This is a genomic window from Acinetobacter sp. CY81 (assembly GCF_059515925.1).
Genome location: NZ_JCAKNC010000002.1, coordinates 230,687 through 346,029 on the forward strand (window position 1 = coordinate 230,687; position 115,343 = coordinate 346,029).

Here is a 115,343-nt window from a genome sequence, read left to right on the forward strand (position 1 = left end):
AAAACCTAATTCATGGTAACTATAAGAATGCAAAATTCATCAGAAAAAATAGATAATGATAAACGTGATTTTCTAAAAACAATGGGGAGCTTAGCTGCGGTAGGTGCTGTTTCAGCATGGATACCTACGCAGAAAGCAGAAGCTTGGTTTTTCCCAGTTAAAGAAAGACTCATCAATTTTCCTTCTGATATTTCAGTATTTAAACAGTTATATGAAAATTGGTCAGGTGAATCTCGTTATGAAAATGCATGGACTGCATCACCACGAAATCAACAACAAGTACTGAGTGCCATCAATTGGGCATATCAAAACGGATATAAAGTTCGAGCAAAGGGAATGTCGCATAACTGGTCACCTTTACTTTTAGATGATCAAGATAAAATCACTAAAGTTTTATTGATTGATATGCCAACACATATCAATAAAGTCAGTATTGATTCAAACGGTGTAGTGACGGCAGATGCTGGTATCCAAATGGAAGCGTTGCTGACTGCAATGGAATATCGAAATCGTGGATTTTTAGCGATTCCTGCACCAGGGGATTTGACACTCGGTGGTGTATTGGCCATTGATGGACATGGTACAGGTGTACCTGCAATTGGTGAGAAAAAATTAGCAGGTCAAACCTATGGTTCGATCAGTAACTTAGTGGTTTCAATCACAGCTGCTGTATTTGATGAAAGCCAAGGTAAATATATTGCCAAAACTTTCCAACGCAATGACCCAGATATTCGTGCTTTTTTAGTTCATATTGGACGTGCATTTGTTTTATCGGCACAGTTACAAACCTCAGCAAATCAGAATTTACGTTGTGAAAGTATCACCAATATTCACTATAAAGAGTTGTTTGCTCAAGACAAACTTGCAGGACGTACATTCTCCCATTTCCTAGATCAGTCTGGTCGAGTAGAAACCATTTGGTTCCCATTCAGTGATTATCCGTGGTTAAAAGTGTGGACAGTTACACCTCAACGTCCGTTAACATCACGTTTGACCTACAAGCCTTTCAACTATTGGTTCTCAGACAATTTAATCAAGCCAATTACCGATTTGATTCATAAAATTGTGGTCAAAAAAAGTGCTTATCTGACTCCAACCTTTGGTAAAACACAGTATGAAATTTCAAAGTTAGGCTTAAATGGAACACCTTTATCGGGCATTACCACGATTTTAACTGGTGGTTTGGCATCGACACAAACCTATGATTTATGGGGTGCTTCTAAGAACGTCTTGATGTATGTGAAGCCCACTACATTACGTGTGACTGCCAATGGTTATGCTGTGATTACCAGTCGTGTCAATGTTCAGAAAGTCATTGCTGATTTTTGTGATTATTACTTAGTCAAAATGAAGCAATATCAAAGTTTAGGTCGATTCCCAATGAATGGACCTGTCGAAATTCGTGTGACAGGTTTGGATCATCCAGAAGATTCGATCATTCAAGGTGCTGAAACTGCTGCTTTATCAGCAATTAAGCCATGTCCTGACCATCCAGAATGGGACTGTGCTGTATGGTTTGATATTTTGACCTTACCAGGAACACCATTTTCACCACAGTTTTATACCGAAGTTGAAGAGTGGATGTCACAGCGTTATCAAGGGGATTCTTTGATGCGCCCAGAGTGGTCGAAAGGTTGGGGCTATACCAATCAAAAGGCTTGGGATAGTAGTCACTATATCGATTATGAAATTCCACATGTCCATGCACAAGGGCAGGCTGATCGCTTAACCATCCGATCTTCTAGTCAAATTTTAAAACAATATGATCCGCATGCAGTGTTTACAGCACCGCTTTCAATGCGTGTTTTGAAATAACACCGTATTGATTTCAAGTACTTCATGATGCTAACTGTGAAGTACTTCATACATTTTTAATGAATTAATTAGACAAAATTAACAATATTGTCTTTAATAGGACGAATTTAAAGGTCTACACCAGTTGTTAAACTGAGATCTAAAGATTGATTGAATACAATTATTTTTAAAAATTACGAATAACGGCACTTAAAAATTAAATATAAATAAATACTTATGACAAAGAAACTGTTTAGAGACAAAGCCATTGATGCTCAAAAGTCGAAATGGATTGGCGAGGTTATTTTAATTCGTCCATTTTCATTTACGGTGCTGACCATCTGTGTTGTTATTTTCATCCTGATGCTGTTAAGTTTTATCTTCTTTGGTAGTTATACCAAACGTACTAGTGTGAAAGGTTTACTGATCCCCAATACAGGTTTGATTCGTGTATACAGTTCTGAGGGTGGAACGGTCAGCGAAAAATTCGTCAAAGATGGGCAGAGTGTCCAAAAAGGCGCACCTTTATTGGCTTTGAAAATGACGCGCTATAACAGTTCTGGAAATTTTAATGAATCTGTTGAGCAGCAAATCCAACTGAAAAAACAAAGTCTTGATACTGAAAAAGATAAATTGAAAGACTTGCATGTCAATAGCGCACAGCAGTTGGATGCAGAAGTGCAATCGCTTCATTTGGATTTAAATAAGTTAGATGGATTAATTGCGGAACAACGTCAGCGTTTGGCTCTCGCACAAGAAAATGTGAATCGTTATCGTGATTTAAAGGATAAAGAATATATATCTGTCGAAGAGTTTCAGTTGAAACAAGACAATTATATGAGTCAAAAAGTCACTTTACAGAGTTATGAACGAGAGAAAATCAGTAAGCAATCTGAGCTTGCGAATAAGCAACTAGTCCAGAAAAGCTTAGGTTCTAAGCTGGACAATGAGCTAAGCATGCTTGATCGTCAGATTGCAGCTAATCAACAAGAGTCTCTCGAAAATAAGGCCCGTGACAGTTTAATTCTACAAGCCAATTCGGCAGGGCATATTGCTTCAATCAATGCGGAAGTTGGGCAGTTTATTTCACCGAATATTCCTGTAATGAATATTGTCCCTTCGCCATCTCATTTAGAAGCGCATTTATTTGTACCTAGTGCTGCGATTGGTTTTATTCGGATTGGACAACCTGTGAAGCTACGTTTTCAAGCCTATCCTTATCAAAAGTTTGGACAAGGTCAGGGCAAGATTACGTCAATTTCAGCAACCACCATGAATCCACAACAATTAACGAATTTTGGTGAGGTTAGTCAAGGCATGTCCTTGAACCAAAATGAACCTGTATATTTGGTTAAAGTGACATTGAATCAACAAACAGTAAAAGCCTATGGTGAAAGTAAACCGCTTAAAGTAGGTATGGCTTTTGATGCAGATATCATGCAAGAAAAACGTAAATTGTATGAATGGGTACTTGAGCCTTTATACAGTATTACAGGGAAAATCTAAGAAGAATAACTATGCAATTATTAGACAAAATTTCCCTCGGTTTTGGTCGTAAGATCCCGACTATTCTGCAAACAGAAGCAACAGAGTGTGGTTTGGCATGTATCGCCATGATTGCACATTTCTATGGTTATGAATCTGATTTATTAACTTTAAGACGTCGTTTTCCTGTTTCGCAAAAAGGCACCAATCTCAATCAGTTAATTAAGATCAGTAATCAATTGAACATGGTCACACGACCACTCAAGCTTGATCTTGAAGATCTGAATCAACTCAAAACACCATGTATTTTGCATTGGGATTTTAACCATTTTGTGGTTTTACAAGAAGTCAGTGCTAATAAAGTGACGATTCTTGATCCTGCATTTGGTAAGCGAATACTGACATTAAATGAGGTCTCTGAGCATTTTACTGGCGTTGCATTAGAGCTTTGGCCAGACACTGAATTTGAGAAAAAAGAAGAAAAAAATCAGATTCAGCTCAAAGGTTTAATCGGGCATGTCCGTGGGTTGTGGAAATCTTTAGGTCAAATTCTGATTTTGGCATTGGCTTTGGAAGTTTTCTCTTTAATCAGTCCATTCTTTATGCAATGGGTGATTGACCATGTGATTGTTTCTGCTGATCGTGATTTATTAACGATCTTGGCAATTGGCTTCGGCATGCTGATGTTGCTCCAGCAATTTATTAGTTTGTTGCGTTCATGGATCATGATGTACATGAGCACGCATCTGAGTGTGCAGTGGCAAGCCAATGTCTTTAATCACATGATCAATGTGCCTGTTTCGTATTTTGAACGGCGTTCATTGGGCGATATCGTTTCTCGCTTTGGCTCTATTGGTAATATCCAAACCACGCTGACCAGTACATTTCTAGCCGCTATTCTTGATGGATTGATGACGGTTTTTACCCTGATTCTGATGTTTGTATACAGTCCAAAATTAGCATGGATTGCTATTTTCACGATGGCGCTGTATGCATTGATTCGATGGATTTGGTATGCGCCATTAAAACGGGCCACTGAAGCAAATATTATCCATGCAGCCAAGCAAAGTAGTCATTTCATGGAAACGGTTCGTGGTGCAAAGACCATTAAACTGTTTCAACGTCAGGATGTTCGTCGTTCAACTTGGCTTAACCTCGTGGTCAATCAAGTCAATGCAGGACTAACAACGCAAAAGCTTGGATTAGGCTTTTCATTGGCGAATGGTATTTTGTTCGGTATCCAAAATATTGTGATTATTTGGTTAGGGGCGACATTGGTACTCGAAGGTAATTTTACCGTTGGTGTATTAATGGCATTCATGGCATATAAAAGTCAATTTGATGGTCGTGTCGCGGGTCTGATTGATAAATTTATTGAAGTGAAAATGCTGCAAATTGATGTAGAACGTCTTTCTGACATCGTATTGACCGAGCAAGAAAAGCTGTATGGCGATGTTGAAATCACCAATATCGATCAAGTCGAAAATGCCATCGAAGTTGATAATCTGCATTTTAAATACTCTGAAAATGATCCTTATGTCCTCAAAGGCATTAGTTTTAAAATCCCACAAAACCAGTCTGTCGCCATCGTTGGTGCAACTGGTTGTGGTAAAACTACGCTTTTACATGTGCTGTTGGGCGTATTTAAACAAACGGAAGGTGAGATTCGCGTGATGGGACGTGATCTTGAGCAATTAGGTTTGAATGCTGTTCGGGATCATGTGGCAACCGTGCTTCAAGATGACATTTTATTTGCAGGTTCTATTGCTGAAAATATTTGTTTCTTTGACTCCAATCCAGATATGCAATGGGTTCAAGAATGTGCCGCTTATGCCGCGATTCATGATGATATAACCCGTATGCCGATGGGTTACCAAACCTTGGTGGGTGATATTGGCAATATGCTTTCAGGTGGACAAAAGCAACGTATTTTATTGGCACGTGCGATTTATAAAAAACCAAAAATCCTATTTATGGATGAGGCAACCAGTAGCCTGGATGTGTTGAAAGAACAAGAAGTGAATGCCAAATTAAAACTGTTAAAGATCACCAAAATTATTATCGCGCATCGTCCTGAAACGATTGCCTCAGCTGAGCGAATTATTGCTTTGCAAGATGGCTTGATTATTAAAGATGTATTAATGAAGGATATTCAACCGTCATGAAATACACAGGAACGCTTTTAATTGTGTCAATGCTTTGCATAGCAGGACAAACAAGTTCAGTTTATGCAGATTATTCGCTTTCAAAAATCTTTAAGAGCAAGGTAAAGAAACGTGAGCTACTTTGGTTTGATGTATTAAGCAATGAACGAAAAGAGCGTGAAAAGAAGCAAGAAATTCAGCAAATTGAAAGCACACTGAATCAAACCGTCATCCAAGATATTGCACAGCAAAGAACTCAAGTTGGGGATATTCAATGTTTGACTCAGCCTCAACTGAATCCGAATGAGCAATTATCATTGATTCATGCGGTTGAACGTGCTGTTTGCCGTTTTCCAGAGACCAAAAGTGCATGGGTGCAAACGCGTATTCAAGCAGCACAATTGAAAATTTCAAAGTCGAGTTACTATCCGCAACTAAGCACTTCTGTGAATTATGATTGGGGCCGTGATGATTATCAGGTCGATGGTCGTCCTGATATGAGTTATGACACCGATACGCGTCGTTATGGGCTAGCGGTTCAGGCAAACTGGTTGCTTTATGATTTTGGTGCAAGACATTATCAAGTTGAAGAAGCGCAAAAACTTTTGGCGATGTCTTTGGCACAGCAAGATGTCGTATTGCAAAGTGTGATTATTAAAACCATTTCAGCGTATTACCAAATTACTCAAGTTGAATTAAAACTGGATAATTTAAAGCAACTTGTGACATTGGCAGAACAGAATCATCAAATTGCCAATGCACGTTATAAAGCAGGAGCAGGGATTAAATCTGATGTTTTGCAAATGTCTGCCAACCTTGCAAAAGCCAAATCAGATCAGACCAAGCTGATGGGTGAGTTAAAAATTGCAAAAGGGCAATTGGCATCGTTAATGGGTGAGCCTGCATATCAGAATTTTCAAATCAATAACCAATTGAAGATTCCAAAAGCATTAAATTTAAAATCGATTGAAGACTTGGTGAAACAAGCAGAGAAATTGCATCCACGATTTAAAGCGGCACAATTGGGTATTGACGCTGCTCAAGATAAAGTTAAAGCAACTCAACGCGCTAAATATCCATCGCTTACATTTAATAGTAGTTATAACCAATCTAAGCAATTGGGCGAGAGTCCTTTTGGAAATGAAACTCAGCGTTTACAAGCAGGCGTCCAAGTGAATTTCCCTTTGTTTGATGGCTTTAACCGTAAGCATCAAGTTGTGGTGGCGCAAGAAAACTTAAAGTTAAAACAGCTTGAAGAAGAACAACTTAAATTAGAAATTAATGCTGAAATTTGGAAAAGCTATAATGAATTACACGCTATCCATGACAATATTCAAGCATTACAGTTGTTAAATGAGAGTGCGACCCAAGCTTATGCTGTGGCACAAGGTCGTTATCGAGCAGGTGTGGGAAACATGCTTGAAGTGGTGAATGCTCAAAACTTATTAACTGAAGCCAAGATGAATTATTCGACTGTATTGACTGAGTTTTTAGTTGTGCGATATCAACTGTTATCCAATATGGGTAATTTGAATATTTGGTCTGAAGCTCAATCCTAAGGTTCTGCACGTGTTTAGACTCTGCACATTTTGATTAAGCTTTGATTCGTTAAAGTAAAAAGCCCTTAATTGTTTTAAGGGCTTTTTTTTAACATTTGATTCATGCGTTGTGATTCAAATTGAAATTAAAACTAAAGATCAACTTGCCACAGAATAGAATGGGAACATACCAAATACTAAGGCAGCAACCAGCATTACGAGACAGGTAATAATCGCCCATTTAATGGTAAATTTCTGATGTTGACCAAATTCAATGCCAGCCAACCCACAAAGCAAATATGTAGAAGGCACTAAAGGCGAAAGTAAGTGGACAGGCTGACCGACAATTGAAGCACGTGCCATTTCAACAGGCTCAATGCCATAATGTCCTGCTGCTTCAGATAAAATTGGAAGAACACCGTAGTAGAAGGCATCATTCGACATAAAGAAGGTCAGCGGCATACTCAATACAGCTGTGATCGGTGCTAAAAATGGTCCCATACTTTCAGGAATGATCGCAACCAACTCTTTAGACATGGCATCGACCATACCTGTACCTGATAGCAAACCTGTAAAAATACCTGCTGCAAAGATAATACCCACCACATTTAACGCACTTCCTGCATGATGAGCGACTAGACTCTTTTGCATATCGATATCACGATAGTTCACCACTAAGGCAATACACAGCGCGATCATAAATAGGATTGGCATTGGTAATACACCCATCACTAAACAGATCATTAATCCAAGTGTTAATAGACCGTTAAACCATCTCAGGTGGGCACGGTTTGCTTCTGGGTTGTTTGAAATTTGAATATTGTCACCATGACTCACATCAATCTCGACAATCCCTAAGCGTTTACGTTCCATACGACCATACATCGTACCGAGGAAATATAACCAGCCAATTGAAAACAGCATTGGAAGGATCATCGGGACAAAAACATCGCTCGGATCAACTTGTAATGCGCTAGCAGCACGTGCTGTAGGACCACCCCATGGGGTTAAATTCATGATGCCACTTGCCAGCATCATTAAACACGCCATGATCAATGGGCTCATGCCTAAGCGTTTATACAGTGGGAGCATCGCTGCCACACAGATCATATAGGTAGTTGATCCATCACCATCTAGAGATACAATCAAGGTTAAGGTGATCGTTCCGAGGACGACTTTTAAAGGGTCACCTTTGACAAGGCTTAAGATAAATTTTACAGAAGGGTCAAATAAGCCTGTATCAATCATGATGGCAAAATAAAGAATAGCGAATAACAGCATGACGCCAGTCGGCGCGAGTTTTTTAACGCCATCCAACATCATTTCGCCAAGTTCATTCAGTTGAATGTGGCTTAAGCTATCAAAGAAAAATCCTAAACCATAAGCGAGTAAAGCAAAGAGAACTGGAATTAGAGTTAAGGCAACAAGAGGGCTTAGACGTCGTGACATGATTAAATACATAAAGCATAAAATCATGCCCAGACCTAAAATGGTCAGCATTTTTCAATCCTTGAGTTATTGGTTTTTTAATTGTTCTATTATCTACATAGAGTCGGAATGGTAATCCCATTTTTTAAAAAGCTGAATATCAATATCAAAATAGAAAAATGATGATTATTTTTTGAAAAAATAGAAATTAAAAATCAGTAAATTATGTGATTTTATTCATTATTTTTCTGATGAATGGTTATGTATTTATCAAATTATTGAATGATTTTAGCTGTTAATAAGGAGATTTATAAAATAAAAAATGAGGAATACATTGGAACGGTTTAAATGGTTAAATTCACCTTTAAGTAAAAAATTGACAAATAAAAGCCTCAAAAGTTTGAGGCTTTTATTGATGATGAACAGATGCTGATTAACGAACTCTGTACGTGAAGCTATTATTCTTCAATAGTGGGTTTGATGACTTCATCTTGTTCAATTAAGCGCGTGACCAACAGCTGATCAATCTTGAAGTGATCGACATCCACCACCTCAAATTTATAGCCATCAAACACCACGGCATCGGCAGGGCGTGGAATTTTACGTAGTTTGTACATCATAAACCCTGCGAGTGTTTCATAGTTTTCATCGTCAGGCATGCTGTCAATATTTAAAGCATGTTTCATATCTTCAATCGGGGTGCTTCCATCAATCAACCAAGAGTTGTTATCACGTTTAATGATTTGAAGGTCTTCATCGGTTGGGGTCACCCAATCACCCATCACGGTGATCATAATATCTGACAGTGTGATGACACCGACAACAAGCGCATATTCATTAAAAACAACAGCGAATTTCTCTTTACTTGAACGGAAACGGTCTAAAACTTCAGACAGTGTGAGCGTATCGGGAATGGTCAGTACGGTACGCAATGTTGATTCATTTAACTGGTTGAATTTTTGATTATTCAGAATACGAATCAAAATATCTTTGGCATCCACATAGCCAATCACTTGATCAATATTTTCACTACACACTAAAAACTTAGAATAAGGGTATTCAGCCAACTTTTGACGAATACTTTCTTCAGATTCATTTAAGGTGAAATAAACCACATTCTCTCGTGTGGTCATACTTGAAGGGACGTTCCGTTCTTCCAGCTCAAATACATTTTCAATAAAGTGATGTTCTTGTTTTTGCAGTACACCAGCCTGAGCACCCGCATCCATTACTGCAGAAATATCATCAAAAGTAATGTTGTCATCGCGTTTAGTATTCACTTTGAATAATCTAAACAGAAGATTGGCAATCGCATTAATAAACCAAGCCATTGGTTTACAGATAGTGATAAAGACCTGAATGGGATTAATCACTGAAATGGCAATTTTTTCAGGTGCAATCATCGCCAAGCGTTTTGGCATCAGATCGGCAAATAAAATAAATAAAGAAGTGACTAAGGTGAATGAAAGGACAAAGCTGATATTTTCTGCCCATGGACCTTGATAAAACTGATTCACAAACTCATAAATATAAGGTCTAAAAGCACCTTCACCCAAAATACCGCCTAAAATCGCAACAGCATTTAGTCCGATTTGAGATGCAGCAAAAAAGTCAGCTGAATTTTCTTGGAGATCTAAAACTTTTTGGGCACGTTCTTCGCCAGATTCAGCCAGTATTTTAAGTTTAACCTTGCGTGAACCTGCAAGTGCAATTTCACTGAGTGACAGAAAGCCGGCTCCAGCAATCAAGATAATAATGATCAAGAAATTCTGAAAGAGACTCACAAGGCACCTTTGGTTTAAAATTATTATGAAAGTTTTAACATAAAATAGAATGAGGCGGTGAAATTTTCCACCACCTCATCATTATAATACTGAAACAAAAAAATTAAAAAAATAAATTAGCTACAGCATTATAGCGCTTTAATGATTCACAAAATTCGAATTATTATTTGACATAAACTCGCGGTTTTCTTCTTCAATCATTTGACGTGCAACATATAAAATCAATTGGCGTAACCAACGATGCGCAGGATGATGATGAAGAAGAGGACACCATGCCATTTTCAATTCAAATTCTGGAATATAAAATGGAGGATCTTTCAGCATTAAGTTTTGACTTTTTGCTTGTAGACGTGCAATTCGGCTTGGCAATGTTGCAATCAAATCAACATTGGATGCCAATAACCCCGGCATTTGATAATGACGGGTAAATACAGAGATCTTACGTTTTTGACCAATACGCTCTAAAGCTTGATCAATCCAGCCCAGTCCTGCTTGTTTTTCTGGATTCACACCAAAGCCAACACCCATACCTGTTTTAGAGACCCAAATGTGTTGAGCATCTAAATAGCTTTTGAGGTTGAGGTTATTTACAGCAGGGTGTTTATGATTGAGTAAACAAGAAAAACTGTCGCGCCAAACCAAGACTTGGTGAAAGCTTTGTGGAATTTCATTGAAACGGTTAATTGCTAAATCAACTTTACCTTGTTCCATGTCACGATAAGACACATCACTTGGTGTTAAGAAATCCAAAACAACATTGGGTGCTTCAGAACGCAGTGCTTTGACTAAGCGAGGTACAAGTGTCGCTTCTGCATAATCCGAAGTCATAATTCGGAATACACGATTAGACGTATAAGGACGGAATTCTGTGCGTGGTTCCAAGATCATGGACAGATCGGAAAGCGCATCTCTAATTCTAGGTTGTAATTCTAGTGCACGTTCTGTAGGTGTCATGCCTTCAGACGAGCGAATCAGTAAGGGATCATTAAATAAGTTACGTAGACGTCTTAGAATATTACTCATTGCTGGTTGGGTAACGCCCAATTGTTCAGCAGCACGTGTTACATTTTTTTCTCGTAGTAGTACGTCGAGGTAAATTAAGAGATTGAGATCAACCCGCTCAAGATTCATAAAAAAAATACCGAAAATAAATTTTTGAAATCGTAGTTAATTATGCCATAAGCAAAAGGGCTTGTGTGAAAAGACGATAAAACTACTCGAAATATAATCAAGCATTCATTCCGGAGGCGCATATATATTTAAAAGAGGAGGGTATAGCATTTGCGAGTGCGAGAAACAGACGGATTCTAAGGTCTCTCACTATCAGTTGGAACTAAAATTATCCTTATAAATAGAACAACTCAAAATTTACTTATTAGGAAATGAGCTTTCTTAAACATTTAGCTTCAAATATTCAAACATATAAGAAAATGTAAAAATAATGATCATTTAAAAATGGTTAAATTTGTAGCAAAATGCCATTAAAATTCTTAAAAAATAGAATTTTCAAGAAATAGACAAACTGTTGAGACTTAAGTCTAATGACTTTTAAATATACAATTTGTCTATAAGTTGAGCATCTATTTTTTTGTGTTAAATGATATTTAACAATAGCTTAAGATGTATCATTTATTTTTTTATAAGACTTTGATCTACATATTTTTTAAATAAATACCGAAAATTATCTCAAAGTATTGGATTAATTTTTTCACCCCCTCTAAGCTAAGTCCATAACAACGAAGTGCTTTAAATCTGATCAATTTTATTCGAGACGTTTTAAAACATTTATTGATGAAATCCTAAAATTATATACAGGGTAGAATATCATGACTCAATACCAAACAGCGATTGATGCAATCCGCGAATTAAAAGCAAAATTCGGCAACACTTGGGCAGACATCAGTGCTGAAGATGCTGCACGTATGCAAATCCAAAACCGTTTTAAAACTGGTTTAGACATTGCAAAATACACAGCTGCAATTATGCGTCGTGATATGGCTGCTTATGATGCAGACTCTAGCCAATACACTCAGTCTTTAGGCTGCTGGCACGGTTTCATCGCACAACAAAAAATGATTGCAAACAAAAAATACTTCGGTACTACTGACCGTCGTTACATCTACCTTTCAGGTTGGATGGTTGCTGCACTTCGTTCAGAATTCGGTCCATTACCTGACCAATCTATGCACGAAAAAACTTCAGTACCTGCTTTGATCGAAGAAATCTACACGTTCTTACGTCAAGCTGATGCGAAAGAATTAAACGACTTGTTCCGTGCGCTTAAAAAAGCAAACGAAGCGGGTGATACTGCTAAAGCTGCTGAAATTACTGCTCAAATCGACGGTTTCCAAACTCACGTTGTGCCAATTATTGCGGACATCGATGCTGGTTTCGGTAACGAAGAAGCAACTTACTTACTCGCTAAGAAAATGATCGAAGCAGGTGCATGTGCACTTCAAATCGAAAACCAAGTTTCTGACGCTAAGCAATGTGGTCACCAAGCGGGTAAAGTAACTGTTCCACATGAAGATTTCATCTCTAAAATCCATGCATTACGTTATGCATTCTTAGAAATGGGTCTTGATGAGGGTATTATCGTTGCGCGTACTGACTCTGAAGGCGCTGACTTGACTCAAAAAATCCCAGTGGTTAAAGAGCCAGGTGACATCGCTTCTCAATACATCAGCTACTTAGATACAACTGAAATTGACATCGCTGATGCTCAAGAAGACGAAATCCTAATCAAGCGTGATGGTAAACTTCACCGTCCAAAACGTCTTGCTTCTGGCTTGTACCAATTCCGTCCAGACACACAAATTGACCGTGTTGTTCTTGACTGTGTATCTAGCTTACAGAACGGTGCTGACCTTCTTTGGATCGAAACTGCAACGCCAAACGTTGAAGAAATCGCTCACATGGTTAACCGTGTTAAAGAAACAGTTCCAAACGCGAAACTTGTTTACAACAACTCGCCTTCGTTCAACTGGACTTTAAACTTCCGTCAACAAGCTTACGACCGTTGGGTTGCTGAAGGTAAAGACGTTTCTGCTTACGACCGTGCTAAATTAATGAGCGCTGAGTACGATGCAACTGAATTAGCTGCTGATGCTGATGAGAAAGTACGTACATTCCAAGCAGATGCTTCTCGTGAAGCGGGTGTGTTCCATCACTTGATCACACTTCCGACTTACCACACAGCTGCTCTTTCTACTCATGAGCTTGCTCAAGGTTACTTCGGTTCTGAAGGTATGTTGGCTTATGTTGCTGGCGTACAACGTAAAGAAATCCGTGGCGGTATTGCTTGTGTTAAACACCAAGCAATGGCTGGTTCCGACATCGGTGATGATCACAAAGAAATCTTCTCTGGTGATAACGCTCTTAAAGCGCATGATGATGCTAAAAACACAATGAACCAATTCGGTGGCTAATCCCCTCGATTGATTCAAAAGAGAAACCCTGCGAAAGCAGGGTTTTTTTTATGACTGAATTTTATGAAAAAAATACCATGATGAAGAACCAAGACAAATATATTCAATCTATATATTTAAAATAGTTCAATATTGATACAATCCGCGCGATGAGTAATATGTTGAATTTATTGTGTTTGAAAAATTAGCTGAACAAAGCTTAAATATGATGGGCTGGGAAATTGACAATCATTGGCCTTTAGATTTAGATCAATGTGTGATGATTGCTGCGCCACATACTAGTAATTGGGATGCCTTATATGCACGTCTTGCACTAAAAGCATTGGGTGTGAATGTTCGTCTCACCATCAAAGACAGCTATATGAAATTTCCATTTGGACCTTTTGTCCGTGCAATGGGGGGAATTGGAATTGATCGTCGCCCTAAAGCAGCAGGGGAAGAGCGTCCAAGTATGGTCGAAGTGATGAGTGATCTTTTTAAGACACATCTAAAACTGGTGATGTTAGTCACGCCTGAAGCAACACGTGCAAAGCGCGAACAATGGAAAACTGGCTTTTATCATGTGGCAACCACTGCGGGTGTTCCAATCGCATTGGCATATATGGATTACTCCAAGAAAAAATGTGGTGTAGGTAAAATTGTTTATCCATCAGGTGATATGGAAAAGGACATGGCGGAAATCATGGAATTTTACTCAAAGATTAATGCCAAATTTCCAGAAAAATTTAGTGTAGACACACGCTTCTTTTAATATGATATTTTGATTGTGCATTGAATAATGCAATGTATAAGCAAAATATAAATGATTGATTTGAGCTGTGATACACAACAAAAAAGACAGGTGGATGCCTGTCTTTTTTTGTTGATTGATCTAAACTATGGATTCAACAAAGCTCTAAAAATTTAAATTAAATTTTTTTAAGGCGTATTCAGTTTATTGACTGGAACACTGACGCCACCTAAAAAATCACAAGCAGACTTATAACTCACATACTGCATTTGAATAATTTCATATAGAGGCATATCAAATAAAGTATCGCCTGACTTATAACGATCAATATATTCGATTGATTTATCTTTACTGACAGCCAGCGTTCGCTCATGAAAGCCTGTAATCGAGTTATGGCTTAATTGTTCAGTATCAATATTACTGCATTCAAAATGCTGAATAATTGCTTCTGCGCGTTTAATTTCACTTGATGTACCAAATGCACATCCTGTTAAGACAATAACCATGCTTAACAAAATCAGGGTTTTCATTACGATATATTATTGGAAAGATAGCGCAGGATTATAGATCGTTTTAAATGTGATGGAAGTCTCAAAACCAAATTAAAATGAATTTAAATTTAGTTGTTTAAAAATTAATCTGTTTATGGGTGGATTAATCAGATAGTTTGAGTGATTTAAATTAAAAAGATAATTTAAGCTGATGAATTGAGCTGATTAAAAGGATGCAACCGGACGTAAAGAGTAAACTTAATACGATCTGTTTAAATTGTCGTTCTGATATTTTATAAAAAAGTTGTGCACCCAGAATAGCGGGAATACTGATAATTAAAATTAAAATGCCAAAATGCTTCAGCAATTCAGTTGAAATTGTTCCTTGCCATAGATAAACAGCAATAGTGAACAATTGAATTGCGAAATTAAAATGTCTTAAGATATAGCGCTGATGTTGTTTTGGTATATTTTTTAGCATGACCCATGCCGAAGGCACTGCACCACAGAAGCCTCCTAATCCTCCAAGAACCCCGCCAGTGAATCCAATACATGCATCAGCTTTTGATCCTAATTTTTGTATAGGTTTGAATTGAGGTGCCACATACATAATGGGGCACCAAATGATCAAAAAGATGCCTAGGATAAATTTAAAGACATCTGCATTGATAATATGAAGTAATAATGTTCCTAAAGGGACACCAATTAGTCCGGCAACGATATAAACATAGACCAATGAGCGTTTTAAGATAATTGGTTGTTCTTTAGTGAGAGAAATAATATGGCACCAAAGTGAAGCAAATACGACTAGCGGTGCGGATATTTGAGGGGGAAGTACCCATACCCAAAATGACATAGCAATTAATGCAAAAGCAAAGCCTGTGAGTCCTTGGACAAAGGCAGCTAAACATGCACCAGTGATAAAAATAAAACCTATTTCCATTCACTACCAATCATTTTTATAGTTTTTAAATAATAGGTTTGAATGACTTTGCAGTGAGTAAAACTCGTTTTAGATAAGTTCACTTTACACGGCGTTATGTTTAAGCCCGTTAACCTTGTAAATATGAGTCTTATAAATATCAGTTTTAAGCGCGTAATCGTAAGCATTAACGTTTTAATTACCAAAGTTCTAATCGAGATCAGGAGAAATAAAATCCATTTTATCTTTCAATTTTAAAGCACGATCTAAGCTTATAAAAATATTAATTCATGCTTTGATTATCTCTGATATGAAAAAGCCCCAATTGAATTAGGGCATTGTCGATGTCGAATATGTATTGAATGGAATATTTTAAAGATTAATCATTTTGAGCTTTCGGTTTAAGGCTCTGCGTAAGTCCATTAATGTCACCACCTTGGATGCCTAATTCATTCATTAAGCTATCAATTAATGGAGCTTGTGAGCGATAACGCAGGGCACTATTGACGACTTGATCTGAAAGTGCAACTTGACCTTGATCAGCACCTTCAACCGATGCACTTGAACCACTCAAGCCTCCCATACCATTGACTTGTAAAATTTTAATATCGTCAATATTTTCCATTGGTTTAACACTTTCACGAATAATTTCAGGCAAGTATTTCAATAATGCTAAACGGATTTGCATTTCAACTTGTTCAGAAGACAAGATATTATTTGCTTCGTTGACTGCACGAGTACCTTCTGCATCTACTTGATATTGTTTCTCTTGTGCTTGTGCAAGTAAAATTTTTGCATCAGCTTCACCTTTCGCTTTTAAGCGGACTTTTTCAGCTTCAGCTTCAGCAGCAGTTCGAACGGCTTCAGCGTCATCTACAGCGGCTTGTTTAGATGCTTCTGCAGCAACAGTGATAGAAATTGCATCCGTTTCAGCGGCTTGTTTTGCTGCAACCAGCTCAACGGCTTTAATACGTTCTGCACGTTGAGTTTCACGGACGGTAATGACTTCTTCTTCTGCTTTAACGGCTTGTGCACGTGCTTGGTCAGCTAAGGCTTTAGCTTCGGATTCTGCACGAGATTTCTCTGCAATCGCAATCGCACGATCTTGTTCAGCCAATTCGATGGTCTTTTTCTGTTCAACCTGAGCTTGCTCAATGATTTGTGATTTTTGAATATTTTGATTTTCAACATCACGTGCTGCAGTAATACGTTTTAAATCAATTTCACGTTCAGCAGCAATTTGCGCTTCTTCAGCTTCACGCTTTTTAGCGGCTTCTTGAGTCGCGATTTCGGCAAGCTGTTCAGCGCGGCGAATGGAAATTTCTCGCTCTTGCTGCATTTTTGCATATTCTTCTTCTCGAAGGATTTGTAGGCGTGCTTGTTCTGCTTGTAAGTTTTTCGTTTTAATGGCTAAGTCAGCATCTTGTTCAATATCGTTACGTTTCTTACGGCGGTCTTCAATCGTTTCAGTCAGTTTTGTTAAACCTTCCGCATCGAAGGCATTTTGTGGGTTAAAGAATTTGAAGCTGGTTTGGTCAAGACCTGTTAATGAAACCGTTTCCAGTTCCAAGCCATTTTTTGAAAGATCTTCAGAAACCACTTGTTGTACTTTCTGTACAAAATCGACACGTTTTTCATGTAACTCTTCCATGGCCATTTCAGCTGCAACAGCGCGAAGTGAGTCCACAAATTTACCTTCAACTAAGTCTTTAAGTTCTTGAGGAGACATGGTTTTCTGACCCAGCGTTTGAGCTGCTGTCGCGATAGCTTCAGCCGTTGGTTTGACGCGAACATAGAACTCCGCCATCACGTCGACGCGCATACGATCACGTGTAATCAAAGCTTGGTCGGCTGCACGCTTAACTTCAAGACGCAGCGTGTTCATGTTTACAGGAATCACTTCATGCAATACTGGGAGTACAATCGCACCACCACCTAAAATGACTTTTTCGCCACCAAAACCTGTACGAACAAAGGACACTTCTTTACTTGAGCGTTTATATAATCGGGCTAAAATCGTACCAATAATGATGAGCGCAAGTAAAATGATCCCTGCGATGATCAATATTTGAAAGAAATTTGAGTTGAGCATTGTTATAGATCTCTATTGTTAATATGAATAATAAATTGGTTAAAATGAATAAGGCGTGGCTTGAAATCCGATTTTAGTTTTCTGAGTCAGTAAAACAGTTTGACCTTGTGTAAATACCAGATCAGTTTCAGGTTCAACCATAATGTAATGGGTCAGGCCGTGTTGATCTTTGACTTTTGCTTGTGCTGGATAATTTAATCGAGCTTCTCCCAAGATAATCTCTGCACTTAAACCAATAAGTTCTTCACTGTGAATCGCAGTAGTTTCATCTTGAGGTAGAACTTGAGCAATTATGGCAGAAACCATCCGCACGATCGGCATACATAAAATCAAGCTGGCTGGGGCAATGATCCAAAGTGGAAAATAACTTTGCGTAAAGTGAAAAAAGACACCTTGTGTAATCAGTCCAAATAAACCAAAAGTGGTAAGGAAAATGATTAACCAGACCAATACAGGAATTCGACCGATATAAAGCCAATCTAACAGCTGAATAAAAATACTTGAATTCGATTCCAAATTTAAATCAGGATGTTGTGCTTCAAATAATTGATCAGGAATAAATTGATCTAAAAAACCTTGCGTACTTGCTCCAGCAATAAGCAATAATGCTTCAGCTAAGCCCAATAGCAACATTAAACATAGACTAACGCTAAAAAGTATATTGGCAGGGTGGATAAAAATGTCCCACATTGATTTGGTCTCAGCTTTATATTTATCGTAGAAAATTAGGTGCAGAATTTATTTTATATAAATGACCTAATTCACATCTATTTTGAAATTTTAAAATGTGACCCACTATTGAGCTAAAGTGTATCGTTTAGTCATTGATTTGGCAAATGATAATTATTCTTGATTTGATGAATTGAATAGAAATTTCAGACAAAAAAATACGCAATGATTGGGGTATTCATTACGTATAACAACGAACCTGCTTTCACAGTTTCGGTTAAGGAGAAAAGTTTAGAACATTGGGGGATGTTGCAAAACTTTAATTAATATTAATCATTATGAAGCTCATCATGTTATGTATTCAGGTAAATTTCTGTTAGGGAAAGTTAATGAATTGATGACTTGAGTTAATCAGCAATCAATAAAAAACCTCTCCATAGGAGAGGTTTAATTTGAAAGAATTAAGTCTTTTTAGAAGTGGAATACACCTAAACCTGCTTTTACTTCATCTAAAGTCTGCTGAGTAATGTCTTTGCATTTATCTGTGCCAGTTTTTAAAATGTCCATGATGTAATCCGGGTCTTTAGCAAGCTCCATACGACGCTCACGAATTGGAGTAATCAATTCTTTTAAAACACCTTCAAGGCGTTTTTTCACCGTACCATCACCTAAACCACCACGTTTGTAGTGCTCTTTCAGTTCTGCAACTTCTTCCACATTTGGATCGAATGCATCTAAGTAAGTGAAAACGACATTGCCTTCAACTTGCCCTGGATCTTCTACACGTAAATGATTTGGATCGGTATACATGGCATTTACGGCTTTTTTGATGTCTTTATCAGAGGCATCTAAAACAATTGTATTACCCAATGATTTTGACATTTTAGCTTTACCATCAAAACCAGGTAAACGACCCACATTTGAAAGCAATGCTTTACATTCTGGAAGCAAGTCATGACCAATTTGACGGTTTAAACGACGAACAATTTCGTTAGTTTGTTCAATCATTGGGATTTGATCTTCACCCACAGGAACGATGGACGCTTTAAATGCGGTAATGTCAGCGGCTTGAGCAACTGGGTAGCACAAGAAACCTGCTGGAATGTCTCGCTCAAAACCACGCATTTGAATTTCAGACTTAATCGTTGGGTTACGTTCCAAACGAGATACCGTCACGAAGTTCAAGTAAAGCATAGTCAATTCATTCAGTGCAGGTAAACTCGATTGCACACAAATAGTTGTTTTGAGTGGATCAATACCTACTGCTAAATAGTCGGTGGCAACTTCGATAATATTACGACGTACTTTTTCAAAGTTATCGGCATTGTCAGTAAAGGCCTGAGCATCTGCCAATAATAAGTGTTGATGATGAGAATCTTGTAATCCTACACGTGAGCGTAAAGAACCAACGAAATGACCTAAGTGAAGTTGTCCTGTAGGACGATCGCCAGTTAAAATGACTGGGCGATGATCTTGATTACTCATTATAAATCCTGAAACAGTAGTCAACGCTACTTTGAATATGAAGAATGGTTGATATTGTACGGTAATTTTTTTTTTAATGTCAGCAAGAAATAATACCTGTAATGAAAAAAAGACTGCTATTCATTTATTAAATATATACAATTGTTTTTCAAGAACACATTAAAATAGATAAAAACTTAGGATAATAAAAATGGCCAGTAGCTTACTTTTACTATTAGACGATATTGCAACGATCCTTGATGATGTTGCTGTTATGAGCAAAATGGCTGCCAAAAAAACGGCAGGGGTGTTAGGTGATGACTTAGCCCTCAACGCACAACAGGTGAGTGGTGTAAAAGCGGATCGAGAACTACCCGTAGTTTGGGCGGTTGCCAAAGGTTCATTTGTTAATAAATTGATTCTTGTTCCACTTGCTTTGCTGATCAGTGTGGTTGCCCCTTGGTTAATCAATCCATTACTCATGATAGGTGGTTTATTTTTATGCTATGAGGGTGTAGAGAAAGTTCTTCATACTATTCAACATCGACGTGCTAAAACTGCAGAAGCTGCTCATGAGGAATTGAAAGTCATCGAGACTGACTTGGCCACTTTTGAGAAACAAAAAGTCAAGGGTGCAGTGACTACAGACTTTATTCTTTCTGCTGAGATCATTGTGATCTCACTAGGAACGGTAGCAACAGCAACATTTGGCATTAAAGTAGCTGTATTAAGTGTAATCGCAATTTTAATGACGGTTGGCGTGTATGGGCTTGTTGCAATGATTGTGAAGATTGATGACTTAGGTCTATATCTAAATCAGCAAGCTTCTTCATTTAAGCAAGCTATTGGTCGTGGTTTATTGGCATTTGCACCTAAATTGATGAAGACATTGACCATCGTTGGAACACTTGCGATGTTCTTAGTGGGTGGTGGAATCATTACCCATGCGATTCCAGTCTTTCATCATTTTACTGAAGAATCTGTTGAATATATTGATCACATTCCAACTGTAGGTCATTTTATTGGTGCGCTTACGCCAACGTTAATTAATTTTGTAATTGGATTTATTGCGGGTTTGATTGTCGTGCTTGTGGTGAGCATGATTTCTAAGTTGATCAAAAAATCAAAATCCGCTTGAAGTTAGGTAGTTAAATATTACCAATCAATAATGCTATGAATTAGCAGATGAAAATAAGGAAAAGGCCATGCGTTGGAAAGGTCGTCGAGTCAGTAGTAATTTAGAAGATCGTCGCGGTGGTGGAGCGAAAGCTGGCGGTATTAGTATTTTGGGGTTGATTGTTGCATTTGTGGCATGGAAGTTTTTTGGGGTAGATCCACAAATGGCATACCAAGCGACCAAACAAGTGACTTCTGGTCAACAGCAACAAGCTACAGGTTTAGAAAACCCAACGCCAGAACAACAAGAAACAGCTGCATTTGTCGGGACTGTTTTAGCCGATACCGAAGATACTTGGTCACAAGTGTTTAAACAACAAGGTATGCAATACACACCACCTAAACTTGTGATGTTTAGTGGCACAGTAAATTCAGGTTGTGGCGCTGCGCAAGCTGCGATGGGACCATTTTATTGTCCTGCGGATCAGAAAATTTATATTGATACTGCGTTCTTTAAAGATATGCACCAGCAAATGGGGATCTCAGGTGAGCAAAATCAATCTGAATTATCAACTAAAAATTCTGCGGGTGACTTTGCTCAAGCTTACGTGATTGCTCATGAGGTGGGTCATCATATCCAAAATTTACTGGGTATTTCTGGTCAAGTTCAACAAGCACGTCAAACTGCCAGTGAAGCACAAGGTAATCAACTTTCAGTTCGTTTGGAGCTTCAAGCAGATTGTTTAGCAGGTGTTTGGGCTAGAGATACTCATCAGCGTACACAATTCTTAGAAAATGGTGATATCGAAGAAGCGATGGATGCAGCGCATAAGATTGGTGATGATTATTTACAAAAACGTGCGCGTGGACAAGTTGTTCCAGATAGCTTTACCCATGGTACAAGTGCACAGCGTATGCAATGGTTTGATAAAGGCATGCAGTCAGGTGATATCAATCAATGCGATACATTTAAAGCATCCATTTAATCTGATTCAATCCTACCTTTGTGAATGAATTCTAGTGTTACCAAACTCGAATGATGAGAAAGGTTTCACTTTATAGACCTTATTGATAAACCTAGTCTAATGGGTAATGGTTAGACTAGGTTTTTTTGTTGTAGTTGATTATGCATGTAACATTTTTTTTTATTAAATCGGTTTAAAATACTCCGCGTTTCAAATCATAAATAAGAAGTATTAGGCACATTATGGGTAATTTTTTTATTCTCCAAGTTTTTACGGTTGTATTTGCTCTCTCAATCGCGACAACAATATTTAATAAGCGAATTCTAGGTTTTCCTCAAGCGATTGGTGTTCCAATTGTCTCCGCCATCTTTGTCTTTATATTGCAATGGGGGGCGAATCTACTTGGGAATAATCAATTTATCACCATTAATCTTCACAATATTGAAACTGCAGTAAGAAACATTGATTTTTATGATTTTTTAATCAATGGTGTGATCTGTTTCATTTTGACTTCATCAGCTTTGAAATTCAAAGTTTCAGATCTACAGTCTCATTGGAAGCCGATTAGTATTTTGGCGACTTTGGCATTGGTACTCTGCGCATTATTCTTTGGTGGCTTGCTGTTTGGTTTTCAATATTTGATGGGAAGCCCTGTTCCTATTTTGATCTTATTACTTCTAGGTTCAGCTTTAGGTGCAACCGATCCAATCGGGATTAAAGGCGTATTAAGTTCAGTGCGCGCACCGCATCATTTAATGGTCAAACTGGAAGGCGAATACACTATAATTAATAATATGGAATTTTTACTAACTCGTTCAAATTAAAGAAAATATTCTTTACCTAAAAAATTCCATGTTTTATTAATAATTTTCTAAAAAACATCATCTTTTCGATTGAAAAATTCTGTATATTTTTTATGCATAGGGTTGAGTGAACGTATTACTCTTTAAATTTCTAGGAAAACCATAATCACAAAAAGTATTTCTAATAAATTATTGGGTAATTCTGAGCTAGTTTTTCTCGATCGATGAAATTTATAATACATTTGTAATAAGATTTCTTGCCTGCCCACTGCAAAAATCCTCATAATTTTTGCTAAGAATTAAATCACAGGAGGCAGAGTTTGTTTATAAGCCTGTTATAAATCGTAAAGTGTCTTTTGCATAATATTGAACTGTATAAAAATCTAAATCTTGAATTTTCGTATCAAATGATTCTGCATGATGGTAAGTCTTTGAAAATTCATTTATTTTTTCAATGGTGCTAAATTTCCCATGTTTATCGTAAAAGATACTTGATTGATTAGTTTCTTGACGGATTTTAGAAATCATTTCACCCAGCCACATTCCGTTACTAAAATCTTTTGGATATAAAAATCTTAAATAAGCTTCTAATATAGGGCGAATAGATCTAGCAATTTCTACCTTATCTGCTTCACTACCGTTAGAAATAAAATCATAAAGCTTATTATATTCTTTATGATAAGAATGAAGAACATAAGAGTCGTAATTGTCTCTATCAATCATTTTACTGGAAATATACTTAGTACTATCAGGTTTAAGCGGGTCTAAGTCCTTATATGAAACTTCAATTTCAAAACAATTAGTTTTTTTTGAAAGAATTGAATATTTATAAATATCAGATAAGAAGAAAGGGTCGTGGCTGAAAACGAATGTTTGATAATTATTTTCAATAAGCTTTGCAATTTGAACAATTGTAGCGTCTTTTCGATATCTATCCAATGAAGACATTGGGTCATCAAGAACTATGATTGACTTATCGTTATTAAATTTCGAAAATCTGGATAAAAAGAAAGATAAAGCAAGGGCCGATCTATCGCCAAGACTTAAAATATGTTCAAAGATATGATGGTGATGTCTTTCATCCAGAGCAGAAAGTTCACTATTAATAAATGTTATAACGTATTTTAAACGTGTAGAACCACCTTTGCCTTTATTGTCTTTTGCTAGCTCTTTTATACGAATCATCGAATGAAAACTTTGTAATATTTCATTAATTGAATCTTTATGTGTTCTAATGCTTTCTTCTTGTTCTTCTGCAATTTTATCACGTAATTCTTTTATTTTTAATGTATTTTTATTTTTTGAACTATTAAGAGTTTTAATATCTGAAAGGTCTTTTATAATTTCAGGAGTAAATCTTAATTTTGCCTCATCGATTTCATTTATCTTGCATTGGATAGCTAGATTCGTATCTTTTGATAAACCGTCTAAAAAGGTTTTAATTACATTATTAAAGTTGTTAACTTTATTATTGTAATCAATAAAATCTAAATCATTAAAAATTTGATTAAAAATTTCATTAAATTTTGTTAAATCTATTATCGATAGTAAATCTCTCTTTTTATCTTTTACTAATCGATAGGCTTCTAATTCAAGATTAGTGGAGAGCCTACTAAGTTCAGTAAAATTAAAATCCAAAGAAATTTCATCTATCCTATCTGACCATTCTCGAATTATTTCTTTATTAAGCCTAATCACCTGTTCTAACTTTTCAATATTTACGCCAATTTTATTTACTTCCAGCTCAAATTTACTACTTGAAAGTTCAAAACTGCTACTTGCAGTTAGGTAAGACTCATTAATAAACTCTTGATATAAATGAAATATAGGTGAAGATGCTAATGATTGAGCGCAGAAAGGACATTGGTTTGATTCAGTTACTAAGTTTGTACCTAATTCAATCCATTGTTTATCTTGTTCCTTAAGGTTATAAGTAATATGCTGATTTACCTTTTCTTCTGCTTCTTTGGATAAAGCTTCTATACTGATGGTAAAAATGTCAGTATCTAAATTTGGTTTATCGAGTATTAACAGTGAAAGGTTATTACGTTTTTTTAAGTGCTCAATGCTCTTAATGTCTTGAAGTTGAGCTTTCAAAGTTTCAAGTTTATTATCAGTATCTGCGATTGCTTTAATATCCTGAATTTGAATAAGTGTTTTTGATGGGAATCTGGTTAATATTCGATTTGTGATAGGAGTAATTTTGGCTGTTAGGGTTTCATTTTGAGACTTTAAATAGTCAATTTCTTTCTCTTTTTCTACGGACAAATAGCCTAGAGAAAAATCATAGTAATTCGATAATTGTTTTCGATCTTTACTATTAGAGATGTAGAGATTGTTATCTATGAATGCTTGGTTAAATACTCGAAAAGGGGAAATTGACTGTAAATTATCTAAGGAGAGATTGTAAGAATTAAATTTGAGCAGCAGGTTTTGTTTACCTTGCGATTCAATTGGCTGTAATGCTTCAATACTTAATTTATCTTTAAGGTTGATACTTTCAAATAGTTTACATAACGTAGACTTGCCTGACCCATTTCTTCCATAGATTAAGTTTAGCTTATTAAAAGATTGATTTAGTCCACCTTTATGTTGCCATTGCTTAATGTTTTCAATTTTTAATATTTTTTCGAGCATATTTTCCCCCTAATAATTTTTTAGACAATCTTTTATAGTACAATAAATGCATGAATTTTGGAGATAATCCCCCCTGATAAAAAAGCCTGAAATAAAATTTCAGGCTTTTTAAATTTACTAAACTAATTTCATCAAACTACCAAAACTATCAATCACCGAATAATGAACTACATCCTCCAATGATTGATTTTCTTGATTTAAAGTAGCAAAGAACTTTTTAGCACTTTCAATTTTACGTTGCTCCTTTTCCCGTAGGTCACTGTCCAGCATTGAGCCTTTAGTTTCTGCAACGAAATATATTTGGCGCACTTTATCCTTATTGAAAGCAATTGCCCAATCAGGGTTATAGCTACCGAAAGGCGTGGGGATCTGGAAGCGATCAGGGAGTTTAGCGTAGACGACCACCTCATCTGCACCATCCAGCTCCTCAACAAATTTACGCTCATTATCAGAGTCGGTGACTACATAATCCCAAATATGACGCTCTGCCTTGTATGCCTGTAATGGAATATTCTCATTACTTACAAATATTTCATTGTCAGGATAAGTGCTATCTAAAGGATTATATTTCAATCCTTGAATCACCATTTTTGCTTGCTGTTCATTGATGATACGGCTCATTTCACGAATGAAAGCTTCTGGATTCAACTTAAACTGTGCAAATACCGCAGCGTTAATTCCCTGTAAGATTCGGGCAACCGTTTTACGAGTGAGATTGGTATCATCGGCAATATTCCCAATCAGGTCATAGGTCACTTGAGAATGAATAGAAATATTCGCAACCTCAGTTTTTGAAGTCACCTTCCCAAACATTTCTTTGGCTTTGACTTGCTCATAGGTGGATTCATCATTCTGCGTCGCTTCTGCAAGTTTATAACTCAGTGTTTCCACAAATTTGTTGTTACGCTCTTTAGCCGTACGTTCAACAGCACTAATGCTTTCCTGAATGAGTTTTTCAGAATCTAAATGAATTTGATAAACGGCTTTACGGTTAATACGAGACCATAAAGCCTGGAATTCTTTACGTTCTAAATTGGTTTGATTGATGTTATTGGTCAGCTTCTTATTGCCATCGTCTGCAATGCCTTCCAGAGCTTTAGGATCAAACAGCCCATCAATCAGCTTGTGAATTTGCTCAGTATAAGCCACTAAACTTTCAGGTAATTCTGCTAACGTGCCTTGATCTTTCGCTTCGTGATACTTTGGCGTTAACTGATCATTGTCATCAATATAATCGTGCTTAGACAAATGCTTATTAATCTGCTTTGCCATCAACTCAGTGACTTCAACACTAGACCCATCAGATAACTTAAAGATTTTCCCTTTAAAGTAATCAGGGGTAGCTTGTGTGGGGCGATTCTGAATCGTATTCAGAATTTCTGATTGTAGATTCGACACAAACTCTTTGTAACTTTCATTGGTCACAACTGTGAGATTATTCAGTTTATGAATTTCTCCTAATGCCCCTTGGAAATGGTTAGCATCCATACGTTCGCCAAATTTATTCACTGCAAGGCGCATACCACGGCCAACTTCTTGGCGACGAGAAATTACATTATCTGAATGCTTTAAAGTACAAATCACAAAGACGTTCGGGTTATCCCAACCTTCCCGTAACGCTGAGTGAGAGAAAATAAAACGAGTTGGCTCTTCAAAGGAAAGTAGGCGTTCTTTGTCTTTTAAAATCAAGTCATAAGCATCTGTATCATTGGATACCTGAGCTTCTTCAGCTTTCTTGTCAATTGCAGGATTGGCAAGACGTTTTGATTTCTTATCAATTGAGAAATAGCCATTGTGAGTACGGTCTACATCAATTGCTTTCAGATAGTCAAAATATGGGTCATTTTCTAAGTTTAGATCCAGAACTTCATTGAGTACCTGTTGATACTGTTCCTTGAAAATTTGAACGTATTCGCCATCTACAGGATTATTATCCTCATCATATTGACGATATTTAGCCACTTCATCAATGAAGAAAAGACTCAGGACTTTAATACCCTGATTGTATAACTGACGTTCTTTTTGAATATGTGCACGAATCGTTTCACGGATCTGAATGGTTCGCATGATCTTTTCATCAACATGCCCTAATGCTTCACCCACATGAATTTTTGTGCCATTTAAGAAAGTAACCGAGTTATCTCGTGCATCAATGTCTGAGACGACATAACGGTCATTGTATTGTTCGGCCTTATTGGAAATATCGTAAAGGTTATCGCCTTTACTCACCTTTCTTACCTCACGTTTAAAACCATTCTTGGTTTCAATCTCAATTTCCAAACGAGCGACAGGTGCAGACTTAGATACAATGATGTCCTGTAAGTATAAATAACCATGTGTACCCGTTAAGCCTTGTACTTCCACACCTTTTACTGTGATTTTCTTCACCAGTTTTTGGTTATAAGCATCCAAAGCATCCAAACGGTAAATAAGGTTATAGTTGCGCTTATGTGTCGCGGAATAGCGCAGAATAAACAATGGGTTGAAGTTAGATAAAGACTCTAGGGTTTTATCCGCCCCCATTTTTTGTGGTTCATCTAAAATCAAAATGGGGCGGTTACGACTAATCACATCAATTGGACGACGCGATTGGAATTCATCCAGTTCATCATAAATACGACGGTTATCTTTACCTGTCGCATTGAAGGCTTGAACGTTAATCACCATGACGTTAATGCCACCATTCGAGCTAAAGCTTTCCAAATGGTGTAATGCTTTGGAATCATAGATAAAGAAACGGGCCTTTTTGCCGTATTGCTCTTGAAAGTGATCAGCCATCATATTTAGGCTTTTGTAAACGCCCTCACGAATAGCAATGCTCGGTACGACCACAATAAATTTCGACCAGCCATACTGCTTATGCAGTTCAAACATAGTACGAATATAACAGTAGGTTTTACCTGTACCTGTTTCCATTTCAATATCAAGGTTTAATGGGCTTTTGGTCAGGTTCTTGCCTTTGCCATTATCATCCGTGATGAGTTGAGATGATCTTTGTAATCCACTTGCTGCTTGTAATTCCTGAATGTTTTTTAGTACAGCTTGCAGATCAAAAATATGGGCATTCTCAAAACCAACATCTGCAATAACTTTTTTAGCCTTGCCACCTTGTAAGTCCAAGGTTTCTTCAAGCATATCAACCTGTGCCGTTGCTTTTTTTGCTTTGGCCGCACCTTGGTCAATCATATAACGATGACCTTCAGAACGTGGTTGTCCTTTAAAGCAATCCACAATCGCTTGTACAGAGTCTTTCTGATACCCAAGGGTTTTAAAACGGATTTCCATTATCTAACCCTCTTAAAGAAATTTCACTTCAGTATCAGGAGAGAGCTGTTTAAAGCGTTCTTTGATATTGGTTTTATCATGGTCAAGATGAATGGCTTTTTCTGCTGATACAAAGCGTAAAGGATGATCTTTAGCAACTTCATCGACCACATCAAAAGTTAACTCATCAAAGCAGGCAACAAGGCTATTGCCTGCCACATAAAACACTTCTTTTCCTGCAACAGTTTTACGCTCAATCGGCAAAGAAATTTCAAGCCCCCAATCCAACATGACTTGGAATAGTAGGTCATCTGCTGTACGGTCTTCTTTAATATTTGAAGCTAAATCCAGCATATCAGCTTGTTTTAAAGCATCAGGAGTGTAATACACATCCTTCATATTGCTTGAGTCGATTTTTAAGACACGGAAACCAATATCTAAATTTTCTATGCTTTCTTTACCAGCATTATCGTCTAGGATTTTTTTACCTGCACGACGGATACGTTCTTTAGAAATTTCGGCAATGTTGGCATAGCCTGCTTTATACGCTTCGGATTTTTCATCGGTCTGTTCAGGTAGCTGAACCATAATAAATTTACGGTTGCCGCCATCTTCAGCATTCAATTGCATTACTGCATCAGCAGTAGTCGAAGAACCAGCAAAAAAATCTAAAATTATGTAATCTTTTTCATCTTTCAATAACTTCATAATTCTTTGAATTAATTTAGTTGGTTTAGGAGTGTCAAAAACAACCTCCCCACCAAATATCTCTTTTAATTCAGAGTTCGCTTGTCTTGTCGTACCGGCATCATCACCACTCCATAAGTTTTCAGGGACACGACCTTCTTGATCAATTAAATAAATCTTTCTAATAATTTTAGTTTGATCTTGAGAGAAAATAATTTCTCCACTTCTAATTTTTTGTTTAATAGACTCTTCAGACCAACGCCAACCATTCTCAGGCGGTTCAATAAATCCTCCATTTGGTGTTTGTATTTTAAATTTAAGAGTATTTCTTAAATTAGGACTTCTAAAATCACCTGCACGCCACAATCCTTTAGGATCATTATCTGGATTAGAATAATTTTTATTATCTTGTTCAGTTCTAGGTAATCTAAATATTGTGTTAGAAAAAGCCTTTCTATAAACAATCAAATGATTATAATTTCGTGAAAAAAACTTCTCATCATTTTTACTTTGCATAGAGTGTTGCCATGCAATATTAGCAATAAAATTTGCCTGTCCATATATTTCATCGCATAACTTTCTTAGATTACTCTGCTCAGTATCATCAATATTTATAAATATAAAACCATCTTCTGCTAATAAATTTCTAGCCAATTTTAAACGGCTATACATCATACTGAGCCAATCAGAATGAAAGCGCCCATTACTATCAGTATTTGCAACTAACTTGTTGCCCTCATCATCTGTTTGATTAGAACGCTCAAAAAACTCATCGGTACTTTCTGCAAAATCATCTTCATAAATAAAATCATTACCTGTGTTGTAAGGTGGGTCAATGTAAATCATTTTGACCTTGCCCAAATAGTTTTCTTGCAGTAGTTTTAAGGCTTCTAAGTTATCACCTTCAATAAACAAGTTTTCAGTAGTATCAAAATTAACGCTTTCTTCACGACATGGACGCAAGGTTTTGGCAATAGGCGCATTGGCCGTGAGGATAGATTCTTTTTTTCCCACCCAATCTAAACGATAACGTTCTTGTTCACCTTCAACTAAAACCTGTGAAAGTTCTTGTTTGAGCAAATCAAAATCAATGGCTTTTTTTAGCTCACCATTTTCATCTTTGGTTTCGGTAATACAGTTTGGGAATAGTGCCGAAATCTTTTCGATGTTGCTATCGACTAGGTTAGGGCTGTGCATTTTTAACTTGTCCATTAATATACCTTTATATTTAATTCACTAATTTGTTTAAATCAGATTCAAGTGCATGAATATGCTTATTGAGTTCAACCTTACGATTAAACTGTTTTTCAGTTCTCAACTTGGATTTCAGCTTATCAAGCTGCTTTTGCAAGCTTTCAAGCTGTTGAGATTTTTGCAATTGAAGTTCAATAGAAACGGATTCATCATTGTTTTCTTGATCTTTACTTGATGCAATCGGCAATATCTGTGCGATGAAATGTTCATATAGATCAGCCAGTTTTAAGTAAATAGGCAATTCAACACGATCATGATCTTCTAGCCACTCAGAAGCATAATATTGACCTATCACCGTTTTAGTTTTGTCTGCTTGATTCAAACGCTTATAGGTTGCAACAACTTTCACTTTATCTTGATAAACAACTTCAAAAATAATTGGAGTGAGAATGAGTTTATCAATGAAAGATAGTATTGACACATCTAAATCTTCAATCCGACTTTTTACTCGAAAGATTTGAATTTCCTTCAAATCTTCCTGATCTTGGAGGTGAATTGTAGATGAAGCCAACTTGTACGCCCACCGTATATTTTCCACTTGATTAACAAATAGCTGTTCGATCTTGCTATTGGCTTTACCTTGCTCATAAAACTTATTTTTCGGAATTAACCGATCCACTTTAGCCTGGGGTGGAAATTTATATAACTTCATGATCAAGATTCTTCAATCACAATAAAGCTAATCAGCTCAAAGTCGTTTAATCCAGAAACCACATCTACCAATGCTGATGTAGTCAAGCCTGAAAACAAGCTATCAATATCCTTCTCAGCTTTTACGTCCTGAATGGTATGAATCACAATATCCAACAATTCTGAATATTGGCTCATATCTCGTCCATCATTGGTTTTCTCATTAAACTTTTCATACGCTTCAGGAATCGGATGATCTTTTCCTCGACATGCTTTACGTGCTACATCCAATAAATATTTGGCTTGGGTGTAGTCATAAACGACTTCACCGCCTTGATTAATATAAACTAAGTAATATGGATATAAGCGGTTGGTTTGGCTGTTAGGCGACTCAGGATGACGTGCTCTTAGGGTGAAAATTACTCCTGCATTTAAACCGAGTTCTGGCTGTGCAGGGACAACAGTATGCAATCCATTCGGTAATCGCTCCAATTCAGGATGCTCTTCCATATAACCAAGCAAATCCATACGGAAGTCATTCAGCCCTAAATCAGTAATTGAAACCCCTGTGTTGGCATCTTCCAAGTCTAAAACTTCAGTTTGTAGCTTCTGTAATTGTTCACGACGATAGGCAATATCATTGGCTTGGGCACTGAGAACATTGTCATCTCCCGTACTAGTCATATCGACGATCACCATGCGATTCTCAACTCGTTCTCGCAAATTAATATATTCATCCAGACTGATATCAGGCCAGTAATTAACGAGCTGAATTACGCTATTTGATGAGCCAATACGATCCACACGCCCAAAACGTTGAATGATGCGTACAGGATTCCAGTGAATATCGAAATTAATCAAATAATCACAGTCCTGTAAGTTTTGTCCTTCAGAAATACAGTCCGTTGCAATCAGAATATCAATTTCTCTGGACTCTTCAGGAAATATGTCTGCTTTTTGCTTGGATTGTGGAGAGAATAAAGTGAGCAAGCCCTGCATATCATAACTTTGACGACTTCCCACTCTGGTCTTAATCGTTGAAGTATTATCACTGCCGATCACCTTGGCACTGTGCAGACCATAGGTTTCCAGCAAAATCGGAGCAATATGCTCATAGATATAATTCGCTGTATCCGCAAAGGCAGTAAATATGATGACTTTACGGTTATTGGCATTAATTGGGTTATGAATCTTCTCAACAACATGCGCTTTAAGATGCTGTAGTTTTGCATCCTTTTCAGCGTTAATCGGCTGAATCATTCGCAGTAAACCGAGAATAATGTGGTAATCACCGTCTAGATCCGTTTTCCAGCTCAACAGATCCATATCAGCCAAATGAATTTTTAGCTTATTGCCAATAAGGTCTTCAGTATTGAGCAATTCGCCATTTTCATCCTCATCATAGCCAAAGTCGGGTGAAATACTGACTTCATCATCCGCCTGACGAGCTTCAAAGTCCGCAATTTTAGCGAGTACATTTTCAATATTTTTCTTTAAAACGTTCAGTGTCAGCCTAAACGCATGGACAGAACTTTCCAGGCGTTTCAGCAAGTTGACCGTCATCAAAGCCTGTAAACTTTTTTCACGGTCTACCTGTCTTAATTTACCTTTGCCTTCTACACGAGTATCAAAAATTTCTTCATACTTTTTTAAAGCACTTGGAAAGATATAGCTGACTGGCGCATAGACTGACATCTTAATTAAAGACAGATCTGCATAGATTTGATTCAGAGAAACACTATTCTGATCAGTCGATAATGCACAACGGAATGAAATCGGCTTGAGTCGTTGAGGGAACTGTCCAATATCTTTGGTGTCATAGAAAGTTTGAATGTGCTTTCTTGAGCGAGCAATTGTCACGCTATCCAAAAGCTTAAAGAAATCGAAATCTAGAAGGTTAAGAATTGCTTGAGTTGTTCGTTGGGCAGGATCTAGTTTTGCCCAGGCATTAAAGCTGGCTTGTGCTCTACGGAATATGGTTTCTATATCACGTTCAGTATCGAGCTTATTCTCCAATAACGCTGCATTCCCTTCATAAGCGAGGGCGAGCTGATTCTTGAGGTCAGTAAAGTGGTTATTCACTGGTGTAGCAGACAACATCAGTACTTTGGTTTTCACGCCTTGACGAATCACTTGATTCATTAAGCGGTCATAACGTGTTTCTCGATCCTTAAACGTGCCACGGTTACGGAAGTTATGCGACTCATCAATGACAACCAAATCATAGTTACCCCAATTGATTTTCGCTAAATCTATACCTAGGGTTTCACCACCTTTGCGAGAAAGATCGGTGTGATACAGCACATCGTAGCTAAAACGGTCTTTAGCAAAGATGTTCGTGACTAGATTGGCGTTATAATTCGTCCAGTTCGCTCCCAATTTCTTAGGACATAAAACCAGAACGCTCTTGTTACGCAATTCGTAGTATTTGATCACAGCCAATGCAGTAAAGGTCTTACCTAACCCCACACTATCCGCCAAGATACAACCATTATAGGTTTCAAGTTTATTGATAATGCCTACTGCTGCATCTTTTTGGAAATTGAACAGCTTATTCCATACTAAGGTATCTTGATAACCTGTCAGGTCATTAGGCATCACATCTGCATTGATATCTTCTAAAAAATCTTTGAAGATGTTGTAAAGCATTAAGAAATAAATGCGTTCAGGGGGATTTTCCTGATAGACAGACTCAATGTGTCGAATAATTTCACTGGTGACATCTTCAACTTTTGAGGGATCATTCCAAATTTGATTGAATAGCTGAATATAGGTTTGCACCATCGACTGCTCATCAAAGCAGTTCACCATATTGGAAATCGCATTGCCTTTTTCAAAGCCTAGTCCCATCGGGGTAAACCCCTGAATTGGCATATAGGTTAAGGACTGCTCAGGTTTTTGGATGCTGATAAATTCCTGCATCGGTGCATTGCTGTTATTCGACTTAAATGTTGCTTTTCGTCGTATCCAATCTGCACATTCTTTAGCAATTGCCTTTTGTGATAATTGATTTTTTAAGTGAATTTCAAATTCTGTCCCATAAAGACTGCTTTCACGATCTTGTTTAGGAATGACAAATTCACGTTTCTCTTTTTTCAGTTTGTCCGTCACATTATCTGCAACAAAGGTTGGTGATGTAAAAACAAATTGCAGTTCTTCGATCTTTTCTAATTCTTTTTTTAAAGCAGCATATGCATAAATGGAAAAGTATGAAGCAGCGATCTTCAAACTAGACTTACTACTGAGACTTTCTACAATATCTGAGCCTAATATATTATTAATGTTATCAATGAGTTTCATAAGGGTGAAGCAGAAAATATAACAGATACTAAATTATAGCAGCCTTAAATTTTATATGTGAAACTTCATGAAGTTGTCATCACCCTGATGAATCTCAAATTTCTTAGAAAGTATATCTGGGACTTTAAGCAAGTTAACTGATCCATTCATCATCATTGGAACTAAAAATATGTGATGACAATTGAGTACACAGAAATTAAAACTTTTACTACACATCAATTTTTTGAAATACAGCCTATGAGTTTGTTTAATACAGTGATTTCTGATTGAAGACTTTTCAAATATATTTGCGCATCCAATACACAACGAGAGATCTTATCAACTATTATTGGATATAAACGCATATATTTAGCTAATATTTCTATCTCTAATTTCACTTTATCTACCTCCTCTTCAAGTCGAGTACAGTCTTGACATAACTGTTCTTGAATAGAAGATGAAGCAGTCTCTTTTGATAAATAATTAAGCAAATCACAACTTCTATACGTTGATGTATATTTATAGGTACATGTTGAATTATCAACTGATACAAAACCGCATTCTTGCAGCTCTCTAACAGTTTTATAGATTTTTTGATAAAACTTTTTTGCCTTAAATTCTGGATAAGCTTCAATAAACATCTTTCTGATATCCTTGAATTCTTTTTCCTTAAAACCTGTAGTTGCCAAGAATTTGACCAAACAATTTTTAAGAGACTGATTTACATACATACAAATCTACCGCATCACCATAAATGAGTAAAAATATCCTATTTTGGGATATTTCTACTAATAGTACAACATCTTGAGCTATGAGCTCAATACACGATCCTCGGTATAGAAAACTGATACAAGAACTTATTGCTATACGTGAGTTAAAGAAGATTACTCAAGTAGAATTAGCTACGTCCTTAAAAAAGCCTCAGTCATATGTTGCTAAAGTAGAAAATTTAGACAGAAGAATTGATGTATTGGAACTACAGGATTGGTTGAACGTATTAGATATATCGATAATTAAGTTCTTAGAGAAAAGCTTATAAGATACGATATATAAAGATGTCCTTATTAAAATAGCAATTCTTTGCCTCTTTTTTAAAGTGTATTTAGATCAATATAAAATCAATAAAAGTATGAATTTAATTGTTCTAACTGGAAATAAAAAACATCACAAATTTGTGATGTTTTTTATGATCTCAATAGGTTGAATCAAACCAAATTGATATATTTTCTTGACTGATCAAGGCTTTATTGTAGGTGAACTAATTGGTTGTACTGTAGATGTTGGGTGTAGGCTTTTTCATTAGAGAATTATATTGTTGAAGAAGCCTTCAGTAGTAGGTTTCTGTAACAAAGCCAGTCAGGACTACAATATTAATTCTGCTAAGCCAGATAATATCAATCTTTAACTATTGATAAAATAGAGTGATTACCTTTTTGATATTCGGATAACTTGTTTTTAATCTTATGGTTTTCATGGACTAGATTATTTATCTGACCTGCCATAATTGCATTTTTCTCTTTTAACTCTTTAATTTTTGCCTTAAGTTCTTTAATTTCGTTTAATAAAGCAGAATTCTTTTGAGTATCTGTTGTACCACCATTTTTTATTTTTTGAAGATTTTTTGCTGCGGTGATCTTGTTTTTCAATTCAACAATTTCAGGGTCATTTCCTTTAATTGCTCCACGTTCACGACCAGCCTCTAAAGCAACAGCATCAAATGAAATTCTTTTGTCTTGCTCAATTAGGCGTTGTAACGCTTCTTCATACAGTTTTACTCGTTTAGAACTCATGCGCTTACTTTCTCCAATAGTTTATCAATTGCTTTAATTTCAAGATCGGTTTGTTGGCGATACGGAGAGCCTTCATCAAATCGCTGAATGATTTTTGATAAAGAGGTTTTTAGTGTAGAAAGAGCTTTCACAGATCTATCATTGAAGATAGCTTTAGGGCATGTAACACAAGCACTAATATGAGCTAATGAGAGTTTGTCACAAGTGCCATTCATTGAGCATCCACCTAAAGGAGTTTGCTTATATGCAATGCGATTGTCTTTCATACTTTTCAGTGTTTTTTTACGATCCTCAAGGAAGTCAACTGTGCTTACATTCATTTTATTGACTTCAAGCCATGTTCCATGTCCACCAAACAAGGGGTTCGCTTGATTTCGTGTATCTGCTAGATACTGGTCACATTCAGCTTCGAGCAATTCATCTTGGAACTCAGTAATGAAGTCTTGTTTAGCAAGATCTTTTGCAAACATAGCCCCATCAGCGTAGTAGGCTGTCATATCAACTTCAATATGCTTCAATTGGTTTTTTAGTGTGGGAAGGCTAACAAGCCCACTTCTAGCACAATACACAGCAAGAGAACGTCTAAATTGGTGGTGAGTGAAGGACCACATCTTACCTATAGCAATATCCTTATCCTCATTGAAAGCGGCTGATGGCTGAACTCTTACAAGTTCATCGAAATCATCTTGGGTTACAACACAATTGGTTATTAATTTCTTAAAGTTATCACCGAAAACTATCTGTGTTAAACCGTAGTCAGGAAATAAATTCGATGAATTGGTATCTTTATGATAGAAAGAATAAAATAGAGGTACTTCCGATTCTATCAATGAATCTATAGAACACTGTTTCTTTAACCTTAATCCAATACGACAAATAGATTGAGCGACTTTATTTGCAGATTCTAGGTTTTTGGATGTTACCCATAGAGCAGAAACCCGTTTCATGCCTACAAGTTTAGTTGTATAAGCTCTAACGGTATAAACCTCATTGTTGTTGACGACTTTCTTTTGGAATGCATCGTATGCACAAGAGATTCCTTCGGTTTCTCTCATTCCTGTAAAACACAAAAAATAGAAATAAGCATAAAATTGAAGATTTTTAATATGGTAGATGAACTCTTGTTTATCGCTAATTGAGTATTTATTACAATATTTAACCAGAGCATATTCCTCAAGAGTTTCATAGAACTCTATTCCTTTTCTTGATCGACTCTTTGTATTTCCATAATTCTTTATTTCTGCCACATTCTTATGCCACGCTTCGATGTTTTCGTGGATTTCAAGATACTCCTTAAATAAATCCGCACCATTCTGAATGAAATTTGAATATATATGGCTTGGGATAATAAGTGTTTGAGATTTATCATCAGGTAGTTTTTTTACTGCTGCATAAATGGTATTAATTACATCTATAGAAAATCCAAAAGTATGATCCGTTAAGAATTGGCGGATTTTATGCAGTTTATACATAACAAGCATTCTTTTCTTTTGAGTGCTTTTCTTTATTAATTTTAGGTCTTCTTTAAATTGATTTATCGCAAATGTATTGTTGCTAACTTCTGTAGCTCTTACATTAAGTTGTAGGCACATTAAGATGAAGTACCTAACATGAGTCATATCTCCTATTAGAGTGCTTACTTTGGTATATCCCTTAGCTGTTAGTTTAAAGTGCAATAGGGAATAACAAATTAATTTAAACTCTAATTTTAAATTTTCAACTAAATTCTTATCAGGATGGGCTTTAAACTCCTCCAAAAGAAAATAGATATTACTAGAAAAAACGTCACCTGAGTATGTGGAGAAATTCCAAACATCATCACTAAACAGGGATAAAGGTTTACCCTCAATGTCTGATGATATTACTGTTTTATTATTGGGGTAGTAATCGTTAGTTTCACCAAGCGATTTTCTATCATAAATCTCAGATAAATTCATTATAGAGTTTCCAATAATTTTAAGGTCATTGAAATTTCAGCCCAGTATTCATCAATACCACCCTCATCAATTTCATCTTGAATTAGAGGAATTAATTCTTTTGTTTCAGGGAAAGAAGCTTGAAGATCATCTAGTATTTGAATGATTCTTTCTTGTATTAAAATACCTTGTTCATTATTTTTTTTCTTGGATGCCTTAAACATATCAAGAACAGATAATAATTTTTTAATATCTGTTCTATCAGGGTGTAATATGAAGTTTGAGCAGAATAAGCACGATTCAGGTCTCCTACAATCAGGCGTAATAGCTATTTCAGGATTTATACTTTTCTTCTCGATATTTGAACAATTCCCCATAGGTATAGTTACTGTTTCTATCTCAGATGTCTTGTAAATATAAGAATTATTTAAAATATTACCGAAAATAGTATCGAGAGCATCAGACATTTCATTTGCAGAATCATCGAAGGTTGTTTTTCCATAATTAGCTACAAAAGTTCTCCAATTATTTCCTAACTTTAATGATGCTAGCCTTACGGAATTTGTTGTTCTTAAAAATTCCGTTGAAATAATTTGGCGTATTCCACGAAGGGGAATCCAATTATCACTAAAATTAGTTGTGAACCATTTTTTATATGCGTTTAAAGCATTTGCTGTTATTGGAGTGATGTTGTTATAGCCACGACTTTCAGAACGGCTATTAGGGATATATATAAATAGATTATTCTCGTAAGAGCCTAAAAAATCTTCTGAATATTTGGTTAGCAACCATGAACGAAATTCAATATATTCTTTGAAGTAGGGAAGAAAATCTATTCCAAATTCAATAGGTACTTCATCACCTTTAGCTCGGTTTTTCCTAGCAAAAGTTCTTTTACCTTGTGAACTCGGAACTGTTTCAAACTTATCTGATTCGATTGAAAATAGACTTGAACGGTTGGCAGCAGTAACGCAAGTAAAGCAGAATATAAAGGCTGCAATAGCCTTGTTTGCTAGGTCTTCATGTTTGTCATACCAATCTTTAGTTTTGCCTGACGTAACGACGGAACGCAACCCTTTGTAATTCAAATTACAATCAATTTTATAATCGTCATATTTGAAATTAAAGGAGATAGGAAAAGTACCACCTTCCATCAAGAAACTTTTAATTGTTAAGAAAATTGAAATATTATGTAAAAAGAATGATTCAATATCATACTCAGTGTGATTCCATTGACTTTCATCAACTGAATCTTTGGGAATGGTTTTTGAGCGTATTAAAATATTATTAACATCAGTATCTAATGCAATTGAAATTATATAAGCAAGCATACATTGTAGGTTACTTGCATAAGAATTTGAGAGTGATTTTTTCTTATCTACAGAAACAACTCTTGAGATAAGATATTTGGTATAGTCTGTATATAGTTGATAACTTTCAGATTTATTTTTAAGGTCAATTGTTGGATTGTGCTTGTTTATATACTCAAATATTGCATTAGAACTAGCAATCATTTTCTTAATTGATTCGGCATTATTATTTTTAATAATGTAAGCTAATAATGCTTCTTTTAAAATACTGCATCTTGATTTCTGTAGGCTGCTTTCAATAACCAATGATGGTTTAGACCAACTAGGTTTTTTAAATATAGAGTAACAAAGATTACCATAATCTTTTTTAAGTGTTCTATTGTTTATTTGATAGCTTAAAACTAATTCTTCTATTTTACAGTCACGAATAGCACTAAGATCTTTTATATCTATAATCGTGATTTTTCTTTCAGTATATAAGTTCAAAAATCAATCCTTTTGAGCACTAATTGGGTTTAAAAGACGCTTCTCAAGTGACTTTTGAGCACCATTATATAAATCTATTTCATGGTAATAATTGAGATACCTTTCAGTTACTTGTGTTGATTTATGACCAAGTAACTTTTTAATGTGTAATAGTGATTGAGAATTATTCCATCCTAGATCAATACACTTTTTCAAACTATTTAGAGCAAACGTAGCACGTAAATCATGTAGGCTGAAATTAGGGAAATCAGGGTGCGTTGCTTTAATCATTTTAATTAAAGATATTAGTTGGGATTTGAGTGTTCCACCAACTGCAATATTCTGATCTAAACCATGATAGCTATTCTCTAATTCATAAATTTCTTGCTTACTCGTGTAATAGGGTGTTCCTCTTTTAGTTAAAAAAACATAGTTATTATCAGTTAAGTCGTAATAGCTTAGTCGAGCAGCATCTTTCCATGTTTGAGATTCAGTGAATTCAATCAAATCTAAGCAAAGTTGGTAGGGGATATAGATTGCCATTTCACTTGAAAACTTTGAATCTATAGAAGTGCCATTACCCACTGTAAGTTTTAATCTATTATCGAGAACAGTTTTTTGTATTAATATTTCTTTTATATGCTTTACTCGAATTGTTGAAATTGTTTGCGATCTAGCACCTGTTTCTAAGGCAAATTTAAAAAAAAGTTGAAATGCTCTACTAGGGTGATTTTCCAAAGTTTGCATAATAGTGCTTAGGTATTTAGGTTCAATTGGGTGTAGCACTCGACCATCCTTAATCCCATCAACAGTATCTTTCTTTTTAGCAATAGGTCTTGCTAAATTAGTAGTTTCAACTTCTCTGATTTGACTAAAACCCAATGAGTCAACAGTCCTAATATTTCTTGCAATAATCTGAAAAGGCAATCCATTTTTAATAACGCCTTTATCAAATAATTTATGTTTGAAACTGAATTTATAGAAATTAACAACACTATTTATTTTCTTACTTCGAGTTGAACTTTTTATTAAGTTTCGATGGTATAGACGATCTAAATTAGAAACATATCGATTGATAACTCGGTCTTCTTCCTCAAGTGGTAAATATAACCAATCAAAATTCACATTGTCATGTTGACAGTCTTCAATGAAACGATAGAAATCTAACAAATCATATGCAATGGAAAGTAGTGTTTTATAATCTCTACTACCATTTATTGCCAAATATTTGATGAAATAAAGGCTTGCGATTTCCCAAACTTCCCCATTGCTTTGAATAATAATAGGCATGATTGGTGTTGATACTTTTTGCTGACTTAAGAAAAAAGGAATCTTATTTCCTTGTGCATCTTCTTCTACATGAACCAACTCAGCCAGCTTAAAGTTTTTAATTTTAAGTAATTCAGCTTTGCTTCTATAACTATTTTCTTCTAGCAACATGAGTAACTAACTTTTTAGTGATAATTCCATATTTAAAATATACTCTAAAATTCTATATATGTAAATATAGAGTAGGCGAATCATTATTTAATGATGCGATGTGTATCGCCGTCTTTATGACGCTTTTAAATGTACTGAAAGGTGAAAAATTTAGTTTTATCGCAACATTACAAACGCTATTTTACGAAATTGTGGTCGCGGTGATTATTGGTTTAGCTTTTGGTTGGCTGATTCTGAGAATCCTACGTGGTAAGCATGAGATGGAGTCTCTGATTTTAACTACAGCACTATTGGCTTGTGGTTCATATCTTGTGGCTTTATTTGCACACGCATCGGCGCCAATTGCCTGTGTTATTGGTGGTTTAATTGTCGGGAATAAATGGAATGAAATCTTAAAAGAAAAAGAAATTAGTGAGGTTAATCATTTTTGGCATACGGTAGAAGGGATTATCAACTCATTCTTATTCACCTTAATTGGACTAGAACTCTTTATTTTAGATTTAAGTGCTAGTCTTATTTTTGGTGGAGTTGTTGCCTTTATTCTTTTGCATGTTTCTCGTTTTGCCGCAAATTATCTCGCTTTTGCATTTTTTCCATCATTCCGTAAGAAAAGTTATAACGGTAGTTTAGCAATTATTTCATGGGGTGGCGTACGAGGTGGGATTTCACTGGCCCTTGTTTTGGCGGTAGCGAACCTTCCGCAATTAACTGAATACAGCAGTATTCTGATTGGATATACCTTTATTGTGGTTTTACTTTCAGGTGTAGTCTGTGGTTTAGGTTTACCACCTGTCATGAATGCTTTTTATTACAATCCAAATGAAGAGCAAACAGGTTTTAAAGGTTGGTATCAGCGCCTATGTCATAAAATGAACAGAAGTGGTGTTAAATATATCGTGGGTGAAGATGCAAAAGGCAATGAAATTATAACGATTTATAATCCAGAAGCAGTTTCTGATATCAAAATGGAGGATGGTGTCGCTGCAGTACATCATCCAAATAAAGTACAAGAGGTAAAACGCTTAGAAAATCCTGATAATTTCTAAATAAGCTTAAATTAGAAAAGAGACTAGTCCGAAATGCATTGTGTATTTCGGACTTTTTTAAACCGAAAATTGCCAATAAATGTTCTATTTTAAATATCGAGTCACATAGCGCAATTTAATTTGATTAAATCAACTTTCACCTGTTTTTAGAAAAGATCTCTTTCATAAATCAAAAAATGATCTGCCTTATGCTGATTATTTGTACCCAATAATTTTAAATATTCATGCATAATTTGCGGATGAAATACGTCGATTCTAAAAAGCTTTCTGAAACACAGTTTAAGCGATATACAGGCATCTCATGGTCAACCTTTGATTTAATGGTTGAACAACTGAAAATGCATGTTTCTGTTAATGGTAGACCTCCGAAATTGTGCATAGAAGATCAGATTCTTCTATGCCTAAGTTATTGGCGTGAATACAGAACCTTATTTCATGTTGCAACAAGTTATGGTGTGTCAGAGCCTACTGCCTCAAGAATCGTCCGCTATGTAGAGGATTGTCTGATCAAGTCCAATTTATTTAATTTACCGAAGCATTTGCCTAAAGGTGAAGGTATTGATTGGAATGTGGTGATCGTCGATGCGACAGAAATTCCAATACAAAGACCTAAAAAAACAGAAGAAAAGCTATAGTGGCAAGAAAAAGACCCACACTTTCAAAGTTCAGGCCATCATTCATTATAGAACTCAGCAAATTCTGAGTTTAAGTATGAGTCGAGGTGCAGTACATGATTTCAAGCTCTTCAAACGCAACTTAAATCAGGTTCCTGTAGGTGCTTTTATTCTTGCAGATAAAGGCTATCAAGGGATCTATGCAGTGTATCCAGATAGTTTATTGCCATCAAAAGCAAAAAAGGGTTACAAACTCGATCCCGAGCTAAAAATCTATAATCAAGAAATCAATAAAAGAAGAATCGGAATTGAGCATGTATTCGGTCGTTTAAAAACTTTTAAAATTTTTTCGGAGCGCTATCGTAACCGAGGCAAAAGGCTGGGTTTGAGATTCAATTTAATTGCTGGAATCTATAATATGGAACTGAGTGAAAAATGACTTATGAAAGAAGTCTAAAGTTGAACTAATTATTATTGGCTAGTGTTATTTACATAAATTTTAGGTGTCTGATTTCTTAAAACCTAGCTGCTAAGTAGATTAGACAGAATTTTTGATTTAAGCTAACTTAATAATTACTAAAATTGTATCGATTGAATTTTATGTGGATATTACTTGCTACCATATTTTTTTGTTAATCGCAAGGTGTTATCTGTTGATGTTGAAAAAATAGACTAAAAATTATACGTAAATGATTGATTTCTTGATTTTAATATTAAAAATATAACGATAAAAATTATCTTCTAGTGTTTTTAAATTACTGAAATAAATAAACATATGTCGGAAATGAAATGTCGGTTACAAAATTCTCCTTTGACCGCAGGCCAGTTTGCACAAAAATTTCACAAAGTGTGATATAAATCTCAAATATAGATAATAGCGTCTATCTTTTTATGTTTTTAAATTTAGAAAGATCGATAAAAATAAAATTTATAAGAGAGAAATGTACCATGCCGAACATCTCAGTCATATCAAAAGAGAGTCATCAGGTATTAGAGAATGTAAACTCTAGTAAAGTAGGGCTTAACGAAAACTCTGTCGTTGTTGTTCAAGTTTCTAAAGATGACGTGGCCTCAATCACTCGTGAAAACAATAATGCATTAATAACTTTAAGAAACGGTGAAGTCATTGTTGTTGAAAATTATTTCAATGCTGAATTTGCAGACAATAGCTTAGTTTTTCAAGATGATAGTGGTCAGCTTTATTGGGTTAAATTCACCAATACTGATGGCACAATCGCTGAAACAATCCTTTATTACCCAATCGAAGAAATTGAGCCACTACTTTATTCAGATAACTTTGTAGGTGGAATTTTACCTTGGTTAGTTGGTGCAGGTGTTGCAGGTATTGCCGCTGCCGCAGGTGGTGGCGGTGGTGATGGTGGTAGTACACCACCTCCAGCGCCAATTGTTAATGCTTTGCCAGCACCAACCATTACAGATGATGTTGCACCACAAACTGGTGTTGTTGCTAACGGTGGTTCTACCAATGACACTTTGCCAGCGATAAGTGGTGAAGGTGCACAACCAGGTGCAACCATTAAAGTTTACGATGGCGAGCAATTAATTGGTGAGACAGTCGCTAAGGAAGATGGTACTTGGGAATTTGTTCCAACAACACCATTAGCTGAAGGTCCACATAACTTAACAGTAACTCAAACTGTTAATGGTCAAGAAAGTGCTAAATCTCCTATCAGTGATTTTAATGTTGATACGAAAGCACCAGATGTTTCTATTGATCCAATTAATGTATCAAATGATCCTACTCCAGAAATTAAGGGTAAAACAGAAGAAGGCGCAACTGTTGATGTTGTGATTAAAGACAAAGATGGCAAGGTAGTTGCACAAGGTCCTGCAACTGTTGATTCAGAAGGTAATTGGACATTTACACCAACTACAGCATTGCCAGAAGGTGACTATACAGTTGAAGCAACAGCAAAAGATGCTGCTGGTAATACAACATCAGCTACACCTGATGATTTCGTCGTAGATACAACACCACCTGATATTTCAATTGATAAGCCAGTTGTGACAAACGACACAACACCTGCAATTACAGGTAAAGCAGAAGCAGGTTCGACAGTTGATGTTGTTGTTAAAGACAAAAATGGCACAACGGTAGCTCAAGGGCCAGCAACAGTGAATCCTGATGGCACATGGTCATTTACACCATCAACTGAATTACCTGAAGGTGAATACACAGTTGATGCAACTGCAAAAGATCCAAATGGTAATACAGATACAGCTACACCAGAAAAGTTGGTGATTGATACTACTCCGCCTGAAGTTTCTATTAATCCTCCAGTGGATACTAATGACACAACTCCTGAGTTAACAGGTAAAACTGAGCCAGGTTCAACGGTTGATGTTGTAATTAAAGATAAAGATGACAAGGTAGTCGCAGAAGGTCCTGCAACTGTTGATCCAGAGGGTAATTGGACATTCACGCCTACTACACCGTTACCTGAAGGTGAGTTAACCGTTGAAGCTACTGCAAAAGATCCAGCAGGTAATGGAAAAGATGCGGCACCAGAAGAATTAGTGGTTGATACGACTCCACCAGAAATCACGATTGATAAACCTGTTGTCACAAACAATACGAAACCTGAAGTTACAGGCCAGGTTGAACCAGGTTCAACAGTTGATGTTGTAATTAAAGATGCAGCAAATAATCCTGTAGCATCAGGTCCAGCGACAGTTAATCCAGATGGTACGTGGACATTCACGCCTACTACACCGTTACCCGAAGGTGAGTTAACAGTTAATGCAACTGCAACAGACCATACAGGGAACCCAACTGATGCTGCACCAGAAGAGTTGGTAATTGATACAACTCCACCTGAAATCACCATTGATCCTCCTATTACGACTAATGATTTAACACCTGAAATTAAAGGTGAGACTGAGCCAGGTTCAACAGTTGATGTTGTGATCAGAGATAAAGATGGGAAACCAGTTGCTGAAGGTACTGCAACTGTTAATTCAGACGGTTCTTGGTCTTATACACCAACTGTAGATCTACCGGAGGGTAAATACACAGTTGATGCAACTGCGAAAGATCCAGCTGGTAATGAGAAAAAAGAAGAAGGGATTGGTGGGTTAGAAATCGATACAACCCCTCCTGGAATTGATATTGATCCACCGACTAATGGTGAAGATGGTGAAGATGGTGATGATTGGTGGAATGACACTCCAGCATCAGCATCCACTGCACAATTTTCAGCTTTCTCCTTGCAGTCTGTCGCTGCAACGGAACAGCTTTTAAAAACGGAGACGAGCGTGGCTTTCCATATAAAAAATCCGGAATACGTATTTTCTGGAAATACAAAAAATGATGTTGTAAGAGTTGAATTGGAAATCTTGGATAAAGATGGAAAAGTGGTTTCTAAAGGACCTGCAACGACTTACGATCAATCAACAGATAAGTGGACTTATAATACAGGTGTTAAACTTGTAGACGGTCAATATACATTAATTGCACGTGGTTATGATCAGGCAGGTAACTCGAATACTGACTCGATTCAAGTAATTGTTGATACCGTCGCTCCTCCAGTAGAAGTGGTGGATTTCGGTTTAACGAATGATTCGACTCCAACATTTACTGGGACAACTGAAGCTGGTATTGAAACAGTTCGTGTAACAGTAAAAGATGAAACAGGGAAAACTGTTCAATCTGCAACTGTTAAGCCAAATGCTGATGGTACATGGTCATTTACCCCGAATAATTTAGTTGATGGTAAATACACAGTTGAAGCCATTGCTCGTGACTTGGCAGGTAACATTACTCCAGTTCCAGATGTTGCTGGTGTGATTGTAGATACAACGCCACCACCTATTTCGATTGATGAATCAAAACCAACCAATGACACTACACCTGAAATTAAAGGTAAAACTGAGCCTGAAGCGACAGTTAATGTTGTGATCAAGGATGCGACTGGAGCATCAGTCGCACAAGGTCCAGCGACAGTTAATCCAGATGGTACGTGGACATTTACGCCAACGACTGCATTACCTGAAGGTAAATATACAGTTGAAGCTACTGCAACTGATAAAGCAACTAACCAAGCAACTGCAAATGCTCCAACTGAGTTGGTAGTTGATACAACTGCTCCAATTGGTGTGTCGGTTGATGCTATTGATCTTACAAATGATGCGACACCTACACTTACAGGTAAAACTGAAGTGGGCTCAAGTGTTGTTGTAACAGTTACAGATGTAAATGGTAAAGAGGTTTCAGGTCCTGCAACTGTTAATGCGGACGGTACTTGGACATTTACACCATCTGAAGACTTGGCTGACGGTCCGCAAAAAGTTGTTGCGGTAGCAACGGATGAAGCGGGTAACACTGCACAAGCAACTGAAGAGTTTGTTGTAGATACTGTTCCACCAGCTATTGCAATCGACGAACTTAAACCAACTAATGACATAACACCAGACGTTACAGGTACGACTGAACCAGGTGCGACTGTTGATGTTGTAATTAAAGATGCAGCAAATAATCCTGTAGCATCTGGTCCAGCGACAGTAAATCCAGACGGTACTTGGACTTACACACCAACTGATGCATTACCAGAAGGCGAATACACAGTTGAAGCAACTGCGAAAGACCCTGCAGGTAACGAAGCGACTGTTGATGCACCAGTTGATCTAGTGATTGATACCACTGCACCGACGAATGTGACAGTTGATGCCATCGACTTGACCAATGATTCAACACCTGAAATCACTGGTACAACTGAGCCAGGTACAACAGTTCAAGTAACTGTAACTGATGTAAATGGTAAAGAAGTATCAGGTCCTGCAACTGTTAATCCAGACGGTACTTGGACATTCACGCCATCTGAGCCATTGGCTGAAGGTGAGCAAAAAGTTGTTGCGGTAGCAACGGATGAAGCGGGTAACACTGCACAAGCAACAGAAGACTTTGTTGTTGATACAGTACCACCAGCGGTAGCAATCGACCCAATTGAAGACACCAATGACACGACTCCTGAAGTAACAGGTACAACTGAACCAGGTGCGACAGTTGACGTAGTGATCAAAGACAAAGACGGTAATCCAGTTGCACAAGGTCCAGCGACCGTAAATCCAGACGGTACTTGGACTTACACACCAACGACTGAATTACCAGAAGGTGAATACACAGTTGAAGCAACTGCGAAAGACCCTGCAGGTAACGAAGCAACTGTTGATGCACCAGTTGATCTAGTGATCGATACATCTCCGACAACTGTATCTATTGATCCAATCGACTTGACCAATGATTCAACACCTGAAATCACAGGTACAACTGAACCAGGTACGACAGTTCAAGTGACTGTAACTGATGTAAATGGTAAAGAAGTATCAGGTCCTGCAACTGTTAATCCAGACGGTACTTGGACATTCACACCATCTGAGCCATTGGCTGAAGGTGAGCAAAAAGTTGTTGCAGTTGCAACAGATAAGGCGGGTAACACTGCGCAAGCAACAGAAGACTTTGTTGTTGATACAGTACCACCAGCGGTAGCAATCGACCCAATTGAAGACACCAATGATACGACTCCTGAAGTAACAGGTACAACTGAACCAGGTGCGACAGTTGATGTAGTGATCAAAGACAAAGACGGTAACCCAGTTGCACAAGGTCCAGCAACAGTAAATCCAGATGGTACTTGGACTTACACACCAACTGACGCACTACCAGAAGGTGAATACACAGTTGAAGCAACTGCGAAAGACCCTGCAGGTAACGAAGCAACTGTTGATGCACCAGTTGATCTAGTAATTGATACCACTGCACCGACGAATGTGACAGTTGATGCCATCGACTTGACCAATGATTCAACACCTGAAATCACAGGTACAACTGAGCCAGGTACAACAGTTCAAGTAACTGTAACTGATGTAAATGGTAAAGAAGTATCAGGTCCTGCAACTGTTAATCCAGACGGTACTTGGACATTCACACCATCTGAGCCATTGGCTGAAGGTGAGCAAAAAGTTGTTGCGGTTGCAACGGATGAAGCGGGTAACACTGCACAAGCAACAGAAGACTTTGTTGTTGATACAGTACCACCAGCGGTAGCAATCGACCCAATTGAAGACACCAATGACACGACCCCTGAAGTAACAGGTACAACTGAACCAGGTGCGACAGTTGACGTAGTGATCAAAGACAAAGACGGTAACCCAGTTGCACAAGGTCCAGCGACAGTAAATCCAGACGGTACTTGGACTTACACACCAACTGACGAATTACCAGAAGGTGAATACACAGTTGAAGCAACTGCGAAAGATCCTGCAGGTAACGAAGCGACTGTCGATGCGCCAGTTGATTTGGTAATTGATACAACACTTCCTGTTGTAACAATTGATCCAATCGATACAACGAATGACACAACACCAGAAGTAACAGGTACAACTGAACCTGGTACAACTGTAGATGTTGTCATTAAAGATCAAAATGGCAATCCAGTAGCACAAGGTCCAGCGACAGTAAATCCAGACGGTACTTGGACTTATACTCCGACAACTGAATTACCAGAAGGTGATTTCACAGTTGAAGCAACGGCGAAAGATTCTGCTGGTAATGCTGGTAAAGCAACTGAAGACTTCACTGTTGATGTGGCAGGCCCAACTGTAACTATCGATCCTATCGATGAAACTAATGACACGACACCTGAAATTACAGGTACGACTGATCCAGATTCAACTGTTAACGTTGTAATCAAAGATGAAAATGGTCAAGTTGTAGCTGAAGGTCCAGCGACAGTAAATCCAGACGGTACTTGGTCATTTACACCGACGACTGAACTTCCAGAAGGTGATTATTCAATTGAAGCTATTGGTACTGATGCAATCGGTAACAAAGGTGAACCTGCAACTGAAGATTTTGTTGTAGATACTACAGGTCCAATTGGTGTTTCGATTGACGCAATTGATGACACGAATGACAATACGCCTACTATTACTGGTAAGACTGAGCCAGGTACTTCTGTTGTAGTTTCATTGACAGATGAAAATGGCAAAGTTGTTTCAGGTCCTGCAACTGTTAATCCAGATGGTACTTGGACATTTACATCTGAAGCTCTTGCGGACGGCAAACAAAACGTTGTCGCTGTAGCTACAGATAAAGCTGGAAACACTGCGCAAGCAACTGAAGACTTCATTGTTGACACAATTGGTCCAGATATTGATGTTTACCCAGTATCTTTAACTGATGAAATTAATGATAAAACACCTGAATTTACTGGTAAAACAGAACCAGGTGCAAAAGTTGATTTAGTCATTACTCATGTCGCTACTGGATCAGTATTGACAGCGACTGTTTATGCAGATGCTGAAGGTAACTTTAAATATGTACCATTCTTTGAAGCGCCTGAAGGTGATTACACTGTAACAGGTGTTGCTACTGATAAGCTTGGCAACAAAGGTGCTCCAGACTCAGAACAGTTCCGTGTTGACGTTACACCTCCAACGAATGTGTCAATCAATCCAATTGATGATACAAACGATACAACTCCTGAAATCACAGGTACGACTGAAGTTGGTTCTTCTGTACAAGTTACGATTACAGATGAAAATGGTAAGGTTGTGACAGGTGCTGCAACTGTAAATCCAGACGGTACTTGGACATTCACGCCATCTGAAGAATTAGCTGAAGGTAAGCAAGACGTTGTTGCTGTTGCGAGTGATAAAGCTGGTAATACAGCACAAGCGACTGAAGAGTTTGAAGTTGATTTTGGTGGTCCAGAAATTTCAATCGATCCAATCGATGAAACGAACGACACTACGCCGACTATTACTGGTAAGACTGAACCTGGTTCGACTGTTGATGTTGTGGTTAAAGACAAAGACGGTAACCCTGTAGCGCAAGGTCCAGCGACAGTAAATCCAGACGGTACTTGGACTTACACACCAACTGATGCCTTGCCAGAAGGCGAATACACAGTTGAAGCTGTTGCTAAAGACAAGTTAGGTAACCCTTCTGACCCTGCTACTGAAGACTTCGAAGTTGATACGACAGCTCCTGCTGTAAGCATCGATCCGGTCGATGTAACTAACGATACAACGCCAGAAGTAACAGGTACAACTGAGCCAGGTTCAACTGTAGATGTTGTGATCAAAGACAAAGATGGCAACCCAGTAGCTGAAGGTACTGCAACTGTAAATCCAGATGGTACTTGGACTTACACACCAACAGAAGAATTACCAGAAGGTGAATACACAGTTGAAGCAACTGCGAAAGATCCTGCAGGTAACGAAACTGATGCTACTCCAGAAGAGTTAGTGATTGATACGACTCCTCCAGCGATTGCAATTGATGAGCTAGAAGAGACGAACGATACGACTCCAGAAATCACAGGTACAACTGAGCCAGGTGCAACTGTTGATGTAGTGATCAAAGACAAAGATGGCAACCCTGTAGCACAAGGTCCAGCGACAGTAAATCCAGATGGTACTTGGACTTACACACCGACAACTGAATTACCAGAAGGCGAGTACACAGTTGAAGCAACTGCGAAAGATCCTGCAGGTAACGAAGCGACTGTTGATGCGCCAGTTGATTTAGTGATTGATACGACTGCACCGACGAATGTCACAATTGATGCAATTGACTTGACCAATGATTCAACACCAGAGCTTACGGGTACAACTGAACCAGGTTCAACTGTACAAGTAACGATTACTGATGCCAACGGTAAGGTGGTGACAGGTCCTGCGACTGTAAATCCAGATGGTACTTGGACGTATACACCGACAGAAAACTTATCTGAAGGTCGTCAAGACGTTGTTGCTGTTGCAACTGATAAAGCGGGTAATACTGCTCAAGATACTGAAGACTTCATTGTAGACTTGAGTGGTCCTACAATCACTATCGATCCAATTGATGAAACAAATGACACTACACCAACCATTTCTGGTAAAACGGATGAAGGTTCGACTGTCAATGTTGAAATTAAAGATAAAGATGGGAAAGTAGTTGCTCAAGGTCCTGCAACTGTTGATTCTGAAGGCAATTGGTCATTTACTCCTTCAACGCCATTACCAGAAGGTAATTATGCAGTTGAAGCGATTGCTAAAGATGTTCAAGGTAACCCTTCTGATCCTGCTGTAGAAGCATTTGAAGTAGATACAACTGCACCAGTTGTAACGATTGATCCACTAGTTCCGACTAACGATACGACTCCAACTGTTTCTGGTAAAACTGAGCCAGATGCTAAGGTTGAAGTTGCGATTAAAGACAAAGATGGAAAAACTGTAGCTGAAGGTCCAGCAACTGTTAATCCAGATGGTACTTGGACGTTCACTCCATCTACGCCATTGCCAGAAGGTAATTTCACGGTTGAAGCAACTGCGAAAGATCCTGCAGGTAATGAAACTGATGCAACGCCAGAAGCTTTGGTGATTGATACAACTCCACCAATTATTACAATTGATCCACCAGTAGAAACTAACGATACGACACCTGAATTAACAGGTAAAGTTGAAGCGGGTTCTACAGTTGATGTTGTAGTTAAAGATAAAGATGGAAAAACTGTAGCTGAAGGTCCAGCGACTGTTAATCCAGATGGTACTTGGACATACACTCCAACTACTCCATTACCAGAAGGTGAGTTCACAGTTGAAGCAACTGCGAAAGATCCTGCAGGAAACGAAATTGATGCAGCGCCAGAAGGCTTAGTAATTGATACAACTGCACCATCAATTACAATTGATCAACCACGTGAGACTAATGACACTACACCTGAAATCAAAGGTAATACTGAGGTTGGTGCACTTGTTGACGTTGTGATCAAAGATTCAACTGGTAAGACGGTAGCTCAAGGTCCAGCGACAGTTAATCCAGATGGTACATGGTCATTCACGCCATCAACTCCATTAGCTGAAGGTAACTTCACTGTTGACGCGACTGCTAAAGATGCTGCTGGTAATGAAACTGATGCAACGCCAAAAGGTTTAGTCATTGATACAACTCCACCGACTATTACGATTGATCCACCAGTAGAAACGAATGACACAACGCCTGAATTAACAGGTGAAGCTGAACCAGGTTCTACAGTTGATGTTGTGATTAAAGATAAAAACGGTGAAACAGTATCTGAAGGTACTGCTACAGTAACTCCAGAAGGTGAGTGGACGTATACACCAACTACTCCATTACCAGAAGGTGAATACACAGTTGATGCAACTGCGACCGACCCTGCTGGAAATGAAAAACCGACTGGCCCAGTTGATTTGGTTGTTGATACGACTGCACCACAAATTACGATTGATCCAATTGGTGATTCAACAACCAATGCAACGAATAATCAGCAGCATCCGATTACGGGTACTGGTGAAGCTGGTACAACAGTAACTTTGTCAATTGTTGGTTCTAAAGGTTATGTACTTGAAGGTATTAAAGTCACTGTAGGTGATGACGGTAAGTGGAGCTATGTTCCAACTGAAAAACTGCCTGAAGAAATCTTTACAATTACTGGTGTTCCTTCTGATGCAGCTGGTAACGTAGGTCAGACAAAAACTGAGAAATTTGAAGTTGACATTACGCCTCCAGGAATCACAATCGATCCACCTGAAACTGGTGGTGGTGATGATGATTGGTGGAATGATGTTTCTACCTTTGCTTCACCAGCAAGCTTTGCTGCGCCAGTGGCTGCATTCGCTGCACCAATTGCAACGACGTTTGCTGCTCCAATGATGGCTCGTATGGCATTCTCTGCTCCAGTTGTTGAAGAGGCTGTTGTAGCTCAAGTTGAACCTGTGTTCTTAACAAGTGCTATTACATCAACGATTAATCAATTGGGATCAGCAGTAACTTCTGCGCCACATTATTACTTCAAAGACAAGCAACCTACCTTCAATGGTGTGTTGATGGATGGCGCGATTTCAGTTGATGTTGTGATCGTACGTGATGCTGATGGCAACTTAATTGAAAGTGGCCCAGCTACTCTACTAGGTGGTGATCGTTGGACATACACGCTTCAGAATCCGCTTGCAGATGGTGTATATCAAATTGAAGCCGTTGGTCGTGATTTAGGTGGTAACCCAAGTGCTCCAGCTGTGTTGGTATTTGAAGTAGATACAGTTCTTCCTACTGTTGAAATTTTCGATTCAGAACCTACGAATGATGTAACACCAACGATTACAGGTACTACTTCAGAACCTGCTGGTACTGTTGATGTTGCGATTATTAAAAATGGTGTATTGGTTGACAGAGGTAGTGCGACAGTAGACCCAGTTACAGGTAACTGGAGCTTCACAACCAATGTTGATTTAACTGAAGGTACATATGTTGTTCAAGCTTTAGCGAAAGATAAAGCAGGAAACTCATCTAGAGATACCAACAATTTAACTGTTGATATTACTCCTCCAGATGCACCGCTTGGTGAATTCAATGCTGACGGTTCTGTTCTTGAAGGTACAGCTCAAGCTGGTTCATTAGTAACTTATAACGGTCCTAATGGCGAAGTCTTAACGACTAAAGCAGATGATGTGACTGGTGCATTTAAATTTGAGTTAAGCCCTGCGGTTGATAAAGGTCAAAATGTAACATTAACAGCAACTGACGTAGCTGGTACTTCTGGTCCTACAACTGTTACAGCACCGTATGTAACTAATAACGATGCAGTTGATGATGTAGCTCAAGCGTTTATTGATTATGACCATCCTGTAACAGAGCGTGTTATTGATAATGCGATTTGCTATAGCTGGAAGTTCGGTCTGTTTGGTTATGTAATCGGTCGTGATAGCGGAAGTACAACTTTCGAAATCGGTAAAGGTAAACATGCTGATATCGAATTACAAATCAAAACTGGTTCATTAAAAGCAATCTTTGACCAAGTTAAACTTGTATTGTCTAAGTACAATCCAACAAATGGCGTTTGGGAAAAAGTTGCTTCTAACAGTGATTCAGGTTTATTCGACTTCCTTGGCTTCTTCGGTGAAAAAGCGACTGTGAAAGTAAATGACCTTGAAGCTGGTAAGTATCGTATTGATATGGAAAGCTGGAGTGCAATCACTAAGTTTGGTTATGTTGAAACTGACGTTGTTATCCGTGAAGTAAGTTCAGACTTTAAAGTTGAAGTATCTGATGTTCATAATGCGGAAGGTAACATCTTACTGAACGATACACTTGATGGTGGTACTAAGTTAACTGAAGTTGATGGCGTAGCTGTTAATGATGCTGGTGTTACGATTAATGGTGATCACGGAACATTGATCATTAAGGCAGATGGTTCTTATACATATAAACCAAATGCTGATTTGAAAAATATCGGTCAAACTGACGTGTTTGAATACACATTAACTGACGCGAATGGTAAGACAACAACTGCTGACTTAATTGTTCAAATTGGTACGAATTCTGGTATCGATTTAACATGGGATCCAACAGATCCTGCTAAACCAGCTACAACTAACTTATCTGTTTCTGATGATGTTAATTCGGCTCAAACAACTGTTAAGAAAGCGGCTGATACAGTTCAATCTCTAGTATGCGGTTCTGCTTGTTCTGCGGCTTATTATAGTGGTAAGAAAGTTGATGGCGTAAGCAAACTTGCGATTCAATCATTGGCTGAAGGTAGCACAGCGAAAATTGCAATTAAATCTACGCTTGCGTGCTCACAGACGATTACTGGTGACAAGTTCAGCTACCAAGTTCAGTACAAAGACAGTGCTGGTAACTGGGTAAATGCTTCTGGTACTGGTGCATCTGGTTCAGTGATTGGTAATGGCTACAAATATGCAGGAACTGCATTGTTTAATACGTCGTACCAAGCAGATAGCGCGTTGTCTAAACAATGGCAAGTGGTGTTCACAACTTCAGAAGCTAACTATAGCCATTGGGGTTCGAACTCAACGATGATCAATACTTATGTTCAAGCGACAGTTTCAAGTGACAAACTTGTAACTGAAGGCGTGAATAAAGCAGTTGGTAACGTAATTACTGATGACACTGGCTTCGGTGCAGATAAATTGGCAAGTAAAGATGACCAATTGTTTGTTAAGAATCCAAATACAGGTAATTTCGAACTTGCTACAGGTGATGTAATCTCTGTTGCTGCTGGTAAGCTTGTGTTGAACCAAGACGGTAGCTACGTATTTACTCCAGCTGCGAATGCAACAGCTGCAGATGTTGAGTTTGAGTACAAGTTAGTTGCTCCAAATGGTGTTGAGAAATCAGCAACATTGACAATCGACTTAGGTAAAGCGTTTGTTTCTTCAGCTGCGAATGACACTGTAGCGTTAGGTGAAGGTGCAGATAAGATTATCTTCAATGTACTGAATGCATCTGATAAGACAGGTGGTAATGGTCACGATACATGGACTGACTTCAAAGCTGAAAACAATGACAAGATCGATATCTCTAAATTGTTGCAAGGCGATGTGAATTCAGAAAATATCGACCAGTACGTTTCTGTGAACAAAGTTGGTAACGACACTGTAATCAGCATTGATCGTGATGGTTCTGGCACTAACTATGCTAAAGCTGACTTGATTACGTTGAAAAATACAGACACTACACTTCAAGATCTATTGAACAACAACAACGTGTTGTATTAATAATCAGATAGTGTGAATTAGAAAAGAGGATCTTCGGATCCTCTTTTTTTTGTCTTTTTAAAAGTGTTGAAAGGAGTAGGGGGTTATAGAAAGGGTTTCGATTTATGATTCTTGAATAGAGAATAGAGAATAGAGAATAGAGAATAGAGAATAGAGAATAGAGAATAGAGAATAGAGAATAGAGAATAGAGAATAGAGAATAGAGAATAGAGAATAGAGAATAGAGAATAGAGAATAGAGAAGTTAAAATTTTAGATTCACGAGACCGTAAGCGATCTCGTGAACAGTCCTATTATTTGACAGTACTTAAAAACTCTAAATACGCTTTCACAAGTGGTTGCTCTTGTTCAAGTAAAGGCATATGTCCCACACCTTTTAAGATAATCGGTTCTTTGGCATTCTTTAAAAGATCTTTCAATTCAGATGCCGCTTCTACATTAATAATCTGATCTTTATCTCCCCAAATGATCAGCGTTGGTTGATCAATAGATCGTGCAGCGATAGCAAAGGTATCTGGTGTAAATGACTTAGACATCAAGATCAATTGTTCAATCAATTTTGATGTATTTGCAGCATTAGAAATCATCAATTTTTCTTGTTCTACTTTTAGCTCATTGGGAATAAAAGGCGGAAGCTGTGCTGCAATTTTGAAGAGACGATCAAAGTCACCGGGTTTAGCCACCACAAAATTACGAAGTAAATTGGGATCTTTTAAATAAGGGGTATTGGCAGATTTAAATACACCTGCTGAATTGACCAAGAACAATGATTTTGCATCAATTGGATATTGAGCCGCATAGAGTAGGGATATAGCACCACCCATCGAATGACCTGCAATATGTAGATCTTTCTCAACTTGAATCGCTTCAGCAAATCGGCGTAATTTTTCAGTCAAATTAGGAATTGAATAATCGAAATCATTTGGCGCTTTGCTGTCTCCTTGGCCTGGTAAATCTGGAATGATCACTTGATAGTGTGGCGTTAGGTATCGTGCAACCCGATTCCAGTTGTCACGGCTACCTGCAAGCCCATGAATCAACATGATGACAGGTTTACCTTTAGTTCCACCTTCGCTATATGCCCATTCAATATCACCAACCTTGACGCGTTTGGTCTGCATACCAGCCCAAGCTCTTTCTTGTTGTAAGACACTTTGGATATTAATTGTGGGTGCAGCTGTGGCCGTGCTAGGCAAGCTCAATATAGAGATTGAAGCTAATGCAATCGATGACGAAAGCAGAATATGTTTAAAAGTCCGTTTCATTTCTTGTACTCGTTTTAGTTGCTATTGTTGGATGATGTTGTTGGATAATATGCTTAAATTTTTATTCTGATTTTTAGAGTAAAATAGCCCTTAGAAAAATACATTTGCCTAATACCCTTTGAATGACATATTTAGGTCAATTTATGTGCGCTAAATCTAAAAAATCCAATTCTATAATAGATGATTACACGAATCAGACTTTTCAAAATAGTGTGTCATTGAACAGGACTGCACAAACAGATATTTCTAAAAAAAGTAATCTGCAAAGGGAAGCTTCGCAGACGGTAACTGATGAATTAGCCTTGCTAATTTTGGCCGTTGTTGTGACTATTCCATTTGGTAAAGTAGCCAGTTATGGACAAGTCGCTGCATTGGCAGGATTACCAAAACATGCACGATTGGTCGGGCGGGTATTGAGCCGAATGGATGACTCAAGTGAAGTACCTTGGCATCGGGTGATTAATGCTCAAGGGCGAATTAGCCTAAGTCGATTGGACGATCTCGGTTTTAATGAACAGCAGGCTAGGTTATTGAGTGAAGGTGTTGTGATTAAAAATGGCAAAATTAACTTTAAAGATTTTGGATGGTATATTTAATTTGAGTTTTGATCATAATTATTTAGAGATATTTAAAAGAAAACACCTCACTCGCTGACGAATGAGGTGTCTTTACTTGTAGCGTATGAAATTATTGTTTTACAACAAAAACAGGCACTTTAGATTCAGTGATGAGACTTTGCGCTACGCTACCCATCAATAATTTTTTAAGTCCACTACGACCATGAGAGCTGAGTACAATAAGATCAACATTGAGTTCATCCACAGCTTTGATAATGGTACGTGGAATGCTTTCACCTTCTAAAAGTTTAGTTTCAGCAGTGATACCTTGCGCTTCAAATTGTGCTTTTGCTGCTGCAATGTTCGATAAAATGAATTCACGTGCACGTTCAATCATGGCATTGGTTTGTCCCGCAGATAAATATTCTGCTGCGATATAGGGATCGAGTGTCATTACTTCTACGATGGTCACTTTGCTGTTAAATGCTTTAGCTAGTTCAGCCGCATGTTTTATAACGCTTAGCGCGAGTTCTGAACCGTCTACTGGTACAAGTATGTTTTGGTAAGCCATGTCAATCTCCTTATCACCGTTATGAAATTCATTTCAAGCGAAATGAAAAATGTTCTTTCAACTTGATCATATACTGTATTAATCGAGAATAAAACCTAGTAATTACATAGGGATATTTTTTATAAAGTTGTTCATTTTATTCAAGTTATGCGAAAAGATTCATTTTATTTTTCACAATTTCATACATAATAAATGGTCGAATTGAATATAAAAACTGAAATGGAAAATAAACAACTCACTTTGCACAAAGATGATTTTGAAATATTAGAGTATTAATCTAATTTAGACATTAAATAGAGAAGTATTAATTTAATAAAGTTGAATGGCTTATAGAATTGATTATTGATTAAATTAATCTGAATCAATGAATACAAGCTCAAAAAAGTCGTAGCAAATATACTATTATGGTTCCCATTCTGATTGAATGGGATTTTTGTGATTATAATTTTTTTCTATTTTTTAATTGCATTCAACTCAAGCATCAGTTGAACACCATATGATGTTAATGTCCAATAAATATTTTTATCAGATGGTGGATGCCTTTTTTTACTCAATTCGATAAGTCTAAGCGCCCTAAATTGCACCATAATTATATTTTTTTCATTCTTATAAAGTCGAAAATCTTTTACATCAGATAAATTATGCATTTCTAGAAATTTCTCTAAATCTTGTTGTCCAAATGCTCTAATAATATCTGTTAAATCCTCAAAAATTTGTTTTTCATTACATTCATCCATGAGCATAGGTGATAGGTATTGATAGATATTATTCCATTTAAGTTCTAATGGGATTTCATGTAAGTCATATATGCCACTATTATCACGTGCAGTAAAACATAATTTAATTTGAAATAGGTCATCACCTTGAGAAAGATTATCTAATCCTTCTGGCTTAGATTTTAGTTGTTCAATTTCATTTTCGAGTTGAATAATTATATTTCTTAATTTAAGAATTTCTTGTGTAACGCTTTCTGTGGGTACTAAATCAGCACGTACCCATCCAATTGCGGGATAGGTTTTAATTGTTTTACTCAAGCTAAGTGCCACAATTCCAGATATTTCGTTTATATTTTCCCAAAATTTTACTAGTCGCCCTGTACATACTTTACTTCTAAAGCTCTCAAGTTTTGCTTGTAATGTAGGATCTTTTTCACATTTAATTTGTGGTAGATTATCTGGTTGTCCGTGAACTAATGCTATAACTTTCATTCCTTTGGCCACAGCATAGTCATATTCCATTTCAGTGTAGCCAACTCCTTCAGGGCTTAAAGAGCCATATCGACCGCCTATAAGAAGTAAATAATAATCACAATCATCAATGACTTTTTTTATAAAATCCCATTGTTCTTCATCTACAGCTGGAAATAATTCCATTCCAGCTGGAATACAATCCATTTCCATCAGAGTTTGAATAATATATTTTCTTTCTTCTTCTAAGTCTCTAAAGGTTGAACTAACAAATACCTGATAACGTTTATCCATAATTATTTAAAATTGAGCTAATAAGTTTTTGAATTTACATCTTAATTTGAATTTAAGATTGATACTAGAATTTTTCATTTAAAGTTAGAACCAAGTAATATTTCCAAATCATCCGTCTGCAACTGCTCACGCATTTTTAAAAACTGCTTTTCATCTAAGTCATAGAGCTTAAGGGAAAGCAGTTTTTCTATGTATTCTTCAGAAAAACGATATTTAATGACTTTTGCAGGAACACCACCGACCACAGCATAAGGTGGAACATCTTTTGTCACAACTGCACCTGTTGCAACCACAGCACCTTCACCCAGTGTGACACCTTGCATAATCATCGCACGAGAACCGATCCAACAACCATCGCCAATGATTGTATCTCCAGCAGGCACAAAACTACGCGTATCAAATGGAAATGCTGAAATCCAATCGGTACGGTGTAATTGATTACCTCCCATCATAATCACGCATTCAGCCCCAAAACAGACAAAATTGCCGATATGAAGCTGATCAATAGGCTTCTCAGGTGTAGATGGCTTGTCATGTAAGTAACGAACTACACAACGTTCAAATCCCTGATCCCAATAGGCTGAATAGTAAGAGTAATTCCCTTTAATGTGAATGTTCGGATTTTTTACCGTTTTCGAAATAAATTCGAATTCACACCAATGATTGACAGGGGAGTTGATGAGCTTTTCAGACATAACAAGAAAAAGATGAGGGATTAAATAGATTATAACGTAATTGAATGGTGCTTATACTTATCAAAATGCTGATATGGATAGATGAATAGAAAGGGGGATAAAGAATAAAAATCAGTTTTACCTGAACAGATTCCAAAAAAACTTAAAAATATGAGCCACTGAATTTGGAAACAAGAACCCGCACAATCCAGACAAAAACATGGTTATCAAAATAATATGAACAGAACTTGTTTGGCTGTCGATATAAAAACTCCATGTGATTGCGAGCGCGATACCTAGCCCTAATCCTCCAATGGAATAATAAAATGCCTGTATTAAACGATCATCCATTGTTTCATTCGTCTGTGTTGTTATTGATTTCACTTTGATTTTAATCAATGTCGTACACATTAAAAACCCCTCATAAGAGGGGTTTAAATCTGAACATTTCAATTTATATAATTAAAGATATTCAACTTTCACAATTTCGTATTCTACTTCACCTTGAGGTGTTGTGATTTTCGCTTCATCGCCTTCGCTTTTGCCCAAAAGACCACGAGCAATCGGAGAGTTCACAGAGATCTTATTGATCTTAAAGTCAGCTTCATCATCGCCAACGATCATATACGTCTTTTGTTCTTCAGTGTCCAAGTTTTCAATCGTCACTGTCACACCGAAAACCACACGACCATTTTGTTCAAGATCTTTCACATCGATTAACTGAGCTGCACCCAATTTACCTTCGATATCTTGAATACGGCCTTCACAGAAACCCTGTTGCTCACGCGCAGCATGGTATTCCGCATTTTCTTTCAAATCCCCATGTTCACGCGCTTCAGCAATTGCTGCAGTAATACGTGGACGATCAATTGTTTTCAATTGATGTAATTCTTTTTCCAAAGCATCTTTGCCTTGGGGAGTCATAGGATAACGTTGCATTGTTGTCCCTCAATTAATGTATTTAGTCAAAATACTGAGTCTATAAATGAAAAAAAGCCCGCCACCGATAAGGTGACGGGTCTTATCGGATTGGGTATTAACCTACGCTTAAATCTTGCAAGCGATAAACATCCATTGGTAATTTAATTGCTAAAGCTTGGCATACTGCATCAGCACCATTCAATGTCGTTGTGTAATACACTTTGCCTTGAAGGGCAGAACGACGAATCGAGAATGAATCTTGCTGAGCTTGTTTACCTTCAGTTGTATTGATAATGAGGTGAATTTCGCCATTTTTCAAGCGGTCCACGATGTTTGGACGACCTTCAGTGACTTTATTTACACGTTCACATTCAATACCGGCTGCATTGATGACATCAAAAGTACCACCAGTTGCGATAACTTTAAAGCCATATTCAACAAGTTGTTTCGCAATACCAACAACACGAGGTTTATCAGAGTCACGAACTGAGATAAATGCGTGTTTCACTTCACCTTCAGTTGGTAGACCTGGTAAACGATCGTTCGCACCTAAAACAGCTTTGTAGAATGCTTCACCGAAAGTTTTACCTACGCCCATTACTTCACCTGTAGATTTCATCTCAGGCCCAAGAACAGGGTCAACACCCGGGAACTTGTTGAATGGGAATACCGCTTCTTTCACAGAGAAGTGTGATGGGATGATTTCTTTCGTAAAGCCTTGAGATACTAAAGATTGACCCGCCATACAACGTGCAGCGACTTTCGCTAAAGATTCACCAATACATTTAGACACGAACGGTACAGTACGTGATGCACGTGGGTTCACTTCTAAGATGTAAACGTCATTGCCTTTAACAGCAAACTGTACGTTCATCAAACCAATTACACCAAGCTCTTTTGCCATCGCAACAGTTTGACGACGCATTTCGTCCTGTACTCCATCAGACAATGAGTACGGAGGAATTGAACATGCTGAGTCACCTGAGTGAATACCCGCTTGTTCGATGTGCTGCATGATACCGCCGATCACAACGTCTTTACCGTCAGATACGCAGTCTACGTCAACTTCGATCGCATCATCTAAGAAACGGTCAAGAAGAACAGGCGCTTCGTTAGATGCTTGAACCGCATCACGTAAGTAGCGTTTTAATTCTTCATCGTTGTATACGATTTCCATCGCACGACCGCCCAATACATAAGATGGACGAACAACCAATGGATAGCCAACTTTCGCAGCTTCAGCCATACCTTCTTCAGCAGATTTAACAATGCTGTTGTTTGGTTGGCGAAGTTGTAAACGTTGAATCATTTGTTGGAAACGTTCACGATCTTCTGCACGGTCAATTGCGTCAGGAGATGTACCGATGATTGGCGCACCAGCTTCTTCTAAAGCACGAGCCAATTTCAAAGGTGTTTGACCACCGTACTGAACGATAATGCCTTTAGGCTTCTCGATACGTACAATTTCTAATACATCTTCAAGTGTAATTGGTTCGAAGTACAAACGATCAGATGTGTCATAGTCTGTAGAAACCGTTTCAGGGTTACAGTTCACCATGATCGTTTCATAGCCGTCTTCACGCATTGCAAGGGCAGCGTGCACACAGCAGTAATCGAACTCGATCCCTTGACCAATACGGTTAGGACCACCGCCGATCACCATGATCTTGTCTTTAGTCGATGGGTTCGCTTCACATTCGTCATCGTAAGTTGAGTACATGTAAGCTGTATCAGATTCGAACTCAGCTGCACATGTATCTACACGTTTGTAAACAGGGGTTACGCCCAAGTTCCAACGGTGTTTACGGAATTGTTTTTGTGAAATGCCCATCAAGTCTGCAATACGAAGATCTGATAAACCTTTACGTTTAAATGCACGAATGTTGTCTGCATTTAAATCACCAAAACCTAAAGTTTTGATTTGGTTTTCAGTTTTGATGATGTCTTCGATTTGGATCAAGAACCATTTGTCGATGTTCGTTGCAGCAAATACTTCGTCAAGTGTAAAGCCGTGACGGAATGCATCGCCAATAAACCAAATGCGATCTGGACCTGGAACTTTAAGCTCAACCAAGATCTTTTCACGCGCACCTTCAGCACCCACTTCGATTTTTGGATCAAAACCAGAAGCGCCCACTTCTAAACCACGAAGTGCTTTAGACATAGACTCTTGGAAGTTACGACCAATTGCCATCACTTCACCCACAGATTTCATCTGTGTTGTTAAAGTAGCGTCAGCTTGTGGGAATTTCTCGAAGTTAAAACGAGGAATCTTCGTTACAACGTAGTCGATTGCAGGTTCGAAAGATGCTGGAGTCGTACCGCCAGTGATGTCGTTTTTCAATTCATCAAGGGTATAACCAACAGCGAGTTTCGCAGCAATTTTAGCAATTGGGAAGCCAGTTGCTTTAGATGCTAGAGCAGATGAGCGTGATACACGAGGGTTCATCTCGATCACAACCATACGACCAGTTTTCGGGCAAATACCGAACTGAACGTTAGAACCACCTGTTTCTACGCCAATTTCACGAAGTACAGCTAAAGAAGCATTACGTAGAAGTTGGAATTCTTTGTCTGTCAATGTTTGCGCAGGAGCAACAGTGATTGAGTCACCTGTGTGAACACCCATTGGGTCGAAGTTTTCAATGGTACATACGATGATACAGTTGTCGTTTTTGTCACGAACAACTTCCATTTCGTATTCTTTCCAACCAATTAAAGATTCATCAATCAATAATTGTTTAGTTGGAGAAAGATCGAAACCACGTTCACAGATTTCAATGAATTCTTCTTTGTTATACGCAATTCCGCCACCTGAACCACCCATCGTGAATGATGGACGAATGATTACAGGGAAGCCAAAACGTGCTTGAATCGCTAAAGCTTCTTCCATTGACTCAGCAATGTCAGCTTTCGGGCATTCAAGACCGATTTTACGCATAGCGATGTCGAATAATTTACGATCTTCAGCTTTTTCAATTGCTTCTTTCGTCGCACCAATCAATTCAACATTATATTTTTCTAAAATACCGTTTGCATCAAGTGCAAGTGCACAGTTCAATGCAGTTTGACCACCCATTGTAGGAAGAACCGCATCTGGGCGTTCTTTCTCAATGATTGCTGCAACAGTCTGCCACGTAATCGGTTCGATATACGTTGCATCTGCCATAGTCGGGTCAGTCATAATGGTCGCTGGGTTAGAGTTGACCAAAATAACGCGGTAGCCTTCTTCACGAAGTGCTTTACAAGCTTGAGCACCTGAGTAATCGAACTCACATGCTTGACCGATGACAATCGGACCTGCACCAATAATTAAGATGCTTTTAATATCTGTACGTTTAGCCATGATCGCTTCCTTAATTACTTCTTAGATGCTTCGATAAGTTCGATGAAATGATCGAACAACGGTGCGCAGTCATGTGGACCAGGGCTTGCTTCTGGGTGACCTTGGAAACTGAACGCAGGTTTGTCTGTACGATGAATCCCTTGCAGGGTTTGATCGAACAATGACTTATGCGTTGCTTTCAAGTTTGCAGGTAAAGTATCTGCATCCACTGCGAAACCGTGGTTTTGAGAAGTAATCATCACTGTGCCAGTTTCAATGTTCTGTACAGGATGGTTGGCACCGTGGTGGCCGTGAGGCATTTTCACAGTTTTAGCGCCACTTGCTAAAGCAAGAATTTGATGACCCAAGCAAATACCAAAAACAGGTACGTTGCGAGCATCTTCTACAATTGTTTTTACAGCTTCAATTGCGTAGTCACATGCCGCTGGATCGCCAGGACCGTTCGACAAGAACACACCATCTGGATTCAACGCAAGAACATCAGCCGCAGGAGTTTGTGCAGGCACAACAGTCAGTTTACAACCGCGATCTGCGAGCATACGTAAGATGTTGGTTTTGACACCGTAATCGTATGCAACAACATGGAATTTAGCTTCCGGTTGAGAAAAACCTTGACCAAGTGTCCAAGAACCTTCAGTCCACTCGAAACCTTCAGGGTCACAGCACTCTTTTGCAAGATCTAGACCATTTAAACCACCGAACGCACGTGCTTTTTCTAAAGCTTCTTCAGCCGTGATATTTTCGCCAGCAAGGATACAACCATTCTGCGCGCCTTTATCACGTAAAATACGTGTCAATTTACGTGTGTCGATATCAGCAATCGCTACAACATTATGTTGTTCTAAGTATTCACCTAATGATTGTGTAGCGCGGAAGTTGCTGTGCAATAAAGGAAGGTCACGGATAATTAATCCATTCGCCCATACTTTATGAATGCGGCCAGACTCAGCGTCTTCGTCATTACAACCTGTATTACCAATATGTGGATAAGTTAATGTCACAAGTTGTTGTGCATAACTCGGGTCAGTCAAAATTTCTTGATAGCCAGTCATGGCAGTGTTGAAAACGACTTCACCAGTCGTACTACCCGATGCGCCAATAGAAGTACCTTTAAAGATAGTTCCGTCGGCAAGGGCTAAAATTGCTGGGGTGCTCAAACCAAAGCTCCTGAAATTTAGGCTGTAAAAAAGCGAGAAGACGAAAAAAAAGGAAGGCTATTTTTTTAACCAACCCTCCTATGTCTGCTCGCTTGAACTTAACACGGCATTATACGGAGTAAGACTGCTAAAGTCCATTCTAATTGCAGCTATTTAGCTATATATATCGCTTGTAATTTAAGTGAAAGTCTGCTTTTTGTACAAATGTGAAAAATGCTAAAACTTAAGAATTGTTTAATAATTCAAAAGTTAAGTTTTATCAAAGGCTTTGAATGGTGGAAAGAGGGTTTGAAAATTTAACATCTATTTGTTTTTTCAGAAATCTAATTTGGGTTGCCCCTAAATTTTAACGATTGAGTGATAGATTTTAGATCCTAATGAAATTAAAAAAGGGAATTCTGTTCGTTACAAAAGGGATTTAGAGAGTCGATAATAAATTCAAAGGACTTGAAAGTGAGTTAATCAAACACTAACTTTGCTATTTGGTTTTGATCTTTTATGCAAAGATAGAATCTGTTCTAAGTAATTTTATTCAAATGTTTTTTAAATCGTTATTTTTATATTTTAAGACTGCCTAGGAAGGATCAAAGCTTAATGCTAATAATGAAGGCATTAAAGACTCGCTTCACTCTATAAGTCGTATCTATTGGATGGACTCTCTATTTTATTTAAAAAACAATGTGTGATTCTTTATCTAACAAACAATAAAAAAGTGAGGGTTAAACCTCACTTTTAAATTCATCTAATAAATATGCAAATTAGAAAGTATGTAGCCAATCACGTTTGTTGTGAAAGTCAGCAGTGGGGCTACTATGCTGCATTGCATAATAATGTAGACCTTTTGCTGTTTTAAATACTGCGGTTAATCCAATAAATAGATTATCCCACTTTAGTTTATTCGCTAACATGAACTCAGTTAGATCTAAACTCACATTTAAACCGTAATGTGTTTTCTTCAATTGATTGAGTTCAATATCATAAGCGGCTTGAGGAGGCATATCTTCTGGATAGCGATATTCCTCAAACTGATACGCTTGCCATGCTTCGGAAGGGGAGAGATTAATTTCACGATAATAATCTTCGCCTTTCACACCAATAAAGATTTCAAAGCAGGTGTTTTCCCAAAGGAAATCTTGTCTTGGGTTTCCAGCAACCATTGGCGGGAATTCAAGCATTTGATTCGGGTCACGAAGCCAATAACCTACATTCAGGCTAAAAGCATTTGTTTGTTCAATTGCGCCAACCAGATAAATATCTTGAAAGCGATCAAAAGAACTTAATTCATAACTCGCCATGCAATAACAGCTCTAAATGATTAGTTAGATAAATGTGCGTGACGAACAAGATTTGATAATTTTGCATTTTGTTTTGCAGCTTTTTTATAAAGCAAAACAATCTTACCAATCGTTTGAACTGTTTCAGCAGCAGTAACTTGTGCAATTTCAGCAATTAACGCAGCACGAGCTTCACGGTCTTCTGCAACAACTTTAACTTTGATAAGTTCGTGATCGTTCAACGCACGGTTGGTTTCTTCAATCACATTCTCTGTTAGGCCTTGACCGCCAATCATAACCACAGGATTAAGTGCATGTCCGATTTGACGCAAACGCTTGCGTTCCTGAATAGATAAAGCCGCCATAAAAATAACCTAAATTTAAAAACGGCTTAGTATAGCAAATGCAGAGTTCAAACGCTGTAAATTCTGTAGAAATTATCGATAAAGCTGATTTGAAAAAACATGTTAAACAAGATTAATTAGATACAGATCACTACTGCAAGGCTTTAAATTTTCACGTACAATTAAAAGTAATATATTCATATGTATTTAAAGAGTTATGGCGACGCGCATTACCAATCAAAAGTTATCAAAAAGTAGTCGAGACTGGATGAGAGAACATCTGGATGATCCTTTTGTAAAAAGAGCACAAAAGGAAGGTTATCGTGCTCGCGCTGCTTATAAGCTTTTGGAAATGCAAGAAAAGTACAAACTCATCAAGCCAGGCATGGTGGTTGTAGACTTGGGTGCAGCACCTGGAAGCTGGTCTCAGATCGCGGGTAAATTAGTGGGTAGTAAAGGTATTGTGATTGCATCTGATATTTTACATATGGATGCATTGCCTGACGTAACCTTCCTACAAGGTGACTTTCGAGAAGAAGAAGTATTCGAAAAATTGTTAAATCTTTTAGATGGACGCCAAGTAGACGTTGTAATTTCAGATATGGCCCCCAATACATCAGGTAACAAGGCTGTAGATCAACCTCGCCAGATTTATTTATGTGAACTTGCGCTGGATTTTGCCAACAAAGTACTGGGACCAAAAGGTCAATTTGTGGTAAAAGTTTTCCAAGGCACTGGTTTTGATGAATTTAGAAAGCAAGTGGTCGACAGTTTTACCGTATTGAAAACAGCGAAACCTGCTGCTTCACGTGCGCGTTCGAAAGAAGTTTTTTTAATTGGACAGGGCCGTAAAAAGTAATCGTGTTAAAAGTCTACTTGCCAAGTAGTAAAAAAGTGTGCATTTTGTACATTTTAAATTTTAATGCGAATCATTTTACTCGCTTTTTGTTAAAGGTCAGCCAATCTTGGTGTGATCAAATTAGATTGATATGGGAATAAAGCTTTGAGCGATCTCTTCAAAAATGCCGTTTTGTGGCTGGTTATTCTAGGCGTACTGATTCTTATATTCAGTAACGTAAGTGACCGTGATAAGCCTTCTGCATTAAATTATTCAGAATTTGTTGCAGCGGTGAATGCTGGGCAAATTAAACAAGTCATCATTGACGGTGAAAGAATAACTGGCGAAAAAACAAATGGTTCTCCTTTTGAGAGTATTCGTCCAGCAGTTCAAGACCCTGAATTGATGCCAAACCTCATCAAAAATAATGTTGTTGTTGAAGGTACTGCACCGCAACGTCAAGGTTTGATGATGCAGCTTCTTATTGCGAGCTTCCCAGTTCTATTGATTATTCTATTATTCATGTTCTTTATGCGTAACATGGGTGGTGGTGCCGGCGGTAAAAATGGTCCGATGAGCTTCGGTAAATCTAAAGCGAAGATGCTTTCAGAAGACCAAATCAAAATTACATTTGCTGATGTTGCTGGTGCAGATGAAGCAAAACAAGAAGTTGTAGAAGTTGTAGATTTCCTGAAAGATCCAACAAAGTTCAAGCGCTTAGGTGCAAGCATCCCACGTGGTGTTTTGATGGTTGGTCCTCCAGGTACAGGTAAAACTTTGCTTGCTAAAGCAATTGCTGGTGAAGCGAAAGTACCGTTCTTTAGCATCTCTGGTTCTGACTTCGTTGAAATGTTTGTAGGTGTGGGTGCATCTCGTGTACGTGACATGTTTGAACAAGCAAAACGCCATGCACCGTGTATCATCTTCATTGATGAGATTGATGCTGTAGGTCGTCACCGTGGTTCAGGTACAGGTGGTGGTAATGATGAGCGTGAGCAAACATTAAACCAAATGCTTGTAGAAATGGATGGTTTTGAAGGTAATGAAGGTATTATCGTCATTGCTGCAACGAACCGTGCTGATGTACTCGATAAAGCATTACTTCGTCCAGGACGTTTTGACCGTCAAGTGATGGTGGGTTTGCCTGACATTAAAGGTCGTGAGCAAATCTTGAATGTGCATTTGAAAAAATTGCCTTCAGTAACAGGTGTTGAAGTTCAAGTATTGGCACGTGGTACACCAGGTTTCTCTGGTGCACAGTTGGCGAATCTTGTAAACGAAGCGGCATTATTTGCTGCACGTCGTAACAAGAACACAGTCGATATGCATGACTTTGAAGATGCGAAGGACAAGCTTTATATGGGTCCTGAGCGTAAATCTATGGTGATTCGTGAGGAAGAGCGTCGTGCGACGGCTTATCACGAAGCAGGACATGCGATTGTTGCTGAAATGCTGCCAGAGACTGATCCAGTGCATAAAGTTACAATCATGCCACGTGGTTGGGCTTTGGGTGTTACTTGGCAGTTGCCTGAGCAAGATGCGATTAGCCATTACAAACATAAAATGTTGAATGAACTTTCAATTTTGTTTGGTGGTCGTATTGCTGAAGAAATCTTTATCAACCAAATGTCGACTGGTGCTTCGAACGACTTTGAACGTGCAACGAAAATGGCACGTGCAATGGTGACCAAGTACGGTATGTCTGACAAAATGGGTGTCATGGTTTACGAAGACGACTCACAACAGTCTTTCATGGGTAGTATTGGGAGTCGTACGATTTCTGAAACAACTCAGCTTGAAATTGATCGTGAAATTCGTCGTATCCTTGATGAGCAATATAAAGTAGCACGTGATATTTTAGAAAATAATCAAGATATTGCACATGCTATGGTTAAAGCGTTGATGGAATGGGAAACGATTGATCGTGACCAGATTCGTGACATCATGGAAGGTCGTGAGCCACAACCACCGAAGGTGTATGTAGCTGAAAATCCTGTGGTTGATGTAACACCAGAGGAGGGTCCAACGACTCCACCACCGTTACCGTCATTACCGAAAGTTTAAGATTTATTCTAAGTTCTTAAAATTTGAATTAAAAAACCACCTTCGGGTGGTTTTTTTGTTTTGAGTAGATATGTAATGGTAGATATGGTTTGAAAAATTTCACATTTTAGCTTGATGTAATTGTTAGAATAATCTCAAGTTGATCATGGAAAGTAGTTATGCAGTTAATGCCTTTACCCAAGCGAATTTGGCAATGTGGATCTATCAGTCTTGACTTGTCCAAACCTCATATCATGGGAATTTTGAATGTCACGCCTGATTCATTTAGTGATGGTGGATTGCATAACAATGTTGAACAAGCGATCAAGCATGCACTACAAATGATTGAAGATGGCGCAACTGTCATTGATGTGGGAGGGGAGTCAACACGCCCTGGTGCTTCAATCGTTGCGGTTGAAGAAGAAATACGCCGAGTTGTACCTGTGGTTACTGCATTATCAAAATATGACGTTGTGATTTCAATAGATACTTCTGAGCCACAAGTGATCCGTGAGGCGGTAAAAGCAGGAGCGCATATTTGGAATGACGTAAGAGCACTCACTCGTCCAAATGCATTGGAAACAGCTGCTGAGCTTAATATTCCTGTGATTATTATGCACATGCGTGGTGAACCTACCACCATGAATGGCTTAGATCAATATAATGATGTTGTGGTTGATGTCATGAGTGAACTACAGCAGCGCGTAGATGATGCGATAGACGCAGGTGTTAAAGCTGAAAATATCATGATTGATCCAGGTTTTGGCTTTGCTAAAAATGCACAACAAAATCTGAAACTCCTGAGTGAGCTTTATAAGTTGAATTACTTGGGTTATCCAATGCTTTCGGCGTTATCACGTAAACGATTTGTTGGGGAGGCTCTTGGTGGTGCTGAGGCACATCAACGCGCTGTGGGGTCGGTTACAGGGCATCTATTGAGTATTCAACAGGGCGCTTGTATGGTGAGGGTGCATGATGTGAAAGCAACGAGCGATGCGATTAAAATGTGGCAAGCAGTCACATTGGTATAATTAAGATAATGCTTAACCATAGTTCTATAATGAGCTATGGTGTTTTTGTAGAATGAATATTATTCAATTATTAAAAAAAGATAACACGACCAGTCAACAATGATTAAATCAGGTTTTAATATGAAAAAAATAAATCATAAAATCCAGTTCTTAAGCTTTTCAATTGCAACTTTGGCTTTGGCAGGTTGTGCTCACACACCATTAAAGCAGAGTGAAAATGCTGCTCAAAATGACCAAATTCAAGTGGAGGTTGCAATGCCCTCACCAGCGCCAGTCGCTGCATCTGTAAGCCGTGTAAAAGCTACTGGATCGCGAGTCGGAATAAGTGGTCATCGTCCAATGTCACCAGTAAGATCAAGTAATCCGTTTATGAATTTGGGCGGTTCTGCATCAATTGGAGGTGGTCCTTTAGAGGGTCGTCCGGTATTAGATCAAAATACTGAAAAATATCAGAACACTGAAATTAATCCTGTAAAAAGTGTGTCACAAGAACCAGTTTCGACATTCAGCATTGATGTTGATACAGGAAGCTATTCTAATGTACGGCGCTTTTTATCATCAAATGGACGCTTACCACCTGTTGATGCTGTTCGTTTAGAAGAAATGATCAATTATTTTAATTATAACTACCCGCAGAAAAAATCAGCGCATCCATTTACGGTCGATACCGAAACTGTTGACTCTCCTTGGAAAGAGAATGCAAAAATAATTCGCATTGGTCTTAAAGCCAATGATATCGAATATAAACAACTGCCTGCTGCCAATCTGATATTTTTAGTTGATGTTTCTGGCAGTATGAATAGTGAAAATAAATTGCCATTGGTGAAACAAACCTTACGAATTCTTACAGAGCAGCTTCGACCACAGGATAAAGTGACCATTGTGACTTATTCAAGTGGTGAGACTGTTGCTCTAGCTCCAACTTCCGGCAAGGATAAAGATAAAATTTTAACTGTCATTAATCAGCTTCAAGCGAGTGGTAGTACGTCAGGTGAAAGTGCTATTCAAATGGCATATGAGCAGGCGAAAAAGTCTTTTATTCAAAATGGTATTAATCGAATTCTGATTGCGACGGATGGTGATTTTAATGTGGGTGTTACAAATTTTGAAACTTTAAAAGGCATGATTGCTGAAAAACGCAAATCAGGGATCTCATTTACAACACTCGGTTATGGCACAGATAATTATAATGACCAGCTCATGGAGCAACTGGCAGATGCTGGTGATGGTAATTATAGTTATATTGATAATGAAAAAGAGGCGCGTAAAGTTGTTCAGCGACAAATCAGTTCAACCTTAGCCACAGTAGCGCAAGATGTTAAAATTCAGGTTGAATTTAATCCAGCTACGGTTAAAGAATACCGTTTGGTGGGTTATGAAAATCGCATGCTGAAACAAGAAGACTTTAATAATGATAAGGTCGATGCAGGTGATATTGGTGCGGGACATACTGTGACGGCATTATATGAAATTATTCCTGTGGGACAAAAAGGGTGGTTGTCTGACTCTAGATATCAATCAAAAATTGATCATAAAACTACTATAAATGAATATGCATTTTTGAATTTACGCTATAAACAGCCCTCGAAAGCCAACAGTATTTTATTAACGCAACCTATTTCAACACAGTCTAAGCCTTATCAGCAGGCAAGCTCGGATACTCAATGGGTATTAGCAGTTGCGTCTTATGGTCAGCAGCTACAGGGCGGGCAGTATAATGGTTCACTGCATTGGAATGACATTGTTAAACTGGCTGAAAAAAATAAGAATAATGATCCATTTGGGTTGAAGCAGGAATTTATTGATTTGGCTAAGATTGCAAAAAGTTTAAGTGCTGAAAATCAGCAAAAATAAGCTATCAATACATTTATTAAATTAAATGAGTGGCTTAGTTATACTTTTAGATTTGAGCTGAAAATTGGCAATGATAAAGATTAGGTGAATTGTCGTGTTTATGTTATATAGACACGGTTTTTGTTATTGCTAAAATTTGAGCTTTAATATGTTTAACGATTTACTTCTTCCCATGTTTGATGATGAATATTATCCCGATATTCTTGTGGCTGAAATTAAACAGCTCATCGAACAGTTTGCTAAGAAATTAGCAAAAGTAAATTCTGAGTCAGAGATTTACATTTTAGCGGGTAAAACTGTTGCAGAGATCAATGAGATGAAGCCTCAGTTTGAAGATCTTGATTCATCGCTAGATGACACTGCGGCCGATTATATTGCAGAAGCAATGATGATGGTGGTGCAAGATGAGGGTTATCTTGAAATCGAAATTGAAGAATTGGTATCAAATAGAGAGTGGTAATTCACTCTCTATTTTTTTGTTTGATATTTAAGCTCCAATAAATGTTTTCACTTTTGTCTTGGATTAAATGTCCTGATAGCCAGCTTAAATTTGGGCTAGAATCGATTTTATGACATGTGGTGATTTTATGGTTTAGCCATGCTAAATGTGTGTCATAACATTTACCAATATCATAAGTGTCCCATGATGTATAATCTTCATTTCTGTCTGTAATTCGAATAAATATACCTACGAATTTTCCACTTGAATTAAAATGAAATCCCAACTCGATATCTAATTCTAAAACTTGAACTAAGTGCAGCACATCATTTTTTTCAATAACATGATAATGATTGCTTAATTTTTTCGTTGGCTGGGTTTTAAGAACTTTTTTGGGGTTAGTAAATTGCTCATAGCAATCAAAATGAAGCGAGTTTCCTTTGTCTTTGTGGTTAATTTTTGCGAGTTGTAATTTGTTTTTAAATTCTGAAAATGGGGTGTTAAGTGGAATGGAAACATCATTAAAAAGAATCTCACCAGTCTTATGATCAAAGCTCAAGGAGTGAATAGTATTTGTCATTATTAGATTACCAAGTTTTTATTCTATTTATTATAGGCATAAAAAAACCAGCTTAAAGCTGGAGATTTTATTGCACCATTTTTCTATAGTAGAAAAATGGTGCCCGAGGCCAGACTCGAACTGGCACGCTTTGTGGGCGGGGGATTTTAAATCCCCTGTGTCTACCGATTTCACCACTCGGGCATGTGCGCAATAATAGAGGACGAAATATCACTTGGCAAGTCTAAAAGTGACTATTTGTTTTATTTTCAAACAATTCAAACGTATGTGTTTAAAAATTAGATCAGTTTGATGATTTTATTGAGCATCATGAGGTTTTAGATGAGATCTATAGGATGTCATCTAGATATTTGTCAATGTCGATATGCTTGTGTGTCATACAAAGTTTATTTTCATAATTCATGAGCTCTGTATGTAGGTTACCAATCTGAATTTTTTTCTGATGCAGTGCTTTAAAACGTTCTGATTTTTTATTGGTAAAGAATAATTGGATGTATAATTTAACTGACTGTTTATAACTCCAATAGCAAGCACGACGAATTTCTTGAAGATAGTAATATTGTTCATTCGTTGTTTTTTCTCGATACATATTCTCTTTATAGAACTTGATAAAGCCAAAGCTCATTGCAAAGAAAAATAAAATCCCCTGTAAGAACCAGCTTTCAATAAAGGCAAAATTTATAGCCTGTAATAAAATCAGCGCTGTCAGTTTAAGTGGAGTGTTCTTAAGTTGAGCATATAGAGAAACACTACTGTGTTTGATCTGTTTAAGAACGATAGGCGAAATTAACATGAAAAATAACATGATGATTAGAGAGGCTATAGCGCTCGCTTGAAATCCTTCATACTTGGGTTGAAAAGATTCGATGAATTCAGATAATACATATGACAAAGGTACAAAAATCGTGAGTGCTAATCCAAAAGGAATGAGTTCTTTTAGCTCATCTAGAATACCTTTGGTTTTGATTTGACCGTAAAGAATAAAGTTTCTTTTAAACGCAGCAGGGTGGAGTTCTTGCAGTTGTTTTAGATAATGCGCGGTTTGTTTATTGCTGATCATTCAAATATCAAATAAAGGCATTTAAAAAGTAGAGGTAATATATATGAATTATGGGGTTATTGTGCATTCATTCGAAAGAATTGGACTGTAAATACTGAATTTTAGACATAAAAAAACCAGCTTAAAGCTGGAGATTTTATTGCACCATTTTAAGAAGTATTAAAATGGTGCCCGAGGCCAGACTCGAACTGGCACGCTTTGTGGGCGGGGGATTTTAAATCCCCTGTGTCTACCGATTTCACCACTCGGGCATTTTAACAAGATGGAGGCGGAGGTCGGAATCGAACCGGCGTACACGGAGTTGCAGTCCGCTGCATGACCACTCTGCCACCCCGCCATGTCTTGTTGATGCGTATATTAGCAAGCTCTGAAAAAAAAACAATAGCATAGCGATACTGTATGTGCAGAATTTCAGCATATAGCGAAAAATAAATAAAATTATCATGTATTATGTCCAAAATTGATTCATATCCTCACTTGGAGAAGTGCCGTGGCATTAGTTTTAGATGGTCGTGCATTGGCGAAGCAAATTGAAACTGACTTGTTAACTCGCGTAGAAGCGCTCAAAGAGAAAGCAGGTCGCACCCCAATTTTGGCGACTATTTTGGTAGGTGATGATGGTGCATCTGCAACTTATGTACGTATGAAAGGAAATGCCTGCCGCCGTGTCGGTATGGATTCTTTGAAAGTTGAACTTCCAACTGAAACAACCACTGAACAATTACTTGCTGAAATTGAAAAATTAAATGCAAATCCCGATGTTCACGGTATTTTGTTACAGCATCCAGTACCTGCTCAAATTGATGAGCGTGCATGCTTTGATGCAATTTCACTTGCAAAAGACGTAGATGGTGTGACTTGCCTTGGTTATGGTCGTATGGCTATGGGCGAAGCGGCATATGGTTCTGCGACTCCTGCAGGGATCATGACGATTCTGAAAGAAAACAACATCGAAATCGCAGGTAAACATGCAGTTGTTGTAGGTCGTTCTGCAATTTTGGGTAAACCAATGGCTGCAATGTTGCTTGAAGCAAATGCAACAGTAACCATTTGCCATTCACGTACTCAAGACCTAGCGAGCTTTGTGAAGCAAGCTGACATTATTGTCGGTGCTGTAGGTAAAGCTGAATTGATCCAAAAAGATTGGATTAAGCAAGGTGCAGTGGTTGTTGACGCAGGCTTCCATCCACGTGATGGTGGTGGTGTAGGCGATATTCAATTGGTTGGTATTGAAGAAGTTGCTTCTGCTTATACTCCTGTTCCAGGTGGTGTAGGTCCAATGACAATTACAACGTTGATTCGTCAAACAGTTGAAGCTGCTGAAAAAGCTTTGGGTTAATATTTTGAAATGAAAAAGTAGTTACTACGGAGTCTTACTGTAGTGGCTTTCTAATTTAAGAAGTTCGAAGGTTACTTTTCTTTCGGGAAAAGTAACCAAAACCATTTGTCATCTGTTGAACTCGTCATATTTTGGCTTAAAATCTGAAATATCGCAGAAACAATTTCAATCAAATTAAGGTTTGTCTCGCACAGCAGCAGATGACGTGGTCGCGTATCCAATCCGTTTATAAGTTCAAATAAAATATCTCTAAGGCTTAATATGAGCTGTACTTTTCAATTTCCTAAAGCCCCTGTTCATCTTCTCAAAGCTTTACATGAAGTGATACCTCACTGTGAACTCCAAGCACAGCAATTACCTGAAACACCGATTTCTTTATGGCTGATACCATCTGTATTTCCAGCGGATAAGTTGGATGATGAAGTCATTCGTCGTATATGGAATGATACGCCGTATTGGATCTTCTGCTGGGCTTCTGGTTTGGCTATGGCACAGTGGTTATTGGCTGAACCACATCACGTTAAAGGCAAAGTAGTGTTGGATTTTGGTGCAGGATCAGGTGTTGTTGCAATTGCAGCGAAAATGGCAGGTGCGAAGCGCGTGATCTGCTGTGATATCGATCAAGTGAGTCTGGATGCTTGTCGTGCCAATGCTGATTTGAATGAGGTTGAACTAGAGTATTTGGATGATCTTTACAAGGCGGAACAAGTTGATATTTTACTTGCTGCCGATGTGCTCTATGATCAATGTAATCGTTTTTTCTTAGATGAGTTTTTAAAATTTTCGCAAGAAGTGTGGGTGGCTGACAGTCGCGTAAAAAACTTTAGTCATCCAAAATATGAAAAGTTGGATGAAAGAAGTGCAACGACGTGGCCTGACTTAGATGAGTCACCAGAATTTCGTAATGTGAGTTTTTATAAGACGCTATAAATAGCGTCTTTTTTATGCTTAATTTTTATTTATATCGATTAAGAGCAAGTATAGCGCACCACATGTAGGCTACTTGGGCGAGCATCTAGAGCTTGACGTGTCGCCATGTCTTCAGTGCTGTTATAGCCTTGGGCATTTGATAAACCGAATGACGTTCTTGATTGTCCAAGTTGAACACCTTGAGGATCTTTCTGCGCAAAATTAGGATTGGCAATCTCATTCACACTTAAAACATTCAACTTATATTGTTTTGTGGTATTTAACGTTTTTTGACATGCGCGTTGAAGCTTATTTTCATCTAAATCACGATTAGCACGTCCAGCAAGTGTGTATGCAAGGGTTGCCGTTGTTGCGGTTTTATTTTCGATTTGAAATCCTGTAACACCGTTATATTGGCGTGGTGTAGTTTGGCAAGCTGCCAAAGTTAATAATGTGAACCCTAAGCCAATCACTGCAGTTAATTTTTTCATATAATGAAGATCCATTTATGGGGATTTATTTTAGTATGCCACAGCTCTATACGAATAAATGAACATGAATAATAAAGTTTAATAAATATGCAAAAGTTACATGATTAGTTTCGAATAAAGCATAAAAAAGGCCGCTTATGCGACCTTTTTTATTTTAACTTTGATTAAGCAGATTTTTTAACAGCGTCTAAAAGTTCGTTTTGACGAGCTTTTAATGCAGCTGGAAGGCGATCGCCTAATTTATCAAACAATTCAGTGTGGCTTTCAAGTTCTTTGATCCATTGATCTTTATCTTGAGAAGTTACAAGGTCGAATTGTTCTTTAGTGAACTCAGAACCTGTCCAGTTCAATTGTTCGTATGTTGGAACAAAACCAATTGGTGTTTCAACAGCAGACGCACGACCTTCACAACGGTCAATGATCCACTCTAGAACACGCATGTTTTGACCGAAACCAGGCCATACGAAGTTACCTTCAGCATCACGACGGAACCAGTTCACGTTGTAGATACCTGGAAGTTTATTACCAGCTGCCGCAGCTTTAGCACCAACTTCTTCACCCATTTCTAACCAATGAGAGAAGTAGTCAGCCATGTTGTAGCCAGCAAACGGAAGCATCGCAAATGGGTCACGACGAACGATACCTTGTTGGCCAACAGCAGCAGCAGTTGTTTCAGAACCCATAGTTGCAGCTTTGTAAACGCCATCAACCCAGTCAAATGCTTCAGAGATAAGAGGCACAGTATCTGCACGACGACCACCGAAGATGAATGCAGAAATTGGAACACCTGCTGGATTTTCCCAATCAGCATCAATTGAAGGGCATTGACCTGCAGCAACAGTAAAGCGAGCATTTGGATGCGCAGCTTTTTCTTCGCCAGTGTGAGGTTGACCTTTCCAGTTTGTAAGGTTAGCAGGAACTTCTTTAGAAAGACCTTCCCACCATACTTCACCGTTGTCAGTCACAGCAACGTTTGTATAGATTACATCTTTCGTTAATGTAGCCATACAGTTCGGGTTTGTCTTGGTATTTGTACCAGGTGCTACACCGAAGAAGCCAGCTTCAGGGTTGATTGCATATAAGCGACCGTCTTCACCTGGTTTGATCCAAGCAATATCGTCACCTACAGTTTCAATTTTCCAACCTTCATAACCCGCTGGTGGAATCAACATTGCGAAGTTTGTTTTACCACAAGCAGATGGGAAAGCAGCTGCGATGTAGTGTTTTTCGCCTTTAGGATTCGTTACACCAAGGATCAGCATGTGTTCAGCTAACCAACCTTGTTGACGACCCATAGAAGATGCAATACGTAATGCTAAGCATTTTTTACCCAACAATGCGTTACCGCCGTAACCAGAACCATAAGACCAAATTTCACGTGTTTCTGGGTAATGAACGATCCATTTTTCAGGGTTGCAAGGCCAAGCAACGTCTTTTTCGCCTTCAGCAAGTGGAGCTCCTACAGTGTGTACACATGGTACATATTCACCGTCAGTACCCAATACGTCATAAACAGCTTTACCCATACGAGCCATTTTAGACATGCTAACTGCTACGTAAGGAGAGTCAGTTAATTCGATACCGATGTGAGCAATATGAGAACCCAAAGGACCCATAGAGAAAGGAACAACGTACAAAGTACGACCTTTCATAGAACCGTCAAATAAACCGTTTAGACGAGTACGCATTTCAGCTGGAGCTTCCCAGTTGTTAGTCGCGCCTGCATCTTCTTGTTTTTCTGAACAAATATAAGTACGACCTTCAACACGAGCAACGTCAGAAGGATCAGAATTCGCTAAATAAGAACCAGGATGCTTTTCTTGGTTAAGCTCTTGCATGGTGCCGTTAGCAATCATCAAGTCGATATAACGTTGATATTCTTCTGGGCTACCGTCACACCATTCAATTTTCGCTGGCTTAGTTAATTGTGCAATCTCTTCCACCCATGCAATAAGCTTAGGGTGACGAACGAATTCTGGTGCGTTCACTTGGGTCATGGTGAGGCCTATATCAAATGTGTACAATGTTGCGTACAAATAATAATCCAAATGCTGTGATACAAGATCTGGATTTCAGTATGAAAAAAGTGGCTGTATTAAAGCATATTTTGTTAAAAAAAATAAGACCAAAGGCTAAAAACCATCAAAGGTAGTAATTACACATAACTTATTGAAAATATTGATTATTAATATTGTTTGGTGGGTTGGGTGTGACAATCATTTAAAATAATGTTTGGTATTTTAATTGTAAATAATATTAATTATTAATAAGTTAATATCAATTACCTATTTTAAATATTGATTGGAATATCGAATTATCTTTATCCGAAATTTACATAAATGCGCTTTTAAATGCGTAGAATTTAGACGAAATTAGAGTAAATACTTCAAGTTATTCAGGTATATGCAACAGACTCTACAGCCACTTTCAATGATCTATAATGAAAAATCAGGATTTCATTCAGCTAAAAATGATGAAGTTTATGAGCAGCTTATGACCTATTGGTCAGATTGTGGATTTGAGATTCAAGTTTTTGATATTGCATCAGAAAAAGACATTTCAATATTGATGAACAAAGTCAAACAGCGACATCAATCTAAAGATAATCATGGGGTGATTGTTGCGGCGGGTGGTGATGGAACATTGAATGCTGTGGCATCACAACTATTACATCAAGATATTCCAATGGGTATTATTCCCCTCGGAACCTTTAATTATGTGGCACGAGTTTTAGATATTCCTATAGATGTTATGGCTGCGGCTGAAGTGATTGCCAAAGGTCAACCAAGAAAAATTCACGTTGCAAAAATTAATGAACATATTTATCTGAATAATGCGAGTTTGGGGCTTTATCCTTTATTTATAGAAAAACGTGAATTGTATAATCAAAAATTTGGTCGTTTTCCTTTACATGCGTATACCTCAGGGTTGGATGTACTGATTCGTGACCGTAAAGAATTGAAGCTAGAAATTGAAGTCGATCAAGAGCGTTACCCAGTGAAAACGCCGTTGTTGTTTTTTGGGAATAATCAACTGCAATTGGCTGATATGAATCTTAAAATTGCGAAGTGTGCTGAATTGGGTGAGGTTGCAGGGGTGATTTTAGCCAAGACTGACAAACTCACGTTGTTTAAAACATTATTTCAATTGATTCGTGGACAGTTAGATCAAGCTGCTGATGTCTATAGTTTTAGTGGTGAAGAAGTTTGGGTGTATTCAACAAAGCCACTGCTCACGGTTGCGATTGATGGTGAGATTGTGAAAATTCAAACACCTTTAAAGTGCCGTGTGGATAAACACGCCTTAAATGTCATAGTGTCGAAAAATCTGGGTGCAGAATGATTCTGCATTTATCAGATTTGCACTTCGGTACGGAAAAGATCGAGTGTATTGACGCGATTCGAAAGTTTTGTGACTTACATTCTCCTGAAGCTGTGGTGGTGAGTGGTGACTTGACTCAGCGCGCACGTTTCAAACAGTTTTATGCATGTAAGCAATTTTTAGAAAGTTTACAGCTTCCTTATTTGGTGATTCCAGGAAATCACGATATTCCGCTTTATCATTTATGGAATCGTTTTTTTAATCCGTTTAGACGCTATCAATGGTTTTTCGGTAAAATGGAAACGGTTTTAGAAACAGAATATTTTTTTGTCGTTGGGGTGAACAGTATTCGGCGTCGATACCACACCAAAGGGCATATCTCGATTGAACAAATTCAGTATATTGATCAAATTTTAAAAAACGCACCTCCCCATAAATTAAAATTGGTTGTCGCACATCAACCTTTTTATTCTCCTCCTGATGATCCACATGGAATTAAGGATTGTCCTGTTTTAGGTAATACAGCACTTAAAATGTGGGGGCAATCAGGCTTACATGGGCTCTTGCATGGACATTTACATCAGTCAGCGGTGTATGATTTGAATTTGATTTATCAATTGCAATCGCACCATCCTATTTTAGAAATTCATGCAGGAACCGCAACCTCATATCGACTGCATCATGGTTTGCCTAATAGTTTTAATGTGATTGAAAATAATATGGATGTGACACCTTATTATTTTTCTGAACAGTTACAAGAATTTGTGATTGATGAAACTAAACAAGGTTTAATCGTAAAAGCGTAATATTCGTTTAAAAAAAATACAAAAAAATCACTTTTTTTTCATTTTCCCCTTGAAGCGTTTTTTTCCATCCCCACAACAGAGTCATTGAAAATATTTTTTCGATGATGACTCATGGAACAATACGTATAGAACCATAAAGTCGTCATCTATTCATAATATAGACTTAGTCTGTTGGAGTTTTACAATGAGCAATATTCGTCCATTACATGATCGTGTTGTTATTCGCCGTGTTGAAGAAGAAACTAAAACAGCTGGCGGTATTTTACTTCCAGGTTCTGCTGCAGAAAAACCAGCTCAAGGTGAAATCATTGCAGTAGGTAATGGTCAAGTGACTGACAATGGCACAGTACGTCCATTAGATGTAAAAGTTGGCGATAAAGTATTGTTTGGTACATATGCAGGTACAACTGTAAAAGTACAAGGTGAAGAGCTTCTTATTATGAAAGAGTCTGACATTTTAGCTGTATTAGAAGCTTAATTCTAAACAGGTTCAGTGCTTTTTCTTTGCAATCTAATTTGTAAAATTTAAAAATATTTGGAGTTTTAACATGTCAGCTAAAGACGTAAAATTTGGTGATTCAGCGCGTTCAAAAATGATCGCGGGTGTGAACGTACTTGCAGATGCGGTAAAAGTAACTTTAGGTCCTAAAGGTCGTAACGTTGTTATTGACCGTTCTTTCGGCGCTCCGCACATCACTAAAGATGGTGTAACTGTTGCTAAAGAAATTGCACTTAAAGACAAGTTCGAAAACATGGGCGCTCAATTGGTTCGTGAAGTATCTTCAAAAACCAATGACATCGCTGGTGACGGTACAACGACTGCAACTGTACTTGCTCAAGCAATTTTAAATGAAGGGATCAAATCTGTAACAGCAGGTATGAACCCAATGGATTTAAAACGCGGTATTGATCTTGCTGTACGTGCTGTAGTTGAAAACATTAAAACAACAGCTAAACCAGCATCTGATACCAAAGCCATTGAACAAGTGGGTTCGATCTCTGCTAACTCTGACACGACTGTGGGTAAACTGATTGCTCAAGCAATGGAACGTGTTGGTAAAGAAGGCGTGATCACTGTTGAAGAAGGTTCAGGCTTTGAAGACGCACTTGATGTTGTTGAAGGTATGCAGTTTGACCGTGGTTATATCAGCCCGTACTTTGCAAACAAGCCAGAAACTTTAACTGCTGAACTTGAAAATCCGTTCATTCTTCTTGTTGATAAAAAAATCAGCAATATTCGTGAATTGATTACAGTATTAGAAGCAGTTGCTAAAACAGGCAAACCACTTCTAATTATCGCTGAAGATGTTGAAGGCGAAGCGTTGGCTACACTTGTAGTGAACAATATGCGCGGTATCATCAAAGTGTGTGCGGTTAAAGCACCTGGTTTTGGTGATCGTCGTAAAGCAATGTTACAAGACATCGCGATCTTGACTGGTGCGACTGTGATTTCTGAAGAAATCGGTATGTCACTTGAGCAAGCAACATTACAAGACTTGGGTACTGCACATAAAGTAACTGTATCTAAAGAAAACACGGTTCTTGTAGATGGTGCGGGTAATGCAGCTCAAATCGCTGAGCGTGTAACTCAAATTCGTGCGCAAATTGAAGAATCTTCTTCAGAATACGATAAAGAAAAACTTCAAGAACGCGTTGCTAAATTGGCAGGCGGTGTTGCTGTCATCAAAATTGGTGCTGCAACTGAAGTTGAAATGAAAGAGAAGAAAGATCGTGTGGACGATGCACTTCATGCGACTCGTGCTGCAGTAGAAGAAGGTGTTGTAGCGGGTGGTGGTGTTGCACTTGTACGCGCAGCTTCAGCATTGAATGGTCTTGTTGGTGCGAATGATGATCAAAATGTAGGTATCAACATTCTACGTCGTGCGATCGAAGCTCCACTTCGTCAAATCGTTGCGAATGCGGGTGATGAACCATCTGTAGTAATCAATGCTGTGAAGAATGGCGAAGGTAACTTTGGTTATAACGCTGCAACTGGCGAATATGGCGATATGCTTGAAATGGGTATTCTTGACCCAGCAAAAGTAACACGTTCAGCGCTTGAACATGCTGCTTCTGTAGCTGCATTGATGTTAACAACTGAATGCATGATTACAGATATTCCAGAAGACAAACCAGCAATGCCAGATATGGGCGGCATGGGTGGTATGGGCGGCATGATGTAATTCATCAAATCGTTCTAAAAAATCCCCGCTATATGCGGGGATTTTTTATTCTTAAATAATCATTTTAAAGAGATGACCAGATTATTAAGGAATTAATATTAAAAGCCATGTGGCAATAATGATTGTCTGCGCTACAAATTGTGCAGCACTACCCATATCTTTAGCATTTTTAGAAAGTGGATGTTTATCTAGAGATACCCGGTCAACGACAGCTTCAATTGCTGAATTAAAGAGTTCAACGATCATCGCCAATAAACAAACTGCAATCATCACTGCTTGTTCAATGCGAGTCACATCTAGAAAAAAAGTGATCGGAATCAAAATCACATTAATTAAAACAATTTGTCGAAATGCAGCTTCATGTTGATAAGCCGCTTTAAATCCAGCAAGAGAATAGCCTGTTGCATTGATAATGCGTTTAAGGCCTGTTTTACCTTTTAGTGAAGAATACTCGCTCATATACTTAAACTTTGACAAAATTTCAGGCAAAATAGTACAGTAAATTTAAAATACAATTAAATCGAAAGAATTAATCAAAACTCACTATAAATAATTTGCAATGAGAGAATAAATGAAAGCGTTATCTTTAGCTTTATTAATGGGTGTCCTTACAACACAAAGTTTGCAAGCTGAATTGCAGTCGCATGTGGCATCAACAACGGCTCCAAGTACAAATGCATCTAAAGGCTTTTATCAATATCAATTTGGCAAATACAAAATCGTTGCCTTATTGGATGGCACGAATCAGCTTAATCGTGAACTTTTCAACAAAAATATAGAAAATGAAGAGCGTCTGAAATTATTTGAACAACTCGGTATTAAGGGCGCATTACCAACTTCAGTCAATGCTTTCTTAATTGATGATGGTCAATCGGTTATGTTAGTCGACAGTGGTGCAGCAAGCTGTTTTGGTCCACATTTGGGAAGTGTGGTTAAAAATATTGAAGTAGCAGGTTATAAAGCATTTAATATTCAGACGGTATTCTTAACACATTTACATCCTGATCATGTTTGTGGAATTGCAAAAGATGGTTTAGCCGTTTTCCCGTTGGCAAATCTTTATGTGCATGAAGATGAAGTGCAGTATTGGTTAAATCCAAATACCTTGGCTTCAATACCTGCGGGCTCACAAGATAAATTCAAAGCAACTGTTGCTCAAATAGAAAAGGCTGTTGCACCTTATAAGCAAAATAGAACTTTCCGCACATTTAAAGATGGTGCCATTATCAACGGACTTGAAGTCATTAATTCAGCAGGGCATACCCCAGGTCATCGTAGTTTTAAATTAAGCAATGGGAATGATCAATTTGTTTTTTTAGGTGATGTTGTGCATACACATCAATTGCAATTTGAACAACCCATGCTCGCAGTAGAGTTCGATGTTGAACCTGTAAAGGCAGCAGAAACGCGCAAACGAATTTTTGACGAACTGGCACGTAAAAAAGCTGTTGTTGCCGCAGCACATTTACCATTTCCAGGTATAGGTCATATCGAATTTAATGGTAATTTGAAATATAAGTGGCATGCAGTAGGCTCTCCTGTGACTCCTGTGACTCCTGTGACTCCTGTGACTCCTGTGACTCCTGTGACTCCTGTGACTCCTGTGACTCCTGTGACTCCTGTGACTCCTGTGACTCCTGTGACTCCTGTGACTCCTGTGACTCCTGTGACTCCTGTGACTCCTGTGACTCCTGTGACTCCTAGTGCTCCAAAACTCGTAGATCCTGAAGAGTTTCGTAAAAAGCCTGCTCAGGTGATTGCGGTACCCAATGAAATTCCTCAAAAATCTATCACTCAATGGGTTGATCATCCGGTAGAAGTGAAATAAAAATAAGGCAATGAAATAAAGGCTCTTAACTTTAAAATTAAGAGCCTTTATTTTTGAAGCTTTGTTTTTGGAATGCTATTGATCGACTATATTATTTGACCGCGTTATTCCCCACAGTTTTTAAGTATTGATTTGCTGCGCTGCGTCCTAAAGCAGGGTCATCAGTAAAAACACCATCTACACCTGCTTTGAAGAATCGCTCAAACTCTTTTAAAGAACCGCTATGGCAAGCTTCGGTAAGGTTTGAACTACATCTTAAATAGGTCGGTAAGAAATTATTTTCAGGTCTTAATGTATAAGGGTGCACTTTTAAACCAACAGCATGTGCATCTTTAACAAAACTGGTTGTGGTATTTTGATCTGTATTAGAAAAAATATAGGTTTTGCTTGGACCTACACCATCGGCATATGTTGCGACTTGCTTTAAGCCTGAAGCTAAGGCGATATCTAAATATTTTTGTGGATTTCCACTCTTCACAAAATCAGCTGGAGCACTATTAGGTGAGTCTAAAAGCTGAATGATTTTTGCATGTTTTAGACTTTTATGTAGATCAAGTTGTTCATTCATGTATTTCAAATTGGCAACTTCAAAAGACTGTAAATAGATTGGAGCGATTTCACGAGTATATTGATATTTTGCTAAAGTTTGCAGTAAAGGATCTTCTAAAACCAAACCGATACTTTGAAAATAAGTTGGGTGTTTTGTTTCAATATAGAGACCGATAATTTTACCTGTTTTCTTATAATGATTTTCAGCCAATTGGATAATTTGATCCAGTGTAGGAATTGAATATTGATCATTGTACTGAACATTTTGAGGGCGATATTCAGCAATTCTTTCTCGTGCTCTTATATTTTGATTGAGCTCGTTTAAAGTAAAATCTTCAGTAAACCAGCCTTTGATCTCACTGCCATCGATGCTTTTAGTTTTTTCACGATCTTTAAATGAACTCAGTGTTTTGACATTGGTTGTACCTCCAATTTCATTTTCATGACGTGCAACCAAATAACCATCTTTGGTTGCCACTAAATCGGGTTCAATAAAGTCCGCACCATCATCAATGGCTTTTTGATACGCTGCCAAAGTATGCTCAGGTCGAAGCGCGCTCGCTCCACGATGTCCAACAATTATAATTTTAGGTTCTACATAGGATGAGGGTGGGGATGGTTGAATGAAGGAATCATCATCGTCATCATTACATGCGGTTAAAAACGGAATGATGGCTATACTCAGCAATGTTTGGCTCAGTAGTTTTTGTTTTATTGATTTAGGTTTTAATAATTTGGAATTTACGAATAGTTGTTTTAAGTGACTCGTTGTCATCATGATCATCTCACTATTTTTATAAAGTTAAACCACAAAATAAAATTGAAAGCTTAATCAAACTTCCAAGTGAGTTGAGTTCAGCATTTGAACTTTGCAAAGTGATGACACTTTAAAGTGGTCATGTTGAAAATGATTAAATTGAAAGGCCGATCACCCTCCATGATTTCTCCATAATTGATTCAAACTTAACACTTTCTGTTATTAGTTCTTGTGTTTTAGACTGTTGTCACAGAATATCAATGAGATTGTTATATTTTGTATTTATCACTCATTTGTCTCGAGATATTTCACTTCAATTACTCAACCTCAATCAATGAACCAATCTGATGCTATCTAAGTTTTTTATTGAACGTCCAATCTTTGCAGGTGTGCTTGCCATTATCGTTATGGCGATGGGTATTTTCTCTGTCATGAGTTTACCTGTTGAGCGCTATCCTGATATTGCGCCTCCGCGGATTACCGTGTCTGCTACATATACAGGTGCAGATGCAGAAACGGTTGAAGAAAGTGTGACGCAAATGTTGGAGCAACAGATTAAAGGGATTGATAACCTCCTTTATTTTAGTTCGACCAGTAACTCGTCGGGTAATGCTCGGATCAGTTTAAGTTTTGAAAATGGTACTGATCCAGACACCGCACAGGTACAAGTTCAAAACAGCATCAATGGAATTCTGAATAGACTGCCAGATGACGTGCAACGACAAGGTGTGAATGTTTATAAATCCTTGGGTGATACCTTTATGGTGGTTGGGTTATACGACACCACCAATAAAAGTAACAATATTGAATTATCTGATTATCTAGCCAATCATATCGAACAGGAAATTGGACGTATTGAAGGCGTGGGCGAGGTTGATGTATTTGGATCACAATATGCAATGCGTATTTGGTTGAATCCAAACTCACTACGTCAATATCAACTGATGCCAAGTGATGTTCGATCCGCGATTGAAGCACAAAATACACAAGTGGCGGCAGGTGGAATTGGTGATTTACCTGTTGTGCAAGACCAATATTTAAATGCCAAAGTTACAGCAGGCTCACGATTAAAAACGGTCGATGAGTTTAAAAATATCATCGTTAAATCCACGGCAAATGGTCAATTTGTATATCTGAAAGATGTAGCACGTGTTGAACTTGGCGCTGAAAACTATCAAGCGTTTAATACTATTAATGGATCTCCTTCAGCGGGTCTAGCTGTTTCAATGTCTTCAGGCGCGAATGCATTAGAAACCTCTGCATCAATTAAAGCTGAACTCGATAAAATTCGCGAAAAACTGCCTGAAGGCTATGTCATCGTTTATCCGCGAGATAACACACCTTTTGTTCAAGAATCAATTAAAGAAGTGGTCAAAACATTGATTGAAGCGATCATCCTCGTGATTTTGGTGATGTTCCTGTTTCTTCAAAGCTGGCGAGCAACATTGATTCCCGCTTTAACGGTGCCAATTGTGCTCCTCGGTACTTTCGCCGTGTTATTTGCAGTTGGGATGAGCATCAACACGTTGACTTTATTTGCTCTGGTGTTAGCGATTGGCTTACTGGTCGATGATGCGATTGTGGTCGTAGAAAACGTCGAACGCTTAATGCATGAAAAAGGGCTTTCTGCCAAGCAGGCATCGATAGAGTCGATGCAAGAAATGACGGGTGCTTTGATTGGTATCACGGTTGTATTGACTGCAGTTTTTATTCCGATGGCATTTTTTACGGGATCCACAGGCGTTATTTATCGTCAGTTTTCAATCACCTTAATTGCCGCAATGTCATTATCATTACTCGTTGCCTTAGTTTTAACTCCCGCATTGTGCGCCATTATTTTAAAGCCAAATCCGAAACCTCAACGCTGGGCGATTTGGTTTAATCAAAAAATGGATGCACTAAAACATCATTATTTAAAAGTGGTGAATCGTGCATTTGGGTTGAAATGGGTGGTCTTGATTCTTTTTGCGGGTTTGATTGGCGCATTTGGATTGATTTACAAATCATTGCCGACCAGTTTTATTCCGAGTGAAGATCAAGGCTTTATTAGTGTTCAATTCAGCTTAGCTGAAGGGTCACCGATGTCAAAAAGCCGTGTAGTCGGTGAAGAGATTCGTGAATACTTTTTAGATAAAGAAAAGACCAATGTTGATTTGGTACAAATCCGATATGGTCGTAACTTTTCAGGCACAGGTCAAAATTTAGGAACTGGTTTTGTCGCATTAAAACACTGGAATGATCGTCCTGATACTCAAAATGCAGCTGCGGCAATTCGTGAACGTGCGATGGAGTATTTCAAAAATCATCGTGATGCAAGAATTATGGTGAGTTTACCAGGTTCGGTAAATGGTTTAGGCAATACGGATGGCATCGAATTTTGGATTCAAGATTTAAATGGTCAAGGACGAGAATATCTAGATACACAATTTACTGCTCTTGAGGCTCAAGCCTTAAACTTCTCTACTTTTGAGAATCTAGGTAAGCGTTCAAATCCTGATAAAGCCAAATTAGAAGTCAATATTGATCAAAAGTTAGCAATGGTTAATGGTCTAAGCCAATCAGCCATCAATAGCACCTTATCTGCAGCTTGGGGTGGCAACTATGTGAATGACTTTATTGATCGTGGTCGTATTAAACGCGTGATGATGCAAGGTGATGCAGAATTTCGCTCTAAACCTGAAGATTTAAATGAATGGAGTGTCCGTAATAATTTAAATCAAATGGTGCCATTTAGTAATTTTGCGACAGTGACATGGAGTGGTGGACCGGATGTGGTGAACCGTTTCCAGGGCTATACGGCTTTGCAAATGGAAGCGGACACAGTTAAAGGCATCAGCTCTGGAGATGCAATGCGCGATATTCAAAGTATGGTCAATCAACAAGAAGGTTTAGGTGTGGCTTGGAGTGGTCTGTCCTATCAAGAGAATCAATCGAGTAGTCAAGCGATTTGGCTATATCTCATTTCTATTGGTTTTATTTTCCTATGTTTAGCCGCACTTTATGAAAGTTGGTCTATTCCAACAGTGGTACTGACAGCCATTCCTTTAGGAATTGGTGGAAATATTATTTTCAGTATGTTGGCTGGTTTCCCGAACGATATTTATTTCCAAATTGCATTGCTGACCACCATCGGTTTGTCATGTAAAAATGCAATTTTAATTGTGGAATTTGCAGCTTTAGCACAAGAGAAAGGTAAAACAGCAATTGCTGCTGCAATCGAAGGTGCAGGACTGCGATTACGTCCGATCTTAATGACGTCATTAGCCTTTGGTGCAGGGATTATTCCATTGGTTTTTGCCAGTGGTGCAGGTGCAGCAAGTCGTCAAGAAATTGGTGTAAGTGTTTTAGGCGGAGTGATTTTCGGAACAGTTTTAGTGCTTTTGTTCATTCCATTTATGTATGTTTTGGTTCGTTCTATCTTTAAAGTAAAACCTCAATCAGAATAAATTTTAAGCTATATCAGCTTTGATATTAGAAACTCATTCATTAAGCCTGATTCAAGTTTGAATCAGGCATTTTTTAATACATCAATATTGAGATTTATTGGTCATTTTTATAGTCAATTGTTTACCAAAGCTCGTCTCAAATCTTAAAAAGATTTAAGCTAATGGCAAAGAATTCCGAGCATAATAACAATGATTAATTTAGAAGAACAATATCAAGCATTAGTACAAGCACTAGATAGCTTTGATGTCAATTTAATCCAAGATACGAGTAAACATATTAATCCTGCCGACATTGCAACGTTTACCCAGCGAATGAATATGCCTCAACAGGTGAAATTGTTTCAATCATTGCCGAATAGTGCCTATGTCCTTGAATATTTGTCCTTAGCTGAACAAGTGAATATCGCTCGGCATTTAGAAAATCAAAACTTACTCAAAATCATCTCCGAAATGCATTCAGATAGTCGGGTTGATTTGATGAAAGCCTTACCATTGTCATTACAAAAATATATTTATAATGGTTTAGAGCCTGATAAACGCGCAGAAATAAAATCATTAGAAATTTATGCAGAAGAGTCTGCTGGCGCGATCATGAGTTCAGACTTCGTGACTTTACCTCCTGAACTGACGATGCAACAAGCTATAGATCAGCTAAGACACGAAGCATCTGATAGCGAAACCTTATATTTGATTTATATCACCAATTATTTACATCAATTAGAAGGGGTGATTTCATTACGTCAGATTATTCAATCCGCACCTGAGCAAGTGATTTCAGAGGTTATGAATAATCAGGTCATTACGGGACTCGTCGATGAGGATCAAGAACTGATCGCCAAAAAACTCAGTCATTATGACTTTATTGCATTACCGATTGTCGATGCTGAAAATCATCTATTGGGGATTGTGACTTATGATGATGCAATGGATATTTTACAACAAGAATTCAATGAGGATGCGTTAAAGGGAAGTGCAGTCGAGTCTTCGCCGAATATCAGTTTAAAGTCTGCCCCTATTTTTTCACTGTATAAGAAACGTGTGTTTTGGTTGGTGCTTTTGGTTTTTGGAAGTTTGCTGTCAGGCATTGGGATTTCGCATTTTGAAGATATTATTGCTGCGCATATCGTACTGGTATTCTTTTTACCGCTATTGGTCGGTAGTGGGGGGAATGCAGGATCACAGTCCGCAACTCTGATGGTACGTGCAATTGCAACGGGTGATGCACATTTGAAAGATTGGTTTTATTTGTTAGGACGCGAAAGTTTGGTTGCACTCTGTTTGGGCGGCACCATGGCATTTGCTGTGTCGATCTTAGGGTATATACGTGGCGATGAAATGGTGGCACTGGTGCTTGCGATCAGCATGATGGCAATTGTGCTTCTAGGTTGTTTAATTGGTATGAGTTTACCTTTTATTTTAAATAAGCTTGGGCTCGATCCTGCCAGTGCTTCAGCACCTTTGGTTACCTCAATTTGTGATGCCACTGGGGTAGTGGTGTACTTATTTGTTGCTTCTCAATTATTGGTAAGTTTAGCCTGATCATCCAAATGGCTTTGCGAACTTTAAATATTATATATTGATCAGCAGAACTACCTTATGCAATGACTATCACTTTTAATGAAAATTAACTGTTAATGAAAATCGTATTGATTGAACAATAAAAACAAGCTATTACAGGTGGATACATATACAGATCACCACATAGATTGAAACTTATGGCTTCACAAAAAAAATTATCACAAGCTGAAGTGATTCGCTTAGAACGTGATTTGGCTAAATTTGCCAATATGATGGATTCAGTAGTTCGTATTCCATTTACCAAGCAAGGGGTGGGTGCAGATGCTGCTTTAAGTACCATTCCTGTTGCAGGAGATATCGCAGGTTTTGTACTGACGTGTTATGCCGTGGTGAAAGCCAAACAGATTGGTGTACCTCAACACAAGCTCAATGGAGTGATTAAATTAGCGGCAATGGATGCGGTGGTTGGTTTTATTCCTGTGGCGGGAACAATATTCGATATTTTTATTCGTCCAAGTCGTAAGGCTTTAGCTGTCGTTCACGATCATATTCGAGAAGAATATGATGTCCACACTGATCATCATGTGGTACACCCATTTTTGCATGAAAAGCTCGAGCAAAAACAACAAAATTCAGCTTTTTGGCGTAATCCTGTAGTGGCTTGGATTTGGATTCATATTCCAGATATTTTAGGTTTAATCTTTTTAGCGATGTTTGCTTTTGCTATTTGGTTGGGCGCAAGTTGGTTGTGGCAATGTTATCAAGGAATGAATGTCTAAAAATGAGATGTGAGTTTTAGAGAAGAAGTGAGTATTGTTTTTGGTGAGATTGAATATCGAATGAGATTTTAACATTCCGTTTGGATATTAAAAGTATTAAAAAAAGCCTTCATAGAGAAGGCTTTTTTTAATACTTTTAATCAATCTTAATGGCAATCAAGCTGACGAAGTGCAGCGACGCGTTGCTCAATAGATGGGTGAGTTTGGAATAGCGCAGCAAGGCTGAATCCTTCTTCACGACCTGCAGAAATGGCGAATGCTTTCATTTCTTTCGGCATTTGATCAGGCATCTCTGATTCAGCTTGAAGACGCAATAATGCAGAAATCATCGCTTCTTTACCTGCTAAACGTGCACCCGCTTCATCGGCACGGTATTCGCGGTAACGAGAGAACCACATGACAATTGCAGATGCCAAAATACCGAATACGATATCAAGAACGATTGTAATTAAGAAGTAGCTCCAACCTGGTGCTTCACCTTCTTCGCGACCGAACACGTTACGGTCAATAAAATCACCGACGATACGTGCAAAGAACATGACGAATGCGTTGACTACACCTTGAACAAGGGCAAGGGTAACCATGTCACCATTGGCTACGTGACCAATTTCGTGTGCAAGTACAGCACGTAATTCGTCTTTGTTCATACGTTCAAGTAGACCTGTAGAAACAGCAACTAAAGCATCATTCTTATTCCAACCTGTTGCGAAAGCATTGGATTGGTAAGAAGGAAAGATACCCACTTCTGGCATATTGATACCAGAACGTTGTGCTAACTGAGCGACTTCATTCAATAACCATGCTTCAGCTTGGTTACGTGGAGCATTGGGATCAATTAACTCTGTACCAGTTGTTTTTTTTGCAATCCATTTAGACATGAATAGAGAGACTAAAGAGCCCACCATACCAAAGACTAAACAGAATACGAGTAAGCTGCCTAAGTTTAGACCACCTGCGCCATGGTAACTACCGACACCGAAGAGTGACAAAATTATGCCAGCTACAACCAGTACCGCGAGGTTGGTAAGCAAAAACAAACCAATCCGCATCATCGAGAAAATCCTCATTTAAATTAATAATAATTTGGTTTTCAAATCGAAAACCTAGGTGTAAATATGCGTTCGAGTTGTTAAAAATTCAAGCGCTAAATTCAAATATAAGACAAAAATTAATTGGAAAAATAGATTTTAGCTGTCGCAGAGGCATTATTGGTGCTGTAAGAACCCGCAGGTGCATCAGTAAAGCTACCATCAGATGCAACAATGATTTGGCGATTTGAATATTTAGGCGGGGGATTACTTTGCGAAATACTTTGACCCGCATGATTTGAACTGCTTTGGCCAGATGCGATCAACGTACCTTGCTGACTGTGTTGGGTATTAGATGATGAAATTGTTGAGCTGCTAGACGATACTTGGATTGCACCTAAACCGTTCGAATATAAGTTATTGAAACGGCTGGTCACGCGACGTACATAGTCTTGAGTTTCTCTAAATGGCGGAATCCCGCCGTACTTTGCCACATTGCCTTCACCTGCATTGTATCCAGCTAAAGCTAAACTGGTATTGCCATTAAAACGCTTTAACAACCATGCCAAATATTTTGCACCTGCAAAAATATTCTGTTGAGGATCATAAGCATTATTAACATTAAAACGTCTAGCTGTAGCAGGCATCAGTTGCATTAAGCCTTGAGCACCGACAGGAGAGCGAGCATTGATATTAAAACCAGATTCCGTATGCATGACGGCTTTAATTAGGCCTTCAGAGACGCCATGTGTTTGAGCTGCTTGGCGAATATAATGGTCATACGCATTTTTACTTCTACTTTGACTGGGTAATACAGAGGCTTCTGAAGTACCCCAGTTACTGTACGTATGAATGTTACTGTCAGGGTAATAGGTTTTCTTTTCGACTTTCAGTGAATTGTAGCGATTCTTTTTATTGGTGAGTAATGTTGTGCCATTGGAATCTTTAAGCTGATAAATGGTTTCACCTGCAAAAGTTACAGGTAAAGAATGTGAAATGCACAAGGCGGCCAACAAAAATGGAAAATGACAACGCTTTAACGGCTTTATAGTTAATTTTTTCATTATTTATATTTTAAAAAATTGCGATCCCCAAAGTCATTCTGAGTTTAACAAAGAAAGGGCATAAGAAAAACAATGAATTAATTATTAACAATAGATTTTTCAAAAATCAAGCCTTAATTGTCGAGTTAATATCCAAAAAATTTATTTATTTTTATTTATTATGAGTGACTTGACTTGTTTAAGTTATTGAAAAATATATAAAATATAAAGTGGTTAAAAAATGATCAATTTAAAGTAGAAGCCCATTTTACCTTGGCAAAAGTTTGTCAAGCCCCAAGCCATCCACAATTTTATCCACAGCTTTTGTGGAAAACTGTGGAAAAGTCCAAAATATAAGCGATGTGGCTATTAATTGAACTTGACCGTCCATTTTAAATAGGTGAATAAGACAGGAATATGAAAAAATAAGATAAAGCTAAAAAAATAAAAATTCTTTAGATGCGGTAAAGCATCGAATCAGATAAAATTACGCAGTATTTTTTTTATGGTTAATTTCGTCTATGTACTCGCCAGTTGAGTCCGATCAAGGATTTAATTTTAAACCTGAACCGCCTACGAGTTCTGCATATTACCGTTTATTGAAAAAACTTCGCCGTCAAGTTGGTCACGCGATCCGTGATTATAAGATGATTGAAGAAGGTGATAAGGTCATGGTCTGCGTGTCTGGTGGTAAAGACAGTTACACCATGCTCGATATCTTGTTGCAGTTTAAACGTATAGCACCGATTAATTTTGATGTGGTTGCTGTGAACCTTGATCAAAAGCAACCCGGTTTTCCTGAAGATATCTTGCCACGTTATATGGAAGAAAATAACATTCCATATTACATCTTGGAAAAAGATACCTATAGCATCACCAAGAAGTTGACGCCTGAAGGTAAAACCTATTGTGCAGTGTGTTCACGTCTACGTCGTGGCTCGCTATACGGTTTTGCTCAAGAGATTGGCGCGACTAAAGTTGCTTTAGGTCATCACCGTGATGACATCATGGCGACTTTCTTCTTGAACTTATTCCACGGTGGTAGTTTAAAAGCAATGCCACCTAAACTTTTGTCTTCTGACAAAAAGAATATTTTGATTCGTCCTTTAGCTTATGTTGAAGAGAAGGACATTATCAAATATGCAGAAATGCGTAATTTTCCAATCATTCCATGTAACTTATGTGGTTCGCAGGAAAATTTACAACGTGCCATTATTAATGACATGTTGCGTGAATGGGATAAAGCCCATCCAAAACGTTTGCACAGCATTTTTGGTGCAATGCAGAATGTGTCTCCATCGCAATTGGCCGATCGTGATTTATTTGACTTTGAAGCTTTGGATGAGCAACGTGAACTTGATTTCACAGGTAGTTGTTCAACTGAAGAAGATCCAGTTCAAACCAAGCGAATTAACATGGTGAATTTAGGATTTGCAGCAGAATAAACAACTGCTCATGAGTTTTAATATTTTCTTGAAAAAAGGTGCTGACAAAGCGCCTTTTTTTATGGGCATTATTATCGCGGTAAAGAGCAGACTTACTTGATGAGGCTTTTAAACAGTTTGAACAAATCATAAAGAAGCTGAAAAGTGTGCATCACCCAAAAAATGAATCACCTTGCAAAAATGATTTTTTATATCAATTTTTAAGCAGTGCAAGGTATTTTAAATCATTGACTTATATAGCACCAAAACCAAGTGAAGCTTCACTACTGATTTAATAATAAAATCCGATAAAAATTGAACAGTGAGTACAAAAAAAGGGGTGGATTAATGAAATTTACGTGCTATAACAATATGCAAGCATTATGCTTCATCATGTGGTTATCTTGGATTGGTAACACAATAAATTGAATAAATATATCGAGGAAAGAACATGCCTGCATTTTTAACTGATGATTGGTTTGCGAATGTTGAAAAATTAACTGCTGAAGCTGGTGACTTAAATCTACCTGCATCACTTTCTAACCTAGCGTTAAATTTGGTTGTAACAGGTGGTGAAGGTACAACTGAACTTGCTTTAGATAGTGGTAAAATCGTAAAAGGCGCGTCTGCAAATGCAAAAACAACTTTGACGCTTGATGCTGAAACACTTCGTAAAGTGTTCCTAGAGTTTGATATGGCTGCTGCAATGCAAGCATTCATGACAGGCAAAATTAAAGTACAAGGTGATATGTCTCAATTGATGGCACTTCAAACTGCGAAGCCTAGCCAAGAGCAAAAAGATCTATTCAAAAAAGTATTAGAACAAACTGCTTAATTGCCTATTTGATTCTTTTGAATCAAAAAAAAGCTTACCCTTGGGTAAGCTTTTTTTACATCTCATGAATCTAGATTAATTCATGTGATGTTATATTCAAATAATACTAAGACATTACTGAATCAGCTGAGCTAACTCTCAATTAACATAGGCATTAGATGTTCTGTAGTTGAGGTGTTGTCTTAATATGCTCTAAATAAGCACGGATACGCGTTACATATTGAACCGCTTGCTTATAGCGACCATTACGAGACTGATTACGATTTAAGTAATCATATACTTCGATCCAATCATTCGCATTTTTGCCCTGAGAACGTAAACGCTTCATCACTTGATCTGTCGCACCTGGACCCATGTTATAAGCAATCAATGCATACCAATAACGATCTTGTAATGGGATTTTCTCATAACGCGACATCATCAGATCAAAGTATTTCGCACCACCTTGAATACTTTGCGCTGGATCTACACGATTTGAGACACCCATTGCACGCGCTGTACTGTTGGTGAGCATCATAATGCCACGCACACCTGTAGGCGAAACTGAGTCAGGCTTAAGATAAGACTCTTGATAACCGACTGCTGCTAAGAAATGCCAATCAAGATTGTATTTTTTTGCAGACTGTTTAAAGCTGGCTTTATAGATAGGCATACGATTACGTAAATCACGTTGAATCATTTTCCAATCATTTTCTTTCACAACTTTGCGGTTGTAGAAAGATGCCATTTGCTGAATTGAACCATCTTGCTTACTTTGGCACACAAATCCACTGGCAATGTCTGTCAGAGGATCATCAGCACGTTTGAACACCCAATTGATGTCAGCATTCAAACCATTTTTTTTCAGGCTATTGAAATCACCACACGCAGCCGAAAAGCCTGTTAGGTTTTTAGATTCAATAGTTGCTGTTGAAGCAGTGGTCATTGCAAAGTTAGCTTTACCTTGCTGAACCATTTTCAAGGCAGCTTCATTTGAAGAAACTGTTTTGAAATCAAGTTTTACATTGAGGCTCTCTGCATAGCTAGTGACTAAGTCATATCCAAAACCATGCTTGAAACTGCCGTCTTTAAATACAACCGTAGGATTGGAAACAGCAACGACCGTTAATTTGTTGCTATTGACCACTGAGTTGTACTGATTGGTCTTTGTTGCATTGATCGTGTGGAACGGGATAAATGCTGTAGCGAGAACCAACGCTTTAAATGTGAGAGAGGAAGTAAAAGAATTTAGGCTAGGCCTAGATCCTGATTGTGAACTACTGTGCATGTTGTCTCCGCTACAAGTAATTTATGCCCAAAAAAAGCAAAAGCGAACCCGCTTTAAAACTTTAATTTAAAGTTGATAAATTCAATAAGGGTGGGCGTCATGAACGTCATTCAAAATGACATGTGGGTAATAAAAATAAAGAAGAAACCTTCTTTGTATAAAAAATAAACAAGCTAAACAGTGAGCGCATAATAAACATGGAAATAAACATTGTCAAATTTTGTACATAAAAAAATGAAAAATTGACAATTAAGCTTATGATATATAAAAGAAATAAAAATTATAAAATTTATATATGTGGAAATAGGGTATAAAATATTGCAATGTGTAGCCACTTTGTAAGCAAATTTGCTAAGAATTCAATGATGAAATCTAATCTGATCACACGTTCTGGACATGATAAGTTAGTCGCAGAATTAAAGCATTTATGGCATGAAGAGCGTCCGGAAATTACCCAAAAAGTAAATTGGGCAGCCAGTCTTGGCGATCGTTCGGAAAACGCGGATTATCAATACAATAAGCAAATTTTAAGAAAAATTGATCGTCGTGTTCGTTACTTAGGTAAGCGACTTGAAGAGTTGAGAATCATTGATTTTTCGCCTGAGCAAGAAGGCAAAGTTTATTTTGGTGCGTGGGTAGAAATAGAAAATGAAAAGGGAGAGGTGAAGACCTTGCGCATTGTAGGAATTGATGAAATTTATGATCATCATCCACAACATATTTCAATTGATGCACCGATGGCTCGGGCGATGTTATCCAAACAAGTGGATGATGAGTTTGAAGTCATCACGCCACTGGGCAAAAAAACATGGTTCATCAATAGTATTCGATATGAAAAGCTTGATAATTCATCAAATTAGTCAATATTGAATTAAATTTGAACATTCGTGAATAAAAATGAATAAAAGTATTTGCCAAGGTCGAATTTTATTTATATGATAGCCGCCATTGGAAGCGTGGCAGAGCGGTTTAATGCACCGGTCTTGAAAACCGACGAGGGCTTATACCCCTCCGTGAGTTCGAATCTCACCGCTTCCGCCAAATACAAAAAACCCTGATCATTGATCAGGGTTTTTTATTTTCAGTTAATGTATAAGATTGTTTGACTTTTCGATTCACCATATAAGTCATGGTCAAAAATAGCACCATGACCTAAACAGTCAAACCTGTGATTAACGCGGTAGATCAAACCAAATCATTTGAGTGTTTTGATTTGCTTTTACAGTCGAGTTTTCATCAAACATCAACGCATCACCAGTTTTTACAGTTTGACCTGCGATTTCGACTTCACCTTCTACCACATGAATGTAGTTAAACGTTTGAGTTTTATTTACATCCAAAGATTGGCCAGCTTCTAACACAGCAGTTTTCACTTCTGCATCTTGGCGTAAGTGCATTGGTGCATTTTCATTTGGACCTGCAATCAAATGCCATTGATTCGGCGCATCTTTTGGGTCAAGCTGAATTTGTTGATACGATGGTTCAGCATCTTTCACATTTGGAATAATCCAAATTTGGAATAGATGAACGTCTTCATCATATTGATTAATTTCGCTATGACGAACACCCGTACCAGCACTCATTAATTGCCATTCACCTGGTTTGATGTCACCTGCATTACCCATGCTGTCTTTATGCGAAATCGCACCTTTGAGTACACAGGTGAGAATTTCCATATTGTCATGACCATGAGTACCAAAACCATTATGCGCAGCAATATGATCGTCATTAATTACACGTAGCGGGCCAACACCCATTAAGTCAGGGTTATACCAGCTACCAAATGAAAAACTATGATGGGTGTTCAACCAACCAGCTTGAACATGACCACGATCTTCACTACGGTGTAAATAAGTTGTCATTCCGATTCTCCAATTCTTAGTATTTATTTAATGAAATAATATTAACTGAGCTTTACATGAGATGAAATCTAATAAAAGCAACGTATTGTTTTATTTATGGGATGATGGATTCATTTATAGGTTTATTGTTTTATGGAGTAGATCAAATCAATAATCATAAAAAACCTACCCGGAGGTAGGTCTAAAATCTATGGACGATCAAGCTCGATTATTCTAAGAAACGAACAGTCACACCTGATTTTACTTTTTTACCTAGATCATTCGCATCCCAGTTGGTTAAACGAATACAACCATGAGACGCTGTTTTAGAAATTGCAGATGGATTCGGTGTACCATGAATACCAAAAGATTTCTTACTTAAACCAATCCAGATGTTACCCACTGGACCATTTGGACCTGGTGGTAATGATAGAGGTTTAAGGTTCTTACCTTGTACAAAGTTACTTGGAGAATAGCTATACCAAGGATTTGGTGCTACACCTGTCACTTTGTATGTACCTGTAGGTGATGGTGTATCTGAACTACCAATCGTTGCAGGGAATGAACCGACCATTTGATTTTGAGCATTGAATAGATACAGCTGCTTTGCACCTTTATGTGCAACGATCAAATGAATGTTCTCTGGTAATTCATTGCGAATATTGGTCACAATGATTTTTTCACCCACTTTGTTAAATGTTGCTTTTGGATTTAATTTCTTTAAGAAACCTTCGTCCATGTGGAATTTTTCACCCAACATTTCACTAACACGTGTGTAATACAATCCTTTCATTTTGGATTGTAATGCATAGTCATGTGGAATTGATTTTGCATAAGGACCTTTTAGGTCTGCAGCTGTAATCGTGTATTCAACATAAGCAGGTTTGCCGCCTTGACGAGCAACCAATGCATCCCAAGTTTCTTGCGTCAATGCACCAGTAGCTTTAATCCCATTCATTTGTTGGAAAGAAGCAATCGCTTTAAGCGTATTTTTACCGCTTGTACCATCAATTGCACCTGGTGAAGCATGCGCATTGTTAAGCATCACGTGAGCGCGTGCATAAACAGGAAATTGACCTTTACCGATATTTTCTGACCATGATGCATTATTCAAACCATCAAGTGTCCATGAAACAGGTGCTTGAGTGGCTGTTGTAGCAGGCTCAGATGATGCAGTCTCATTCGGTGTAAATGTTGGTGCAGTCGATGCTGGAGCAGCACCAATGTCAGCTGTTTTATCTTCAGTACTTTCTAAGTTTTGTAATGTTGAAGCAGCTTGATTTAGATCTTGTTGTTCTTGCTGAGAAATTTTAGCTTCACCGCCTGAGCTCGCTGTAGTTGAATCAACGGCTAAAGGATCAATCGGATCTTGAATAGAGTTAACTTGATTCACTTTTTTTGGCGCTAGGGGTTGTTCTGCATTTGTATTTGCAGCGAATGCTGTACCTGACAAAATACAACTAAGACTCAAAGCAAGGATTGAGCGAACGAACATGTAATTCAACCTTAAGAATTATTCATTTAGAATTTTAAAAACCTGTGAAAGTATTGCAGAAAAAATAACGTTATGCAGTATTTGTTTTGTTTAAAATCACATTTTTTAGATCGCGATCATCAGGATTTTTAATCTTAGGAATCACTACATTCATGACCTTTTTTGGTATGATGAATGAAAATTAACTTTTGCATTGGAAAAGTAAATGACGACCTTAAAGAATGATCGTTTTCTACGTGCTTTATTACGTGAACCTGTAGATTGCACGCCAGTATGGATGATGCGCCAAGCAGGCCGTTATTTACCTGAATATCGTGCGACACGGGCGACTGCGGGTGATTTTCTTTCACTGTGCAAAAACCAAGACTTTGCTTGTGAAGTGACTTTGCAACCATTACGTCGTTATGATCTCGATGCAGCGATTTTATTTTCCGATATTTTAACGGTACCAGATGCATTAGGTTTAGGGTTGTATTTTGAAACAGGTGAAGGGCCAAAGTTTCATAAAACGATACGTACTGAGCAAGATGTAGCGAACTTACCAAAGTTTGATGCCAAATCTGATTTGGCTTATGTGATGCGTGCAGTAAGTACCATTCGTTCTGCTTTGGGGGGGCAAGTTCCACTGATTGGTTTCTCAGGTAGCCCTTGGACACTTGCAACGTACATGATCGAAGGTGGTTCAAGTAAGGACTTCCGTTTCACGAAGCAGATGATGTATGCACAGCCAGAAGTCTTGCATGCATTATTAGACCGCTTAGCTGATGCTGTCATTGACTATTTAAATGCGCAGATTGATGCAGGTGCTCAAGCCGTTCAAATTTTTGATAGTTGGGGTGGGGCATTAGCGCACCGTGAATATCTTGAATTCTCACTAAAATACATGCAAAAAATTGTCGCTGGATTAAAACGTGAGAATGAAGGTCGTAAAGTGCCTGTTATTTTATTCACCAAAGGTGGTGGTCAGTGGTTAGAACCCATGATTGCGACTGGCGCCGATGCTTTTGGTTTGGATTGGACTACACCTTTAAATGTTGCTCGTCAAACTGTAAATGGTCGTGCTGCACTACAAGGTAACCTTGACCCTGCGACGTTATACGGTTCCCCAGCAAGTATTGAAAAAGCGGTGAAGTTAATGCTTGATGATGCCTATGCCAATGGTGAGAAAACAGGCTATGTTGCAAACCTTGGGCATGGAATCACGCAATGGGTAGACCCTGAACATCCAAAAGCATTTATTGATACCGTACATGAGTACAGTGCAAAATATTTGTAATTAATTCTTTAAAATTGAGTACTATATAAAGGTACGCAATTTAGAAAATCGATAATGATCTTTTTAAAAGGAATTTTAGAGTTCATCCATAAGGCAGCCTTCGCTGCCTTATTTGGTATTTTACTTCTCATTGCTTTTGCCGTAACTGCGCCAATGGGAAGTGACGAATATTGGGGCTTTTTTCGTTACGATTATTTATTGTTTTATGCCGTCATCATTCAAATTTGTCTGATCTATATCAAGCTTGAATCTTGGGCTGAAGCAAAAGTGATTGCACTGTTTCATCTATTGGCGATGATTATGGAAATTTTCCTGACGCATCCTCACATCGCATCATGGTTCTATCCTCAGCCTGCAGTTTTTAAAATCATGACCGTACCACTTTTTGCTGGCTTTATGTATTCAGCGGTGGGTAGTTTCTTTGCGCGTAGTTTGAAGCTCTATCAAGTCTCTTTTACCAAGTTGCCAAGTTTCGGCAATATGTTGGCTCTTTCAATTTTGGCTTATATCAATTTCATGAGTAAGTTCTTTATCAATGATTTTAGATATATGTTGTTCTTATGGAGTATCGTGATTTTTTGGGACACCAAAATTCATTTTCAACTTCAACAACATAAAATTAAGCTCCCAATGTTACCGATCTTAATTTTGCTGGCATTTATTATTTGGGTCGCGGAAAACATCAGTACTTTCTATAAAATTTGGCTTTATCCTTCACAGCAAGATGGTTGGCATATGGTGGGATGGGGCAAGCTAGGTTCATGGTATTTATTGCTATTGTTGAGTCTGGTTTTAGTGCTAAAAATACTCGGCAAGCGTGAAAATGATGGAACTTGGCAACTAAAAGATAAATAAGATCAACTGGTTGAAAAAAAATCACTAAAAATGAGCAATTTTGTTTTGCGTTATCAAACAGATATCGTTATCTTAAATTAGTGCTTAGTAAGCATTAATAATGAAATAAGACATTCTAAAATTGATAATTCTGGAGAGCTATCATGTTAAAAAAAATTGCTTTAGCTGCTGTTTTAGCTGTAGGTTCAACTGCTGCATTTGCTGACAAAGACGTTGGTTGTGGCGTAGGTTCTCAAGTATGGGCAGGTCAATCTGGTAAAGTGCCTAAAATTCTTGCTGCAACGACTAATGGTATTTTCACTAACCAATTATTGGGTATTACTTTTGGTACTTTAGGTTGTAGCGGTACAGGTACTGTAACTGCTCAAGCGGTAACATTTACCAATGAAAATGCTGAAACTCTTGCACGTGATATGGCAGTTGGTCAAGGTGAAAGCCTGAATGTTCTTGCTGAGTTATTAAACATCAAATCACAAGATAAAGCACGTTTCTTTGCTGTATCTAAACAAAACTTCTCTGAAATTTATTCTTCAGAAAACCAAAATTCTTTACAAGTTCTTGCATCTTTACAAACAGTAATGGCGCAAGACGAAGTGCTTAAAGCATACGTTTAATTGCTTACTAAAAACCCTGTCTTATGACAGGGTTTTTTATGTCTAATATATTGTGTTTAAAATTAATTTCTAAGCGTTTAGTTTGAAATACCTATCTCATATTTAATTAAAAAGAATTGAATGAAATCCATTACTCTACTTACACTTTTAACCTCTTTAAGTATCTCTGCATTCGCAGCAGATTCTTCAATTACTCAATCGTATATTCAATTGTCTGAACAAAAAAAATTAGAACAGGACAAAACTTGGCTACGTTTGATGTATGCAAATGAAAAAGGAAAGAGTGAAGTTGAGTATTCGGGCTATTTTTTATCGAATCAGGGTAAAAGTGATTTAAAAAAAGAATTACACAGTAATATTCAAGCGCTTTTTCAATCGGCAGAATCGAATCAATCTGTACGTTGTCGTTTTCCTGCACGTAGTCAGTGGATTATGCGACAACTTGAGATTCAAGAATCTGAGTTACCAGCGGTAGAGTGTCCTGAATACGATCAATGGATGGGGCAAATCAAACCGTACAAAGCAACTTTGATCTATGCCACAGACTTTATGGGCAATCCAAGTTCTATGTTTGGGCATACTCTATTGCGTCTTGATCCGAAAGATCAAAAACAATTGAATTTAGTTTCTTATGCTATTAATTATGCAGCTACAGTGAATGGTGGGGACAACTGGTCCTATGCATGGAAAGGGCTAACGGGACAGTATCCAGGTGAATATTCGCTCATGCCGTATTACCGTAAAGTGAAGGAATACGGCGATTTTGAAAGTCGTGATTTGTGGGAATATGAACTCAATTTAAATGAGCAAGAAACTCTATTTTTAGTTCAACACATTTGGGAAATGCAAAAAGTCAGTTTTCCTTATTATTTTGTCAGTGATAATTGTGCGTACCGCTTGTTGGGATTGATTGATTTGGTTCGACCGAATGCAAATTTGGCTGAACAATTTAAAGTGGCTGCCATACCTGTTGAGACCATTAAAGCGATTGAGCAGAATGACTTGATCAAAGACACGGTTTATCGTCCTGCACTTGAAACAGAGCTATTAGCACAGGCCAAACAGCATGGTTATGATTTGGCAGAAGTGGCTCATGAAGTTGGATTTGCTGAACCGCAGAAAATGCCTAAACTCTTGGAAAAGTATTCAGCATTAGATCAAGCTAAAATTTTAGAAATGGCCTATGACGATTTATATTTACAATTCTTAGGTCGCAAAGTTGAAGAAAAATTTGCACAGCCACGTTTAAGATCTTTATTACAATTAAGAAGTCGTAGTCACACTGAAAAGCAAAGAACAGCCCCTACGCAGCCCAAAACTGATCCAACAGCATCGCATAAAGCGCGTCAATTCTCATTAAAAGCAGGTGAGTTACAAGGTCAGAGATATGTGGAGCTTGGTCATCGACAAGCCTATCACGACCTAATTGATCCTCAGGGTGGCTTTCGTATAGGCACTCAATTGATGTTTTGGGATGGATCAATTCAATATCGTGATGATGAATTGAAACTCAATCATTTTGATTTTCTAAGTGTGAATTCTTATAACCCTATAACGCCGTTCAAATTACCACTCAGTTGGGGCTTTAACTTGGGCTGGCAACAAGAAGCATTGGATAGCAATGGACAGTTTAGTGAGTTGGAACAACATGGTGTAGCAAGCCTTAAAACACAGTTTGGCTATACCAAAGCAGATCAAGATCGCCAACATTTATGTTATGCGCAAATTCAACAACAGTTCCAAGCAGGTAAAGCGCTGGATGATGGTTGGAGAGTTGGTGTAGGGCCAACATTGGGTTGTCAAAATATTTGGTCAGATCGAATCAACTCTCTTGTACAAGTTGAATTGCCGTATTGGGAAGACAGTCATCAGTGGAATTTAAAGTTGAATTCTAATCTTCAATATTTATTCAATCAGCAAAATGCGCTCCGTCTTGGTTGGGAATACCAAACGCAAAATGGTCTGGATTGGGATAAATGGAGTTTGGGTTACGTCAAATTCTTTTAATTTTGCACTGTACAGAGAGTGAAATACATAAGAATAAATCGTTATTCAAATTGAATAAAGCAATGAAAATTTTTAGGATCATTGCTTTTAATTTACTTACATGACTCGAAAATCAGCTTAAATTTCGGCATAATATAAATATTATTGATTATTTATATCAAATTTTATCATGAATGATTTATTGTTAGCTTTTATTGGCGGAGCTTTGCTTGGTTTAGCAGTCATTGGTTATTTATATGTGCATGGTCGAATTGCGGGTATCAGTGGCTTAATCGGGCAGGTTTTGAATCCCCAAACTATATTTAAGACGCCTGCTTTATGGTTTATTTTGGGTATTTTTATTGTCCCATTTTTCTTTAAAGCACAATTCAGTCAATCTATTGAGTTAAATGCTTCGCCGTGGTTGATGCTGATAGCAGGACTGATTGTGGGCATCGGCACACGAATGGGTTCAGGTTGTACGAGTGGTCATGGTATTTGTGGGATTAGTCGCTTATCTAAGCGCTCTTTTATTGCGACAGGCTGTTTCATGCTGACAGGAGCAATCACTGTATTTGTGATGCGTCATGTGCTGGGAGTGAATGGATGAAAAATTTAATTGCCTTTGGCTTAGGTGGTCTATTTTCACTCGGTTTAATGCTTTCCGGCATGGCCAATCCAGAAAAAGTATTGAACTTTTTAGATGTATTTGGTGAGTGGGATCCTAGTCTTGCATTGGTCATGATAGGGGCAATCGCTGTGGCTTTTATGCCGTTTCAAAAAGTGCTTAAACATCCTGAAACCAAGACTTTCTATGCTGAAAAAATTGAATTACCTACTCAGCAAAATATTGATAAAAGACTCATTGTGGGGAGTGCTTTATTTGGGATTGGTTGGGGACTAGCAGGGATCTGTCCAGCACCAAGTTTAACTTTAATTGGGTTAGGGCACTATCAGGCGGGGTATTTTATCGTTGCGATGTTCATTGGGATTTGGGCTTATGATTTTTTTAGTTCAAAATTGATCAAGCGTGTTTAAGTGAGAGAACAGGATGCATCAAAAGGCGGATAAACAACTTTCTAATACACTTGATCAAGCAACATCAAATGCTTTAATTCAGTCATTTTTTGATGAAGATACCAATACGTTTAGCTATGTCGTCGCAGATTTGGAAACAAGACAATGTGCGATCATTGATAGTGTGCTGAACTATGATGCTGCATCGGTCAGTTCCCAAACGACATTGGCGGATCAAATTGTTGATTATATTCAGCAGCAAAAATTACAAGTCCAATGGATTTTAGAGACGCATGTTCATGCAGACCATTTAAGTGCAGCACAATATTTAAAATCGAAATTGGGAGGAGTCATTGGCATCAGTCAAAAGATCCAACAAGTTCAACAAACATTTGCCAAGATTTATCATCTTGATGAAAAAGAGCTGATAGAACAGCAGGATTTTGATTATTTATTTACAGATCATGAAGCATTTAAAATTGGCAATTTGAGCGCCTATAACATACCTACACCAGGTCATACCCCCGCATGTTTAAGCTATGTAATTGAAGAAGCTGTATTCGTCGGTGATACATTGTTTATGTATGACTATGGAACAGCACGTTGCGACTTTCCACATGGTGATGCTGCGCAACTATTTGATTCGATTCAACGCTTATATCAGCTACCAGACCATTTTAGTGTTTTCTTATGTCATGATTATTTGCCTGAATCACGTACAGAATATGTCTACCAGACAACGATAGGTGCACAAAAAAATCGAAATATTCATCTCAAACAGAATACGCTCAAAACGGAATTTGTTGCAATGAGAAAGAAGCGAGATGCTGATTTAGCTGTTCCTAAATTGATGATTGCTGCGATTCAAGTCAATATGAAAGCGGGTAAATTTCCAGAGCCTGAAGTAAATGGAATTCGTTATTTGAAAATGCCTTTAAATTATTTTGACTAATCTATTATCGCTTAGTCTTTTAGCGTTTAAGTATTTATTCTCATCTAAAAAATAATTGAGCTCATGAAATTCGTATTTGTATTTCATGAGCTCTTTAATAGAATTGAATGTATTACTTTACCTTCAGTCTTTAAATCAAATCGCTATGTATCTGAAGAAAGGTTTACTTGGACTTTTTAGCTTTGGGTTTAGTTGGGGTTTTGGCTTTAGTTGAGGAAACCTTGGTGGTCTTTGCTTTTTCAGTTTTAGGCTGAGTGGTTTTAGCTTTAGAGACAGATTTTGCCTTTGAAGCTGCTTTAGTTTCCGTTGATTTAGACTTTTCTTTACTATCTTTCGATTTGCTTTCTTTAGCTTTAGTCTTTTTAGCTGCTGATTCTTTTGTTTTTAAATCTTTAGCTGAAGTGTCTTTGTCCTTTGCTTTGCTATCTTTCGATTTAGTGTTTTTGGGCTTGCTTGTTTTCGCATTTGAAGATTTGGTTGTAGATGCTTTTGTATCCTTTGTTTTAGATGCCGCTTTGGTTGACGTTGTTTTCTTTTTCTCCTCAGGTTTTTTGGTTGCCAATTTCTTTTCTTTTTCAGAAGTATCTTTTGCTTTTACAGAAGTTGCTTTCTTTTGTGAAGTAGCCATGGGCAAAATCCTTAATGAATAGAGTTTATGATTGAAGATTCCGAAAATTAGTCATTCAGTTTTTTCGTCATACATTCAATGTAACGATTAATTTTGTAGTTTGGGCACTGTAGATGTGACTAATTATTTAATTGTAAGAGAGGAATTTTTAATACTTGATATGATTAGTAAAATTAAAATAACAATGTAACGCTTATTACATTTGTATTACAGGTCATGCAAAAAGATTAATGACAAAGCGTGATTTATAAAATTTGATCAGATTCAAATGAGCATAGAAGTGGATGAGCAGATCAGAAAATTAAAATAAAAGAGGGTTAAAAAAAAGAGTGAAAATAAAAACGTATTGCTAAGGAGAGTAATGTCATGAATCTGTTTATTCAGGGAGCATGAAATTTTAAGAATTTGCCACATCAAGTGGATGTGGCAGATTTAAATGACAGATACAAATTTTATAAAGTAGAGGTGTGCGTTTTAGACTTCAACCAAAACGTAATATTTTTTAACTGCTTCCACCACTTCAAATCTACCTTGGAAGGCAGGGGGGATAATACCTGCTTGACCTGCGGCTACTTCAATAAAATTGCCTGTTAGGTCATGAATGCGCACGAGACCTTCAATGACATTAAAAAATTCTTGTTTGTTGTCTGCAAATACAATATTCCATGAACCAACTTCACATTCCCAAATGCCACAGCCCATATTAGGATGTTCATATAAGCTATGCGTAATTCTTTGTGGGTTTCCTGAAACTAAACGATCTGGACGAGGGTAGTCGATGCTTGGTTCAGCTTGACTAAGTCCTTGATCTTTTTCTTGTCCTGCGATGTAAATTAAAGACATCTAAAAATTCCTCAAATATAAAATCAAAATTTAAATGAGTATTAAAAATCAGACAAAATAAAACCCCAACAGCGGTTGAGGTTTTGGTACAGCATTAATGGCTTTCAGGTACGGCACTTAAGAATTCACGGCGGTCTTCTTTATTGGTTTTAAAATCACCAATGAATGACACAGTTCGAGTTGTGGACTCTTGTTTACCGACACCGCGCATCATCATGCACATATGAGCAGAATCAATCACAACAGCAACGCCACGAGCGCCAGTGACTTCTGTAACAGCTTCTGCAATTTGCTGGGTTAAATTCTCTTGAATCTGTAAACGACGAGCAAACATTTCAGTGATGCGAGCAAATTTAGATAAGCCCAAAACATTACCTTCAGGGAGGTAGGCAATATGTACACGACCATAGAATGGTAATAAGTGATGTTCACATAATGAATAAAATTCGATGTTCTTCACCAAAACCATTTCACGGTTATCTGAAGGGAAGACCGCATTGTTGGTCACTTCTTCAAGCGTTTGGCTGTAGCCCGACGTTAAATACGAAAAAGCTTTTGCAGCACGCATTGGCGTATCTTTTAGACCAGGACGAGTAAGATCTTCACCAACTGCTGTAAGGATGTTGGCGTAGGATTGCTGCATAGACATAAGACGTGTTCACTTACACTGATATCGAACAAGGACGGCATTGTAGCAGAAAACTATTACAATGCCCTGATTTGGGGAAAAAATCCGATTATTGATTAAATTTTGGGTTCTTTTCACTGCGTTTGAGTAAAACTAAAACAGCGCCTGTACCCCCTTGCTTTTCAGGAGCACTGACAAATGCCAAAACATCACGATGTTGACGTAACCAACCATTCACATAGGTTTTTAAAATGGCATCTGGCCCTTTGCCATGCACAATTTTTAACACGTTTTGGTTTTCATCTTTAGCAATTTGAATAATCTGCAAAACAGCCTGACGTGCTTCTTCCACAGTGCAACCATGCAAATCAACGGCTTCAAACCAGCGTAAGTTTCCAGCTTTAAGGTCTTCAAATACTTTGTGCTGCAAAGTTGCAATGCGATAGCTCAGATTGGCTTGGCTTCCTACAGGGTTGAGCATTGCTTGAGTATCAGATAACTCAGCCAAATCGGTTTGCATTGGTCCTTCTGCCGCAGCTCGTTTTGCGAGGACTTGAGCACTTGGTTTTTTTGAATTGGATTTGTCGATTTTCGCAATATTGCTGTTATCCATTTTTTGGACACCTTGCATTTGCTTGCGAAATAATTCGAGATCATCTTCAGGCTCGGGTTGAACTTGAGCTTTTTCCTCAACAGCCTGTTTGATGGCTGCGGTGTGAGGATTGGTAATTTGCTTTTTAAATGATTTCAATAAGTCATACTGCGCTTTTGAAAGCGAAGAATCATGTTTACTCATAGTTGAATGAAACATCTAAATAGAAGGATTTGAAGACTATTATAGTCGGAATGAAGATCGTTTTGAACAAGATTGGATTCTGAGTGAGCTTTTAGCAAATGAATGCATTGCGAGAGAGCAATCTTAAATAAGAAAATTGATAGTTATAAAAACTTATTTTGAAATAGGAGTAATTAAAATTTTATAGGAACATTGAAATTTGGTTTATAGCCCATCTTCACGATTCGATAAATATGATGCATATCTTTGTCTCAACCGATTAATGAGTTTTACATCAGAAGCTATAAGATCTATTCCACCATCATAGGGTACAATAATAATATTTTTTTCAAAAGAAATGAAAAAAGCATCAGTCTCATCATCCGCTATTTTGATGAGTAAATCATTGTGTAGATTTTGCTTCCATATCGATTGAACAAAGTGTGGCGTGAAGTATCGGTCATTATTCTCCCCATCATCAAAATAGAAAGGATCTGCTGAATGTAGATGTATCAGTGTTCCTATTTCAAAATCATAACGAGACAGTGGATTTTGACTATGATCAGATGATTTAATTTCACCATGAGAATAACAACCTGAAACAATATGGATGATCATTTCAGAATTAAAACAATCTGAGAAAATTTGGTTTTGATGCTGTAGTAACTGCTGAAGTTCAATTGGGTCTTCAGCATATCTTTTAGCTTGAGGAAGACTGTAAATACGTAACCAATTTTCAGAAAAGTAATATTTGAATAAATAGCTTATAGGAATTTTTTGAGGGAAGGATAGATTCCATTCAATTTCAAAATTATGATCCGATGAATTGTTCATATTTTTCTAATCATCAAGATAAAGTAAAAAAAGAAGAGGGTAACTTAACCCTCTTCTTAAATAAGTTATAACTGCTTTGGTACACCAAACAATTCTGCAAAAGCATGATCAGGTCTAGGCTGTTTCATAAAACTTTCACCTACCAAGAATGCATGAATGTCATTTTCTTGCATCATCGCTACATCAGCAGGTGTTGCTATACCACTTTCAGTCACCAACAGACGAGAAGGCTCAAGTAATTTCTTCAAACGGATCGATGTATTTAAATCCACATCAAAAGTTTTTAAATTACGATTATTGACACCTAAGAGACAGCGTTCGTTCAAACGAAGCGCACGCTCTAATTCTTCTTCATCATGAACTTCAACCAAAACGTCAAGATTGTGCTCAAATGCAGTTTTCGACATTTCTTCAAGTTGTTGGTCAGATAAACAAGCGACGATCAACAAAATACAATCTGCATGCAAAGCACGCGCTTCGATCACGCCATAAGGATCAATTAAGAAATCCTTACGCAAAGCAGGAAGAGAGCAGTGTGAGCGTGCAATCTCAATATTCTCATCTGCACCTTGGAAGAAATCTACATCTGTTAAAACAGATAAGCACGCAGCGCCAGCATTTTCATACTGTTCAGCGATTTCTGCTGGATTAAAGTTTTCGCGAATGATGCCTTTAGAAGGAGAAGCTTTTTTGATTTCAGCAATCACACCTGGCTGTTTACTCAATAAAGATTGAGCGAAGCCACGAACAGGCGTTGCAGCTTGAGCAAATTGTTCAACATCATACAAACTACGTTGCTTTAAACGCAGAGCAAACTCTTCATGTTTACGATCAATAATTTTACCTAAAATCGTATTTGCGATATTCACCATGAGTCGTTCCCTTGCTTAAGCTTCGTATTGTTTTAATGTTTTAGTAAATTCAGATAGCACACTGAGTTTTTCTAAAGCCTGACCGCCATAAATAATGTCATGAGCCAGTGCGACACCTTGTTTATAACTGCTGGTTAAACCAGATACATAGATACCTGCACCCGCATTTAACGCAATCATGTTGGCAGCTTTTTCACCAATCGCTGATTTCTTTTTACCAAGTGCATCCTGAATCAATTTAAAGCTATGCGCAGAGTCTTCGATCATCAAACCAGTAAGCGTTTGAGATTCGATATCTACCTCTTCAGGACTAATTGAATATTCAGTGACTTCACCATTTTTAAGCTCGGCAACATAGGTTGTTGAAGCTAAACTGATTTCATCTAAACCATCACGTGAATGAACCACCATCACGTGTTCAGCACCGAGTTGTTGCATTACTTCTGCAATTGGACGGCAAAGCTCTTGCGAGAATACACCGATCACTAAACGCTTTACTCCAGCCGGATTCGTAAGCGGGCCGAGTAAGTTAAAAATGCTACGGAAAGCCAATTCACGACGTGGGCCAACAGCATATTTCATTGCTTTATGATGATTCGGTGCAAACAAGAAGCCAACGCCCATTTCACGGATACAGCGTTCAGTTTGAGCCATGTTTAAATCAAGATTGATTCCCGCAATTTCTAATAGATCAGAGGAGCCAGACTTGGTCGAAACACCACGGTTACCGTGTTTTGCGATGGTTGCACCAGCTGCGGCAATCACAAATGCAGATGCAGTTGATACGTTAAATAAATTTTGACCGTCACCACCTGTACCCACGATATCGACTAAATATGGTACATCGCTGACATCAATCTTAATTGCAAATTCACGCATCACACGAGCAGCAGCGGTGATTTCGTCAATACTTTCACCTTTTTGACGAAGACCCATCATCAAAGCACCAATTTGTGCATCCGTTGCTTCACCATTCATAATGGTACGCATCACATCTTCCATTTGAGGTTGAGTGAGCTCTATATTTTTAGTGATATTAT

The 115,343-nt window shown here is 37.8% G+C and carries 82 protein-coding genes, 4 tRNA genes and 5 pseudogenes (1 of these 91 cut by a window edge); 43 read left to right on the plus strand and 48 right to left on the minus strand.

From position 1 onward, the window contains the following. The first annotated feature begins 27 nt into the window (after positions 1–27). The 4 genes from AC5YDM_RS03465 (at position 28) to AC5YDM_RS03480 (ending at position 6,982) form a co-directional block, all read left to right on the plus strand. Positions 28–1,815: a cholesterol oxidase substrate-binding domain-containing protein gene (locus AC5YDM_RS03465; protein ID WP_496150736.1), complete on the plus strand. Its 1,788-nt coding sequence runs from the start codon at positions 28–30 to the stop codon at positions 1,813–1,815. 216 nt (positions 1,816–2,031) lie between these two features. Beyond that, positions 2,032–3,300: an HlyD family secretion protein gene (locus AC5YDM_RS03470; protein ID WP_496150737.1), complete on the plus strand. Its 1,269-nt coding sequence runs from the start codon at positions 2,032–2,034 to the stop codon at positions 3,298–3,300. Between the two features lie 11 nt (positions 3,301–3,311). After that, positions 3,312–5,444 (plus strand): peptidase domain-containing ABC transporter, encoded by a 2,133-nt coding sequence (locus AC5YDM_RS03475; RefSeq protein WP_496150738.1) that lies wholly within the window; start codon positions 3,312–3,314, stop codon positions 5,442–5,444. Continuing rightward, a complete protein-coding gene (locus tag AC5YDM_RS03480) occupies positions 5,441–6,982 on the plus strand; it encodes a TolC family protein (protein WP_496150739.1) in 1,542 nt (513 codons plus the stop codon). Before AC5YDM_RS03475 ends, AC5YDM_RS03480 begins: the two co-directional genes overlap by 4 nt. 138 nt (positions 6,983–7,120) lie before the next feature. On the opposite strand, the gene AC5YDM_RS03485 is transcribed toward AC5YDM_RS03480, so the two are convergent. From AC5YDM_RS03485 to AC5YDM_RS03495, 3 genes are all read right to left on the minus strand, one after another. Continuing rightward, on the minus strand, positions 7,121–8,461 hold the full coding sequence (locus AC5YDM_RS03485) for a CitMHS family transporter (RefSeq protein WP_496150740.1): 1,341 nt from the start codon (positions 8,459–8,461) through the stop codon (positions 7,121–7,123). Positions 8,462–8,847: 386 nt separating this feature from the next. Next, positions 8,848–10,173: a polyamine export protein PaeA gene (gene paeA / locus AC5YDM_RS03490; RefSeq protein ID WP_496150741.1), complete on the minus strand. Its 1,326-nt coding sequence runs from the start codon at positions 10,171–10,173 to the stop codon at positions 8,848–8,850. Between the two features lie 138 nt (positions 10,174–10,311). Next, entirely contained in the window at positions 10,312–11,304 is a 993-nt protein-coding gene (locus AC5YDM_RS03495) for a LysR family transcriptional regulator (protein WP_496150742.1), read from the minus strand. Between the two features lie 695 nt (positions 11,305–11,999). Here AC5YDM_RS03495 and AC5YDM_RS03500 point away from each other — a divergent pair. Next, complete coding sequence (locus AC5YDM_RS03500; RefSeq protein WP_496150743.1) at positions 12,000–13,601, plus strand: isocitrate lyase; 1,602 nt, start codon at positions 12,000–12,002, stop codon at positions 13,599–13,601. 172 nt (positions 13,602–13,773) lie between these two features. Then, positions 13,774–14,352, plus strand: a complete 579-nt coding sequence (locus tag AC5YDM_RS03505) for a 1-acyl-sn-glycerol-3-phosphate acyltransferase (RefSeq protein WP_496150744.1) — start codon at positions 13,774–13,776, stop codon at positions 14,350–14,352. A gap of 167 nt (positions 14,353–14,519) precedes the next feature. Here AC5YDM_RS03505 and AC5YDM_RS03510 read toward each other — a convergent pair whose 3' ends face one another. From AC5YDM_RS03510 to trpS, 5 genes are all read right to left on the minus strand, one after another. Further along, a complete protein-coding gene (locus tag AC5YDM_RS03510) occupies positions 14,520–14,861 on the minus strand; it encodes a hypothetical protein (RefSeq protein ID WP_496150745.1) in 342 nt (113 codons plus the stop codon). Positions 14,862–15,012: 151 nt separating this feature from the next. Next, on the minus strand, positions 15,013–15,765 hold the full coding sequence (locus AC5YDM_RS03515) for a sulfite exporter TauE/SafE family protein (protein ID WP_496150746.1): 753 nt from the start codon (positions 15,763–15,765) through the stop codon (positions 15,013–15,015). Positions 15,766–16,123: 358 nt separating this feature from the next. Then, a complete protein-coding gene (locus tag AC5YDM_RS03520) occupies positions 16,124–17,836 on the minus strand; it encodes a flotillin family protein (protein ID WP_496150747.1) in 1,713 nt (570 codons plus the stop codon). 39 nt (positions 17,837–17,875) lie between these two features. After that, a complete protein-coding gene (locus AC5YDM_RS03525) occupies positions 17,876–18,526 on the minus strand; it encodes a YqiJ family protein (RefSeq protein WP_496150748.1) in 651 nt (216 codons plus the stop codon). 450 nt (positions 18,527–18,976) lie between these two features. Beyond that, positions 18,977–19,990 (minus strand): tryptophan--tRNA ligase, encoded by a 1,014-nt coding sequence (gene trpS / locus AC5YDM_RS03530; protein ID WP_496150749.1) that lies wholly within the window; start codon positions 19,988–19,990, stop codon positions 18,977–18,979. 190 nt (positions 19,991–20,180) lie between these two features. Here trpS and AC5YDM_RS03535 point away from each other — a divergent pair, with 190 nt between their 5' ends. The 3 genes and pseudogenes from AC5YDM_RS03535 to AC5YDM_RS03545 all read left to right on the plus strand — a co-directional run. Beyond that, entirely contained in the window at positions 20,181–21,107 is a 927-nt protein-coding gene (locus tag AC5YDM_RS03535; protein ID WP_496150750.1) for a DUF808 domain-containing protein, read from the plus strand. A gap of 67 nt (positions 21,108–21,174) precedes the next feature. After that, positions 21,175–22,071 carry a KPN_02809 family neutral zinc metallopeptidase gene (ypfJ, locus tag AC5YDM_RS03540; RefSeq protein WP_496150751.1) on the plus strand — a complete coding sequence of 299 codons (897 nt, stop codon included), beginning with the start codon at positions 21,175–21,177 and terminating at the stop codon, positions 22,069–22,071. Between the two features lie 221 nt (positions 22,072–22,292). Continuing rightward, positions 22,293–22,826, plus strand: a pseudogene (locus tag AC5YDM_RS03545) (cation:proton antiporter domain-containing protein); the annotation flags it as partial. Positions 22,827–23,177: 351 nt separating this feature from the next. Here AC5YDM_RS03545 and AC5YDM_RS03550 read toward each other — a convergent pair. The 6 genes from AC5YDM_RS03550 to AC5YDM_RS03575 all read right to left on the minus strand — a co-directional run bounded on the left by AC5YDM_RS03550 (position 23,178) and on the right by AC5YDM_RS03575 (position 35,293). Further along, positions 23,178–25,490 (minus strand): AAA family ATPase, encoded by a 2,313-nt coding sequence (locus AC5YDM_RS03550; RefSeq protein ID WP_496150752.1) that lies wholly within the window; start codon positions 25,488–25,490, stop codon positions 23,178–23,180. A gap of 117 nt (positions 25,491–25,607) precedes the next feature. Next, positions 25,608–28,775, minus strand: a complete 3,168-nt coding sequence (locus AC5YDM_RS03555; RefSeq protein WP_496150753.1) for a type III restriction-modification system endonuclease — start codon at positions 28,773–28,775, stop codon at positions 25,608–25,610. A gap of 12 nt (positions 28,776–28,787) precedes the next feature. After that, on the minus strand, positions 28,788–30,653 hold the full coding sequence (locus tag AC5YDM_RS03560) for a site-specific DNA-methyltransferase (RefSeq protein WP_496150754.1): 1,866 nt from the start codon (positions 30,651–30,653) through the stop codon (positions 28,788–28,790). 16 nt (positions 30,654–30,669) lie between these two features. Continuing rightward, positions 30,670–31,347 (minus strand): DUF4391 domain-containing protein, encoded by a 678-nt coding sequence (locus AC5YDM_RS03565; RefSeq protein ID WP_496150755.1) that lies wholly within the window; start codon positions 31,345–31,347, stop codon positions 30,670–30,672. A 2-nt stretch (positions 31,348–31,349) separates the two neighbouring features. Then, the gene (locus AC5YDM_RS03570; RefSeq protein WP_496150756.1) at positions 31,350–34,625 is read right to left on the minus strand and encodes a helicase-related protein; all 3,276 of its coding nucleotides are present in this window, start codon (positions 34,623–34,625) and stop codon (positions 31,350–31,352) included. Positions 34,626–34,840: 215 nt separating this feature from the next. Beyond that, the gene (locus AC5YDM_RS03575) at positions 34,841–35,293 is read right to left on the minus strand and encodes a hypothetical protein (protein WP_496150757.1); all 453 of its coding nucleotides are present in this window, start codon (positions 35,291–35,293) and stop codon (positions 34,841–34,843) included. Between the two features lie 122 nt (positions 35,294–35,415). On the opposite strand from AC5YDM_RS03575, the gene AC5YDM_RS03580 reads away from it, so the two are divergent. Further along, positions 35,416–35,643, plus strand: a complete 228-nt coding sequence (locus AC5YDM_RS03580) for a helix-turn-helix domain-containing protein (RefSeq protein ID WP_496150758.1) — start codon at positions 35,416–35,418, stop codon at positions 35,641–35,643. 355 nt (positions 35,644–35,998) lie between these two features. On the opposite strand, the gene AC5YDM_RS03585 is transcribed toward AC5YDM_RS03580, so the two are convergent. From AC5YDM_RS03585 to AC5YDM_RS03600, 4 genes are read right to left on the minus strand one after another with little or no spacing between them, the layout of a single operon-like run. After that, positions 35,999–36,394, minus strand: coding sequence for a hypothetical protein (locus AC5YDM_RS03585; protein ID WP_496150759.1), 396 nt, complete (start codon positions 36,392–36,394; stop codon positions 35,999–36,001). Next, positions 36,391–38,331: a hypothetical protein gene (locus tag AC5YDM_RS03590; protein WP_496150760.1), complete on the minus strand. Its 1,941-nt coding sequence runs from the start codon at positions 38,329–38,331 to the stop codon at positions 36,391–36,393. Before AC5YDM_RS03590 ends, AC5YDM_RS03585 begins: the two co-directional genes overlap by 4 nt. Further along, complete coding sequence (locus AC5YDM_RS03595) at positions 38,331–40,106, minus strand: hypothetical protein (protein WP_496150761.1); 1,776 nt, start codon at positions 40,104–40,106, stop codon at positions 38,331–38,333. The genes AC5YDM_RS03590 and AC5YDM_RS03595 overlap by 1 nt, the downstream gene beginning before the upstream one ends. 3 nt (positions 40,107–40,109) lie before the next feature. Then, positions 40,110–41,525 (minus strand): site-specific integrase, encoded by a 1,416-nt coding sequence (locus tag AC5YDM_RS03600; protein WP_472583395.1) that lies wholly within the window; start codon positions 41,523–41,525, stop codon positions 40,110–40,112. 74 nt (positions 41,526–41,599) lie between these two features. On the opposite strand from AC5YDM_RS03600, the pseudogene AC5YDM_RS03605 reads away from it, so the two are divergent. From AC5YDM_RS03605 to AC5YDM_RS03630, 6 genes and pseudogenes are all read left to right on the plus strand, one after another. Continuing rightward, positions 41,600–42,571: pseudogene (locus AC5YDM_RS03605) on the plus strand (cation:proton antiporter); the annotation flags it as partial. A 239-nt stretch (positions 42,572–42,810) separates the two neighbouring features. Further along, entirely contained in the window at positions 42,811–43,206 is a 396-nt protein-coding gene (locus AC5YDM_RS03610) for a transposase family protein (RefSeq protein ID WP_496150762.1), read from the plus strand. Then, positions 43,154–43,624: a transposase family protein gene (locus tag AC5YDM_RS03615; RefSeq protein WP_496150763.1), complete on the plus strand. Its 471-nt coding sequence runs from the start codon at positions 43,154–43,156 to the stop codon at positions 43,622–43,624. The genes AC5YDM_RS03610 and AC5YDM_RS03615 overlap by 53 nt, the downstream gene beginning before the upstream one ends. A gap of 509 nt (positions 43,625–44,133) precedes the next feature. Beyond that, positions 44,134–54,762 (plus strand): annotated as a pseudogene (locus AC5YDM_RS03620) (Ig-like domain-containing protein); the annotation flags it as partial. A gap of 180 nt (positions 54,763–54,942) precedes the next feature. Then, positions 54,943–56,361: pseudogene (locus AC5YDM_RS03625) on the plus strand (BapA/Bap/LapF family large adhesin); the annotation flags it as partial. Beyond that, positions 56,356–56,730 carry a type I secretion C-terminal target domain-containing protein gene (locus tag AC5YDM_RS03630; RefSeq protein WP_496150914.1) on the plus strand — a complete coding sequence of 125 codons (375 nt, stop codon included), beginning with the start codon at positions 56,356–56,358 and terminating at the stop codon, positions 56,728–56,730. The pseudogene AC5YDM_RS03625 and the gene AC5YDM_RS03630, both read left to right, overlap by 6 nt. A 292-nt stretch (positions 56,731–57,022) precedes the next feature. On the opposite strand, the gene AC5YDM_RS03635 is transcribed toward AC5YDM_RS03630, so the two are convergent. Then, the gene (locus tag AC5YDM_RS03635) at positions 57,023–57,994 is read right to left on the minus strand and encodes an alpha/beta fold hydrolase (RefSeq protein ID WP_496150764.1); all 972 of its coding nucleotides are present in this window, start codon (positions 57,992–57,994) and stop codon (positions 57,023–57,025) included. Between the two features lie 260 nt (positions 57,995–58,254). Between AC5YDM_RS03635 and AC5YDM_RS03640 the strand changes: the two genes are divergently transcribed. Then, positions 58,255–58,590, plus strand: a complete 336-nt coding sequence (locus tag AC5YDM_RS03640; protein ID WP_496150915.1) for an MGMT family protein — start codon at positions 58,255–58,257, stop codon at positions 58,588–58,590. 91 nt (positions 58,591–58,681) lie between these two features. On the opposite strand, the gene AC5YDM_RS03645 is transcribed toward AC5YDM_RS03640, so the two are convergent. From AC5YDM_RS03645 to yhbY, 8 genes are all read right to left on the minus strand, one after another. Next, positions 58,682–59,122, minus strand: a complete 441-nt coding sequence (locus AC5YDM_RS03645) for a universal stress protein (RefSeq protein ID WP_496150765.1) — start codon at positions 59,120–59,122, stop codon at positions 58,682–58,684. A gap of 452 nt (positions 59,123–59,574) precedes the next feature. Beyond that, positions 59,575–60,603 carry a DUF4062 domain-containing protein gene (locus AC5YDM_RS03650; protein WP_496150766.1) on the minus strand — a complete coding sequence of 343 codons (1,029 nt, stop codon included), beginning with the start codon at positions 60,601–60,603 and terminating at the stop codon, positions 59,575–59,577. Positions 60,604–60,677: 74 nt separating this feature from the next. Further along, positions 60,678–61,298, minus strand: coding sequence for a CatB-related O-acetyltransferase (locus AC5YDM_RS03655; protein ID WP_496150767.1), 621 nt, complete (start codon positions 61,296–61,298; stop codon positions 60,678–60,680). A gap of 441 nt (positions 61,299–61,739) precedes the next feature. Then, entirely contained in the window at positions 61,740–62,216 is a 477-nt protein-coding gene (gene greA, locus AC5YDM_RS03660) for a transcription elongation factor GreA (RefSeq protein ID WP_496150768.1), read from the minus strand. Between the two features lie 97 nt (positions 62,217–62,313). Further along, on the minus strand, positions 62,314–65,544 hold the full coding sequence (carB, locus tag AC5YDM_RS03665) for a carbamoyl-phosphate synthase large subunit (RefSeq protein ID WP_496150769.1): 3,231 nt from the start codon (positions 65,542–65,544) through the stop codon (positions 62,314–62,316). A 14-nt stretch (positions 65,545–65,558) separates the two neighbouring features. Then, on the minus strand, positions 65,559–66,701 hold the full coding sequence (carA, locus tag AC5YDM_RS03670) for a glutamine-hydrolyzing carbamoyl-phosphate synthase small subunit (RefSeq protein WP_496150770.1): 1,143 nt from the start codon (positions 66,699–66,701) through the stop codon (positions 65,559–65,561). Positions 66,702–67,459: 758 nt separating this feature from the next. Then, complete coding sequence (locus tag AC5YDM_RS03675) at positions 67,460–67,996, minus strand: DOMON-like domain-containing protein (RefSeq protein ID WP_496150771.1); 537 nt, start codon at positions 67,994–67,996, stop codon at positions 67,460–67,462. Between the two features lie 20 nt (positions 67,997–68,016). After that, positions 68,017–68,340 carry a ribosome assembly RNA-binding protein YhbY gene (gene yhbY / locus AC5YDM_RS03680; RefSeq protein WP_496150772.1) on the minus strand — a complete coding sequence of 108 codons (324 nt, stop codon included), beginning with the start codon at positions 68,338–68,340 and terminating at the stop codon, positions 68,017–68,019. 196 nt (positions 68,341–68,536) lie between these two features. Between yhbY and rlmE the strand changes: the two genes are divergently transcribed. The 5 genes from rlmE (at position 68,537) to AC5YDM_RS03705 (ending at position 74,545) form a co-directional block, all read left to right on the plus strand. Beyond that, positions 68,537–69,178, plus strand: a complete 642-nt coding sequence (rlmE, locus tag AC5YDM_RS03685) for a 23S rRNA (uridine(2552)-2'-O)-methyltransferase RlmE (protein WP_496150773.1) — start codon at positions 68,537–68,539, stop codon at positions 69,176–69,178. A 144-nt stretch (positions 69,179–69,322) separates the two neighbouring features. Next, positions 69,323–71,221, plus strand: coding sequence for an ATP-dependent zinc metalloprotease FtsH (gene ftsH / locus AC5YDM_RS03690; protein WP_496150774.1), 1,899 nt, complete (start codon positions 69,323–69,325; stop codon positions 71,219–71,221). 158 nt (positions 71,222–71,379) lie between these two features. Then, positions 71,380–72,231: a dihydropteroate synthase gene (gene folP / locus AC5YDM_RS03695; RefSeq protein WP_496150775.1), complete on the plus strand. Its 852-nt coding sequence runs from the start codon at positions 71,380–71,382 to the stop codon at positions 72,229–72,231. Positions 72,232–72,360: 129 nt separating this feature from the next. Further along, a complete protein-coding gene (locus tag AC5YDM_RS03700) occupies positions 72,361–74,085 on the plus strand; it encodes a vWA domain-containing protein (RefSeq protein WP_496150916.1) in 1,725 nt (574 codons plus the stop codon). Positions 74,086–74,233: 148 nt separating this feature from the next. After that, positions 74,234–74,545: a DUF5713 family protein gene (locus tag AC5YDM_RS03705; protein ID WP_496150776.1), complete on the plus strand. Its 312-nt coding sequence runs from the start codon at positions 74,234–74,236 to the stop codon at positions 74,543–74,545. Position 74,546: 1 nt separating this feature from the next. On the opposite strand, the gene AC5YDM_RS03710 is transcribed toward AC5YDM_RS03705, so the two are convergent. The 5 genes from AC5YDM_RS03710 to AC5YDM_RS03730 form a co-directional block, all read right to left on the minus strand. Next, positions 74,547–75,104, minus strand: a complete 558-nt coding sequence (locus AC5YDM_RS03710; RefSeq protein WP_496150777.1) for a hypothetical protein — start codon at positions 75,102–75,104, stop codon at positions 74,547–74,549. Positions 75,105–75,201: 97 nt separating this feature from the next. Next, positions 75,202–75,287, minus strand: a tRNA-Leu gene (locus AC5YDM_RS03715). Positions 75,288–75,432: 145 nt separating this feature from the next. Continuing rightward, entirely contained in the window at positions 75,433–76,164 is a 732-nt protein-coding gene (locus AC5YDM_RS03720) for a hypothetical protein (RefSeq protein WP_496150778.1), read from the minus strand. Positions 76,165–76,329: 165 nt separating this feature from the next. Continuing rightward, a tRNA-Leu gene (locus tag AC5YDM_RS03725) sits at positions 76,330–76,415 on the minus strand. Positions 76,416–76,427: 12 nt separating this feature from the next. Then, a tRNA-Cys gene (locus AC5YDM_RS03730) sits at positions 76,428–76,501 on the minus strand. Between the two features lie 153 nt (positions 76,502–76,654). Between AC5YDM_RS03730 and folD the strand changes: the two genes are divergently transcribed. After that, a complete protein-coding gene (gene folD / locus AC5YDM_RS03735) occupies positions 76,655–77,503 on the plus strand; it encodes a bifunctional methylenetetrahydrofolate dehydrogenase/methenyltetrahydrofolate cyclohydrolase FolD (RefSeq protein ID WP_496150779.1) in 849 nt (282 codons plus the stop codon). A gap of 261 nt (positions 77,504–77,764) precedes the next feature. Then, the gene (locus AC5YDM_RS03740) at positions 77,765–78,433 is read left to right on the plus strand and encodes a class I SAM-dependent methyltransferase (RefSeq protein ID WP_496150780.1); all 669 of its coding nucleotides are present in this window, start codon (positions 77,765–77,767) and stop codon (positions 78,431–78,433) included. Positions 78,434–78,471: 38 nt separating this feature from the next. Here AC5YDM_RS03740 and AC5YDM_RS03745 read toward each other — a convergent pair whose 3' ends face one another. Both AC5YDM_RS03745 and AC5YDM_RS03750 read right to left on the minus strand, forming a co-directional pair. After that, entirely contained in the window at positions 78,472–78,903 is a 432-nt protein-coding gene (locus tag AC5YDM_RS03745) for a hypothetical protein (protein WP_496150781.1), read from the minus strand. 164 nt (positions 78,904–79,067) lie between these two features. Continuing rightward, positions 79,068–80,900 carry a phosphoenolpyruvate carboxykinase (GTP) gene (locus tag AC5YDM_RS03750; RefSeq protein WP_496150782.1) on the minus strand — a complete coding sequence of 611 codons (1,833 nt, stop codon included), beginning with the start codon at positions 80,898–80,900 and terminating at the stop codon, positions 79,068–79,070. A gap of 406 nt (positions 80,901–81,306) precedes the next feature. Here AC5YDM_RS03750 and AC5YDM_RS03755 point away from each other — a divergent pair, with 406 nt between their 5' ends. The 4 genes from AC5YDM_RS03755 to groL all read left to right on the plus strand — a co-directional run bounded on the left by AC5YDM_RS03755 (position 81,307) and on the right by groL (position 85,213). Then, positions 81,307–82,245 carry a diacylglycerol/lipid kinase family protein gene (locus tag AC5YDM_RS03755; RefSeq protein ID WP_496150783.1) on the plus strand — a complete coding sequence of 313 codons (939 nt, stop codon included), beginning with the start codon at positions 81,307–81,309 and terminating at the stop codon, positions 82,243–82,245. Further along, on the plus strand, positions 82,242–83,030 hold the full coding sequence (locus AC5YDM_RS03760) for a metallophosphoesterase family protein (RefSeq protein WP_496150784.1): 789 nt from the start codon (positions 82,242–82,244) through the stop codon (positions 83,028–83,030). Before AC5YDM_RS03755 ends, AC5YDM_RS03760 begins: the two co-directional genes overlap by 4 nt. A 184-nt stretch (positions 83,031–83,214) precedes the next feature. After that, on the plus strand, positions 83,215–83,508 hold the full coding sequence (gene groES / locus AC5YDM_RS03765; protein WP_496125057.1) for a co-chaperone GroES: 294 nt from the start codon (positions 83,215–83,217) through the stop codon (positions 83,506–83,508). Between the two features lie 70 nt (positions 83,509–83,578). Then, positions 83,579–85,213 (plus strand): chaperonin GroEL, encoded by a 1,635-nt coding sequence (gene groL / locus AC5YDM_RS03770; RefSeq protein ID WP_496150785.1) that lies wholly within the window; start codon positions 83,579–83,581, stop codon positions 85,211–85,213. Positions 85,214–85,297: 84 nt separating this feature from the next. Here the strand turns inward: groL and AC5YDM_RS03775 are convergent, their stop codons facing one another. Then, positions 85,298–85,672: a diacylglycerol kinase gene (locus AC5YDM_RS03775; protein WP_496150786.1), complete on the minus strand. Its 375-nt coding sequence runs from the start codon at positions 85,670–85,672 to the stop codon at positions 85,298–85,300. Positions 85,673–85,811: 139 nt separating this feature from the next. Between AC5YDM_RS03775 and AC5YDM_RS03780 the strand changes: the two are divergent. Further along, positions 85,812–86,735 (plus strand): annotated as a pseudogene (locus AC5YDM_RS03780) (MBL fold metallo-hydrolase); the annotation flags it as partial. Between the two features lie 397 nt (positions 86,736–87,132). Here the strand turns inward: AC5YDM_RS03780 and AC5YDM_RS03785 are convergent. After that, positions 87,133–88,368, minus strand: coding sequence for a glycerophosphodiester phosphodiesterase (locus tag AC5YDM_RS03785; RefSeq protein WP_496150787.1), 1,236 nt, complete (start codon positions 88,366–88,368; stop codon positions 87,133–87,135). A gap of 326 nt (positions 88,369–88,694) precedes the next feature. Between AC5YDM_RS03785 and AC5YDM_RS03790 the strand changes: the two genes are divergently transcribed. The 3 genes from AC5YDM_RS03790 to AC5YDM_RS03800 all read left to right on the plus strand — a co-directional run bounded on the left by AC5YDM_RS03790 (position 88,695) and on the right by AC5YDM_RS03800 (position 94,090). Continuing rightward, positions 88,695–91,793 carry a multidrug efflux RND transporter permease subunit gene (locus AC5YDM_RS03790; RefSeq protein WP_496150788.1) on the plus strand — a complete coding sequence of 1,033 codons (3,099 nt, stop codon included), beginning with the start codon at positions 88,695–88,697 and terminating at the stop codon, positions 91,791–91,793. A 189-nt stretch (positions 91,794–91,982) separates the two neighbouring features. Further along, positions 91,983–93,332 (plus strand): magnesium transporter, encoded by a 1,350-nt coding sequence (gene mgtE, locus AC5YDM_RS03795; RefSeq protein WP_496150789.1) that lies wholly within the window; start codon positions 91,983–91,985, stop codon positions 93,330–93,332. A gap of 176 nt (positions 93,333–93,508) precedes the next feature. Beyond that, the gene (locus tag AC5YDM_RS03800) at positions 93,509–94,090 is read left to right on the plus strand and encodes a DUF4112 domain-containing protein (protein WP_496150790.1); all 582 of its coding nucleotides are present in this window, start codon (positions 93,509–93,511) and stop codon (positions 94,088–94,090) included. A 146-nt stretch (positions 94,091–94,236) separates the two neighbouring features. Here AC5YDM_RS03800 and htpX read toward each other — a convergent pair whose 3' ends face one another. Together htpX and AC5YDM_RS03810 are read right to left on the minus strand one after the other, a co-directional pair. Next, positions 94,237–95,142 carry a protease HtpX gene (htpX, locus tag AC5YDM_RS03805; protein ID WP_496150791.1) on the minus strand — a complete coding sequence of 302 codons (906 nt, stop codon included), beginning with the start codon at positions 95,140–95,142 and terminating at the stop codon, positions 94,237–94,239. 116 nt (positions 95,143–95,258) lie between these two features. After that, on the minus strand, positions 95,259–96,182 hold the full coding sequence (locus AC5YDM_RS03810; RefSeq protein WP_496150792.1) for a lytic transglycosylase domain-containing protein: 924 nt from the start codon (positions 96,180–96,182) through the stop codon (positions 95,259–95,261). Positions 96,183–96,682: 500 nt separating this feature from the next. On the opposite strand from AC5YDM_RS03810, the gene ttcA reads away from it, so the two are divergent. Continuing rightward, positions 96,683–97,606, plus strand: coding sequence for a tRNA 2-thiocytidine(32) synthetase TtcA (ttcA, locus tag AC5YDM_RS03815; RefSeq protein ID WP_496150793.1), 924 nt, complete (start codon positions 96,683–96,685; stop codon positions 97,604–97,606). A gap of 430 nt (positions 97,607–98,036) precedes the next feature. Further along, on the plus strand, positions 98,037–98,420 hold the full coding sequence (locus AC5YDM_RS03820; RefSeq protein ID WP_496150794.1) for an SCP2 sterol-binding domain-containing protein: 384 nt from the start codon (positions 98,037–98,039) through the stop codon (positions 98,418–98,420). 154 nt (positions 98,421–98,574) lie between these two features. On the opposite strand, the gene AC5YDM_RS03825 is transcribed toward AC5YDM_RS03820, so the two are convergent. Beyond that, positions 98,575–99,687, minus strand: coding sequence for a transglycosylase SLT domain-containing protein (locus tag AC5YDM_RS03825; RefSeq protein ID WP_496150795.1), 1,113 nt, complete (start codon positions 99,685–99,687; stop codon positions 98,575–98,577). A gap of 365 nt (positions 99,688–100,052) precedes the next feature. Between AC5YDM_RS03825 and greB the strand changes: the two genes are divergently transcribed. After that, complete coding sequence (gene greB / locus AC5YDM_RS03830; protein ID WP_496150796.1) at positions 100,053–100,547, plus strand: transcription elongation factor GreB; 495 nt, start codon at positions 100,053–100,055, stop codon at positions 100,545–100,547. Positions 100,548–100,637: 90 nt separating this feature from the next. Further along, a tRNA-Ser gene (locus tag AC5YDM_RS03835) sits at positions 100,638–100,728 on the plus strand. A 131-nt stretch (positions 100,729–100,859) separates the two neighbouring features. Here the strand turns inward: AC5YDM_RS03835 and AC5YDM_RS03840 are convergent. Continuing rightward, positions 100,860–101,549 (minus strand): pirin family protein, encoded by a 690-nt coding sequence (locus AC5YDM_RS03840; protein ID WP_496150797.1) that lies wholly within the window; start codon positions 101,547–101,549, stop codon positions 100,860–100,862. Between the two features lie 208 nt (positions 101,550–101,757). After that, a complete protein-coding gene (locus AC5YDM_RS03845; protein WP_496150798.1) occupies positions 101,758–103,023 on the minus strand; it encodes a L,D-transpeptidase family protein in 1,266 nt (421 codons plus the stop codon). Between the two features lie 205 nt (positions 103,024–103,228). Between AC5YDM_RS03845 and hemE the strand changes: the two genes are divergently transcribed. The 7 genes from hemE (at position 103,229) to AC5YDM_RS03880 (ending at position 109,723) form a co-directional block, all read left to right on the plus strand. Continuing rightward, positions 103,229–104,299, plus strand: a complete 1,071-nt coding sequence (hemE, locus tag AC5YDM_RS03850; protein ID WP_496150799.1) for a uroporphyrinogen decarboxylase — start codon at positions 103,229–103,231, stop codon at positions 104,297–104,299. Positions 104,300–104,353: 54 nt separating this feature from the next. Further along, a complete protein-coding gene (locus tag AC5YDM_RS03855; RefSeq protein ID WP_496150800.1) occupies positions 104,354–105,154 on the plus strand; it encodes a DUF817 family protein in 801 nt (266 codons plus the stop codon). A 143-nt stretch (positions 105,155–105,297) separates the two neighbouring features. Then, the gene (locus AC5YDM_RS03860; protein ID WP_496150801.1) at positions 105,298–105,768 is read left to right on the plus strand and encodes a DUF3015 family protein; all 471 of its coding nucleotides are present in this window, start codon (positions 105,298–105,300) and stop codon (positions 105,766–105,768) included. 120 nt (positions 105,769–105,888) lie between these two features. Beyond that, positions 105,889–107,775, plus strand: a complete 1,887-nt coding sequence (locus tag AC5YDM_RS03865) for an Lnb N-terminal periplasmic domain-containing protein (RefSeq protein ID WP_496150802.1) — start codon at positions 105,889–105,891, stop codon at positions 107,773–107,775. Between the two features lie 169 nt (positions 107,776–107,944). Further along, entirely contained in the window at positions 107,945–108,364 is a 420-nt protein-coding gene (locus AC5YDM_RS03870) for a YeeE/YedE family protein (protein WP_496150803.1), read from the plus strand. Beyond that, positions 108,361–108,792, plus strand: a complete 432-nt coding sequence (locus AC5YDM_RS03875) for a DUF6691 family protein (protein WP_496150804.1) — start codon at positions 108,361–108,363, stop codon at positions 108,790–108,792. The genes AC5YDM_RS03870 and AC5YDM_RS03875 overlap by 4 nt, the downstream gene beginning before the upstream one ends. A gap of 13 nt (positions 108,793–108,805) precedes the next feature. Further along, a complete protein-coding gene (locus AC5YDM_RS03880) occupies positions 108,806–109,723 on the plus strand; it encodes an MBL fold metallo-hydrolase (protein WP_496150805.1) in 918 nt (305 codons plus the stop codon). Between the two features lie 163 nt (positions 109,724–109,886). Here the strand turns inward: AC5YDM_RS03880 and AC5YDM_RS03885 are convergent, their stop codons facing one another. From AC5YDM_RS03885 to trpD, 7 genes are all read right to left on the minus strand, one after another. Further along, positions 109,887–110,351, minus strand: a complete 465-nt coding sequence (locus AC5YDM_RS03885; RefSeq protein WP_496150806.1) for a hypothetical protein — start codon at positions 110,349–110,351, stop codon at positions 109,887–109,889. Between the two features lie 474 nt (positions 110,352–110,825). Further along, positions 110,826–111,194: a cupin domain-containing protein gene (locus AC5YDM_RS03890; protein WP_496150807.1), complete on the minus strand. Its 369-nt coding sequence runs from the start codon at positions 111,192–111,194 to the stop codon at positions 110,826–110,828. A gap of 94 nt (positions 111,195–111,288) precedes the next feature. Then, positions 111,289–111,837: a GTP cyclohydrolase I FolE gene (folE, locus tag AC5YDM_RS03895; RefSeq protein WP_496150917.1), complete on the minus strand. Its 549-nt coding sequence runs from the start codon at positions 111,835–111,837 to the stop codon at positions 111,289–111,291. 94 nt (positions 111,838–111,931) lie between these two features. Next, the gene (locus AC5YDM_RS03900) at positions 111,932–112,618 is read right to left on the minus strand and encodes a Smr/MutS family protein (RefSeq protein WP_496150808.1); all 687 of its coding nucleotides are present in this window, start codon (positions 112,616–112,618) and stop codon (positions 111,932–111,934) included. A gap of 204 nt (positions 112,619–112,822) precedes the next feature. Then, a complete protein-coding gene (locus AC5YDM_RS03905) occupies positions 112,823–113,431 on the minus strand; it encodes a DUF3885 domain-containing protein (RefSeq protein WP_496150809.1) in 609 nt (202 codons plus the stop codon). Positions 113,432–113,496: 65 nt separating this feature from the next. Then, positions 113,497–114,303 carry an indole-3-glycerol phosphate synthase TrpC gene (trpC, locus tag AC5YDM_RS03910; RefSeq protein WP_496150810.1) on the minus strand — a complete coding sequence of 269 codons (807 nt, stop codon included), beginning with the start codon at positions 114,301–114,303 and terminating at the stop codon, positions 113,497–113,499. A 15-nt stretch (positions 114,304–114,318) separates the two neighbouring features. Next, positions 114,319–115,343, minus strand: partial view of an anthranilate phosphoribosyltransferase gene (trpD, locus tag AC5YDM_RS03915; protein WP_496150811.1) — the 3' portion only. 22 nt of this gene lie beyond the right edge of the window; only the last 1,025 of its 1,047 coding nucleotides appear in the window; its start codon lies off the right edge, out of view; its stop codon occupies positions 114,319–114,321.

What these genes read in the sequence shown, in the direction of transcription:
- AC5YDM_RS03800 (WP_496150790.1), top strand. Translation starts at nt 93,509, where the DNA reads ATGGCTTCACAAAAAAAATTATCACAAGCTGAAGTGATTCGCTTAGAA.
- AC5YDM_RS03565 (WP_496150755.1), bottom strand. Translation starts at nt 31,347, where the DNA reads ATGAAGTTATATAAATTTCCACCCCAGGCTAAAGTGGATCGGTTAATT.
- AC5YDM_RS03510 (WP_496150745.1), bottom strand. Translation starts at nt 14,861, where the DNA reads ATGAAAACCCTGATTTTGTTAAGCATGGTTATTGTCTTAACAGGATGT.
- AC5YDM_RS03810 (WP_496150792.1), bottom strand. Translation starts at nt 96,182, where the DNA reads ATGAAAAAATTAACTATAAAGCCGTTAAAGCGTTGTCATTTTCCATTT.
- AC5YDM_RS03775 (WP_496150786.1), bottom strand. Translation starts at nt 85,672, where the DNA reads ATGAGCGAGTATTCTTCACTAAAAGGTAAAACAGGCCTTAAACGCATT.
- AC5YDM_RS03860 (WP_496150801.1), top strand. Translation starts at nt 105,298, where the DNA reads ATGTTAAAAAAAATTGCTTTAGCTGCTGTTTTAGCTGTAGGTTCAACT.
- AC5YDM_RS03755 (WP_496150783.1), top strand. Translation starts at nt 81,307, where the DNA reads ATGCAACAGACTCTACAGCCACTTTCAATGATCTATAATGAAAAATCA.
- AC5YDM_RS03520 (WP_496150747.1), bottom strand. Translation starts at nt 17,836, where the DNA reads ATGCTCAACTCAAATTTCTTTCAAATATTGATCATCGCAGGGATCATT.
- AC5YDM_RS03880 (WP_496150805.1), top strand. Translation starts at nt 108,806, where the DNA reads ATGCATCAAAAGGCGGATAAACAACTTTCTAATACACTTGATCAAGCA.
- AC5YDM_RS03475 (WP_496150738.1), top strand. Translation starts at nt 3,312, where the DNA reads ATGCAATTATTAGACAAAATTTCCCTCGGTTTTGGTCGTAAGATCCCG.
- ypfJ (WP_496150751.1), top strand. Translation starts at nt 21,175, where the DNA reads ATGCGTTGGAAAGGTCGTCGAGTCAGTAGTAATTTAGAAGATCGTCGC.
- AC5YDM_RS03635 (WP_496150764.1), bottom strand. Translation starts at nt 57,994, where the DNA reads ATGAAACGGACTTTTAAACATATTCTGCTTTCGTCATCGATTGCATTA.
- AC5YDM_RS03650 (WP_496150766.1), bottom strand. Translation starts at nt 60,603, where the DNA reads ATGGATAAACGTTATCAGGTATTTGTTAGTTCAACCTTTAGAGACTTA.
- AC5YDM_RS03500 (WP_496150743.1), top strand. Translation starts at nt 12,000, where the DNA reads ATGACTCAATACCAAACAGCGATTGATGCAATCCGCGAATTAAAAGCA.
- AC5YDM_RS03840 (WP_496150797.1), bottom strand. Translation starts at nt 101,549, where the DNA reads ATGACAACTTATTTACACCGTAGTGAAGATCGTGGTCATGTTCAAGCT.
- AC5YDM_RS03790 (WP_496150788.1), top strand. Translation starts at nt 88,695, where the DNA reads ATGCTATCTAAGTTTTTTATTGAACGTCCAATCTTTGCAGGTGTGCTT.
- AC5YDM_RS03535 (WP_496150750.1), top strand. Translation starts at nt 20,181, where the DNA reads ATGGCCAGTAGCTTACTTTTACTATTAGACGATATTGCAACGATCCTT.
- AC5YDM_RS03750 (WP_496150782.1), bottom strand. Translation starts at nt 80,900, where the DNA reads ATGACCCAAGTGAACGCACCAGAATTCGTTCGTCACCCTAAGCTTATT.
- AC5YDM_RS03480 (WP_496150739.1), top strand. Translation starts at nt 5,441, where the DNA reads ATGAAATACACAGGAACGCTTTTAATTGTGTCAATGCTTTGCATAGCA.
- AC5YDM_RS03825 (WP_496150795.1), bottom strand. Translation starts at nt 99,687, where the DNA reads ATGCACAGTAGTTCACAATCAGGATCTAGGCCTAGCCTAAATTCTTTT.
- htpX (WP_496150791.1), bottom strand. Translation starts at nt 95,142, where the DNA reads ATGATGCGGATTGGTTTGTTTTTGCTTACCAACCTCGCGGTACTGGTT.
- folE (WP_496150917.1), bottom strand. Translation starts at nt 111,837, where the DNA reads ATGCAGCAATCCTACGCCAACATCCTTACAGCAGTTGGTGAAGATCTT.
- AC5YDM_RS03870 (WP_496150803.1), top strand. Translation starts at nt 107,945, where the DNA reads ATGAATGATTTATTGTTAGCTTTTATTGGCGGAGCTTTGCTTGGTTTA.
- AC5YDM_RS03645 (WP_496150765.1), bottom strand. Translation starts at nt 59,122, where the DNA reads ATGGCTTACCAAAACATACTTGTACCAGTAGACGGTTCAGAACTCGCG.
- AC5YDM_RS03570 (WP_496150756.1), bottom strand. Translation starts at nt 34,625, where the DNA reads ATGAAACTCATTGATAACATTAATAATATATTAGGCTCAGATATTGTA.
- AC5YDM_RS03905 (WP_496150809.1), bottom strand. Translation starts at nt 113,431, where the DNA reads ATGAACAATTCATCGGATCATAATTTTGAAATTGAATGGAATCTATCC.
- mgtE (WP_496150789.1), top strand. Translation starts at nt 91,983, where the DNA reads ATGATTAATTTAGAAGAACAATATCAAGCATTAGTACAAGCACTAGAT.
- folP (WP_496150775.1), top strand. Translation starts at nt 71,380, where the DNA reads ATGCAGTTAATGCCTTTACCCAAGCGAATTTGGCAATGTGGATCTATC.
- AC5YDM_RS03675 (WP_496150771.1), bottom strand. Translation starts at nt 67,996, where the DNA reads ATGGCGAGTTATGAATTAAGTTCTTTTGATCGCTTTCAAGATATTTAT.
- AC5YDM_RS03495 (WP_496150742.1), bottom strand. Translation starts at nt 11,304, where the DNA reads ATGAATCTTGAGCGGGTTGATCTCAATCTCTTAATTTACCTCGACGTA.
- AC5YDM_RS03600 (WP_472583395.1), bottom strand. Translation starts at nt 41,525, where the DNA reads ATGTTGCTAGAAGAAAATAGTTATAGAAGCAAAGCTGAATTACTTAAA.
- AC5YDM_RS03855 (WP_496150800.1), top strand. Translation starts at nt 104,354, where the DNA reads ATGATCTTTTTAAAAGGAATTTTAGAGTTCATCCATAAGGCAGCCTTC.
- AC5YDM_RS03760 (WP_496150784.1), top strand. Translation starts at nt 82,242, where the DNA reads ATGATTCTGCATTTATCAGATTTGCACTTCGGTACGGAAAAGATCGAG.
- AC5YDM_RS03615 (WP_496150763.1), top strand. Translation starts at nt 43,154, where the DNA reads ATGCGACAGAAATTCCAATACAAAGACCTAAAAAAACAGAAGAAAAGC.
- AC5YDM_RS03890 (WP_496150807.1), bottom strand. Translation starts at nt 111,194, where the DNA reads ATGTCTTTAATTTACATCGCAGGACAAGAAAAAGATCAAGGACTTAGT.
- AC5YDM_RS03610 (WP_496150762.1), top strand. Translation starts at nt 42,811, where the DNA reads ATGAAATACGTCGATTCTAAAAAGCTTTCTGAAACACAGTTTAAGCGA.
- AC5YDM_RS03555 (WP_496150753.1), bottom strand. Translation starts at nt 28,775, where the DNA reads ATGGAAATCCGTTTTAAAACCCTTGGGTATCAGAAAGACTCTGTACAA.
- AC5YDM_RS03705 (WP_496150776.1), top strand. Translation starts at nt 74,234, where the DNA reads ATGTTTAACGATTTACTTCTTCCCATGTTTGATGATGAATATTATCCC.
- AC5YDM_RS03845 (WP_496150798.1), bottom strand. Translation starts at nt 103,023, where the DNA reads ATGTTCGTTCGCTCAATCCTTGCTTTGAGTCTTAGTTGTATTTTGTCA.
- AC5YDM_RS03465 (WP_496150736.1), top strand. Translation starts at nt 28, where the DNA reads ATGCAAAATTCATCAGAAAAAATAGATAATGATAAACGTGATTTTCTA.
- AC5YDM_RS03900 (WP_496150808.1), bottom strand. Translation starts at nt 112,618, where the DNA reads ATGAGTAAACATGATTCTTCGCTTTCAAAAGCGCAGTATGACTTATTG.
- AC5YDM_RS03585 (WP_496150759.1), bottom strand. Translation starts at nt 36,394, where the DNA reads ATGAGTTCTAAACGAGTAAAACTGTATGAAGAAGCGTTACAACGCCTA.
- AC5YDM_RS03710 (WP_496150777.1), bottom strand. Translation starts at nt 75,104, where the DNA reads ATGACAAATACTATTCACTCCTTGAGCTTTGATCATAAGACTGGTGAG.
- greA (WP_496150768.1), bottom strand. Translation starts at nt 62,216, where the DNA reads ATGCAACGTTATCCTATGACTCCCCAAGGCAAAGATGCTTTGGAAAAA.
- AC5YDM_RS03720 (WP_496150778.1), bottom strand. Translation starts at nt 76,164, where the DNA reads ATGATCAGCAATAAACAAACCGCGCATTATCTAAAACAACTGCAAGAA.
- AC5YDM_RS03785 (WP_496150787.1), bottom strand. Translation starts at nt 88,368, where the DNA reads ATGATGACAACGAGTCACTTAAAACAACTATTCGTAAATTCCAAATTA.
- AC5YDM_RS03525 (WP_496150748.1), bottom strand. Translation starts at nt 18,526, where the DNA reads ATGTGGGACATTTTTATCCACCCTGCCAATATACTTTTTAGCGTTAGT.
- AC5YDM_RS03580 (WP_496150758.1), top strand. Translation starts at nt 35,416, where the DNA reads ATGAGCTCAATACACGATCCTCGGTATAGAAAACTGATACAAGAACTT.
- carB (WP_496150769.1), bottom strand. Translation starts at nt 65,544, where the DNA reads ATGGCTAAACGTACAGATATTAAAAGCATCTTAATTATTGGTGCAGGT.
- AC5YDM_RS03485 (WP_496150740.1), bottom strand. Translation starts at nt 8,461, where the DNA reads ATGCTGACCATTTTAGGTCTGGGCATGATTTTATGCTTTATGTATTTA.
- yhbY (WP_496150772.1), bottom strand. Translation starts at nt 68,340, where the DNA reads ATGGCGGCTTTATCTATTCAGGAACGCAAGCGTTTGCGTCAAATCGGA.
- groL (WP_496150785.1), top strand. Translation starts at nt 83,579, where the DNA reads ATGTCAGCTAAAGACGTAAAATTTGGTGATTCAGCGCGTTCAAAAATG.
- AC5YDM_RS03560 (WP_496150754.1), bottom strand. Translation starts at nt 30,653, where the DNA reads ATGGACAAGTTAAAAATGCACAGCCCTAACCTAGTCGATAGCAACATC.
- trpC (WP_496150810.1), bottom strand. Translation starts at nt 114,303, where the DNA reads ATGGTGAATATCGCAAATACGATTTTAGGTAAAATTATTGATCGTAAA.
- groES (WP_496125057.1), top strand. Translation starts at nt 83,215, where the DNA reads ATGAGCAATATTCGTCCATTACATGATCGTGTTGTTATTCGCCGTGTT.
- AC5YDM_RS03745 (WP_496150781.1), bottom strand. Translation starts at nt 78,903, where the DNA reads ATGAAAAAATTAACTGCAGTGATTGGCTTAGGGTTCACATTATTAACT.
- AC5YDM_RS03875 (WP_496150804.1), top strand. Translation starts at nt 108,361, where the DNA reads ATGAAAAATTTAATTGCCTTTGGCTTAGGTGGTCTATTTTCACTCGGT.
- hemE (WP_496150799.1), top strand. Translation starts at nt 103,229, where the DNA reads ATGACGACCTTAAAGAATGATCGTTTTCTACGTGCTTTATTACGTGAA.
- AC5YDM_RS03885 (WP_496150806.1), bottom strand. Translation starts at nt 110,351, where the DNA reads ATGGCTACTTCACAAAAGAAAGCAACTTCTGTAAAAGCAAAAGATACT.
- rlmE (WP_496150773.1), top strand. Translation starts at nt 68,537, where the DNA reads ATGGCGACGCGCATTACCAATCAAAAGTTATCAAAAAGTAGTCGAGAC.
- greB (WP_496150796.1), top strand. Translation starts at nt 100,053, where the DNA reads ATGAAATCTAATCTGATCACACGTTCTGGACATGATAAGTTAGTCGCA.
- AC5YDM_RS03470 (WP_496150737.1), top strand. Translation starts at nt 2,032, where the DNA reads ATGACAAAGAAACTGTTTAGAGACAAAGCCATTGATGCTCAAAAGTCG.
- AC5YDM_RS03820 (WP_496150794.1), top strand. Translation starts at nt 98,037, where the DNA reads ATGCCTGCATTTTTAACTGATGATTGGTTTGCGAATGTTGAAAAATTA.
- AC5YDM_RS03655 (WP_496150767.1), bottom strand. Translation starts at nt 61,298, where the DNA reads ATGTCTGAAAAGCTCATCAACTCCCCTGTCAATCATTGGTGTGAATTC.
- AC5YDM_RS03740 (WP_496150780.1), top strand. Translation starts at nt 77,765, where the DNA reads ATGAGCTGTACTTTTCAATTTCCTAAAGCCCCTGTTCATCTTCTCAAA.
- AC5YDM_RS03550 (WP_496150752.1), bottom strand. Translation starts at nt 25,490, where the DNA reads ATGCTCGAAAAAATATTAAAAATTGAAAACATTAAGCAATGGCAACAT.
- AC5YDM_RS03865 (WP_496150802.1), top strand. Translation starts at nt 105,889, where the DNA reads ATGAAATCCATTACTCTACTTACACTTTTAACCTCTTTAAGTATCTCT.
- ttcA (WP_496150793.1), top strand. Translation starts at nt 96,683, where the DNA reads ATGTACTCGCCAGTTGAGTCCGATCAAGGATTTAATTTTAAACCTGAA.
- AC5YDM_RS03590 (WP_496150760.1), bottom strand. Translation starts at nt 38,331, where the DNA reads ATGAATTTATCTGAGATTTATGATAGAAAATCGCTTGGTGAAACTAAC.
- trpS (WP_496150749.1), bottom strand. Translation starts at nt 19,990, where the DNA reads ATGAGTAATCAAGATCATCGCCCAGTCATTTTAACTGGCGATCGTCCT.
- AC5YDM_RS03515 (WP_496150746.1), bottom strand. Translation starts at nt 15,765, where the DNA reads ATGGAAATAGGTTTTATTTTTATCACTGGTGCATGTTTAGCTGCCTTT.